The 115343-nt window shown below is 61.1% G+C and carries 107 protein-coding genes and 5 pseudogenes (2 of these 112 cut by a window edge); 47 read left to right on the top strand and 65 right to left on the bottom strand.

Annotated elements, in window-relative coordinates; translation table 11 throughout:
• The 3 genes from BMI86_RS05850 to BMI86_RS05840 form a co-directional block, all read right to left on the bottom strand.
• Positions 1-1501 carry the 5' portion of a dipeptide/oligopeptide/nickel ABC transporter permease/ATP-binding protein gene (locus BMI86_RS05850; protein ID WP_078540158.1) on the bottom strand. Its footprint begins 386 nt before the window's first position, so the window shows 1501 of its 1887 coding nt (coding positions 1-1501); it begins with the start codon at positions 1499-1501; its stop codon lies off the left edge, out of view.
• Complete coding sequence (locus BMI86_RS05845) at positions 1498-2445, bottom strand: ABC transporter permease (protein ID WP_078540157.1); 948 nt, start codon at positions 2443-2445, stop codon at positions 1498-1500. The genes BMI86_RS05850 and BMI86_RS05845 overlap by 4 nt, the downstream gene beginning before the upstream one ends.
• Positions 2446-2522: 77 nt before the next feature.
• On the bottom strand, positions 2523-4112 hold the full coding sequence (locus tag BMI86_RS05840; RefSeq protein WP_078540156.1) for an ABC transporter substrate-binding protein: 1590 nt from the start codon (positions 4110-4112) through the stop codon (positions 2523-2525).
• Between the two features lie 101 nt (positions 4113-4213).
• Between BMI86_RS05840 and BMI86_RS05835 the strand changes: the two genes are divergently transcribed.
• Complete coding sequence (locus BMI86_RS05835) at positions 4214-4921, top strand: DUF1028 domain-containing protein (protein WP_078540155.1); 708 nt, start codon at positions 4214-4216, stop codon at positions 4919-4921.
• A gap of 252 nt (positions 4922-5173) precedes the next feature.
• On the opposite strand, the gene BMI86_RS05830 is transcribed toward BMI86_RS05835, so the two are convergent.
• Positions 5174-5929, bottom strand: a complete 756-nt coding sequence (locus BMI86_RS05830) for an FCD domain-containing protein (RefSeq protein ID WP_078540154.1) — start codon at positions 5927-5929, stop codon at positions 5174-5176.
• Positions 5930-6004: 75 nt separating this feature from the next.
• Between BMI86_RS05830 and BMI86_RS05825 the strand changes: the two genes are divergently transcribed.
• The gene (locus tag BMI86_RS05825) at positions 6005-7246 is read left to right on the top strand and encodes a M20 family metallo-hydrolase (protein ID WP_246831637.1); all 1242 of its coding nucleotides are present in this window, start codon (positions 6005-6007) and stop codon (positions 7244-7246) included.
• A gap of 197 nt (positions 7247-7443) precedes the next feature.
• A pseudogene (locus BMI86_RS05820) lies at positions 7444-8664 on the top strand (IS3 family transposase); the annotation flags it as partial.
• A gap of 84 nt (positions 8665-8748) precedes the next feature.
• On the opposite strand, the gene BMI86_RS21545 reads toward BMI86_RS05820, so the two are convergent.
• The gene (locus tag BMI86_RS21545) at positions 8749-8931 is read right to left on the bottom strand and encodes a ribbon-helix-helix domain-containing protein (protein WP_143594729.1); all 183 of its coding nucleotides are present in this window, start codon (positions 8929-8931) and stop codon (positions 8749-8751) included.
• Positions 8932-9049: 118 nt separating this feature from the next.
• Here BMI86_RS21545 and BMI86_RS05810 point away from each other — a divergent pair, with 118 nt between their 5' ends.
• Positions 9050-9550 carry a hypothetical protein gene (locus BMI86_RS05810; RefSeq protein ID WP_078540151.1) on the top strand — a complete coding sequence of 167 codons (501 nt, stop codon included), beginning with the start codon at positions 9050-9052 and terminating at the stop codon, positions 9548-9550.
• Between the two features lie 64 nt (positions 9551-9614).
• Here the strand turns inward: BMI86_RS05810 and BMI86_RS21390 are convergent, their stop codons facing one another.
• Positions 9615-9863, bottom strand: coding sequence for a hypothetical protein (locus tag BMI86_RS21390; protein ID WP_210402696.1), 249 nt, complete (start codon positions 9861-9863; stop codon positions 9615-9617).
• Between BMI86_RS21390 and BMI86_RS05805 the strand changes: the two genes are divergently transcribed.
• The 6 genes from BMI86_RS05805 to BMI86_RS20920 all read left to right on the top strand — a co-directional run bounded on the left by BMI86_RS05805 (position 9846) and on the right by BMI86_RS20920 (position 15187).
• Positions 9846-10676 carry a GIY-YIG nuclease family protein gene (locus BMI86_RS05805; RefSeq protein WP_210402695.1) on the top strand — a complete coding sequence of 277 codons (831 nt, stop codon included), beginning with the start codon at positions 9846-9848 and terminating at the stop codon, positions 10674-10676. The two genes, BMI86_RS21390 and BMI86_RS05805, sit on opposite strands and share 18 nt — an antisense overlap.
• Positions 10677-10751: 75 nt before the next feature.
• Positions 10752-12878 (top strand): AAA family ATPase, encoded by a 2127-nt coding sequence (locus BMI86_RS05800; RefSeq protein ID WP_168173795.1) that lies wholly within the window; start codon positions 10752-10754, stop codon positions 12876-12878.
• A gap of 72 nt (positions 12879-12950) precedes the next feature.
• Positions 12951-13184 (top strand): hypothetical protein, encoded by a 234-nt coding sequence (locus BMI86_RS20925; protein WP_143594700.1) that lies wholly within the window; start codon positions 12951-12953, stop codon positions 13182-13184.
• A 79-nt stretch (positions 13185-13263) separates the two neighbouring features.
• Positions 13264-13464, top strand: a complete 201-nt coding sequence (locus tag BMI86_RS05795; RefSeq protein ID WP_078540149.1) for a helix-turn-helix domain-containing protein — start codon at positions 13264-13266, stop codon at positions 13462-13464.
• On the top strand, positions 13454-13750 hold the full coding sequence (locus BMI86_RS05790) for a hypothetical protein (RefSeq protein WP_143594699.1): 297 nt from the start codon (positions 13454-13456) through the stop codon (positions 13748-13750). The genes BMI86_RS05795 and BMI86_RS05790 overlap by 11 nt, the downstream gene beginning before the upstream one ends.
• 3 nt (positions 13751-13753) lie before the next feature.
• Positions 13754-15187, top strand: a complete 1434-nt coding sequence (locus tag BMI86_RS20920; RefSeq protein ID WP_143594698.1) for a hypothetical protein — start codon at positions 13754-13756, stop codon at positions 15185-15187.
• Positions 15188-15383: 196 nt separating this feature from the next.
• Here BMI86_RS20920 and BMI86_RS05770 read toward each other — a convergent pair whose 3' ends face one another.
• Positions 15384-16682 carry an RNA-guided endonuclease TnpB family protein gene (locus BMI86_RS05770; RefSeq protein ID WP_143594697.1) on the bottom strand — a complete coding sequence of 433 codons (1299 nt, stop codon included), beginning with the start codon at positions 16680-16682 and terminating at the stop codon, positions 15384-15386.
• 21 nt (positions 16683-16703) lie between these two features.
• Between BMI86_RS05770 and tnpA the strand changes: the two genes are divergently transcribed.
• From tnpA to BMI86_RS05745, 5 genes are all read left to right on the top strand, one after another.
• Positions 16704-17105: an IS200/IS605 family transposase gene (gene tnpA, locus BMI86_RS05765; protein ID WP_078540143.1), complete on the top strand. Its 402-nt coding sequence runs from the start codon at positions 16704-16706 to the stop codon at positions 17103-17105.
• Between the two features lie 49 nt (positions 17106-17154).
• Positions 17155-18423 (top strand): DUF6538 domain-containing protein, encoded by a 1269-nt coding sequence (locus BMI86_RS05760; protein WP_078540142.1) that lies wholly within the window; start codon positions 17155-17157, stop codon positions 18421-18423.
• Positions 18424-18635: 212 nt separating this feature from the next.
• Positions 18636-19067 (top strand): transposase, encoded by a 432-nt coding sequence (locus BMI86_RS21540; protein WP_348638948.1) that lies wholly within the window; start codon positions 18636-18638, stop codon positions 19065-19067.
• Entirely contained in the window at positions 19067-19417 is a 351-nt protein-coding gene (tnpB, locus tag BMI86_RS05750; RefSeq protein WP_078540141.1) for an IS66 family insertion sequence element accessory protein TnpB, read from the top strand. Before BMI86_RS21540 ends, tnpB begins: the two co-directional genes overlap by 1 nt.
• 54 nt (positions 19418-19471) lie before the next feature.
• Complete coding sequence (locus BMI86_RS05745) at positions 19472-21043, top strand: IS66 family transposase (protein ID WP_078540140.1); 1572 nt, start codon at positions 19472-19474, stop codon at positions 21041-21043.
• Positions 21044-21244: 201 nt separating this feature from the next.
• Here BMI86_RS05745 and BMI86_RS05740 read toward each other — a convergent pair whose 3' ends face one another.
• The 18 genes from BMI86_RS05740 to BMI86_RS21440 form a co-directional block, all read right to left on the bottom strand.
• A complete protein-coding gene (locus BMI86_RS05740) occupies positions 21245-22444 on the bottom strand; it encodes a glycosyltransferase family 4 protein (RefSeq protein WP_078540139.1) in 1200 nt (399 codons plus the stop codon).
• 10 nt (positions 22445-22454) lie between these two features.
• Positions 22455-23591: a UDP-N-acetylglucosamine 2-epimerase (non-hydrolyzing) gene (gene wecB / locus BMI86_RS05735; protein WP_078540138.1), complete on the bottom strand. Its 1137-nt coding sequence runs from the start codon at positions 23589-23591 to the stop codon at positions 22455-22457.
• 2 nt (positions 23592-23593) lie between these two features.
• A complete protein-coding gene (locus tag BMI86_RS05730; protein WP_078540137.1) occupies positions 23594-24727 on the bottom strand; it encodes an NAD-dependent epimerase/dehydratase family protein in 1134 nt (377 codons plus the stop codon).
• A gap of 4 nt (positions 24728-24731) precedes the next feature.
• Positions 24732-25760 (bottom strand): polysaccharide biosynthesis protein, encoded by a 1029-nt coding sequence (locus BMI86_RS05725; RefSeq protein WP_078540136.1) that lies wholly within the window; start codon positions 25758-25760, stop codon positions 24732-24734.
• 2 nt (positions 25761-25762) lie between these two features.
• Positions 25763-26899, bottom strand: a complete 1137-nt coding sequence (locus tag BMI86_RS05720; RefSeq protein WP_168173794.1) for a glycosyltransferase — start codon at positions 26897-26899, stop codon at positions 25763-25765.
• Positions 26896-27621 carry an O-antigen polysaccharide polymerase Wzy gene (locus BMI86_RS20915; protein WP_143594696.1) on the bottom strand — a complete coding sequence of 242 codons (726 nt, stop codon included), beginning with the start codon at positions 27619-27621 and terminating at the stop codon, positions 26896-26898. The genes BMI86_RS05720 and BMI86_RS20915 overlap by 4 nt, the downstream gene beginning before the upstream one ends.
• Before the next feature lie 619 nt (positions 27622-28240).
• The gene (locus BMI86_RS05715; protein ID WP_143594695.1) at positions 28241-29137 is read right to left on the bottom strand and encodes a hypothetical protein; all 897 of its coding nucleotides are present in this window, start codon (positions 29135-29137) and stop codon (positions 28241-28243) included.
• A 5-nt stretch (positions 29138-29142) separates the two neighbouring features.
• Positions 29143-30198, bottom strand: coding sequence for a pseudaminic acid synthase (gene pseI, locus BMI86_RS05710; protein ID WP_078540133.1), 1056 nt, complete (start codon positions 30196-30198; stop codon positions 29143-29145).
• Positions 30195-30752, bottom strand: a complete 558-nt coding sequence (gene pseH, locus BMI86_RS05705) for a UDP-4-amino-4,6-dideoxy-N-acetyl-beta-L-altrosamine N-acetyltransferase (protein ID WP_078540132.1) — start codon at positions 30750-30752, stop codon at positions 30195-30197. Before pseH ends, pseI begins: the two co-directional genes overlap by 4 nt.
• Positions 30745-31887, bottom strand: coding sequence for a UDP-2,4-diacetamido-2,4,6-trideoxy-beta-L-altropyranose hydrolase (pseG, locus tag BMI86_RS05700; protein WP_281480100.1), 1143 nt, complete (start codon positions 31885-31887; stop codon positions 30745-30747). The genes pseH and pseG overlap by 8 nt, the downstream gene beginning before the upstream one ends.
• The gene (gene pseF / locus BMI86_RS05695) at positions 31884-32573 is read right to left on the bottom strand and encodes a pseudaminic acid cytidylyltransferase (protein ID WP_078540131.1); all 690 of its coding nucleotides are present in this window, start codon (positions 32571-32573) and stop codon (positions 31884-31886) included. The genes pseG and pseF overlap by 4 nt, the downstream gene beginning before the upstream one ends.
• Positions 32570-33742 (bottom strand): UDP-4-amino-4,6-dideoxy-N-acetyl-beta-L-altrosamine transaminase, encoded by a 1173-nt coding sequence (gene pseC, locus BMI86_RS05690; protein ID WP_078540446.1) that lies wholly within the window; start codon positions 33740-33742, stop codon positions 32570-32572. The genes pseF and pseC overlap by 4 nt, the downstream gene beginning before the upstream one ends.
• Complete coding sequence (locus tag BMI86_RS05685) at positions 33742-35004, bottom strand: hypothetical protein (RefSeq protein WP_078540130.1); 1263 nt, start codon at positions 35002-35004, stop codon at positions 33742-33744. Before BMI86_RS05685 ends, pseC begins: the two co-directional genes overlap by 1 nt.
• Before the next feature lie 173 nt (positions 35005-35177).
• Positions 35178-35540 carry a MarR family EPS-associated transcriptional regulator gene (locus BMI86_RS05680; RefSeq protein WP_078540129.1) on the bottom strand — a complete coding sequence of 121 codons (363 nt, stop codon included), beginning with the start codon at positions 35538-35540 and terminating at the stop codon, positions 35178-35180.
• A gap of 541 nt (positions 35541-36081) precedes the next feature.
• Positions 36082-37515 (bottom strand): mannose-1-phosphate guanylyltransferase/mannose-6-phosphate isomerase, encoded by a 1434-nt coding sequence (locus BMI86_RS05675; RefSeq protein WP_078540128.1) that lies wholly within the window; start codon positions 37513-37515, stop codon positions 36082-36084.
• A 797-nt stretch (positions 37516-38312) separates the two neighbouring features.
• Positions 38313-38699, bottom strand: coding sequence for a type II toxin-antitoxin system death-on-curing family toxin (locus BMI86_RS05665; protein WP_078540126.1), 387 nt, complete (start codon positions 38697-38699; stop codon positions 38313-38315).
• On the bottom strand, positions 38696-38860 hold the full coding sequence (locus BMI86_RS05660) for a transcriptional regulator/antitoxin MazE (protein ID WP_246831636.1): 165 nt from the start codon (positions 38858-38860) through the stop codon (positions 38696-38698). The genes BMI86_RS05665 and BMI86_RS05660 overlap by 4 nt, the downstream gene beginning before the upstream one ends.
• The gene (locus BMI86_RS21440) at positions 38802-39482 is read right to left on the bottom strand and encodes an ElyC/SanA/YdcF family protein (protein WP_246831635.1); all 681 of its coding nucleotides are present in this window, start codon (positions 39480-39482) and stop codon (positions 38802-38804) included. The genes BMI86_RS05660 and BMI86_RS21440 overlap by 59 nt, the downstream gene beginning before the upstream one ends.
• A 77-nt stretch (positions 39483-39559) precedes the next feature.
• Here BMI86_RS21440 and BMI86_RS05650 point away from each other — a divergent pair, with 77 nt between their 5' ends.
• From BMI86_RS05650 to BMI86_RS05625, 7 genes are all read left to right on the top strand, one after another.
• Entirely contained in the window at positions 39560-40804 is a 1245-nt protein-coding gene (locus tag BMI86_RS05650; RefSeq protein ID WP_246831634.1) for a glycosyltransferase, read from the top strand.
• Positions 40805-41671: 867 nt separating this feature from the next.
• On the top strand, positions 41672-42190 hold the full coding sequence (locus BMI86_RS05645) for a transcription termination/antitermination NusG family protein (RefSeq protein WP_078540123.1): 519 nt from the start codon (positions 41672-41674) through the stop codon (positions 42188-42190).
• 185 nt (positions 42191-42375) lie between these two features.
• Positions 42376-42726 carry a hypothetical protein gene (locus tag BMI86_RS05640; protein ID WP_078540122.1) on the top strand — a complete coding sequence of 117 codons (351 nt, stop codon included), beginning with the start codon at positions 42376-42378 and terminating at the stop codon, positions 42724-42726.
• A gap of 23 nt (positions 42727-42749) precedes the next feature.
• Positions 42750-42941, top strand: coding sequence for a hypothetical protein (locus BMI86_RS21205; protein WP_168173793.1), 192 nt, complete (start codon positions 42750-42752; stop codon positions 42939-42941).
• Positions 42942-42986: 45 nt separating this feature from the next.
• Positions 42987-44072 (top strand): polysaccharide biosynthesis/export family protein, encoded by a 1086-nt coding sequence (locus BMI86_RS05635; RefSeq protein ID WP_078540121.1) that lies wholly within the window; start codon positions 42987-42989, stop codon positions 44070-44072.
• A gap of 1 nt (position 44073) precedes the next feature.
• Positions 44074-44235: a hypothetical protein gene (locus tag BMI86_RS05630; protein ID WP_078540120.1), complete on the top strand. Its 162-nt coding sequence runs from the start codon at positions 44074-44076 to the stop codon at positions 44233-44235.
• A 62-nt stretch (positions 44236-44297) separates the two neighbouring features.
• Positions 44298-46514, top strand: a complete 2217-nt coding sequence (locus BMI86_RS05625) for a polysaccharide biosynthesis tyrosine autokinase (RefSeq protein WP_078540119.1) — start codon at positions 44298-44300, stop codon at positions 46512-46514.
• A gap of 253 nt (positions 46515-46767) precedes the next feature.
• Here BMI86_RS05625 and BMI86_RS05620 read toward each other — a convergent pair whose 3' ends face one another.
• The 4 genes and pseudogenes from BMI86_RS05620 to BMI86_RS05610 all read right to left on the bottom strand — a co-directional run bounded on the left by BMI86_RS05620 (position 46768) and on the right by BMI86_RS05610 (position 49622).
• Positions 46768-47307, bottom strand: coding sequence for a hypothetical protein (locus tag BMI86_RS05620; RefSeq protein ID WP_143594693.1), 540 nt, complete (start codon positions 47305-47307; stop codon positions 46768-46770).
• Between the two features lie 393 nt (positions 47308-47700).
• Positions 47701-47844, bottom strand: a pseudogene (locus BMI86_RS21435) (IS5/IS1182 family transposase); the annotation flags it as partial.
• 210 nt (positions 47845-48054) lie between these two features.
• Positions 48055-48990 carry a hypothetical protein gene (locus BMI86_RS05615; protein WP_078540117.1) on the bottom strand — a complete coding sequence of 312 codons (936 nt, stop codon included), beginning with the start codon at positions 48988-48990 and terminating at the stop codon, positions 48055-48057.
• A gap of 143 nt (positions 48991-49133) precedes the next feature.
• On the bottom strand, positions 49134-49622 hold the full coding sequence (locus BMI86_RS05610; RefSeq protein ID WP_078540116.1) for a hypothetical protein: 489 nt from the start codon (positions 49620-49622) through the stop codon (positions 49134-49136).
• 120 nt (positions 49623-49742) lie between these two features.
• Between BMI86_RS05610 and BMI86_RS20905 the strand changes: the two genes are divergently transcribed.
• A complete protein-coding gene (locus BMI86_RS20905; protein ID WP_246831633.1) occupies positions 49743-49925 on the top strand; it encodes a ribbon-helix-helix protein, CopG family in 183 nt (60 codons plus the stop codon).
• 92 nt (positions 49926-50017) lie between these two features.
• Here the strand turns inward: BMI86_RS20905 and BMI86_RS20900 are convergent, their stop codons facing one another.
• Positions 50018-50182, bottom strand: coding sequence for a hypothetical protein (locus tag BMI86_RS20900; protein ID WP_168173792.1), 165 nt, complete (start codon positions 50180-50182; stop codon positions 50018-50020).
• Between the two features lie 69 nt (positions 50183-50251).
• Positions 50252-50758, bottom strand: a complete 507-nt coding sequence (locus BMI86_RS05605; RefSeq protein WP_078540115.1) for a hypothetical protein — start codon at positions 50756-50758, stop codon at positions 50252-50254.
• 113 nt (positions 50759-50871) lie between these two features.
• Here BMI86_RS05605 and BMI86_RS21430 point away from each other — a divergent pair, with 113 nt between their 5' ends.
• From BMI86_RS21430 to BMI86_RS05590, 3 genes are all read left to right on the top strand, one after another.
• Entirely contained in the window at positions 50872-51753 is an 882-nt protein-coding gene (locus tag BMI86_RS21430) for a hypothetical protein (RefSeq protein WP_246831632.1), read from the top strand.
• A gap of 456 nt (positions 51754-52209) precedes the next feature.
• Complete coding sequence (locus tag BMI86_RS05595; RefSeq protein WP_078540113.1) at positions 52210-53256, top strand: GSU2403 family nucleotidyltransferase fold protein; 1047 nt, start codon at positions 52210-52212, stop codon at positions 53254-53256.
• A gap of 582 nt (positions 53257-53838) precedes the next feature.
• On the top strand, positions 53839-55086 hold the full coding sequence (locus BMI86_RS05590; protein WP_078540112.1) for a hypothetical protein: 1248 nt from the start codon (positions 53839-53841) through the stop codon (positions 55084-55086).
• 12 nt (positions 55087-55098) lie between these two features.
• On the opposite strand, the gene BMI86_RS05585 is transcribed toward BMI86_RS05590, so the two are convergent.
• The 4 genes and pseudogenes from BMI86_RS05585 to BMI86_RS05570 all read right to left on the bottom strand — a co-directional run bounded on the left by BMI86_RS05585 (position 55099) and on the right by BMI86_RS05570 (position 59167).
• Positions 55099-56661, bottom strand: a complete 1563-nt coding sequence (locus BMI86_RS05585) for a Fic family protein (RefSeq protein WP_210402694.1) — start codon at positions 56659-56661, stop codon at positions 55099-55101.
• Positions 56662-57008: 347 nt separating this feature from the next.
• Positions 57009-57410 (bottom strand): annotated as a pseudogene (locus BMI86_RS05580) (IS3 family transposase); the annotation flags it as partial.
• Positions 57411-57465: 55 nt separating this feature from the next.
• A pseudogene (locus BMI86_RS05575) lies at positions 57466-58406 on the bottom strand (IS5 family transposase).
• Between the two features lie 410 nt (positions 58407-58816).
• Positions 58817-59167, bottom strand: a complete 351-nt coding sequence (locus tag BMI86_RS05570) for a metalloregulator ArsR/SmtB family transcription factor (protein WP_014132722.1) — start codon at positions 59165-59167, stop codon at positions 58817-58819.
• Positions 59168-59230: 63 nt separating this feature from the next.
• Between BMI86_RS05570 and BMI86_RS05565 the strand changes: the two genes are divergently transcribed.
• Positions 59231-60082, top strand: a complete 852-nt coding sequence (locus tag BMI86_RS05565; protein WP_038068544.1) for a cation diffusion facilitator family transporter — start codon at positions 59231-59233, stop codon at positions 60080-60082.
• 99 nt (positions 60083-60181) lie between these two features.
• Here the strand turns inward: BMI86_RS05565 and BMI86_RS05560 are convergent, their stop codons facing one another.
• From BMI86_RS05560 to BMI86_RS05550, 3 genes are all read right to left on the bottom strand, one after another.
• Positions 60182-61207: an IS1595 family transposase gene (locus tag BMI86_RS05560; RefSeq protein ID WP_078540110.1), complete on the bottom strand. Its 1026-nt coding sequence runs from the start codon at positions 61205-61207 to the stop codon at positions 60182-60184.
• Positions 61208-61502: 295 nt separating this feature from the next.
• Positions 61503-62150: a 5-formyltetrahydrofolate cyclo-ligase gene (locus tag BMI86_RS05555; RefSeq protein WP_078540109.1), complete on the bottom strand. Its 648-nt coding sequence runs from the start codon at positions 62148-62150 to the stop codon at positions 61503-61505.
• 2 nt (positions 62151-62152) lie between these two features.
• Complete coding sequence (locus BMI86_RS05550) at positions 62153-62581, bottom strand: PACE efflux transporter (protein WP_078540108.1); 429 nt, start codon at positions 62579-62581, stop codon at positions 62153-62155.
• Positions 62582-63375: 794 nt separating this feature from the next.
• Between BMI86_RS05550 and BMI86_RS05545 the strand changes: the two genes are divergently transcribed.
• A complete protein-coding gene (locus BMI86_RS05545; RefSeq protein WP_246831631.1) occupies positions 63376-63651 on the top strand; it encodes a TOBE domain-containing protein in 276 nt (91 codons plus the stop codon).
• A gap of 70 nt (positions 63652-63721) precedes the next feature.
• On the opposite strand, the gene BMI86_RS05540 is transcribed toward BMI86_RS05545, so the two are convergent.
• Together BMI86_RS05540 and BMI86_RS05535 are read right to left on the bottom strand one after the other, a co-directional pair.
• Positions 63722-64543, bottom strand: coding sequence for a Crp/Fnr family transcriptional regulator (locus BMI86_RS05540; protein WP_168173791.1), 822 nt, complete (start codon positions 64541-64543; stop codon positions 63722-63724).
• A 178-nt stretch (positions 64544-64721) separates the two neighbouring features.
• Positions 64722-65465, bottom strand: coding sequence for a Crp/Fnr family transcriptional regulator (locus BMI86_RS05535; RefSeq protein ID WP_246831630.1), 744 nt, complete (start codon positions 65463-65465; stop codon positions 64722-64724).
• A 142-nt stretch (positions 65466-65607) separates the two neighbouring features.
• On the opposite strand from BMI86_RS05535, the gene BMI86_RS05530 reads away from it, so the two are divergent.
• Positions 65608-65844, top strand: a complete 237-nt coding sequence (locus tag BMI86_RS05530) for a hypothetical protein (protein ID WP_078540104.1) — start codon at positions 65608-65610, stop codon at positions 65842-65844.
• Between the two features lie 87 nt (positions 65845-65931).
• On the opposite strand, the gene BMI86_RS05525 is transcribed toward BMI86_RS05530, so the two are convergent.
• Positions 65932-68706 (bottom strand): cation-transporting P-type ATPase, encoded by a 2775-nt coding sequence (locus tag BMI86_RS05525; RefSeq protein WP_078540103.1) that lies wholly within the window; start codon positions 68704-68706, stop codon positions 65932-65934.
• 490 nt (positions 68707-69196) lie between these two features.
• Between BMI86_RS05525 and BMI86_RS05520 the strand changes: the two genes are divergently transcribed.
• Positions 69197-70162: a universal stress protein gene (locus BMI86_RS05520; RefSeq protein WP_168173790.1), complete on the top strand. Its 966-nt coding sequence runs from the start codon at positions 69197-69199 to the stop codon at positions 70160-70162.
• Entirely contained in the window at positions 70159-78579 is an 8421-nt protein-coding gene (locus tag BMI86_RS05515) for a glucoamylase family protein (protein ID WP_246831629.1), read from the top strand. Before BMI86_RS05520 ends, BMI86_RS05515 begins: the two co-directional genes overlap by 4 nt.
• An 812-nt stretch (positions 78580-79391) precedes the next feature.
• On the opposite strand, the pseudogene BMI86_RS05510 reads toward BMI86_RS05515, so the two are convergent.
• The 7 genes and pseudogenes from BMI86_RS05510 to BMI86_RS05480 form a co-directional block, all read right to left on the bottom strand.
• Positions 79392-80134, bottom strand: a pseudogene (locus BMI86_RS05510) (glycosyltransferase family 4 protein).
• A 298-nt stretch (positions 80135-80432) separates the two neighbouring features.
• Positions 80433-82016 (bottom strand): ABC transporter permease subunit, encoded by a 1584-nt coding sequence (locus BMI86_RS05505; RefSeq protein WP_078540101.1) that lies wholly within the window; start codon positions 82014-82016, stop codon positions 80433-80435.
• A 10-nt stretch (positions 82017-82026) separates the two neighbouring features.
• Positions 82027-82830: an ABC transporter ATP-binding protein gene (locus BMI86_RS05500; RefSeq protein ID WP_078540100.1), complete on the bottom strand. Its 804-nt coding sequence runs from the start codon at positions 82828-82830 to the stop codon at positions 82027-82029.
• Positions 82820-83812 (bottom strand): ABC transporter substrate-binding protein, encoded by a 993-nt coding sequence (locus BMI86_RS05495; protein ID WP_078540443.1) that lies wholly within the window; start codon positions 83810-83812, stop codon positions 82820-82822. Before BMI86_RS05495 ends, BMI86_RS05500 begins: the two co-directional genes overlap by 11 nt.
• A 52-nt stretch (positions 83813-83864) precedes the next feature.
• Entirely contained in the window at positions 83865-84740 is an 876-nt protein-coding gene (locus BMI86_RS05490) for a lysylphosphatidylglycerol synthase transmembrane domain-containing protein (protein WP_078540099.1), read from the bottom strand.
• Complete coding sequence (locus BMI86_RS05485) at positions 84737-86356, bottom strand: sulfatase-like hydrolase/transferase (protein WP_143594690.1); 1620 nt, start codon at positions 86354-86356, stop codon at positions 84737-84739. Before BMI86_RS05485 ends, BMI86_RS05490 begins: the two co-directional genes overlap by 4 nt.
• Entirely contained in the window at positions 86356-87117 is a 762-nt protein-coding gene (locus BMI86_RS05480; protein ID WP_168173789.1) for a CDP-alcohol phosphatidyltransferase family protein, read from the bottom strand. Before BMI86_RS05480 ends, BMI86_RS05485 begins: the two co-directional genes overlap by 1 nt.
• Positions 87118-87223: 106 nt before the next feature.
• Between BMI86_RS05480 and BMI86_RS05475 the strand changes: the two genes are divergently transcribed.
• Positions 87224-87787: a cytochrome b gene (locus BMI86_RS05475; protein ID WP_078540097.1), complete on the top strand. Its 564-nt coding sequence runs from the start codon at positions 87224-87226 to the stop codon at positions 87785-87787.
• On the opposite strand, the gene BMI86_RS05470 is transcribed toward BMI86_RS05475, so the two are convergent.
• Entirely contained in the window at positions 87776-88519 is a 744-nt protein-coding gene (locus tag BMI86_RS05470) for an endonuclease/exonuclease/phosphatase family protein (RefSeq protein WP_078540441.1), read from the bottom strand. The genes BMI86_RS05475 and BMI86_RS05470 overlap by 12 nt on opposite strands.
• Positions 88520-89136: 617 nt before the next feature.
• On the opposite strand from BMI86_RS05470, the gene BMI86_RS05460 reads away from it, so the two are divergent.
• A complete protein-coding gene (locus tag BMI86_RS05460; protein ID WP_078540095.1) occupies positions 89137-89643 on the top strand; it encodes a hypothetical protein in 507 nt (168 codons plus the stop codon).
• A gap of 78 nt (positions 89644-89721) precedes the next feature.
• Positions 89722-90645, top strand: a complete 924-nt coding sequence (locus BMI86_RS05455; protein ID WP_078540094.1) for a transglutaminase family protein — start codon at positions 89722-89724, stop codon at positions 90643-90645.
• Positions 90646-91067: 422 nt separating this feature from the next.
• Here BMI86_RS05455 and BMI86_RS20890 read toward each other — a convergent pair whose 3' ends face one another.
• The 6 genes from BMI86_RS20890 to BMI86_RS05435 form a co-directional block, all read right to left on the bottom strand.
• Positions 91068-91274: a hypothetical protein gene (locus BMI86_RS20890; protein WP_078530865.1), complete on the bottom strand. Its 207-nt coding sequence runs from the start codon at positions 91272-91274 to the stop codon at positions 91068-91070.
• A 143-nt stretch (positions 91275-91417) separates the two neighbouring features.
• On the bottom strand, positions 91418-91747 hold the full coding sequence (locus tag BMI86_RS05450) for a chaperone modulator CbpM (RefSeq protein ID WP_078540093.1): 330 nt from the start codon (positions 91745-91747) through the stop codon (positions 91418-91420).
• Positions 91744-92688 (bottom strand): J domain-containing protein, encoded by a 945-nt coding sequence (locus tag BMI86_RS05445; RefSeq protein WP_078540092.1) that lies wholly within the window; start codon positions 92686-92688, stop codon positions 91744-91746. Before BMI86_RS05445 ends, BMI86_RS05450 begins: the two co-directional genes overlap by 4 nt.
• A gap of 366 nt (positions 92689-93054) precedes the next feature.
• Positions 93055-93207, bottom strand: a complete 153-nt coding sequence (locus tag BMI86_RS21200) for a hypothetical protein (RefSeq protein ID WP_165757045.1) — start codon at positions 93205-93207, stop codon at positions 93055-93057.
• A gap of 181 nt (positions 93208-93388) precedes the next feature.
• Entirely contained in the window at positions 93389-93595 is a 207-nt protein-coding gene (locus BMI86_RS05440; RefSeq protein WP_078540091.1) for a cold-shock protein, read from the bottom strand.
• A gap of 466 nt (positions 93596-94061) precedes the next feature.
• On the bottom strand, positions 94062-94331 hold the full coding sequence (locus BMI86_RS05435) for a DUF982 domain-containing protein (protein WP_078540090.1): 270 nt from the start codon (positions 94329-94331) through the stop codon (positions 94062-94064).
• A 710-nt stretch (positions 94332-95041) separates the two neighbouring features.
• On the opposite strand from BMI86_RS05435, the gene BMI86_RS05430 reads away from it, so the two are divergent.
• The 4 genes from BMI86_RS05430 (at position 95042) to BMI86_RS21535 (ending at position 96320) form a co-directional block, all read left to right on the top strand.
• Positions 95042-95248, top strand: a complete 207-nt coding sequence (locus tag BMI86_RS05430) for a cold-shock protein (protein ID WP_075777127.1) — start codon at positions 95042-95044, stop codon at positions 95246-95248.
• Positions 95249-95304: 56 nt separating this feature from the next.
• On the top strand, positions 95305-95523 hold the full coding sequence (locus BMI86_RS05425; RefSeq protein WP_078540089.1) for a hypothetical protein: 219 nt from the start codon (positions 95305-95307) through the stop codon (positions 95521-95523).
• Between the two features lie 67 nt (positions 95524-95590).
• Positions 95591-95752 (top strand): hypothetical protein, encoded by a 162-nt coding sequence (locus tag BMI86_RS21195; RefSeq protein ID WP_168172819.1) that lies wholly within the window; start codon positions 95591-95593, stop codon positions 95750-95752.
• A gap of 298 nt (positions 95753-96050) precedes the next feature.
• On the top strand, positions 96051-96320 hold the full coding sequence (locus BMI86_RS21535; RefSeq protein ID WP_281480107.1) for a sensor histidine kinase: 270 nt from the start codon (positions 96051-96053) through the stop codon (positions 96318-96320).
• Between the two features lie 20 nt (positions 96321-96340).
• Here BMI86_RS21535 and BMI86_RS05415 read toward each other — a convergent pair whose 3' ends face one another.
• From BMI86_RS05415 to BMI86_RS05410, 3 genes are all read right to left on the bottom strand, one after another.
• Positions 96341-96697, bottom strand: coding sequence for a response regulator (locus tag BMI86_RS05415; RefSeq protein ID WP_210402693.1), 357 nt, complete (start codon positions 96695-96697; stop codon positions 96341-96343).
• A gap of 129 nt (positions 96698-96826) precedes the next feature.
• Positions 96827-96961 carry a hypothetical protein gene (locus BMI86_RS21530; RefSeq protein ID WP_281480099.1) on the bottom strand — a complete coding sequence of 45 codons (135 nt, stop codon included), beginning with the start codon at positions 96959-96961 and terminating at the stop codon, positions 96827-96829.
• Positions 96962-97091: 130 nt separating this feature from the next.
• A complete protein-coding gene (locus BMI86_RS05410; protein ID WP_246831628.1) occupies positions 97092-97784 on the bottom strand; it encodes a GntR family transcriptional regulator in 693 nt (230 codons plus the stop codon).
• Between the two features lie 122 nt (positions 97785-97906).
• Here BMI86_RS05410 and BMI86_RS05405 point away from each other — a divergent pair, with 122 nt between their 5' ends.
• The 9 genes from BMI86_RS05405 to BMI86_RS05365 all read left to right on the top strand — a co-directional run bounded on the left by BMI86_RS05405 (position 97907) and on the right by BMI86_RS05365 (position 108631).
• A complete protein-coding gene (locus tag BMI86_RS05405; RefSeq protein WP_078540087.1) occupies positions 97907-99022 on the top strand; it encodes a sugar ABC transporter substrate-binding protein in 1116 nt (371 codons plus the stop codon).
• 76 nt (positions 99023-99098) lie between these two features.
• Positions 99099-100670, top strand: coding sequence for a sugar ABC transporter ATP-binding protein (locus BMI86_RS05400; RefSeq protein ID WP_078540086.1), 1572 nt, complete (start codon positions 99099-99101; stop codon positions 100668-100670).
• Positions 100667-102730, top strand: coding sequence for an ABC transporter permease (locus BMI86_RS05395; protein WP_078540085.1), 2064 nt, complete (start codon positions 100667-100669; stop codon positions 102728-102730). The genes BMI86_RS05400 and BMI86_RS05395 overlap by 4 nt, the downstream gene beginning before the upstream one ends.
• Positions 102731-102744: 14 nt before the next feature.
• Entirely contained in the window at positions 102745-103539 is a 795-nt protein-coding gene (locus BMI86_RS05390) for an SDR family oxidoreductase (protein WP_078540084.1), read from the top strand.
• Positions 103539-104480, top strand: a complete 942-nt coding sequence (locus BMI86_RS05385; protein ID WP_078540083.1) for a 3-hydroxyacyl-CoA dehydrogenase — start codon at positions 103539-103541, stop codon at positions 104478-104480. The genes BMI86_RS05390 and BMI86_RS05385 overlap by 1 nt, the downstream gene beginning before the upstream one ends.
• Before the next feature lie 4 nt (positions 104481-104484).
• Positions 104485-105411 (top strand): 3-keto-5-aminohexanoate cleavage protein, encoded by a 927-nt coding sequence (locus BMI86_RS05380; RefSeq protein ID WP_078540082.1) that lies wholly within the window; start codon positions 104485-104487, stop codon positions 105409-105411.
• Positions 105412-105437: 26 nt separating this feature from the next.
• Entirely contained in the window at positions 105438-106316 is an 879-nt protein-coding gene (locus BMI86_RS05375; protein ID WP_078540081.1) for an SMP-30/gluconolactonase/LRE family protein, read from the top strand.
• Positions 106317-106684: 368 nt separating this feature from the next.
• Positions 106685-108094 (top strand): plasmid recombination protein, encoded by a 1410-nt coding sequence (locus tag BMI86_RS05370; protein ID WP_168173788.1) that lies wholly within the window; start codon positions 106685-106687, stop codon positions 108092-108094.
• Positions 108095-108241: 147 nt separating this feature from the next.
• Positions 108242-108631: an antitoxin Xre-like helix-turn-helix domain-containing protein gene (locus BMI86_RS05365; RefSeq protein WP_078540079.1), complete on the top strand. Its 390-nt coding sequence runs from the start codon at positions 108242-108244 to the stop codon at positions 108629-108631.
• Between the two features lie 37 nt (positions 108632-108668).
• Here the strand turns inward: BMI86_RS05365 and BMI86_RS05360 are convergent, their stop codons facing one another.
• The 7 genes from BMI86_RS05360 to BMI86_RS05330 all read right to left on the bottom strand — a co-directional run.
• Complete coding sequence (locus BMI86_RS05360) at positions 108669-108932, bottom strand: hypothetical protein (protein WP_078540078.1); 264 nt, start codon at positions 108930-108932, stop codon at positions 108669-108671.
• A gap of 877 nt (positions 108933-109809) precedes the next feature.
• Positions 109810-110808 (bottom strand): Gfo/Idh/MocA family oxidoreductase, encoded by a 999-nt coding sequence (locus tag BMI86_RS05355; RefSeq protein WP_078540077.1) that lies wholly within the window; start codon positions 110806-110808, stop codon positions 109810-109812.
• Entirely contained in the window at positions 110805-111665 is an 861-nt protein-coding gene (locus BMI86_RS05350; RefSeq protein WP_246831627.1) for a sugar phosphate isomerase/epimerase family protein, read from the bottom strand. Before BMI86_RS05350 ends, BMI86_RS05355 begins: the two co-directional genes overlap by 4 nt.
• Positions 111666-111704: 39 nt before the next feature.
• Positions 111705-112538, bottom strand: coding sequence for a carbohydrate ABC transporter permease (locus BMI86_RS05345; protein ID WP_078540075.1), 834 nt, complete (start codon positions 112536-112538; stop codon positions 111705-111707).
• The gene (locus tag BMI86_RS05340; RefSeq protein ID WP_078540074.1) at positions 112535-113449 is read right to left on the bottom strand and encodes a sugar ABC transporter permease; all 915 of its coding nucleotides are present in this window, start codon (positions 113447-113449) and stop codon (positions 112535-112537) included. Before BMI86_RS05340 ends, BMI86_RS05345 begins: the two co-directional genes overlap by 4 nt.
• 77 nt (positions 113450-113526) lie before the next feature.
• Positions 113527-114744: a sugar ABC transporter substrate-binding protein gene (locus BMI86_RS05335; RefSeq protein ID WP_078540073.1), complete on the bottom strand. Its 1218-nt coding sequence runs from the start codon at positions 114742-114744 to the stop codon at positions 113527-113529.
• A 30-nt stretch (positions 114745-114774) separates the two neighbouring features.
• A protein-coding gene (locus BMI86_RS05330; protein WP_078540072.1) for an alpha/beta hydrolase crosses the window boundary here: on the bottom strand, positions 114775-115343 show its 3' portion. Its footprint extends 334 nt past the window's final position; the window shows 569 of its 903 coding nt (coding positions 335-903); its start codon lies beyond the right edge, outside the window; the stop codon is at positions 114775-114777.

The following is a 115343-nucleotide window of genomic DNA, read 5'->3' as shown; positions in this document are numbered from 1 at the left end:
GATCGTCGAGCAGCGAGAGGATCTGCGCCTGCACCGTCACGTCGAGCGCGGTGGTGGGCTCGTCCGCGATGATCACGTCGGGATCGTTGGCCAACGCCATCGCGATGCCGACGCGCTGACGCATGCCCCCCGACATCTCGTGTGGGTAGCTGTCCACGCGCTCCTCGGCATTGGGGATGCGCACGGATTTCAGCAACTCGATGGCCTTTGCACGACCTTCGGATTTCGAGATCGCGCGATGGCTGGAGATCGCCTCCACCAGTTGATCGCCGACCTTGTAGAGCGGGTGTAGCGTCGCCAGCGGGTCCTGGAAGATATAGGCGACGCGACGACCGCGTAAGGAGCGCAGATCGCCATAGCGCGCGCCGATCATGTCGCGGCCCTCAAGCCGCGCGGCCCCGCCGGTGATGACGCCGGGCGGCGAGGCGACAAGACCCATGACCGACAGCGCCGTGACCGATTTACCCGAGCCGGACTCGCCGATCACGCCGAGACATTCGCCGGGTTTGACCGAGAGCGAAACACCTGACACCGCCTTGTAGATGCGGTCCTTGACGTGGAATTCGGTGCGCAGGTTCTCGAGGCTGAGAATGCCGTCAGTGGCGACTTTCGGCGCGGGGGTGTGTTTGCGGTCCACGCGGGTCGCCGCCATCGGACGGCTCAGCGCGCCCGATTTCAGCCGCGGGTCGAGCGCGTCGCGCACGCCGTCGCCCAGCAGGTTGATGCTCATCACGATGATCAGGATCATGATGCCGGGGATGACCGAGGTATGCGGGTTGGTGATCAGCGCCGAGCGCGCCTCGCCCAGCATGCTCCCGAGATCGGCCTGCGGCGGCTGCGAGCCGAGCCCGAGGAAGCTCAGGCCCGCCGTCTCGAGGATCATCCAGCCGATCGTGGTGGACATCGCGATCACGATCACCGGGACGACGTTGGGCAGGATTTCCGAGGTGATGATGCGCGCATTGGACATGCCCGCAAGCTTCGCCGCATCCACGAATTCCTTATTGGCGAGCCCCACGGTAATGCCGCGGATGTTGCGCGCGAAGAAGGGGATGTTGACGACCGACACCGCGATCAGCGCATTCACGAGACCGGGGCCGAGAGCGGCGACGATCGCCAGCGCCAGCAGGATATAAGGGAAGGCCATCAGCATATCGACGGCGCGCATGATGATATTGTCGGTCCGCCCGCCATAGAAGCCCGCGATGATGCCGACTGCAGCGCCCGCGACGGCGGCGAAGAGAGCGGCGGCAAAGCCAACGGCGAGCGACAGTCGCGTGCCCCACAGAAGCCGCGAGAGCAGATCGCGCCCCAGCGCATCGGTGCCCAGCAACGCGCCATCGGAAAATGGCGGCAGGAAGCGGTTCGCGGTATTCGTCGCATCCGGATCGACGAGCGGCAGCAGCGGCGTGATCAGCGCCAGAGCCACAACCAGCCCCATCACGATCAGCCCACCCAGCGCCAGCCGGTTGCGCGCGAGAAGTTTGAAGAACGCGCTCATGTCTTGATCCTCGGGTCGAGAAGGCTCTGGGCGACATCGACGATGATGTTGAAAATGACGTAGCAGGCCGCGACGAAGACGACGCCGCCTTGGACGAGCAGGATGTCACGCTGCAAGATCGCATCGACCAGCATCCGCCCGATGCCGGGCCACTGGAACACGATCTCGATATAGACTGCGCCCGACAGCACGAAGCCCGCCTGAATGCCGAGCACCGGGATGATCGAGACCATCGCCGCGCGCAGCGCATGGCCCCATATCACGCGGCCCTCTTTCACGCCCTTGGCCCGTGCGGTGCGGATGAAATCCTGCCGCAGCACCTCCAGCATGGCCGAGCGCGACAGCCGCGCCACCACGCCGGTCGCCACTACCGCCAAAGCCAGCGCGGGCATCGTGAGGTGATGGAGCAGGTCGGGCAGGTCGCCGCCGCCATAGATCGCATACATCCCCGAGACCGGCAGCCATTGCAAGTCCACCGCGAAGATCAGGATCATCATCATCCCGAGGAAGAAGGACGGGATCGAAATGCCCAGCAGCACCACGAAGGTGATCGCCTTGTCGGCGAAGCCATATTGGCGCGCGGCCGAGACCACGCCTGCGAGAATGCCGAACACCGTGCAGAGAACGAAGGAGGTGCCCGCAAGGATCAGCGTGTTGTTGAACCGCTCCAGAACCTCGTCGATCACCGGGCGGTTGAGCGAGAAGCTCTGGCCGAAATCGCCGTGGAGCATGTTTCCCAGCCAGATGAAATAGCGCGCCACCAAGGGCTGATCGAGGCCGAGATCGCGGTTCAGCTTCGCCACGTTTTCGGGTGTGGCATAGCTGCCCAGGATCGCGGTGGCCGGGTCGCCCGGGATCATCGCCATGATCAGAAAGACGATCACCGTGATCCCGAGGATCACCGGCACCGCCAGCAAGAGCCGTTTGAGGATATAGCTGCCCATTGGTCTCCCTTTGGGTGACGCGCAAATGATGAAAAAAAGGGTGCGCGGACCTGTCACGGCCCGCGCACCCGGAAGGATCAGGCCTTCGTCACGTCCTTGAGGAGCAGGAAGAACGAGGGCTGCAGCGTGAAGTCCGACACTTTGTCGTTCGTCACCGCGTTCTGCTTCCAGTTCGCCACGAAGACCCAGGGCGCGTCGTCATGCACGATCTGCTGCATCTTCTTGTAAAGCTCGGCGCGCTTGGACTGATCGGTCGCGGTGCGCGCCTCTTCGAGCAGCTTGTCGACCTCGGGGTTCGAGTAATAGCCCGAGTTGAAGCCGCCCTTGTCGGGCCAGGCATCGGTGCGCAGCGCGAGATAGGGCAGGGTGTCGGGATCATTCGTCATCCACGCCATCTCGGCCATGTCGACATGCTGGCCGTTCGCATCCAGACCCGGGTTCACCTTGCCGAGGAAGGTGTTCCACTCGAAGGTCTCGATCTTGGCGTTCAGCCCCACCGCTTTCAGGTCGGCCTGAATGGCCGTGCCCATCGCCACCGGGTCGAGCATCCCCGAGCCGCCATCGGTGACGTAGAAGGTCACTTCCGTGCCCTCGGCCACGCCGGCCTCTTTCAGCAGCGCCTTGGCTTTCTCCGGGTCGTAGGGATAGGGGTCGAGGCTGTCGTCATGCGCCCAGGCGAAGGCGGCAGGCGTCGGGCCGTTGGCCACGGTTGCCGTGCCTTCGAGCACATCGTTGACGATCGCTTTCTTGTTGATCGCGTAGTTCGCGGCCTGACGGGCGCGCTTGTCCTTGAACGGCCCCTTGGCGCAATCGAGGATCAGGAACCAAAGATGCGGACCGGCCTGTTCGACAAGGTGATACTTGTCGTTCTGGAACTCCTTGAGCGCCACGGGCGGCACCTCGACCATCAGGTCGATCCCGCCTGCCAGCATCTCGGCCACGCGGGTATTGGCGTCGGTGATCGGGCGGAAGATCACCGCCTTGAGCGAGGTGGGCGTGTCCCAGTAATCCGGGTTGCCTTCGACTACGACGGCCTCGTTCGGGCGCCATTCTTTGAAGGTGAAGGGGCCGGTGCCGACCGGGTTGCGGCCGAAATCCTTGTCGAATTTCTTCACCGCCGTCGGCGAGACGATCAGCCCCGTCGGATAGGCGAGGTTCGACAGGAAGGGCGCATAGGGTTCTTTTAGCGTGAAGACCACGGTTTGCGGGTCTTTCGCGTCGATCGTGTCCACGCTCGAGAAGAAGAAGGCGAGCGGGAAGGGGCCGGTGTGGTAATAGGGGTGGTTCTCATCGAGCATGCGCTCGAAGTTGAATTTCACCGCCTCGGCGTCAAAATCGGACCCGTCATGGAATTTCACGCCCTGACGCAGGTGGAACGTGTAGGTCTTGCCGTCGTCGGAAATGTCCCAGCTCTCGGCGAGGGCCGGTTCGACTTCGAGCGTGCCGGATTTGTAGCGCACCAGCCCGTCATAAAGATTCATCAGAATGCGGAAGTCGTTCACGGCGGTGACCGCCGCCGGATCGAGCGCCTTGGGCTCCGCGATCTGGCCGACGACCAGAACGCCGGGCGGGGTCGCTGCCATCGAAGGCAGACCGGTTCCCATCAGGACGCCCGTCGCCACGCCCGAGATCAGAAGACCGCGCCGCGTAAGGGTGAGTTTTGCCATAGTACCTCTCCTGTTCAGCATGGCTGATTTTTATTGGTGATGATTGCATGAGGGCAAATTATCATGATAAATGCAAGAGCGCAGATTAACGGAGTTCCGCCGTGACGGTATCAATTCTGGCATATGACGAAAAAACAGGCGCCTATGGCGGGGCGGCCATGACCGGCAGCCTCTGCGTCGGCGGCTGGGTGCTGCGCGGCGGCGCCGAATCGGGATTGTCGGCAAGCCAGGGCACCGCGCCCTCCACGCTCTGGGGCGAGGATGTGCTGGCGAAGATGAAGGCGGGTATGTCCGCGGCGCAGGCCGTGGCCGAGGTGACGGGCCCCGATACCGGGCGCGCCCATCGCCAGCTGGCCGCGATCGACCTGCGCGGGCGCACGGGCCATTTCACTGGCGAAATGTCGGTGCCGGTCTGCGGTGCGCTGGAAGGGCCGGGTGTCGTGGTGTCGGGCAATATGCTTGCCGATTGGTCGGTGATCGCGGCGGTGCGCGATACTTACCTGTCCACGCTCGGCGCGATGCCAGACCGGCTGATGGCCGCGCTGGTGGCAGGCGCGCAGGCGGGGGGCGACTCGCGCGGGCTCCTCTCGGCGGCGCTGCTGGTGGCCTCGCGCGCGACGACGCCGCTCACCTTGCGCATCGACCGCTCGGCCAAGCCGCTCGAGGATCTGGCCGACCTGCTCGCCGCCGCCCGGGCCGAGCCCTATTACGGCTGGACCCGCGTCGTGCCGACGCTCGACGATCCCTATCGTGCCCCCGATCTGGTGAAGCCGGAAGTGATCCCGCTGCCCGAGACGGGGACGGAGTGAGATCTAAACTTGGCGCGGGCGACCAGCCCGGGCCGCGCACGTCCGGCCTTCGCGATGCTCAGGCGTTCGCCGGGATGTCCTTCCACTGGAAGGCCACCTTCTCCCGGCCCACCCCTCCCCACGGGAGGGCGCATTGGCGGCGTCTGCGCATGCATCACCGATTTTCGGATTTGCGAAATAAATCGCTAAGCGACACGCGTCGCAAAGCGCCCACCCGAGGCTCGGGCGCGGCCCTAGGCGCGGAAGCCCGTGTCACTCGGCGATGAAGCGCTTCATCACCTCGGCCTCCTGCGCCTCCATGAAGCGCTGGGCCGTGGCCATGTGATCGGCCATGATCGTGCGGGCATCCTCGGCACGGCCCTCGCGTAGCGCGGCGATCAGGGCGATCTGGTGGTTGCGCCCGCTCTCCCACAGCTCGCGGTTATGGGGTGCGTAGAGTTTGCGGTAGACCGTCAGGTCCGACAGGATTTGCGCCATGAAGCGGATCAGGAAGGCCAGCAGCGCATTGTCGGAATGACGCGCCAGCACCGCGTGGAATTTCAGGGAATCCACATGCTGCTCGCGCTCTTCCTCGGGCGTGGCGGCGGGGGCGGCATATTGCGAGACCAGCGCCTCCAGCTCGGCGAGATCCGCCTCAGAGAGCTTTCCGGCAAGGCTCGCAGCCACTTCGGGCTCCAGCGCGCGGCGGATCTGGTAGATGTCGGCGACCGTCAGGTCCTTGAAATAGAAGTAGTTTCCCAATAGCGCCCGGGCGCGCTCCTCGCTGACCTCGCCCACGAAGGAGCCGCCGCCCGGCCCTGTGCGCGTGGTCACCAGCCCCTGCGCCTCCAGCAGCCGCATCGCCTCGCGGATCGTGCCCTTCGCCATGCCGAACCGTTCGATCATCTCGGCCTCGCCGGGCAGGCGGTCGCCCTTCTTCAGGCGCTGCGCGACGACCCAGTCCTTGATCTGATCGGCCACGCGGGCGGGGCGGGAGCGCTTGGGTTCGTTGGCGGGTTTGCGGGGCATCGGATCTCTTGAGGGGAAACTCACTGGCGTTTCTCCTAGACCAATTCGCATCAAAAGAGTAGATAGCTATTTATCATGATAAATAGAGGTGATGCCATGCAGGACTGGGGTGCGGTTGCGCAAGAGCGGCTGGAGACGATCGCGAAAGCCTCCGAGCCCGGTCCCGGCGTGACCCGGCTGCCGTTCGGTCCCGAGCACGAGGCGGCGCTGGAGATTATCACGGGTTGGATGGATCAGGCGGGCTGCATGGTCGCGCGTGACGCAGCAGGCACGCTGATCGGGCGGCGCGCGGGGCCTGCGGGCGCGCCCACGCTGCTGATCGGCTCGCATCAGGACAGCGTGCGTCATGGCGGGGCTTTCGACGGGATCATGGGGGTGGCGCTGGGATGTCTTGCGCTCGAGGCGCTTGGGGATCGCGCGCTGGAGTTTTCCGTGGAGGTGCTGGCCTTCGCCGACGAGGAGGGCGTACGGTTTCCGACCGCATTGATCGGGCCGCGCGCGCTGGCGGGCACGCTCGACCCGGCCGTTTTCGAGATGGTGGACAAGGCGGGCGTGAGCCTTGGCGCGGCGCTCGAGGCCTTTGGTGGCGATCCGGAGGGCGCGGCAGCGTTGGCGCGCGATCCGGCCACGGTCGCAGGCTATCTTGAGCTGCATATCGAGCAAGGCCCGGTGCTTGAGGCCGCGGACAAGCCGCTGGGCGTCGTTACCGCGATTTCCGGGATCGAGCGGCACCATGTCACGATCACCGGCGAAGCAGGACATGCGGGCACCGTGCCGATGGAGATGCGCCATGACGCGCTGCTGGCGGCTTCGGATCTGGTGCGCGGCGTGCATGACATGGCGCGCGATTACGGTATTCGGGCGACGGTCGGGCAGCTCGATGTCTCGCCCAACGTCGTCAACGCGATCCCCGCGCGGGTCGATCTGACCATCGAGATCCGCGCCGCCGAAGATCCCGCGCGCGCTGCGATGGGCGCGGCGCTTAGCCCGCTTTGTGCGCAGATCGCCGAGGTCACTGCGACGCAGATCGAGATTGAGAAGACCTATGCTCAACCCGCCCAAGCCTGTGACGCAGGGCTGCGAGAGGGGCTCGCCGCAGCCGTTCGCACCGCGACCGGAGCGCCCGCGCCCGAGTTGCCCTCGGGAGCCACACATGACGCCTCTGCGATGGCCGATCTCTGCCCGATCGCGATGCTGTTTTTGCGCTGCAAAGGCGGGATCAGCCACAACCCGGCCGAATATGCGGGCGCTGTGGACATGGGGCAGGCGGTCGACGCACTGGCTGCTTTCCTGGCTGGTTTTTCTTCCAACGCCTGAGGCGCGCAAGGCCTTCCCGGCACGTATTACGCCGCAGGGCATTGCATCAAAACTGGCTATCTGCTTCCGAAATATTCGGACGTTAGGCGGGACCGCGGGGCATCCACACCGACCCGCTTCCCAATGTTTTGGCTCGAGTGTGCAGACTTCGCGGCACTCGAGTAACCACACGATCGCCGCAGTGCCAGCATTCGACCGAGGAAAAGATTCGGATCGTGCTAGAAGGTCTGCGCGGCGAAGACAGCATCGCCGAGCTCTGCCGTCGCGAGGGGATCGCGACGAGCTTGTATTACCGCTGGTCGAAGGAGTTTCTCGAAGCGGGCAAGAAGCGGCTGGCGGGCGACACGGCCCGGCAAGCGACAAGCCCTGAGGTGAAGGAACTGCGACACGAGGCGGCTGCGCTAAAGGAGGCCGTCGCGGATCTCACGCTCGAGAACCGCCTGCTCAAAAAAGCATGCTCGGGGATGGGGCGTTCGAGGAATGAGATACCCGACCTCCGAGAAGCTTGAAATCATCCGGCAGGTGGAGCAATCGCACCTCTCGGCGAAGCAAACCCTGGACCTGCTTGGCATCCCGAGGGCAACCTTCTACCGCTGGTATGACCGCTACCAGTCTCTGGGCGAGGCCGGGCTCAAGGACCGGCCCTCACGCCCGTCCCGGGTGTGGAACCGGATCCCTGACAAGGTGCGCAGGCAGGTCGTCGACCTGGCGCTCGAGGAGCCTGAGCTGTCGCCGCGCGAGCTCGCGGTCCGGATCACAGATACCAAGCGCTACTTCGTGTCCGAGGCCAGTGTCTACAGGCTGCTAAAGGCCCATAACCTGATCGCCAGTCCGGCCTTCATCGTCATCAAGGCAGCCGACGAGTTCCACGAGAAGACGGTGCGACCGAACCAGCTCTGGCAGACCGACTTCACCTACTTCAAGGTGGTCGGTTGGGGCTGGTTTTACCTGTCGACGATCCTCGACGATTACAGCCGCTACGTCATCGCCTGGCGGCTTTGCACCACGATGAAGACCATGGATGTGGCCGCCACGCTGGAACACGCTCTGGTCGCTTCGGATTGTGACCGGGCCACAGTCGCCCACCGACCTCGGCTGCTCAGCGACAATGGCGCATCCTACATATCCGGGGAGCTGGCCGACTGGCTTGCGGATCAAGGCATGAACCACGTCCGCGGTGCTCCCCGACACCCGCAGACCCAGGGCAAGATCGAGCGCTGGAAGCCGCCATCGGTGACTTCATCGATCACTACAACCATCACCGCTACACGAGAGCCTCGGCAACCTCACCCCCGCTGACGTCTACCTGGGCAGGGGTGAAACCATCCAAAAAACGACGAAAGGAGATCAAAGCCAAGACCATTGAGAAGCGCCGCTTGGCTCGCATCGTCAGAACGCGGCATAGACTGAAAACTTAACGAGCCAGACCCTCCGTTCGAGATTAGCCGCTCGTGTCCCAAATCATCTGACGACGGACACTTTTGTCGTGTCAGGCGCATGCGTCAGTTGTCGTTCTCAGTATCCGACAACCACTGCGCCAGAGCTCTTCGTATCATCTCGGGCCGTGAGGGCAGGTCTTCGGCCAGCCTCCTACGATCATCGAGAGCCTTGATCATGTCGCGGGGAAGCCGAAGCGTTACAGCTTCAGTGTCGACAGGGGGGCGCCCGACTTTCTTTTTTTCCATTTCAGAGAATCTTTTTGTTGACGTCATAAATTTATGATGCCACATATATCGAGCGTCAGCAAGAGCTGCAACTCCCGCCGACGCCCTAACCACAGCCTTCTCGGATAAGGAGAAAACCATGGCTACTTTTCCCACTATCACGCGGCATCTTCAGAATGAAGACGGGAGTGACACTCCCGGCACGTCGATCCTGACGCTTTTCCCGCAGTTCCTCGATGCGCTTGAGGACTTCGTCGACTACGAGACTTGGCTCGACGAGGCCTACAGCTGGAACCCCGCTTTTCACGATAACCTCAGGCTGTCGGAAGCGGCCCAGGAGCAGATGCTTCACTGCCAAGAAATCATTCTCGCACTTCGGCCCAACTCTCCCGTCGAGAAACCGATCAAGCTCGCCGTCTTTGGTATCAAACTTGCAATGCTGAACGAAGACGACGATCGCCGCGTGCGCTTTCGCGACATCTTTCGGCGTCGGCGCGAAAATCTGCGGGTCAAAGGCGGGAGCGTGACCGACATTCAGGCCAATCGCCTTCTGACGCGGGCGCTCCCCCTCTTCGAACGGTTCCTCGAACTCGACATGTTCGATCCGGTCGAAGCCCTCGCTCCGCCGACTTCGGGCTGACGCTCCTTTCTTCGCTCCGTTCGTTTTCAGCGGCCCCTCGGCGAACACCCCAAAACTCTTTCAGTCAAATTCGTGCGCGGCTCGACTGCGCGCGCTCTTCCTGACCATTCATGGAGGGTCCACGATGACCCAGCAAAATCCCATCATCCTGCACATCCGTGGCGAAGATCAGCCGGTGCACCCGGGCAAGATCCACCAGAACTGGATCGATGCCGCCGAAGCAAAGGGCTACCGCGTCGTCGCTCGCATCAAGGACAAGGATCACCTCGCGCTCGAATGCAAGAACTGCGGCGGCTTGCAGATCAAGCGCCACTCCGTCGTGCTTAATTTTCAGCCCGACTGCCCGACCTGTATTGAGGCCCGCTGGAGGGTGACCGCAGAGCTGGCCGGCTTGGAGATGCTCGGCCGCGATCCCGACGCGCGGAGCTACGGCATTTACCGTGCAGCTTGCGGGCATGAAATCCGCCGCCAATTCCCGTTCATCCAGAAGATGGCGCGCGGCGAAACCGATGCGCGCTGCGAGACGTGCCACGCGGCACTCGAACAGGCGGAGGCCCGTGAAGAAGGCTGGGAACTCCTCGGCTCCGATCCGCAGGGCGACGTCAACTATCGGCTCTATCGCCACGCGGACGGCTGCGGCGCGGAAGGTCGGATCGCGCGTGTCAATATGCAGACTGGGCGTTTCACCTGCCCCGGATGTGGCGATTGCTGGTCGACGGAACCTAGCTACCTCTACGCGATGAAGTTCGAACTTACGACCGGGGTTTCGGCGATCAAGCTCGGGTTCTCGCGCAATCCGACGTCGCGGCTGCGACATCAGCTTCACCGACATCCGGACCTGAAACGGGACCTGCTCCTGCAGGTTTCGATGCGCACCGGTCGGCATGCCCAGCGTGTCGAGAAACGCCTGCACAAGTGGCTCGCGAACGCATTTCCCGGCGAAATCCTCGAGCCCGAGGAATTCTCCGGCGAGCTGCGCGTCAAGTCCGAACTCTATCGCGCTGGCCTTGAAGAGACGATCCTCCGCCAGCTTCGCCGAGTGCAAAGGAAGGAAGAGCGTGAGGCCAAGCGAAGCCGCATCAAGGCACGCGCGCGCTCGGAACGGCTGCGGCCTCTTGGCGACTGACCTTACCCTTTCCCTTCAAGAGAACAAAAGCGGCCCTGAACGGGGCCGCCCTTCCCCTCGATGCCGGAGGCACAAATGCTGCAAACACTTCCGTCACTGCCATGGGCAGCCCTCGCGCTTCACGCGCTTAGTCGGCGAGCGGAACTCGATCCGACGCCTGTCGACGAGTTCGACATGACTGCGGTTGACGACACCCCCAAGCCTCCGCGGGCAATCGCCGCCCCGCTCGCAACCGTCGAGGAAAAACAGCCCTCATCGCTCTGGGACGCATGTCAGGTCAGCAGCCTTGCGCCGCTCGAACTCTCCCTTCTGCTCCGCCTCGCGGCCACGTTTGAGACGACCGACTGCATCGATGCGCTCTTCGCGAAGGGGGCGGTGACCTTTCTGACCGGCGCCTCCGGCATCGAGATGGAAGCGGCAGCGAAAGTGTTCAGACAATTCTTCCTGCCGCGGGATTTCGTGCCCGAGGTCAAAGCCTCGATGAAAACCGAAAAGGCGATCGCGTTCTCCGTCCACGTTCTGCGCGGGCACCCCCGGAGTGGGGTTGTCGGCGAATTCGACGACTTGCTTAGGGATGGAGAACCGCTCCTGATCGTCGTGCCGAGTGAACTTTCGCTTCCCGACGGGATGCAGCGAGCGCTTCCGTCGTTTCGCTTGGCGCCCCTCTCCCGCGACGTTGTGCTCGCACAGCTCCAGCTCACCTATGCCCCTTCTTCGCTCGCGGAACTTCGACAGCGGCTTCCGGAAGATGCCGAGATCGCCAAGCTCACCGCTACGGCGCTTGCGCTGGCGTTCCGCGCGTCGAACGCCGAGGATGCAGCGCGTCGGCTCGCGACAGCTGTGCCGCAGACTATCACCCCGACGAAAACGCCACCGACACTCGACGACATCTCCGGCGAGGGCGAGGCGCTGCTTGCGGCTCGGCGTATGGTATCTGACCTGCGGCTCTGGAAAGCTGGTGAGGTTGCGTGGGCCGACGTCACCCGGTCGATGCTTCTCTTCGGTCCGCCGGGCACCGGCAAGACCTATATCGCGCGCGCGATGGGCCAATCCGCCGAGGCCAAGTTCGTCTTCGCTTCCTTCGCGGCGTGGCAGGCCGCGGGACATCTCGGTCAGATGCTCGAAGCGATGCGCACGAGCTTTCAGGAGGCCCGCACCACGACGCCCTCGATCCTCTTCATCGACGAAATCGATGCGGTCGGATCGCGCGCCGACAACGATCAGCATTCGCGAAACTATCGACGCCAAGTGATCAACGGCGTCCTCGAAGAGATCGATAAGACGGCACAGACTGAGGGTGTCCTTCTGATCGGCGCGACGAACGACCGGGACGCAATCGATCCGGCCGTTCTTCGACCAGGGCGTTTCGATCTTCATGTGCCGGTGACGCACCCGGACCGGAAACTGCTTCTTGGCATTTTGCGCTCTCATTTCGATGCGCCGAACGATCAGCTTTCACCGATCGCCCGGGACGCTGTCGGGATGAGCGCCGCGGATCTCGACGCAGCTATCCGGTCCGCCAAGAGCGTCGCTCGGGCGGAAGGCAGGAGACTCGAGGTTGCCGATTTGAAGCGCGGGATTGGCGCGACCCAGCACGTTGACCCGCAGGCCCTCTGGCGGGCGGCGCTACATGAAATCGGGCATGCGATCGTCTTTACGCGCCTCGGCCTCGGCATGATCCGACGCGTCTGTCTCACGCAAAAGGGCGGAGGCGAGATATTTCCTCTGACTACGGCGACGCTCCAAACTCCTGCCGATTTCGAGGATGAGCTGACCTTTCTTCTAGCCGGTCGAGCGGCGGAAAAACTTGAGCTCGGGGCGGCCGGCGCCGGGGCTGGTGGGGACGAAAGATCAGACCTCGCGCTAGCGACACGCCGCTGCATCGACATCGAAACGCGCTTCGGCCTCGGCTATCACGAGCTGGTCTGGCAAGATGCTCCTGACGCGACACTTCTGCAAAACCCGCATGTCTACGAGCGCGTCTCGGACCGCCTCGCGACCCTGCAGATCCGGGCGATGCGTATTCTTCAAGAGCACCGACGGCTGCTCCAGGACGCCGCCCGGCGGCTCGCCGAGGAGCGTGAGATCGGCGGCGAAACCCTCGCGCAGCTGCTCGGGCCGCCGCGGGCCAGACCCTTTGTCAGCCTTCGCACCTTCCCGACGAAGAAACGTCCGATCGCCCAGAAGGAGGTTGATCGATAACCGGTTCAGGTGCCGTGCGCTTCGAGATCGGGGACGTTTTTTCTGGCGTCCTAGGTTCTTCAGAGGGCCCGAATGAAGAATGCCATTCCGGATTTGAAAAAGTATTTCCAAAATCCGGATTTTTCGGGAGGAAAGGCTATCGTCAAGGCCGCCTGCACACCACCGGACGGTATGCCGGAAGCCAGCCGTCAGACGAGCTTGCCGCTTCGCGATAGTTTTCCACAGCTTCGTGCATCCGGGGGCACGCTGAACCGTAGCAAACGCAAAGAAAGCGTCTCCGAACACCTAACCCAACCACTATACTGAAAGCACGCCCAAACTCGGGCGGTAGCGAAACTAAGAAACCCAAACCAACGCGCAATCGCGCGAACAAAGGAGACTTGCCATGAACATGCCCCCGAAACGCTATTACACGATCGCGGAGGTCGCGAAGATCTGCGGCGTCACCCGTCCGTCAGTTGACCGCTGGAATTGCGACCGACCCGACTTCCCGCACAAGGTCTTGCTTGGCGGGAACACTGCCCGCTTCCGGGTCAGCGATATCGACGGCTGGCTCGCCAATTGCGAAGCGCATCTTGATGGCTAAGAGGCGTGAAAAAGAGATCAAGGTTCGTCTTACCTCCGACGAGCTTGCGATCATCGACAGGCGGCGCAAGGCGGCCGGATCGGCCACGCGCGGGAAGTTTCTGCGCGAGCGCTGCCTCGGCACACCCCGCGACACCCAATTCGAAGCAACCGAAATCGCCGGGCACCTCGGCCGTCTCGGCCTCGCGGTCAACGGACTTGCGCCTCATGAGACGGACGCGACGCTCGAGCTCGCCAAAGAAGTGCGGGAGCTAACGACGGCGATCCGCAGATGGTCGGAGGGTTGAAAGATGCGTGCGTATACGGAGAAGCATTCGAACGCGCGCTTCGTCGAAGACTACATCTTCCGCGAGGGGGCGGAGTTCATCGGCGGCACGCTAATCTTCACGACGAAGCGTGCCGCTCGGCTCCAACTCGAAGAGCTGGCGGCCGGGCAAGAAATTCTCCACACAACCCTTTCGCTTCCCGAAGGCCTGCATATGGCACGGCAGGAATGGTTGCAGGTTGTGTTCATCCAGCTCGAGTTGATGGGCTTGCCGCCGCTTGAGATTCCTTCCTTGATCGGTCGGCATGCTGATGCAAATTGCGATCACGTTCATTTCGCGCACATTCCTACGACTTTCGTCGGAACACTGATCAAACCCAGACTGTCTCGCCGGGACACCGACCGTAATCACGTTCAGCTCGCGAAGCGTCTCGGCCTTCCCGCGCCGATCTATTTCGACCCGAAGACGCCGACGCTCCGCCCACCGACGCCGCGGCGAAAACTCAATTCACCCGCGCGGATGGCACTGTATCGCGCGATGACGGAAATTTTCGAAAACGATCCGCCGACCTCAATCGAAGGCCTCAAAGCTCGGCTGCGATCCAGGAGCGAACCGATCACATTGATGGACGCCCGCAACAGTCACGGCATTTACAGCTATCGCTATCGCACGGCCCATGGCGAAGTCTGGGGCGGAGAGCTCGGAGAGGCCTGGCAGCCGCGCCATCTCCATACACGCTTTGACCTCGCGATGGCCCTGCCCGCATCCAGCCTCGCGCTCTCAATTAGACATTCCAAGGACAAAATGAAGGAAGCGATCCATGCCGCACACACCGAATGCGCCAAATGCAATCTCGCCATCGCCCGAAGTCGAATACATCATCAAGGCAATCGACGAGAAAACAGACGCGCTGATGCCGCTGATCGAATTGCTCCAACTGTTGGAGAAAGACAAGACCGAGCTCGGGAAACTGATGATGTCGGCGCTCTACGCCCTGCGGGACGAACTCACGATGCTCGGGCGCATTCGACAGGACACGAAGGACTTTCTGGATTCGATCATCGCGGATCAGCAGGCCCGAGACGAACGCTTGAGCGCCCTCGAGATACTCGCGCGAGAGAACGCGGAAGGCCAGAAACGCATCTTGCGACTCCTGAGCATCCCGGTGCGCTGAGCTTCGGGTCGTGGCTCGCGCGGACGCTCAATATTCTCCGTCAGAATTTCCAAGATTGGCGTTGGAAGCGATTGCCTAAACGGCTTGCGATCGTCGTCGCTTTCAGCGCGGGGGATCAGGCGATCATCTCCCCGCGGGAGGTCCAAGTGCTGAGGGAAGGTCCGGATGCGGCGCTTCTTTTTCAGATCCTCGAACGGCGCCAATTTGAACCTGTCGTCGCCACCGATCCTCAGCCAGATACCCAGCCGCTGCCCCCCGCAGATGAATGCGGGCCTGATTTCTAATAGCCGCAATGTCCCGGAATTCCGACAATACGCCCCGAACGTCGAGTTGGTGCGATAAAGAAGGAAAAGAAATCAATTGCTTGAATTGATATTTCTTCCGTAGATAAGGCTTCTTGCTATTCGCAGCGATACACAAAGCTCTTTCCCGGAGGTGTGCGTTAACATCTTCTCCGCCCTGACGGACGAGGATTGCCCATCAGGCCAAAGCGGCATTGAGCCCCTTCGACCTGAATCGAGTTGACGCTTCACAGGCGGCTAATGTCGAAGCCTCCACGTCCAGCAACGGGGTGTTCCCCCGCCGATCCTCATCCCGGGCGAGGGCCCGGGCCAGGATATTCTTTGCCGCGTTGATATCGGCATTGGTGGTGACGCCACATGCGGTGCATGCAAAGAGGGCTTGGCTTTCGCGGCTCCTTGCATCCACATGGCCGCAGGCGGCGCAGGTCTGACTGGTGTAAGCGGCCGGAACCTTGCTCAGGACGCCTCCCGTCTCCTCGAGCTTGTAGCTGAGCATGCGCTCGAACGCATACCAGCCAACATTCAAAATCGACCGGTTCAGACCGGCTTTCTGAGCGACATTCGATCCAGGCTCTTCGATCGTGCCGCGCGCCGAGCGCGTCATGTTCGCGATCTTGAGGTTTTCGATCGCGATCAAGCCGAAGTCTTTGACCAGCCGCCAGCTCAACACATGAGCCACATGAGCCCGGGCGCGCGCATCGCGCGCCTTTAGCGCTGAGAGCCTAGCCCGGGCCTTTGCATAGCGCGCAGATCCTCGCTTGCGCCGCGACAGCACCTTTTGGGCGCGCCGCTGGGCAGCTTGTCGCGATCTCATCGCCTTTGGTAGGTGGACCATTTCACCGGTCGAGAGCGCGAAGGGCACAGCGACACCGCGGTCGACGCCCACGGCGCCGGCCGGGATCGGCCGCTCCTCGATCTCGTAACGCACCGCGATCGAGATCTGCCAGCCGCCACCGGAGCGGCGCGAGATGGTGGCGTTTCGGATATCGGCAGCCCCGTCCTTCTTCGCGGGCAGCGGGCGGGTGTCGCGATAGCGCACCCATCCGATTTTGGGGATGCGCACCTCTGACCATTTCGCATTCAGGCGTCGGACCGTGATTTCGCGCCCGGCCTGACGAAAGCTGTCGTCACGCCACTTCTGGCGCGCACGCGGATAGCCCGCGCGTCCCTCGAAGAAATTGGCGTAGGCACGATCGAGATCGATCAGGGCCTGAATTTGTGCGGTCTGGCTGACTGCCTTGATCCAGGGCTCTGACGCGCGCAGTGCCGAGAGCTCGCCGGACATGCTCATCGCGCCCAAATTGCGGTGCGCCCCACCGGCGTAGGGGCGCCTGCCCCATGTGCGGCGCTGCTCGCGTGCGAGATTATAGATGAGGCGCACGACACCAGCCGTCTGCGCGAGCAGGGCTTCCTGCTCCGAAGATGGCTTTAAGGTGTAGACATGGCCGCGAATTGTTTGCATTTTCGTAAAATACAATTTGGTCTATGGTGAGTCAATATGGAATATCGTAATGGAAGACATGTATTTACGTCAATGCGAGTAAATTTGGTCTTTGTCACAAAATGTCGCCGCGGCGTGCTGGACGTTGATGCGCATGAGCGCCTGAGGGCGGCCTTCGACAAAGTCGCCAGTGACTTTAACGCGCGCCTGCTCGAATGCGATGGTGAGGACGACCACGTCCATCTCCTGATCGAATATCCGCCGGTGGTGGCGGTGTCGAAGCTTGTTAACTCGCTAAAAGGGGTTGGGTCGCGGCTTTTGCTGCGCGACCGCGAAGATCTCCGGCGCTTCAGTCGAAAGGGGTTCTGGTCGCCGAGTTATTTTGCCGCCAGCTGCGGGGGCGCGCCGATAAAGACGATCAAGAGCTATGTGCGCAATCAGCGCACGCCGACGAAATAAAGCGGCCTTTATCTCTCCCTGACCTGAACGAAGGGGGGCTGATGTTGTGATGAATATCACCAAGCGCGGCGAAATTTGGCATCTGCGTCGGCGGGTTCCCAAGGCCGATGCCTCTGTCGATCCGCGCCGCGAGGTGGTGATCAGCCTTAGAACTGGGTCTGAGACGGTGGCGCGAGAGAAGGCCCCGGTGCTCTGGGCCGAGCAGGTCGAGGTCTGGGAGGCGATGCTCGATGGCCATACGGAAGACGCGGAGGCGCGGTTCGCTGCGGCCAAGCGGTTTGCCAAGGCGCGCGGCTACCGGTTTCTCGATGCGCGCAAGGTAGCGCGTCTGCCCGTGCAAGAGCTCCTCGCGCGTATCGATCTGGTTGCGAGTGACGAGATGCGCGATCCGCTTGGTGCGGATTCGCTCTTGGGTGGGGCGGAACTGCCCCTAATCACCGTTTCGCGGGCGCTCGAGCTGTTCTGGGGGCTCGCGCGGGACAAAACCTTGGGCAAGAGTGTGGACCAGGTCCGACGGTGGCGTTACCCGCATATCAAGGCCGTGCAGAATTTTATCGCGGGTGTCGGGGACAAGCCGCTTGATGATCTGTCGCGGGATGATTTTCTGGATTTTCGCGACTGGTGGTCAGAGCGGATCGCATCCGAGGGGCTCACCGCGAATTCCGCGAACAAGGATCTGACGCATCTCAGTGCGGTCTTGAGGCGCGTGAACCGCGACAAGCGGCTCGGGCTCGAGCTGCCGCTCGAGGATCTCGGCTTCCGACAGGGGAAAGCGGCGCGGAGGCCGTCCTTCTCGGACGCTTGGGTGCAGGATCGCTTGCTGGCCCCCGGTGCGCTCGATGGGCTGGAGCCGCAGGCCCGGGCGACCTTGCGGGTGATGGTGAATACCGGGCTGCGTCCGAGCGAAATCGCGGCGCTACGGCCCGAGGAGATCCGGCTCGAGGATCCGATCCCGCATTTGCTTTTGCAGCCGATCGGTCGAGTTCTGAAGACGCAGAACGCGGAGCGCGTCATGCCGCTGCACGGGGTGTCGCTCGAGGCGATGCGGGGGTTTCCGAACGGGTTTTCGCGCTATCGCGAGAGTTCGGCCACGCTGAGCGCCACCGTGAATACCTATCTGCGGGATGCAGGCCTTCTGCAGAGCGAGCGGCATTCTCTCTACAGCCTGCGGCACGCGTTTGAGGATCGAATGCTCGCCGCTGGGATCGACGAGCGGATCCGGCGCGACGTGATGGGGCATGCTCTGGGGCGCGAGCGCTACGGGGAAGGTGGGCGACTTGCGGTGATCGCAGGGCTCCTTGAGCCGATTGCATTCTGAGCACTCTGCGGGGCCAGTTCCGCTATCGCGTTCTACGCGCCCCCAGAAAAAGAGGATGTCAGAATATCTTTGCTACGATGGCATTCCGATAGAAAGATTTCCCAACAAAAAGAGCCGCGACCAAAATAGTCGCGGCTCTTCGTTTCGTAAGCGGTGTCTGAGCGGCACGTTGTCTGCGTCGGCGCGGACTGCGAGGTGATACCCATCTCAAGATGGGAGTGCGTTTCGCAATGGATGCTCAGACTGCGTTTCTCAGATCGCTGGGAGTTGAGATCTTCGAGAGCGGGCACCGCCGGTGGCCGGAGAAGGTGAAGGCACAGGCTGTCGCGGAGACACTTGAGCCGGGCGCGACGGTGAACGCCGTGGCGGCGCGTTACGGGATGAAGCCGAACCAGTTGTCGGCGTGGCGATGCCTGGCCAAAGAGGGCAAGCTGGTCCTGCCCGCCGCCGAGATGTCGGATGAGCCGACTGCCTTCGCGCCGGTTGTCCTGTGCGAGCCGAAGCCCCCGCAGGCGCCGCATCCCTCGAGGCAGTCGGACGACAGCCTCCGCCTCGTCTTCGGTGACGTGACGATCGCGCTTGCCGCCGACACCCCGGCAGTGCGGATTGCCGAGATCGTCCATGCGCTCGGGTCGTCCTCGTGATGATGCCGTCCCACACCGTCCGTATCCTCGTGGCGACCCAGCCGGTCGACTTCAGGAAAGGCCACGACGGTCTCGCCGCGCAGGTCGCATCGGTCCTGAAGGAGGATCCGTTCACTGGCACCGTGTTTTTGTTCCGGGCGAAGCGTGCAGACAGGCTGAAGATCCTCTTCTGGGACGGCACCGGGCTGGTGATGGCCTACAAGCGGCTTGAGGAGAGTTCCTTCATCTGGCCGGCGGTTCGGAACGGCGTGATGACTTTGAACCGGGCGCAGTTCGAGGCCCTGTTCGCCGGGCTCGACTGGCGCAAGGTGACGGCCCTGGAGATCCGCCGCCCGGCTGCGGCAGAGTGAATCAGGCACGAGAAAGGGCGGGCCTTCGAGGCGGCTTCGGGGTAGCCTCCGCCCATGCCATCCACCGCGATCATTGACCTGTCCGCAATCCCCGAGGCGCAGCGCGAAGCTGTCGCCGCGCTGCTGCGCGAGCATGAGGAGCTCAAAGATGAGAGGGTCAGCCTCAAGGAGATCATCAAGCGCCTCGAGCATCTGGTCGCCGAACTCAACCAGGCAGTCCACGGCAAACGGTCCGAGAAGCTCAGCGAAGATGACCGGCAGCTGGCCTTCGAGGATCTCGAGATTGCGGTCGCCGAAGCCGAGGAGAAGCAGGAGACGCAAGCGCCGTCCGAGAGCCGACCCCGGCGTGCAGACCGGCGCAATCGAGGCAACCTGCCCAAGGACCTGCCGCGCATCGAGCGCGTGATCGAGCCGGAGAGCCTGCAATGTCCTTGTGGCTGCGGGGAGATGCACAAGATCGGCGAGGACCGGACCGAGCGCCTGGACATCGTGCCCGCCCAGCTGCGCGTGCTCGTCACGGTTCGCCCCAAATACGCCTGCCGCACCTGCACCGATGGCGTGACCCAGGCGAGCGCCCCGGCGCATCTCATCGACGGCGGCCTGCCGACCGAGGGCGCCATCGCGCATGTCCTGATCAGCAAATATGCGGACCACTTGCCCTTGTATCGGCAGAGCCGGATCCTTGCCCGATCGGGCATCGAGATCCACCGCAGCACGCTGGCCGACTGGGTCGGCACCGCCGCATTCCATCTCGGTCCCGTCGTCGACCGGCTGGCCGAACATCTGAAGACGTCGACCAAGCTCTTCATGGATGAAACCACTGCCCCTGTGCTGGATCCGGGGCGCGGCAGGACCAAGACGGGATATCTCTGGGCGCTCGCCCGCGACGACCGGTCATGGGGCGGAGATGATCCACCGGGCGTGGTCTTCTTCTACGCGCCCGGCCGCGCCGGGGAGAACGCGGAGAAGATTTTGCACGGCTTCGACGGCATCCTGCAGCTCGATGGCTACCAGGGTTACAACCGTTTGACGCGTCCCGCCCGCAAGGGTGGCAACCCGATCCGCGTGGCGCATTGCTGGGCCCACGCCCGGCGCAAGCTGAAGGAGGTCTTCGACCGCGACGGCTCCGAGATCGCCGCCGAGGGGCTGCGCCGCATCGCCGAGTTCTACAAGATCGAGGCCGACATTCGCGGCACGGCGCCGGGACAGCGGCTCTCGGCCCGGCAGGCGCGCACAGCGCCCCTCGTGGTCGAGTTCGGTGAACGGCTACAACAGCAACGTCTGCGTATCTCCGCCAAGTCGCGCCTGGGAGAGAAGCTCGCTTACATCCACCGTTACTGGGACGGGCTCCAGACCTTCCTGCACGATGGGCGGGTGGAGATCGACTCCAACAGCGTGGAGAACCTGATCCGGCCCATCGCTCTGAACAGGAAGAACGCATTGTTCGCCGGACATGACGAAGGCGGGCGCGCTTGGGGACGCATCGCATCGCTCATCGAGACCGCAAAGATCAACGGCGTCGAGCCCTTCAACTATCTCAAGGCCACCCTCGAGGCCATCGCCGCCGGCCATCCGCAGGGCCGCATCGATGAACTTCTCCCGTGGAACTTCAAGCCATCAAGCTGAACCTGAGGTGGGATGCAGCCGCCGCTTACTTCGTTTCCGTTAAGGGCTTCGAGATTTGGCGCTGTTTTTCTTTAGAGAGAAGCCGCGCTATTACCCTTTCGCGCCTTGCCCGCGCGCATAGACATCCTCGTGGCGGATGATGTCGACCTATCTCCGAAAGATGCACGATGCCGCGGGAGGGTAACACTAAGCGGACACGGACTATTCTCTAGCGCAGAGGGATGAGATGACCTGTTGCACAGTGTGCGAAACTGAAAATTGACGCTGGAACAGATGGAAACACCGAACCGGCAACTTCGGGTCTGCATCAATTCTTTTGATCAACGCTAAGCAACGTTGCTCAAGTTCGTCCAAGCTGTTGTTCTCGCAGACGCCGCCAACGTTTTCGCGTTTGATCAAAGGGGCGAGGTCGTTGCCAGGGTTCACGTTTGCGAGCACCGGCAGACCGTTTTGCATGTAGGTCAGGAACTTTCCCGGGATATTGTGCGATTTGTGGCGGGGGTCGAGCGCGACGATGCCCACGTCACATTGAGCGTAAAGATCCGGAATTTCGTCGGGGTCGATCTCGTCGCGAAACAAGACGTTGTCGAGACGGCGCGCGCGCGCCGTCTCTCTGAGCCGTTTTGCATCTCTACCGCGCCCGACAAACAGAAAACCTATGTCCTCGCGAACCTGCATCCGGTCCGCGAGGTCAAGCAGAATGTCCATGCCCTGTGCAATTCCCATGTTGCCTGCGTAGACCATGATTTTTCGCCCGGCGAGCGGTGTCTCCTCAATCCTGATCGGGCATCGGGCGCTGGCTGGCGCGTCGAGCCAGTTCTGCAAAACCTCAAGCGAGCGGCCCTTCCGCGCTTCGCGCCACTGCTCAAAATAGCCTAAGTTACCAGGGGTCTGCACGCCGATAATATCGGCGACATCGTATTGTTGGCGGGCAATCCATTTAAGAAATCGATACACTGGTCCCGGCCGCAATACGCCGAGATCGACGGCCCACTCAGGGAAAATATCGCGGATAATCAGGTATCCCTTGCAGCCGCTCTGTCGCTTCAGCGCGCGAACTAGGGGACCATGGAAAATCGATGGAGAATACCACACGATCCCATCCCAGCACTGTCCCGCCAACGGGCTTCGACGCAGGTTGCGCCACATCGCGCGGGGCATCAGCCATTCGCCGATGGTCCGCCGAATGTAGCTGATGTCCTTGGTTCGCGGCGATCTCAGGCGCAGGACCTGCGCACCGTCGAAGTTCTCCAGCGTCCAAGGTCGGTCGAGATCAGCGTCGGGCAGAAGCACCGTCAACTCATGACCCTGCCGTGCAAATTCGCGTGCTAAGTCGCGCAACTGGACCGCCCCGGAGGTGCGCAGCGGCGGAAACGTATCGGCAATCAAGGCGACTTTCATCGGGTCCCGCTCATGATTTCCGCCACACTACCCGGTTCACGTAATCGGTGTAGCTGTGGATGATGCGCAGAACCTTCACGCTGACATTGGGCATCGTGTAGTCGGCAACGGTCCGAAGCCCTCGCTCTTCACCCCGCGGCTGACTCGCGAGGATAGCGAGGGATTGGCGGACCCGCTCGACTTCGAGGCCGACCATCATTACGGCGGCCTCCTCCATCCCCTCCGGGCGCTCATGAACCTCGCGCAGGTTAATCGCAGGGAAATTGAGAATCGAACTTTCCTCCGTGATCGTGCCACTATCAGAGAGAACGGCCTTAGCGTTCATCTGTAGATTGATGTAATCGTGGAATCCTAGTGGTTTGAGCAACTTCACCAGCGGGTGAAACACGACTCCAGCGGCATCCACTCGTTTTTGCGTGCGCGGGTGGGTCGAGACGATTACCGGCTTGGTGTGGTCTTCGGCCACCGAGTTCAGCACATCGACAAGTTTGTCGAAATTGCGTTCGCTTTCGATATTTTCCTCGCGGTGAGCGCTGACCACAAAATAGCCCTGACGTTCGAGCCCAAGCCTAGTTAGCGCCGTCGATGCCTCGATCTGCGGCAGGTAGTGGTTCAGCACCTCGAACATAGGGCTGCCGGTTTTGATCACTTGGTCCGGCGGCAGGCCCTCGCGCAACAGGTAGTCTCGCGCGATACTACTGTATGTAAGGTTTATATCTGCTGTGTGATCGACGATACGGCGGTTGGTTTCTTCCGGCACGCGCATGTCGAAGCACCGATTGCCGGCCTCCATGTGGAAGATAGGGATGTGGCGTCGTTTGGCGGGGATCACCGATAGACAGCTGTTGGTATCGCCAAGAACTAGCAGAGCTTCCGGACGCAAATCGGCGAGCACGTCATCGACGGATGAAATCAGGTTTCCAATCGTATTCGCAGCGCTACGGCTTCCCTCTGCGCTGCCCAGAAAATAGTCGGGCTTGCGCACCCCTAGGTCATCGAAAAAAACTTGGTTCAGCTCGTAGTCGTAGTTCTGCCCAGTGTGGACTAGAACATGCTCGCAGTGCCGGTCCAGCATCGCCAAAACGCGTGATAGCCGAATGATTTCTGGGCGGGTGCCCACGATGGACATGACTTTGAGTTTCTTCATCTTCACACCTTGCTTGCGATCGTGTCGGGATGTTGTCGATCGAAGACTTCGTTAGCCCAGAGCATGACTACCAGTTCACCTTCGCCGATATTGGTGATGTCGTGCGACCAGCCTGGAATGGTCTCAACTACTCGCGGTTTGTCGTTCGAGGTTCTGATTTCGAGTTTCTCGCCACTCAATATGTGCCTGAATCGAAACAGGGCTTCTCCTTTGATAACTAAGAATTTTTCGGACTTTGTATGATGGTAATGGCCCCCGCGGGTTACTCCGGGATTTGCCGTGAAATAGCTGAACTGGCCACAATCGGGCGTCTTCAGCATCTCGACAAAAACACCGCGCTCGTCGCCGTGTTGCGGGATGTCATATGCGAAACGGTCCTCAGGCAGGTAGCTAAGGTAGGTCGCATAGAGCGCTCGGACCAGACCAGTTCCTACGCGTTCGGTGCGTAGCTTCGCTCGGCTCGTCTCGAATGCTTGAAGCAGTGCGGCGAGCTCGCCCACAGTAGTCACATAAGTGGGGTCGACATCGGCAAAGTAGAAGCCTGGTTCCGGCGATTTGAGTGCTGAAAGGAAAGCATTTAGCACGTCGTCGATGTAGGCCAAACGAAGCGATGCGTCTGGGTCGTCAATGCGGATTGGCAGACCCCGTGCGATATTGTGGCAGAAGGTTGCCACGACCGAGTTATAGTTCGGGCGCCCCCATTTTCCGAAGACGCCTGGAAGACGGAATACAATCGCAGGATTTTTGGTTTCCTGTGCGAGGGCGCGCACTGCTTGTTCTGCAGCCAGTTTGCTGCGGCCGTAGGGGGTATCGCACTCGGCCTGGATCGAAGAGGCGAGCAGGAGCGCTACGTGGCGTCCGCTCGTATCGAATTCCCGCTGAATAGCGTCGCAAAGCTTTACCGTCAGACCGGCGTTGATCTCGTCGAAGGCCCGTTCGTCCTTGGGTCGGTTTTCACCGGCCAAGTGAATAACTACATCGGCTTCAGCTAATAGATTTTCGAGGCGGGCGGAATCGTCGCCGCGATCGAAGCGCGCGACGACTACGTCGGCCTCTTCACCCAGACGCACCATCAGGTTACGACCGACGAAGCCCTGTGAACCGGTAACCAGGATCCGGGTAAACGGAAACGACATCGCGTTACTCCTCGGCCTCCAAATGTTCGCCCCGAACTGTCGCCTGCATGAAACGGAGTTTCATTAGAAGGTCTTTCATCCCCTTCACGTCGAGGCGCATTGTGTTGTGCGAGTTATAGTCCTCCGCTTGCGAAATTCTGACCTCGCCCGTCTCGACAAATTTATCGTAGTTGAGATCGCGCAAATCGGGCGGCACGCGGTAATATCCGACTAGGTCCTGAGCTGCCGCCATTTCTTCGCGGCTCAGCAGCACCTCGAAAAGCTTTTCACCATGCCTAGTGCCGATGGTGTTGATGGGGTGTTTGGGCACCCCGAGCAGGTCCGTGAGGGCCATTGCCAAAGTTTCGATCGTCGCGGCAGGCGCTTTTTGAACGAAGATCTCGCCTGGTTCGCCGTGTTTAAAGGCGTAGAGCACCAAGTCAACGGCGTCATCGAGTGTCATCATGAACCGGGTCATCGACGGGTCGGTGATCGTGATCGGTCTGCCGGCGCGAATTTGATTGGTGAACAGCGGGATCACTGACCCTCGTGAGGCCATCACGTTGCCGTATCGAGTGGCGCAGATCACCGTGTCATTGCTCAATCGAGACTTGGCGACGATGACCTTCTCCATCATTGCTTTACTGATGCCCATCGCATTGATTGGGTAGACCGCTTTGTCTGTGCTCAGGCAGACTACACGTCTAACGCCGCAATTGATTGCGGCTTCGAGCGTGTTCTCGGTGCCGATTACGTTGGTCTTGACTGCCTCCATCGGGTGGAACTCGCACGAAGGCACCTGCTTAAGCGCCGCAGCGTGATACACGTAATCGACACCGCGCATGGCATTCAGCACCGATTGGTAGTCGCGCACATCGCCAATATAGAATTTTAGCTTCGGGTTCGCATACTTCTTACGCATGTCGTCCTGCTTCTTCTCGTCCCGGCTTAGGATCCGGATCTCGCGCAGATCGGAGTCAATGAACCGACGCAAGACGGCATTGCCGAAAGAGCCCGTGCCACCGGTAATAAGAAGGGTCCTGTCATTGAACATGTTTAAATATCCTGCTGTGTTTCGTCGAGGTCGGAGCTCAGAAGTGCCAAATATCGTTGAGCTCGGTCTTCTGGCGTGGAAAAGGAAAATGCATGCTCTCTTGCTGCACGCATAGCGGTGGCGTTGGGTGCGCCATCTTTGAATGCTGCCGCAATTGCGTGGGCGGCATCGGTCGGAGATCCCGGGTCAAAATATGTTGCATGCTTCCCACAAACATCTCGATTGAAGGGGCGATCGGACGCAAACAATGGGCGTTCCATTGCCATGGTCTCTAGAGGAGTCGCCGAAAAGCATTCTAGTAACGAGGGAAAGACTACCGCATCTAGAGCGCGATAAAAGGCCGGACACTGGGCGGGTGCTAGCGGCCCGATATTAACACATGCCTCCTGAAACGCGGGACTAGACGCCTGCCACTCCTCTTCCGTAAATGTCACGTAAAACAGCGCCTCAATATCGTGGCACTCGCGTAATTTCGATACGATCTCAGGGAATATCTTAGTATTCTTGTGTGCATAGTTGCGCCCGACAAAGCCTAAACGAAGCTTTCCATCAGATGGCGGCACCGCGACATCCATCCATTGAGTTTCGTCTCGGTAGATTGCAGACAGACAGTTGTGAACGACATGAATGCGTGCGGGATCGACACCGAGTTCGCGAACCAACCCGTCCTTAACGTGTTCAAGTTCAACAACGAGACAATCTGCACGCTTGAAGAATTGGCTCTGAATCCAAAATTTCAACCGATTTCTTAAACGCTTCAAGAATGGCATAGTGCGATAAACTTCATTGCGCGGGTAGATGATCCACGGCTGCGCAAAACCCACGATACTCTTGAACGGCGGGTTCCAGCGATAGAGAGGACCAAATACGGTAAATATACAGTCAAATTGGGCAAAGAAGTTAAGAGCTTCTACATTCCAAGGATCAATTCCATTCACATTAAGACTTACGACATCATCGCTAACATTCGAAAGCATCGCGGCGCCGCCAACGGCACTTTCTACTTCGGATGAAAGAGCGAACGAGAGATTTGTCCGCCGAGCTTCCGATTTGGCGATTTCTGAAAGAAAGGAACTTGCAACTTGTACGCCTCCACCGACGTGGAGGTTGGATGCGTTGATAAGAAAGCGCTTTGTCATACTTTTTCCTTTCGGTTCAAAAGGCGCACCGATGCACTGACAAACCATGAGACCATAATTCCGGCTGACATATATGCAAACGAGGACAGCAAGTCGCCGCGGAGAATAAAGAACAGGGCGCCAAACAAGAAATACAATACAGAAGTGTGATAGTTAATTTGCATGCCCGACTGAACCTGCCGTTCCAGTGTACGATCCGCCCCAACCATGGCATAGCCAATGAACGCCGCGAACAAGATGATGCCGAAAAAACCGAAATTCACATAGCCTTCGCCAAGAAAAGGCATCGAGATATTATTGAATATGTAGCCCGCATTTTCTGAAAGTTGGTATCCACTACCCACCGGCTTGTCCGGCCAAAACGTCCTTGGGACAAAAAAGAGCAGAGCGCCGAGGAGCTGGTAGCCACCAGTAACAAAATGCGCATCAAAAGCGCTTGCAAAGTTTTCAAATGCATCAAAGTGGGCCGCAAAGAAAAAATCTTGGGATGGTAGGAGGCCTATACGACTAAAGCCGTCGAAATGGCGAAATTGATTCAAAAACGGGAAAACAAACAACAGGGACAATAGAAAAACCAGTGCGAAATTGAAACCCTTTCGCGCACTAGGGACCATGATCAACAGCACAGGAATGTAAGTATATGCAACCATATAGCGAGCTACACCGGTTGGAAAGACCGACATAATCATAAGGAAGAACAACGCTACTTTCAGCAGCCGCATGTTCCTCAGCTCTGTGATGGCAAAATAAAAGCAAAAAACAGGCAAAAATCGTGTAAACATGCCGAAGATCAGAGATAGAGAGCTTGAGGTTATTACTGCGTCGCGAGCTTGGTCGACGAGCCCTCGAAACAGAAGTAGGCTAAGTTCAAACGCGTTGCTAAAAAGCACTCCGAGAAAGCCGAGTGCAGAAAAAATTATTAAAACGAACGCGGTCAAACTCGGCCTACGGACCTGATACGGTCTTGCCCTAAAGAAAATGTGCCTTCTTGCGGACAGGTGGTAGGCAGAGAAAGTCACAAAATTGGCTAAGAAAATCGCCATGTTGATATCTAGATAAGTCCTAGGGTTGATCATTGTCGCGCGCCAAATGTGCACATGTGCGGAGTATTGGAGCCACGGTATGAGGCCTAAAAAAGAAAATGAAAAAAGCCAATATATCAAAAATAAACTTGCAGAGCGCGCTGATGACAACCCGAGAAAAACTGAGCTTTGCACAGATATAACAAAAAAGCTTAGGCCAACTAAGTCAAACCTCAGATTGAACGCGGACAAAAAACCAACGATGATAAGCATTGGCCAAACCAATTTGACCAATACTTTAAAGGTCAGCTTCCGATCTCTACCAACTGACCGCATTTGCATCCTGAAAAGAGGCTCTTTGTGAGGTGATATATCGTCTTGTACTCGACATGTGGTCGAAGACTCGGACCGCTTCATAGTAGCGGAGCAACTCAACAATCGCCAGTTCGGCGGGAATTCCCGCATCGATAGCCTCGATACCTCTTGGAAGGATGTCAGTTTTGATATGAGGGTGGGCCTTGATGAACAGGTCGCCGGGAAGTCGGCTGAAATTGTCTAAGAAATCTTCATCAACGCTCCAGCTCGTCAGATACAGGTGACAGACTTCCTTCCTGTCGTGACTCGGCGTGGCAACACCAGCGAACCCAAAAACCAATCTCAGGTTTTCATGTTCTTCGGACATAAAGTCACTTAAGCTCCCGGATATCTTAATGGCTTTCGTTGCGAGATCAGGGAATTTCTCAACGTATTCGTCCGATGTTAGCAGGAACACCTTGTCGACGAAGCGACTAGCTCCAAAACGGGTTGCAATGCCGAGAGCAGAGAACACGCGCGCCTTCAGGCCGCGATAGAGATCATCGCGATACGTGCCCAATCCCTCTTCAAAAACATAAATTCTATTCCCACGGCTCAGTTGCTTCAGCCGTGCAAGCGTGAACGCTTTCTGGAACCCAACGTCACTGTCGATAAACACATGCGCTAAACGCTTTTCGCCAAGATAGGAATAGGCTTCGGCTTGTGTCTCGAAAAAGGGCGCCTCAACCTGGTTCGGGTAGACCGCATTCAGTCTCCCAGCGATATCTTTGGCACCGCGGAATGAATTTGTGACAAGGAAGACAGGTATCACGTCCAGATGAAGCTGGCGCAAAACGAGTAGTGAAATCATCAATTGCAGCGGCTTAGAGATAAGAAATGCTGTTGTCCCATTGAGATGCACGACCCTCACTCGCTTTCGATCATGTCGTAGGTAGCCGCCGTATTCGCCAACACATCACGCCGCACCCGCTTCCCCACAACCTCTTCCAGCATCTTCGGCGCCAGCCCATATCCCGGCCGCACGCTACGCACGGCATCGGGAGAAATGACCTCACCTGCTTTGAGGTCTTTCACGAAATATAGTGAGCGGCGGAACTGAACGTTGCCCTTCTCACTAGCTTTGCGTCCGTAGTCCACTGAGCCTAGCGCCGACCAAGCGGTGCGGGCGTCTTTGCAGAGGGCAGCCATTTCCTTCGGCTCCAATGAGAAGCTGTCGTCTGGCCCTCCACCGTTACGGTCGAGCGTGAAGTGCTTTTCGATCAGTGACGCACCCAACACGACAGAAGCGATAGCGGTAGTGTTGTCGAGCGTGTGATCAGAAAGTCCAGTGACGAGGCCGAAGCGATCGACCATATCGGGAATGGTGCGCAGGTTGTAGTCTTCGGCCGGTGCCGGATAGCCACTCACGCAATGCAGGATGGCCAGCTCTTTGCAGCCACCTTCGCGCGCCGCTTCGATTGCCTCGGCGATCTCTTCATCGTCGGCCATGCCGGTGGAGATGATCATCGGTTTGCCGGTCGCCGCTACGTAGTGGATCAACGGCAGGTCGACCGCTTCGAACGACGCTATCTTGTAGGCTGGTGCGCCGAGGTCTTCGAGTAGGTCGACTGCAGTTGAATCGAATGGTGAACTGAAAATGGTTATGTCAAGCTTGCGAGCATGGTCGAACAACGGCTTGTGCCACTCCCAGGGCATGTGGGCCTCTTCATAGAGCTCGAAAAGCGTGCGCCCGTCCCAGAGCCCGCCTTTGATGCGGAACTCTTCGGCATCGCTGTCGAGAGTGATCGTGTCGGGCTTGTAGGTCTGCAGCTTGACCGCATCCGCCCCTGCGGCTTTCGCCGCCTCGACGATGGCAAGGGCGGTTTCGAGCCGCCCGTTGTGGTTGGCCGAAAGTTCCGCGATTACGTAGGGTGGGTGATCCGGTCCGATTTTCCGTCCTGCAATTTGCATGGCGTTGGTCATTCTTTTGATCCTCGATGTCGAGTAAAAGTGCGAGACAAAAGCGCTTTCTTGGCCTCCGGCCATTCTGACCGAAGCAGTCCAAAATGAATTACCGGATGGTAGGCTCCGTCGGCTCGATGTTGGTCGCGTAGAAGGCCCTCCTGATGAAAGCCCAATCGCTGATGCAGTCGGATTGAGCCTTCATTGAATGTTAATGCTTGGCCGCAGACCTTGTGCAACTGCAGTTCGAAAAAGGCATGGTCTAGTGCTGCGAGCCCCAATGCTTGCCCTTTTCCTTTCGGAGCACCCGGCCGGGCGTAAAAGCCCCAATCGGATACTCCTCCAATCTCAACGCGGTCGAATTGGATGAACCCAAATGGACTGCCGTCGGCTTCAGCGATCAGCAGGCGGCGGCTGGCAGCCGAATTGGCCTTTTCGAACCAAGCGCGATGCTCTTCCGGGCCGATTTCGCGGCTGGTGAACATCATGCTGCGGACAGACGGATGATTGCGCCAAGCCAGAACCTGAGGCAAATCGCGCTCAACCAAGCGCCGGATATGGACACGTTTAGGCATCCATTGACACCAGCTGTCGAAGGACACGAGTCGCACCTTTTCCATCTGTCACATTCGCTGCAGCCCGACTCATTTCAGCGAGGGCGCTGGTCATGTTCGCGCGATACAATCCGTCTCGCAGGGCTATCCCGACGCTATCTGTTTCATAGCAAGCTAACCCGGCCCCGACCTCATGTAGCATTTCCGCCACCGCCTCTTGGTTCTTCGCGAGAACCAGCGTGACACTCGGGAGACCTAACGCGCATCGCTCCCAAGTGGTCGTGCCGCCCGCGCCGATGGCTAGGTCGCTCTCGGTCATCACTCGGGCCATGTCACTCACCCCAACTCTAACTTCGCTCGTGTGGCGCATCCGCTCGGCGCGCGAGCGTATTTTGGCGATCCACGGAGCCTGCGGCCCCATAACTACGGTGATACGCACGTCGCTCGGCAAAGCTGAGGTGTCGAGTGCATTGAGCACCCGCTCTGTGGTGTTGTCCTTGTCGATTCCACCCATGGTGACAAGCAACCGTCGCAATTTTGGCTGCGCCCGGCGTGCGAGGCTTTCCGCGCGCAGTTCAGCGAATTCAGGCCGTAGCAACGCGTATCGCGGCCCGAGCAGCAAAGTCGTGCTGAGCGGGACCAGACCCGCATAGTCCTCTGGCTGCCGGCCAAGGCTCTGATCCAGAAGTAGGTCGCATTCATGTGGTCGGTCGGCAAGATCGTCGATCACCATCAGGCGCCTAACGGAGGGGCGAAGCGCCTTTTCCCAGCGCGCGTCCAGCGCGTAGTGATCGACCACTAGCCAGTCAATATGTCCGCCGCACGCGAACGCCTCCAGCGCCCTCTGACTAGCCGTAGCATCCGCTTCCCAACTGGTCCCCAGCCAATACGCATGGGGTGGCTCTGTGGCGGCTTGTTTGAATTGATTGGCGGGCCCCACCTCGCTAGCGCGCGGCAGCGTGAATACTTCATAACCCTGTTTAGCGATGAAATCGAGCAAATGGCCGTCATGTTGACGACAGATAAAGACGCAATCCGCGCCCCTGTCGCGCAGGGCGGCTGCTAACGTGAGGCAGCGCATGACATGACCAGTCCCGATCTCAATCGCGGCATCGGTGCGGAAGGCGACGCGCAGAGGAGAATTTGGAGATATCACTGAAAGCCTCGCGCTCTGAGCAAAAGCTCTGCACGGTCCCAGTCTTCCGGAGTGTCAATGTCCTGCACTCGGTGTCGGGGCAAAACAACGGGCGCCGCATGTGTCCCAAACAGCGGTTTGCCCGAGAGCCAGGCCTCTGCTCGTCCCCAGTAAAACTGGCCGGCATCGTGCCAAGCTTCTTCGAGATCCTGTGAGCGGGTATTGAACTGACGCGCGTCGAACATTTCTACCCGGTTATCCTGTCGGACCCGAAGCGCTCGTTGGATCGGTGCTGCGTAGCGCGTCACAGAAAAAGCGAAGTCCGCCCCGCTTTCTTGCAAGATGACGAGGCCACGTCGCAGATCATCGACTTCAATAAATGGCGCCGTCGCGTAGATGCAACAAACCTCTGCGGCCGGTTCGCCTTGGGTGTTCTGCCAGTCAACGGCGTGAGCGATCACCGGAACGGTCCCGGTGTAGTCGCCAGACAGGTTTGCCGGGCGAAAAAACGGGACTTCCGCCCCGAGGGCTCGGGCGGTCTCGGCAATTTCTCTATCATCGGTGCTGACGATTATCCGATCGAATAGCCCGCTCGTGCGGGCGGCCGCAATCGACCAAGCGATCATCGGCCGCCCGCCGAACGGCCTTATATTCTTGCGCGGAATCCGTTTGCTTCCGCCACGCGCCGGGATGACCGCTAGCTTCATTGGCTCATTGCCTCATTGAGAGCTTCGACGACAAAGTCTTGCTCTTCGTCGGTCAGCGAGGGGTGCATCGGGATGCTGATCGCTTCTCGATAGTATTGTTCCGCTTGCGGGAAATCACCCCATCCAAAGCCCATCTTTTGGTAATAAGGCTGGGTGTGGATCGGGATGTAATGCAGATTCGCCATGATGTCCTTCGCCCGAAGCGCCTCGAACACCTTCCGGTGACTGGCCGGTGCGATCTCGTCGAGCCGGAGGCGGATGACATAGAGATGATACGCCGAGTAGCCATCGGGGTGCTGCCAAGGCAAAGTCAGTGGCAGATCCGCTAGGAGCGTGTCATAGCGCGCTGCGATCTCGTGGCGGCGGGCGACGTATTGCGAAAGGCGATTCATCTGGCTAACGCCCAGTGCCGCCTGCAAGTCAGTCAAACGGTAATTGTAACCGAGCGTAACTTGCTGGTAGTACCACGGACCATCCATTTCCTGCGTCATCAAACTAGGGTCGCGGGTGATGCCGTGACTGCGATACAACCCCAGCCGAGTGGCAAGCGTATCGTCATTGGTGACCGCCATGCCACCTTCACCAGTCGTTATTATCTTGACAGGGTGGAAGCTGAATACAGTGATATCGCTATAGCGGCCATTGCCGATCGGCTTGCCTTTGTAGCGACCACCTATCGCATGCGATGCGTCTTCGATTATCTTGAAGCCGTACTGCTGACTAAGTGCGTGGATGGCCTCCATGTCACATGGCTGCCCGGACAAATGAACCGGCACGACAACTTTGGGCAAACGGCCGTCTTTCTCTGCTTGGCGCAGCTTTTCCTCAAGCGACTGTGGGCAAAGGTTATAAGTCTTTGGGTCGATGTCGACGAAATCAACTTGAGCGCCGCAATAGATGCCGCAATTGGCGGAGGCAACAAAGGTGTTTGGCGTTGTCCAAAGCCAATCGCCCGGGCCAAGCTCCAGTGCAAGGCAGGCAATATGCAGTGCAGAAGTTGCGCTGTTGACCGCTATCGCGTGAGTTGCTTGGGTGGCATTTTTAACGGCGTTCTCAAATGCCGGTATACTAGGCCCTTGAGTGAGATTCACTGATTTCAACACGTCAACAACCGCATCAATATCACTTTGAGTGATGTCTTGTTGTCCATAGCGGATTACATTTTTCATCATTTCGGAGCCTTATCAACTGGCGTTATGTGATGTGTTCTCGTCGAGAAAAAGGCCAGGAGTTTCCAGGCAAGGATCAGAGAGAATGATAGGTTTAGCGCGATCGGCACGGCCAATGTGCCGACCTTTTGCCCTATCATCCAGGTGCAAGCGACAAAAAGAAATAGCCCAACAATGTGACTGAGAATGATGGGCTTGTCGCGCCTTCGCGCATACAGCGCATAATGTGGAATCATTCCCAGCGCATTGAGCGCTGTCGCAGACAGTATCCAAGGGTATAGGCTAATCTCGGCTTGATAGATTGATTTTCCAATCCAATTTAGGAGATATGGTAAAGCTAGCCAGCTTAACAGGCTGAATGCGATCACTATTGAAAGCGTTTGAAGTAGTGCGTTTCTAAGAAGGCCCCACTCTTTTTCATAATCGCCTTGATGGTTGCTGTGTATGAGCGCTGGATATGTAAAAGAGAAAACGCCAGCGTCCAAAAATACCATCAATGAACTAGCCACGCCCATAAAGAGAACGTAAGCCGCGACCATTTCTACTCCACCGAGCGTCTCAACCCAATACCTATCAAAGGTTTGTATTCCGCGTAGTGAAAGTGTCGCTGTCAGAAACGCGAGGCTGACGGTCAAGCCTTTGCGCACCCAAGGCCAATCAACAGAATCTCTCCATCCTCCCATCTCGAGTCTCCAAACCCGCCAGCTCCCGAATGCCGCCGCGAGGAAACCGCCCGTTGCCCACAACGCCAGCACATCCCCCAGTTGTCGACTTTCAGGGTCAAATGTCATCAAGGCACTGATCGCTATGGCCCAGCTGCCCTGGCGAAAAAATAAGACTAAACTTGCGGAAAGCTGTTCTGAGAGCGCTATGAGAAGTCGCATAATCTCTTGGTTGTAGTGCTCTAGGATAAGAATTGGAAGGAACCACCAGACCAAGGTAATGGGCCAATCGACGCGACTGATGATCGCTAAGGCGATTGGTATGACCACTATGTAGAGGCCTCCAGATAGTATCCCTTGCGTTTTCAGGAATTGGCCCCGCTGTTCCATCGGTGCCCGAAGAACCTCTCTCGTCATATATGTATAGAAATCTAGCCCAACGAAATAGAGAGCATACCCAATCGTTGCAGTGAATAGCCCGTAGTAGCCGACAGTTGCAGGGTCAAGAAACTTGGCGAGTATGAATACGAATAAGAAGCGCGTGCCGAGAGTGGCTGTGCGCAGGGTAACGTTTGCAAGGCGAGTGTATTTAATATCCAAGGTTTCTTAATTTATAATATTGTCAATCGCATTAATTAAACATAGTCGATTGGTGGCTGTTGCCGCTTTTCAAAGCCTCTTGAGGCTTGTTCGTCGACTTATTTGATCTTCCGCTCAAGGCTTTCTGCGAATATGTTTTTAAATGTGTTATCTGTCGCCAGAAAGGCAAAGGGTTATCGCGGTTTGAAGTTGTTATACTCTGCTTCAGTCTCCTCGCGAAGCGCCTCAATTTCCGCCTTCAGCGCCTCAAACTCCGCCATCTTCCGTGCCAAGAACCGCTGCGTAATCGCCGCCTTCTCCGCGACGCCCTTAGGCGTCAGCAGGTAGGCATAGCGCCTCTTATCTTCAGCGGCCTTAAAGTTCCCGAGCTTCACGAAGCCCTTTTCGACGAGGGCTTTGAGCAAGTAGTTCGCACTTCCCGTGCTCACGCCAACCGCATCGGCTAACTCGCGCTGCGACATCTCCGGGTTTTCTTCAAGAAGGCGCAAGATACGAAAACGGATATCTTCCTGGACCTTGCTGCGCTGGCCTGCCATCAGAAGCTCGCATTCTGGCAGGCTACCGCATCAGCGCTGACTCGGGTCAGCCTGAGGGGAGGGGTGTTCAGAGCTATGGGTCGAAAATCCGACATCGTTCAAAGTTGAGCGTTTAGCAGGATGCTGTCGCTGCTGAAAGGGTGTTTATGCAAATCCAGTCACTCGACAAGGGAGGTCACGGGTGTGTGATTGTAAGCTGCTTGGAGGCAGCGGAGATCGGCCGGTGATGGATAGCGCGGTGCCTTATGTCTCGCAGGGCGGGGGGGCGCACCGTTCGTTTGGAGTGGAACTCATTGCGGCTGATGATTGTCGTAGGCAGATCGCCAAGCTGTCCCCATCAGCAAAGTTTCCGGTCGCTTGTTCGCGCCGCGTTCTGTCGTCTTTGCATTTTGCTCGAGATGCGGGAATGACGTCTCAATGTCCCGCCTGACGGCCTCCAATTCTTAGCACTTGGTAATGATGCGGTATTCTCAATCGGATCGCTGCGTTCGCAAAAAGAAACCAATCAGACGAAGTCATCCGAATAGCACTTCGTCACACCCTATCCCCGCGCATAAACATCGTCGTAACGAATGATGTCGTCCTCGCCGAGATAGCTGCCGGTCTGCACTTCAATCAGCGTCAGCGGCACCTTGCCAGGGTTCTCCATACGGTGAACCGCACCGAGCGGAATGTAGACTGACTGGTTCTCGGTCACGAGCTTCACCTCGTCATCAATGGTCACCTTAGCGGTGCCCTCGACAACGACCCAGTGCTCAGCGCGGTGGTGGTGGCTCTGCAAGCTAAGTGCGGCGCCTGGGTGGACATGGATCCGCTTCACTTGGAAGCGTTGACCGACGACAAGGCTCTCATACCACCCCCAGGGGCGGAAGTCGCAAGGAAGGGTTTCGGCTTGAGCCGCACCCTTAGCCTTCAGCTCGGCCACAGCTTTCTTCACGTCCTGCGCGCGATCCTTGTGGGCGACAAGAACCGCATCGGGCATGGCGACCGCGATGACATCCTCAAGTCCGATTCCGACGAGTTCCTGCGCGTTATCCGTTGAATGCAGAAGCGTGTCGCGGCAGTCAATCGCGGTCGCAGGGCCGGTTGCGACGATGCCGTGCTCGTTCGGGTTCTGCTCGCGCCAGACTGCCTGCCAGTCGCCGAGGTCAGACCACGCGCCGCCGTAGGGCACGACGGTCAGATTGTTCGCGCGCTCCATCACCGCGTAGTCGATCGAGATGTCTTCGAGCTGCGCCCAAGGCTCGGGCGCGAGCCGGGTGAACGCCAGGTCACGCTCCGCAGCTTCGACGGCAGCTTTGGCCTGCGCCAAGGTTTCGGGCGCATGCTTTGCGAAGGCTTCAAGGATCGCCGAGGTCGAGAAGAGGAAGATGCCCGCATTCCAGAGATGCATGCCGCCATCGAGCAGCGCCTCGGCCTTGGCCAGGTCAGGCTTCTCGACGAAGGATTTCAGCGGCTGCGGGGTCGCGGAAAATTCCGCGTCCGGGGCTTCGCTCAGTTCCAGCCAGCCATAGCCGGTCTCCGGCCGATCGGGGCGGATGCCGAAGGTGACCAGCTGTCCGGTCTCGGCTGCCGGAGCGGCGGCCTCGACCGCGGCACGGAAGCGCGTAGAATCCGGAATGACGTGATCGGAGGGCGCTACCAGCATCAGCGCGCCCGGTTCGCGCGCCTCCAGCACGAGAGCGCTCGCGCAGATCGCCGCGGCGGTGTTACGCGCTGACGGCTCGATGAGAATATCCGCGGGGGCGATCTCAAGCGCGGCCAGTTGCTCGATCACGACGAAGCGGAAATCCGCGCCGGTAATCACGGAAGGGGCTGCGAAGCCGTCGCCTGTGAGCCGCTTGGCTGAGGCCTGGAACAGGCTCTCCTCGCCCATCAGGTTGACGAATTGTTTGGGGTAGCTCTTGCGCGAGAGCGGCCAGAGGCGCGTGCCCGAGCCGCCGCAGAGGAGGACGGGGTGGAACGTCTTGCTCATAAATCCCTCTCAGGTTCTAGCGGTGTCGGCACTTTCGAGGAATCAGTGATAGGTTTCAGTGATCCCGTCGTCCAGATCAGTGCGTGCCAGCCCAGCGACTTCGGGCCACTGGCGAGTCCCTGCGTTTTGCCCGCAGGTCGTGTCTGCGTCCCATTTAGCCCGATACGATGGCGAAAGGTCCAGCGGTGGAGGGGGCTATAAGGCCCTTTGTAGAGTATATGGGCTGGTAAATGTCGGTCAGGAGGCGACTCTCTGACTAAGGGGCGACTTCACTCAGACGACAGTGATCTTCATGAAAATGGCGACCCGGGAAAAATCTGTTCGACCCGTCTATAGGCGCTCCCCGCGGAGGATGAAACCAGTCGTGCTTCCGTCGCCTCGCAGGCAAGCTATCTCCCGCTCGCCGCATAAGACCAGATCCCAACCCATTCCTTGAGCGCGAGATCCAGCGTGTCGAGATGGTCCGCGAGATCCCAGCCGATGCCATCGAGAAACCCATCCGCGCGAAAATCGACAGGGTAGGGGGGGGGGCAGCCCGTCCCACCCGGCCCGCTTGAAGCTCGCCATCGCACGTCTCATGTGGAAGGCGCTGGTTATGAGCACCCAGGTCTTGCTCGGCTTGGGCTGCGCGAGGTCGTGGCTGAAGCGCGCGTTCTCACAGGTGTTGCGCGATCGGGTCTCAAGAAGAAGCCGGGTCTGTGGGCTAGCCCTTGACGGCAAATGTTGAAAGCCTCGCTGTCGAACCTGCGGGGCTTTTCATTCAAGTGACCTGATGTCTCGAAAAACCTTCGAGCACGTCAGATCGGCTTCATGCCTTGGGAGAGCCATTTGGCGAATGCTGCTTCGTCGACCTGACCCGATGCCAAATCCTCCATCATCCGAACGCCTTCGATCGGGGACGGTCTATAGGAGAAGTTGTTGAGCCGCAGAAACGTGAGTGCCGTCACGAAAGCGGTGCGTTTGTTGCCGTCCACGAAAGCATGCGCCTTTGAGATGCCGAAGGCATAGGCCGCCGCAATCTCTTCGAGGTCCGCTTCGGCATATGCGGCGAGATTCATCGCGCGGGCGCAGCCCATCTCCAAGAGTGCTCTGTCACGCAGCCCGGACGCGCCGCCATGGCGAGCAATCTGTCGATCATGGATGGCAAGGACGGCGGCAAGCGGAACCCAGTTCGGCTCCGTCACGCGAGCGCCTGAAGAAGATCACGGTTTTCATCCATAACGATCTCTGCCGCCGCCAGTGCAGCCGCCACAGCGGGATCATGCGGGGTGATCTTCAGGCTGCCATCATCGCCACGCACGACGAAAAGCGTGTCGCCTTCTTTGGCGTCGAGGATCGTCAGCATTTCGGTCGTCAGCGTCATGACCGCGGAATTGCCAACTTTTCGGACCTTCGTTTCGATCATTACATGTCTCCTTGTGTATATTGAAGTATATACGTGCCGCGGCACGAGAGGCAAGCTCTTCAATACTCACCCGGAGGGTCTGGGTTGGCGGGATACCCGTTTCGCGAAAGGCGGCGGCCATGACTTCGGCGCCGGGTAAGCTTTCTCGTGCCAGATCGCGCAGGTCGCCGCTGCCGCCAGAGAGCAGGATCCTGGCATCCGGAAAGCGATGCGCCAGGGCGAGCCCCGCGGTGACGCGCTCGGCGGCGTTGAGTTGGACTTGATGGTGGCGGGCCGTGCCTGCGCCATCCTCCGCGCCGCCCAGTATGATGATCCCGTCGACATGGGTGAACTGCGGATTGGTCGGATAGGCTTGCTCCAAGGGGGCGATCAGGAGATCGCCGAGGGGAAAGATCCCCAGAGCGAGGAGGCTCGCCAGCGCTACGGAAAGCATCCTGCGCGCCGCGCGCAGGCGCCCGCTCACGAGCGCGATCAGCGCGGCTGCGAGCAAAAGCGCTTCCCAGGTTTCTGCGCGTAGCAGGAGGGCTGCGAGCTTGGAGATAAGGAAGACGAGCGTATCCATGGGGCTCTTGTCGGTGCTTCTGCGCTGATCCGCAATCGCTATTGTTGGCTGGATCAAATGCGCGACATGACGCATTGATGAAATATTTCGCCGGCCTCGGCGGATTGGCCGTTTTGACTTGGATGCAGGCCCTAAAAAGGGTAGGTGTCCCTACGTTAAACGGTGGAATTTTCCGATCACAAGTTGCTCGCACGACGCGTCGTGACGCAGAAATCGAAGGATTTGATCAGGTGCATATTTATTTGGATGCTGCCTTTGCCTCCTCCTTCTTTCTCGCAGGCCTCATCGTCGTCTCTCAGAAATTTCACGGCACGCTGACACATGACGGCAGCGATGGCGTGCAGAAGATCCATGACGCTCCAACGCCGCGGATTGGAGGAATCGCGGTGTTGTTGGGGGCCTGTCTCGCGGCGATCATGCTACCCGCTGAGGCGCGTAGACTTTGGTGGATGATTTGTCTCTGCGCGCTGCCCGCGTTTCTTTCCGGCGCGATCGAGGACATCACCAAGAAAGTCTCGGCGAAATGGCGTCTGGTGGCGACGGTTCTTGCCGGGCTGATCTTCTGTTTGGTGTCTGGCTATCATATCGAGCGGGCGGATATCCCGGGGCTCGATTTCCTGCTTGGCTATCCGGCCTTTGGCATAGCGTTGAGCGTTCTGGCCATTGGCGGCATCGCCAATTCGCTAAACATCATCGACGGCGTCAACGGCCTTGCCTCGGGCAGCGCGATCATTGTTCTCAGCTGTTTTGCGATCCTTGCGGCGCGATCGGATGATGTGGCGCTTCTTGCGATTTGCCTGCTTATGATCGGCGCGATCGCGGGTTTCTTCGTGCTGAACTTCCCCGCTGGAAAGCTCTTTTTCGGTGATGCTGGCGCCTATACGACGGGGTTCGTTCTCGCGGTGATCGGGATCATCCTGCCGGTGCGCAATCCGGAATATTCGCCGATGATCGCGGTTCTGGCCTTATCCTATCCCTGGATCGAGACGCTGGTGTCGATCCGTCGGCGCGCGAAACGCGACGGGACAAACCCCGGAGAAGCGGATCGTCTTCATTTGCACAGTCTTGTCTATCGTAGCCGTGCCAAGCGCATCGCGGAGACGATCGGCATGCCTCGGATGCGCAATCCGCTTACAAGTATTCTTCTCTGGCCGCTCTCGTTGATCGCCTGCACGATCACGGTCATCGCGCCCGGCGATTCAGTGGTGCTTGGCTGCGGGGTCGGAGTGGTCTTTCTGATCTACCTGCTGATCTATCGCCGAGTCGCGCTCTTGAGTCGCCTGCGTCGTGCGCTCATTGGACAGTTCACTCATCGCGCCTGACTGGGGGCAGCCTATGCGTCGCAAGAGTTGAGTGATCCTCATATCAATGCAGCTTTAGGTAGCAATGCTTTGCTTGGGCGGGCGTAAAATTAGAATTTCTTTTGAACTATAGAGATGGCCCGCGCTAAAAATACGGAGAGTTTGAGTATTTCGATCTCCTCCAAGATGTCGAAAATTGATTATGTCCAAAGCTGTCGGCGTTCAGGCCATCTATGACGCGAAGCTTGATGCCCAAGATTTAAGGTGTGTTGTTGAGAAAGATTGCAAAAAATAAGGGCTTGGCACTTCGATTTTTCCAATGTGAAGCCTGTTGGCATCGGATCCGTTTTGGCGCGAACCGATGTGGCGCTTGCGGTCGGAGCGCGCCGCTCTTGAACCGGGCTGGCTTTTGGGGTTTTCTGCTTATGGTCGTGCTGTTTGTAGCGGTCGTGTTGATGATGCGGTGAGCGGCTTGTGTTCCCTGAATTGGATGCGCGGCGCGTTATCGGAGGAAGGGGACGCGGTCTCTTTTTCTCAGGCCCAACAGGAAAGCGGTAAGCGCCGCGACGATTTCAAGCGAGATGCGCATTCGTGGCTCCGCATCCTGGCCAGCACTTCGTTCGGTAGAAAAAACGCGTGCGCGTAGCGCGGCAGGGTCGCTGCCTCGGGGCCTGTCTAGAACTTCAGTCGCTTGGCCTATGGTTCGGATGTTCAGGGCCTCTCGCAGCAATCGAGCGTTTCGCTTCGAGTTTAGCCCGTCATGGCGACGACATGGCAAGGCTTGGCGCGCAGCTCGCGCGATCGATATCGATCCGCGCGGGCATGTTTTGGGGTTGAAGTACTGGCCGAATTCGTGGTGAGTCTGTTCATATTTGAACGGATGTCGGTATGGTTTCCCTTGCCTCGAACGGGCCCTGGTTTCTGGCGCAGCTCAAGCCCAACAGCGCGGCGATCGCGCAGGCCCATCTCGAGCGTCAAGGCATAGAAAGCTTCCTGCCCACCGAAATGCACACGCGCCGTCGTGCAGGGCGTTTCGACACGCGGCGCTGCCCTCTTTTCCCCGGTTATCTCTTCGTCGCCTTTGATCCCGAGAAAGGGCTTTGGCGCAAGATAAATGCGACCCGGGGCATTGCGCGCCTCGTGAGCTTCGGCAGTGTGCCGAGGCCTGTGCCTTCCGAGCTGATTGCTCAAATCGCCGAGCGTTGCGATGCAGCGCACTGCCTGCGGGCGCAACAGGGCTTCGTGGAGGGAGATGAGGTGCGCGTGGCCTCCGGCCCGCTCGTCGATTTCATTGCGACAATCGACAGTATCGATCCGGACCGGCGTGTCTGGTTGCTGATGGATATTATGGGGGCCGCGACGCGCGTTGCGGTGCCCGCATCGGAGCTGCGCGCGAAGGATGGGTGATCATTGAGGGCGCCAGCGGGCAAATCCACTGCTCTCATTTGGTCGCAGCAGGCGGAACGGGCGCCATGCTACGCTAAGTCGATGAAAGTGAGAGATAAAGTCCGACCGCCTCTGTAGGAAATCTTTATAGGCTTTGTCAGAGAGGTGTTGTAAGTTTTTCCTGTCATTCGATCTGGGAGGTTTTGATGAGTAAATTGATTACGGCGTCGCTGGCGACTGCTGCGATCCTCGCTTCCAGTCTGCCGAGCCTCGCCCAGGCTGTGCAGGCACCACCGAACTTGAGCCAAGAGGGGCTCATCGCTTGGGCGAAACAGGTCGATATCTGCAACGGTAAACGAGTGCTGGGTGCCAAATACACCGCTGAGGGTGATGCGCAGGTGACTTGTGCGCAGAGCGCCGCTGGTAATCTCGGTGGAAATACGTCTTTTGTGATGTTGTTGGTCGGCGCGGGGCTTGCCGCAGCGGCCATGGGTAGTGGCGGCGGTAATGGGACAAGTTCCACGAACGGCACGAATTCCACCAACGGCACAAACTAAGTTCGAGCGGCCAGCTGCGGCTCGTGAGCCGTGCGAAATACATGCGCGTCTTGGTTGAGGCGATTTCGTTGCAGCGGCAAGAAATTCGTCGCATCGGCAAGAAAATAGACAAACAGAAAGCCGAACCATGCGGCTCAAGAGCGATGAACAGTTGGCATGGGCGCATGGCTCCGCTATCCATTCGACATCGGCTCCTGATGTTTCTGGAGCTTTGAAGATAGCAGGTGTGCAATTGTGGCACACGACCCAGGAGGGCATTCATGGGCGCCTTGGCAAGAGTTTTCAGGGGATGTCTTGTCCTTTTGCTTGTGGCCTCCTGCGACACGTCGACGACGAACTTCCCGGTCAATACCCGCAATGTCAGTTCCGTCGAGGATCCGGCGGCGGGCGATGTCGCGATCGTGCGGCTCAGCCTCGCCAACGTCGCCACCTTCGGCGCACCGTCCGATCTCAGCGGTGGCCGCACGACGCTGCCCTCGAGCGATTACTGGAACTATCGGATCGGCCCGGGCGACCTGCTTGATATCGTCGTTTATGAGCATCCCGAGCTGACCTCGCCCGCGGGGTCGACCCGGACACCCGCCGAGGGTGGTCTGCGCGTCAATTCCGACGGCACCTTTTACTACCCTTACGTCGGCAATGTGCGCGCTGCAGGCCGGACGCCCGAACAGGTGCGCGCCGATCTCTCGCGCCAGCTGAAGGAGTTCATTCCGTCGCCGCAGGTGTCTGTGCGCGTTGTTGGCTACAATTCGCAGACCGTCTCCGTCACCGGCGAGGTGGGCAAGCCTGCGCGGATCCCGCTGACGTCAAAATCGCTGACGCTGCTCGATGCGATCAACGAGGCGGGCGGCCTGAATGAGACGGCCGATGCGCGCCAGGTGCTCGTCCGCCGCGGTGGACGGAGCTACGCGGTCGACCTGCAGGCCTTCCTCAATCAGGGCATCGCCTCGAACAACCCCGTGCTGCGCAATGGCGATGTCGTCTCGGTGCAGCGCGCGACGAAGCTCGAAGCCTATCTGCTGGGTCAGCTGGTGAAACCCGGCCCGATCGACCTGACCAAGGATGACGTGAGCCTCACTGAAGCGGTGACCACGGTTGGCGGGTTGAGGACCGAACAGGCCGATGCGCGTGGCGTCTTCGTGTTCCGCGACACGCCGAGCGGGGTCGTCGTGTTCCAGCTCGATACGTCTAGCGCGGCGGCTTTCGTCGTCGGCACGAAATTCTTCCTTCATCCGCAAGACGTCGTCTATGTCACGACCGCGCCGGTGGCGAAATGGAACCGCGTTGTCTCGAATATCCTGCCGACGCTGAGCACGGCCAAAGCCGCCTCGGGACTGGCGAACTAATATGGCGAAAGTCGGATCCATTCTCGTCGTCTGCGTCGGCAATATCTGCCGCTCCCCGGTGGGCGAACGGCTGCTCGCCGCGGCGCTACCTGACAGCATGGTAGGGTCAGCGGGGATTGGCGCGGGCGAGGCGTGGGACTCGCGTCTCACGCCGACACGTTGAGCGGTGTAGCAGGCGGTTCTCGCATGGGTTTGTATAAGCATTTGAGAGTTTGAGCCGGACAGATGACGCCGATTTCCAAAATAACTCAGAAACACGTCGCGCCGCCTGAAGTCGAGGATGACGAGATCGACCTGATGGCGCTCGCCGGCGCGCTTCTGGCGGGCTGGAAATGGATCGCGCTGGCCTTTGTCATCGCCGTTATCCTTGGTGCCTTCATTGCGCTGCGCAAACCGGTGATCTATCAGGCCACCGGGCTCTTGCAGCTCGAGCAATCGCAAAATGGACTGTCCGCCCTCCCGGAATCGATGCAGACACTTCTCGGCAGCGATGGGGGCGGCAAATCGCAGGCCGAGACCCAGATCGCGATCATGTCCTCGCGCCTCGTTCTGGGCGACGCGGCCAACAAACTCAATCTGCAGAACTTCGTCGTTCCGCGCCGCTTGCCGGTGATCGGCCTGCTGCCCGCAAATCTGCACTTGCCCGATCCGGGCTTGTTCGACCAATACCAGTGGAGAAACGAGACGGTCCAGCTCGGGCGCCTGAAAGTGCCCGCCCAATGGCAGGGTGTTCCAATGACACTGACGGTGACCGGCGCGGACAGCTATCGCCTCGCGATGCCCGACGGCACCGAGGTGACCGGAACGGTCGGTCACGAAATCTCTGCGCGCGACGGTGATTTTGCGATCGCCTTGTCCCAGATGAATGCGCCGGTGGGACGCGAGTTCTATATCGGACGCCGCTCGCTCAGCGCGACGATTCAGGGGATGCGCGGCAAGTTCTCGGTCTCTGAGAGCCCGCGCGGCTCGAACATCCTTCAGACCTCGTATCAGGACACCGATCGCCAGCGTGCCGAAGCGATCCTCGACGCGATTGCGACCTCTTTCGTGGAGCAGAATATCGAGCGCAACTCGGCATCTGCCGAAAACAGCCTCGACTTCATCCAGAAGCAATTGCCCGAGGCGCGCCAGAACGTGTCCGAGGCGGAACAGGCGCTCAACGAATATAGGCAAAAGCAGCAATCGGTTGACGTGAATTATGAGACCCAGGCCCTGCTTGAACGTGTCACGAAGATCGAGGGGGAGCTCTCCGCGCTCGATCTGAAAGAGGCGGAACTGAAGAACCAATACACGGTCAATCACCCGGCCTATCAGGCGCTGCTGCAGAACCGTAAAGAGCTGCAGGCGCAGCTGGATCAGGCGAAGAAGGCGACCCAAGGTCTGCCGGAGACGCAGAAGGACATCTTTAACCTGCAGCGCAATCTCGAAGTGGCGCAGCAGGTCTATACGCAGCTTCTCAACCGCTCGCAGGAATTGCAGGTGGTGCGCGCCTCGACAGTGGGCTCGGTGCGCGTGATCGACAAAGCCTATGCGAGCACGATCCCAGTCGCGCCGCGCAAGTCGCGGATCGTGGCGCTCGCGGCGCTCCTCGGTCTGATCATCGGCGCGGCCTTCGTGCTGATCCGGCGCGCGCTGCGCCACGGGATCAAGGGCGCCGAAGAGATCGAGGCGCTTGGCCTTCCGGTCTTCGCGACCGTGCCCTTCGCCAAGGAGGCGGCCGATCTGCGACAACGCAAGGGGGACCTGCCGATCTTCGCGCTCGAACATCCCGAGGCGGTCACGACCGAGGCGCTGCGCTCGCTGCGCACCTCTTTGCATTTCGGCTTGCTCGACGCCCGGACCAACTCGATTCAGCTCACCTCGGCTGCGCCGAATGTCGGCAAGAGTTTTACCGCGATAAACCTGGCAGTCGTGGCGGCGCAGGCGGGCCAGAAAGTCTGCGTAATTGATGCCGACATGCGCAAAGGTTACCTGCGTCGGTTCCTGCATTTGCCCAAGGACACACCCGGCCTGTCGGATTACCTTGGCCATGAAAGATCGCTGGAGGAGGTGATCGCGTCCGGACCGATCAAGGGATTGTCGGTCATCACTTCCGGCCGCTACCCGCCGAACCCGTCTGAACTGCTGATGCGGGCCGAGTTCGGGGCGATGCTACGCCAGCTCGATAGCGAATTCGACCTGATCATCGTCGACGCGCCGCCCGCGCTGGCTGTGACGGACCCGGTGGTGATCGGGCGCTCCGTGGGCGCGAGCATCATCGTTGCGCGCCATCTCGAAACGATGCAGGGCGCGGTGCGTGCCGTTCAGGCAAGTTTTGAGGCGGCGGGCACGTCGATCACGGGCGCTGTCCTCAACGGCTTCAAGGCCGAGACGACTGCGCGTTATGGCGGTCACTACCAATATTATTACAACTACCGCTACAGCTACAAATCCGACGATTGAGCGCGTTTTTGAGGGGGCACCGGCGGATTTTGCGAGCGTGGACCAGAATTTCTGTTTTGCGAGATAGTGGGCCGCGGCATCAGCGCGTTGACGATATCCAGCTGCCTCGGGACGTGCCCGCTGATCAGCTTGGTGCCACTTGCTGATAAAGGGTGAAAAGAATTTGGGACCGCTCGAGTGACGAGCGGTCCCTTTCAACATTTGCTCCAAGTCGAAGTTGCTATTCCGATTCAGAGCAAAAGAAAGAAGATGTTTACAGCAAAGATTTGAACCGCGTGTCCCTTACCAGCTTCTGAATCGCATCAGACAGCGCGCGATTGAAAGCGGTGGCGGTGTTGTTGCACGCCGAGACTGCGGAGAAGCTGGTGCTGAAGCCGGTTGTCGATTGGATCGCATAGCCAGAGCTTTTTCTCGAATAGGCTTGCAAGCCGATGGTCCAGCTGCCGTTGAACGAATCTGGTTTGAGCTCGGTCACGGTGATGTTGATCGGCGTCGCGTTAACCCGGAACATCCCGCCGGCAAGCAATTCGCCTTGAATGGCTTGTTTGATGGTGTTCGCGAGATCGTCGCCGCCACCCAGGTCGAGCGGCCCTGCCAAGCGGCACGTCGGGCGCGCTTCAATGCCCTCCGCCAAACGAACGTCGCCCACGGAGGCACGCGCACCGGTCGAGGCGAGCTGTTGAATGGCGATCGTGTTTTGCGGGGTCGTTTGGTATTGCTGTGCCGTGTATGTGTCGCATGCTGCCAAAGAAATTGCGGCACATGCCATAAGTGCAAAAGCTTTAATTTTCATTCAGTCCTCATTAATCCCAAAGTGCGGATGTCTTGAGACTTATCTGATCACACGGTTAAAGTAAGAGGCAGAATTTCTCATGCAGTTTCCTGTGGCTTTCGGGTGTCGGTATTTCTTGTGCAGGAGAGAACGCTTTCTATCGGGTGCGGGGAGGGTTTTCCCGCTTTGAAAAACGCCTCACTACTTTCTATACGTGCCAGATATTTTTCTAAGACAGCCTTTGGGATCCTGTATCTCCAGCCGGTATCCTCTCAGTAATCCATCCCCTGCCTGTTATCCCAAAGGCGGAGAATTTCGATCTGAGTGGGCATGACGCGATATATCAGTACGAACGGTGTCCGAGGAATCGCGAACTCTCGCATGAGGCGTCCAGTTTCGCCTAGGATAACCTGTCTATGCCCTTCGGGTGATAACCTTGATTTCGGCTCTGCCGAGGGCCGAGACGCGGTTTATGATTGCGATGCGAAACTGGATTTCGGCGGTCTGGCAGACGGGGCCTTGAGATATGATCTGCTCACCGAGGATTTTCAGGCGATTGTGTCCGGGCAAGAGCGCGCAGGGTAGGGGTGGCCTTGGGCAAATTGGTCAGAGGTGGTGCGAGTGACGTGCGGCCCGTGGCAGGGTCTATTCGACATGAAGGAGAAGCGTGGTCCCGCGAGTCGCGGGACCGTTTGGGCGATGTGACGAAGGGAAGGTTCCTGGGGCAGGTCGCGTGCGGCGAATGCCCGGAACGAGCCCTCGGATCGGCTAGGTGCTTGCGCGCCCTTCGACCTCGGCCAGCTCGGCGAAGATGGCATTGCGCAGCTCGGGCCGGTAGATTTCCGATTTCACCTTGAGGTGCTTGCGATAAACCGCATGCGGCACCACGCCATCCGGGAAACGCTCGATCAGGCGTTTGTGGACCTTCTTTTCCGCTCGCAGCGCAGCGCGCCCGGTGGGGAAATGGATTTCGGCGAGGATCCGATATGGCAGCACCTTCCGCACGAAGAGCTGATACTCGAAGCGCGAGTAGGTGTTCCCGGAGAAGCCGAGTTTGAGGACGGTTCTTTTGCCAAGATCGATTTCCGCGAAATAGATGGAACTCGGTTCATTCGACCAGCCCTTGCCGCAACTCGGACACTGAAAACGCTGGGTCTTCATATTGCCGATCGAGACACGGCACGACTCGCCGCAGCCTTCCGCATGTCGGTAGAGACGATAGTCTTTGTCTCCATTGGGGTCGGGGCCAACCAGCTCCCAACCGTAAGCCTGCGCCTCGCGTTTGTAGCGCTCCAAAGTGCAGCGCTCGCAGATGATTTCACCACCTTCGGTCGCGATCTTCTTCGTTCGGCCGAATTGCAGTCGCTTCGTGTGGCCGCAGGACACGATGAAATGCCCATAATGACGGTCCTTTTCATCGCGCTTCACAAAGGTGAGGCGATTCACTTTCGCATCGGCGATCCAGCGCGCTTCCTTGCAGTTTGGGCATTGCGGCTGGAAGCCTGTCAGAACGCTGTGACGGCAGACGAACGTTCCCCGACACTTCTTGCATGCGAGGGCGAGGTTGTCCTTGTTCTTCACGCGCGCGAGCACGTGATAGCCCTTTTTGGCAGCTGCGGCGTGCCATTGCGGATGGATGGGACCGGGCCAGATCGGGTGGGTTTCGCCGCGGATTGTCATGTTGGTTTTGGGAGCTTGGGCCATGAGAGAGCCCTCCGTGAAATTGTGCTGTGTGAACGGGCGCGGCAAACCGCACCCGAGCGGGTCACAATTGACCTTCAGGTAGGCGTGCTCTGACACGGGCCCCAAGGAGGGCCGGTGTCACTTCCGCGCGGTATGTAGGAAGATCAGGCTTCGGCCTGCTCGAGCTCATCGAACGAAAAGACGTCGATCAGCTGATCGAAGAGGATCACGGTGCGCTTGAGCAACTCGTTGATCCGCCGATCCGCGTCGCAGGTCTCGGTGATCAGAAGCTCATGGCCGCGGTTTCGGATCAGCTTGCGAAATTGCACACGTTGCGCGCCGTCTTCGTCGAGAAGCGCCATCCGAATGGCGTAGACGATGAGTTTGATCGGCTTCTCGGCGGGAAGGCTGGGTGTCTCTGCGAGGATCTCGTTTTGCAGCTCCAGCATTCTCTCCTGAGCTTCATCAGACGCCCTCTGCCAGCTGGCAAAGGCCGGGTCCCAGCTCTGCACGGCCGAAAGGTAGCTCTCGTAATCGAGAAAATCGGCGAAGGCTTCGAGAAATTGTGGGAACAGCGTCAGGATCGATGCTGCGGGATCGTCATTCGCGCCTTCATTCCGAATGTGGCGCATGATATTCGCGATGATAGCCATGGTTGTCTCCTATCCGAGATGGCTGTGGTCAGGGCGGGGCAGGAGCGGCAACTCTTGCCTTCGCCCGCGTATCATGTAAGCGTGTAATCACAAAGTCAATCCTGTTTGTGAGGTCCTTACATGTCAGAGAAGAAAAAGATGGGTCGACCGCCCGCAGGCACAGAGCCGGTGATGGTGCGTATGACCCACGAGATGGTGGAAGCGATTGATGCGTACCGGCGCACCGCGGAGGACCTGCCGACACGACCGGAAGTTATACGTCGAGCAGTCGAGGCTTATCTGGAAGATCATGGCCAGAAGTAAGTTCACTCCAATTCGAGCGTTGAGGCGGGTGTCGGGATGCGCGACACCTACGCGCTTGTTGTGAGGCGCAGGTGCCGAGATTCCCTCGGCGCTTAGCTTTGATCGATTGCTTCGAACATTTGCTTAAGAGCCATCTGGAAAAGGGCAGATCTCAAGCTGTAACCTGGTTCAATCAGCGGACTCGATGAAAAGCATTCGAAAGTCCGCAACGTGAGTTCGGATTTGTCGGCAGAAAGCGATGCATCCAGCTTTGCCATCGGTTTTTCGCAATAGTCGAAGTGGGCGCGCACTGAATGATCGCTCAGGATAGCGACCTTCGACACCTCCTAAAGCTCCAAGGAGTCGGGGTCGCCTTTGAGGACGCACTCCTCGGGGCGGCCGGAAACCTCGGAAAGAACTTTTCGAAGCGAAGTGATGTCGCCCTCGTTCGAATGCCAAAAACGATCAGCGACGAGATAGGCGGCAACAGTTTCAGCCGCGCCGAATTTCGAGACCTCTTCGATGTCACTTTCGTCGAAGCCGAATTCATGCCCTTCCTGAAGTTGCCAAGTAATGTAGCTGGCGGGAAGATGTGCCAGTGCAGTGCCCATGGCGCCGAGGATTTGCTCGTGAGGTTCTTGGATTCCCCTCAAGATCAGGCGCCACTGGATTTCTGACAGAATGGGAAATCCCGCGCGCACCATCGCAGTGAAATTCCCGAGGAGATCAAAAAGACGGTCGCGATCAACTTTGGCGTGCTCGCTCGAAGTATCATTCGAGAGGTTCAGTGCCGACGCAATTTCGGACGGGATGTCGATGTCGGTTTTTTGGGTGGCGAGGGCGGAAGCGGTCATGAAGCACCTTTCTGACTACGAGTCTATCAAATCTATTGCAAAATATGTAGAAGATTTGATTGCAGGTGTCAAGCTGCCTTGCTCGTCTTGCGGAAGGCTCGACCTGAAGCTAGTTGTTTAAAGGCATCCGCGATCTGGAGGGTTCAGCTTTCTTCTTTTTCTTTTCGCCTTGGGAAACCGCTGGATACGATGATCCGATGTTTCGCGCGTTCTGCGAGGCATGTGCTGACGCACGACGGCAGCATCCGAACATCACCGTGGCAACCTGCTATACTTTCCTATCGATCGTTGCGGGTATGACCGGGGACGGGATCACCAACGAAGAAATCGTCGATCTGACCGGACTGGAATACAATCAGGTTGCGCCTCAAGTCGAAGCGCTTTCATCTGGGAGGTGGAAGAAAGAGGGGTTGGGGTTTCTCGAACGAAGAGATGTCGAGAATTGTCGCTCGCGCAAAATCTTCGTCACTAAGGCGGGCGAAGAATTCGCTCGGATATTCGCGCGCCCCGCAGGTGCCGATGCGCCGCATGGTGATATGGTCAAGCACCTACTGAGTAGTCAATTGCCGGCGCTCAGAGCTGTGCGATCACGCTTTCCCACGCTCAGGTTGGGGACCCTGACTGTCTTTTTGTTCCTAGGTGCCCGTCAACGCGAGTTCGGCTTCAATGGGACGCCAGCACATGCGCTGGCGGACGAACTGGGAATTCCGAACTTCCCTCGACACATCGCGGTGCTGGGAGAGGGGCCAAAAGGCGGAAAAGGACTGGGCCTCATTGAGTTGAGGGTCAGCCGCGAAGATAGGCGCGTTAAGTTACCGGAAGTTACGGAGAAAGGGCACCGTTTCTTGACGGAGATTGCATCTGCCGTTGTGGGCAGGGAGATCGAGCTTCCGAGAAAAGTTGAGCCGCAGAAGCTAGAAGATCTGGATAGCCCTGATGATATATCTGGGTTGGATGACGAAGACTTCATCTGGTTGCCGCCCGATGAAGACTGAATGACGCCGGTAAGAGAAATTGTGTCCTTGAGCGCGAGATCCAGCATGTCGAGATGCCCTGCGAGATCCCAGCCAGTATCTTCGAGAAACCCGTCGTCGCGATAATCGACAGGGTAGGGGATGAGCCCGTCCCATCCGGCCCGCTCAAAGCTCGCCATCGCGCGTCTCATATGGAAGGCGCTGGTGACGAGGACCCAGGTCTCGTCCGGCTCGGGCTGCGCGAGGTTGTAGCTGAAGCGCGCATTCTCGGAGGTGTTGCGTGAGCGGCTCTCGAGAAGAAGCCGCGCCTGCGGGATGCCCGTTTCGCGAAAAGCGGCTGCCATGACCTCGGCGCCGGGCATGGTTTCTCGCGTCGAGTTGCGCAGGGCGCCGCTGCCTGCAGTCGCTGACAGCTGGACGCGGGGCCAGGGGAGCTGTAATTTCCTACACAAAGTAATATAATGTATAGGATGCCTGATGGAGTATCTCCCGGTCCCGATCCAGACTGCCTATCATGAGCTGATGCAGAGGTTCCGGGCCCGGCCACCCCTCTCCGTCCTTGGGTCCATCATGCGGATCGAGAAGTCCGGTCGGGGCTATTGGGTGTCGAGGCGCCGCATAGGGGACCGGGTCGTGGAGAAAACGATCGGCCCTGAAACGCCGGAGGTCCTGGCGACCGTCGCGGCCGCGCGCGCCGAGCGGGAGGTCTACGACGGTTGGCGAAAGAAGAACGCGACCCTGGTCTCGATGCTGAGGGCCGCCGGGCTCCTCTCGCTCGACGTTAACACCGGGAAGGTCCTCTCTTCCTTGTCTCGAGTCGGATTCTTCGAGATCGGCGGGATCCTCGGGGGGACGAACGCGTTCCGCCTCTACCCCGCCCTTCTTGGGGTCGCCGCCCCCGCGCGGGAGATGGTCTTTACCGGTGACGTAGGCATGCTCGCGCCCTCGCATATCCGCCTCGTCGGTCCGAGAGAGCCGCTTACGAGCCGCCTTCGGAGCGCCGGACTCGAGTTCGAGACGCGGTTTCCGATGGGCCCGGCCGACACCTCAAAGCACGTCGTTCAGGACAACATCGAGATCGAGATCATCGGGCCGGTCGCTCGCGGCGGCGAGACGAGCTACTTCCATGAGGGCAGTCAGGAGCCGGTCGCAGCGCTGAGATTGCTGGAGTTCTCCCTGCGAGATCCGGTGAGGGTCGTGGCCCTCTACCGGGAAGGGGTGGAGGTTACGGTCCCTGCCCCGGAGCGGTTCGCCCTGCACAAGCTGATCGTGGCCCAGCTCAGGACGGGGTGCTTCAAGAGCAAGCGGAACAAGGACCTCCGACAGGCCTCTTGGCTCCTGAAGGTCCTGGCGGAGGCCCGGCCAAAAGAGACGATGAACGCCTTGCGCGACATCCGCAGCCGGGGCCCGACTTGGCGAAAACATCTCTCGGCGTCCCTGAGGGAGGCGCCGGACGCCGCGAAGGCCCTGAGGTGGATCGAGGCCGAGACGGACGACCCCGACCCGGGGTGGTATGACCTCTGAACAGGATGAGCCTCCCCCACCAATCCCGTAGGTTGGAAGAGGCTTGTGGTGGGGCCTTTTGGTCACGCAGCTCGGACGCGCCGCCGTGGCGGGAAATCTGTCGATCATGGATGACAAAGACGGCGGCAAACGGCAGAGTTGCCGACCTTTCGGATCTTCGTTTCGATCACGACATGGGTCCTTGGGTATACCTGAAAACACACGCGCCGCGCCACGAGAGGCAAGCTGTTCGATACTCACCCGGAGGGAAGGGTTGGCGCGATGCCTGTTTCGCGAAAAGCGGCGGCCGTGACTTCAGCGGCGGGCATACTCTCTCTTTCCAGATCGCGCAGGGCACCGCTGGTGCCGGAGAGCAGGATTCTGGCTTCTGGGCAACGATGCGGCAGAGCGTTTCCATGGGGTCCTTTTCGGCGCTTCCGCCCAGGCCCGCATCCAGCCGTTCGAAAAACCTACCGACAGTCTGTCATATAGCTAGCTTTTCTCGACAGGACCTTGGCGCCGTTTTTCGCATCGGTCTCCTGCCCGTTTTTTCAGGTCACCCTCTTATCCTCGAGTGCAAGCCGGGAAGAGAAGAGATGATCCATGAGCTATCAGTTTGTCCATATCGAATGTTACTCGGCCGCCCCGCGCAAGGTGAAGGGGGCGCCGGAACAGGTGAACACGGCCGCACAGGTCTTTGGCGAGGCGATGCGGGTGCCACGCTATTCGCGCCATGTTGCGGAGCCGAAAGCGCCAATCAAGCTTGACGGCACGACGACGCTCAAAAAGCTCGAGGCGCTCTGGGCCAAGAAGGTGGAGACGATCCGTGAGACTGTGCAGAGCGCAACGGGCAAGAGCTATGAGCGTCGGCTGCGCCGGGATGCGGCGACGCTCTACTCAGAAATTCACTCGCACCCTCTTTCGGTGGAGACCCTGACCCATGATGGGGGACGGCATGCCCCTGAGGTCAAGACCTGGGTGCAGCGAGTGCTTGCGCATTTTAAAAGCCGGATGCCGCAGGGCGTGGAGTGGGCGGCCGTGCTGCATCTCGATGAGGCCCATGTCCACCTCCACATCCTCGCGGTCAATGTCGAAGATCCGAAGCTCGATGCGAACAAGTTACACGCGGGCAAGCGCGCGGCTGCAGCGGTGCGCGCCTCCTGCGAGACCCCTTCGGCCATTTGCTCGCTCCCGCGTCCCCTCCCCAAGCCGCTTCCGCCGAGACCGCGCAAGCGGGCTCTTGGCACGCGACCGGAGACCATCGCGCGCAACAAGGTGCATAATGCAGCGCGTCTCGCGGCGTGGCGCTCGGCCTCACGCAAGGTGCGCGCTGAAAATGCTGCGGCGCTCGCTGAGTGGAAAGAAGAGAACCGCACCCACCTGAAAGCGGCTCGAAAACTGCGCGGTGAGGTTCCCGAAATGGCCGCCTACCGTGCGGCCATGCAGCAGTTCCAGGACGACTATTACACGGCGGTCGGAGCGCCTTGCGGGTTGCTGCGCGACGGGCCGCGAAAAGCGCGTCTATCGACGAAACAGCATGCGGCGCGCAAGGCGAATGCGGAGCAGATGCGGGGCGCGTTCGCGGAACTCGACCGAAGAGCTCTGGAATTTGTGGAAAAGCAAGCCGCCGTTGGCGAGGTCATAACCGCGCTCACCGAAGGCCGTGCTCAAATTTTGAATGGCGCCATCGTGATGGAAGATATGCCGCACTGCCTCAAGGCGCTTGGCGAGAGCGACGAAGACCGTATGATCCAGGGAGTTCTGAATCTTCTGGTGCAAGCCGTGGAGACCGGCGTTGGTGCGCTGCAGCCGGTGCGCGATGAGGAGTTTGACGGACCGGGGATGGGGTAGACCTGGCGGAACTCAACCGGGAGGCCAGGCTGCCGCGTAGGCCTCCTCTATCAGGGTGACTTCCTCTTCCGTCAGCGCCGAGAACTCCTTGCGCAAGGCACGTCTGGATAGCGTGCCGTTGCCTTGTTCCAGAAAACCTCGCAGTAAATCCACCATTGGGGCGGGCATGTCCAGCAACGCGTCGACACTGGATTTGAACCGATCATAGCGCTCAATGTAGTCAATTTCCCTGGGTAGGTCCTGCTCGACCGTTTCCCTAACACAATCGGCGACGAACTCGGCATGCATGGTGCTGTCGAAGAAGCGGTAAAGCGCCGCTGTGTCAGACAGGACTTCCACATTCCCCCGGGCTGTGGGCTTCCACTCGATGAACTCCATCATAGGCTCCGAGACGGACTTTAGAACATCGCTGTATTCCTCGATACGCCGGTGGACCACGACGCTGATAGGGAAGACCAGGCCCGTCGGATTGAACCCGCCACGGGCCAAAACATGGTGCAGCAGATACCGATGGAGACGGCCGTTCCCATCCTCGAAGGGGTGGATGTAGACAAAACCGAACGACACCGCGGCCGCGACCACCATCGGATCGACACCGCCCTCGAGAGCCCGCGTTTCATAGAGCGCGAGTCCCTCCAGGAGGTCAGCCAGATCTTCATGCCGGGCGCTGATATGCACTGGCTCCGGGGCCCTTGCGTCGCGGGTGTGGCTACCAATGAAGCCACCCTCCTTGCGAACCCCCAGCTTTACGAAGCGCGCATCTCGCAAGACAATTTGTTGCAGGCGCTCAAGCTCGCCCTGCGATAGCGGATGGCTTCCTGCCTCGCCGATCGCACGTGCCCAGCGGGCTGCTCGCTGGGGGCCTGGTTTCTCCTGCTCGATCGCAAAGGAAGCCTTGGAATCGTCAAGCAACAGGAAAGCCGCGGCGCGCGACACGATATGTTGCGGCGCCTTTCCTGTGATCCCCCTTGCCAGAGCTGGAAGTTGAAGCGCGATCAGCTGCTCGAGCCTCGGGGATCTCTGCACGAGAGGACAAAAGGTCGGGGTGCCGGGCAGGTTATCGATAATCTTGTGACGGGCCGATCGACTCCCTGGATCGATCGCGAAATAGATGTCTGGATCGAGCGCGGGTTGATACTTCACCTTCCCAAGGTCAGGCAGATCCAGCATCTCGCCTGTCAGCCATTCCCAAAAGAACCAAAGCCGACGCGCGACGAGGCCGGTTGCTCCCTTCAAGGCTCGGGAAATCTCGGAAGGGTCTGCAACCCTTGTGACCTCATGCATGATCCGAAGTTCGATGCCTTCGTTCTTGATGGCAAAGGTCAGGTGATCGAAGACGGCCTCACCCGGCCATTGCTCCGATCGAAATATCTCCCATTCCGGCTCGGACCGGCGTTCGTGGTGATCGGAGACAAGAGCCAAGCGGCGCGGCATGGGCGTGCGTAGACCGAGCTCACTGATCAGCCAGCCATATCCTGCAATCCGGCCCGGGCCGGGGAGCTTGCGTCCGTAGAAATTCATCACCGCGCCACGAAAATAATCACTTTGATTGGTTTTGTTTAGATTTTTTTTCACCTAAGCTGCAAGATCATCCGCGTAGATAACCTTCACCTCGTGTCGATTTTCTTCACTTTAAGCGATTTTCTTTCGAATTTCGTCACTGCTGCCGCCGCCAAGCGCTCGCAGGCGGCTCAGGTTCGGTCTCCCGGGCGAAATCTTGGGACGTTCTCTCCAAGCACGCGCTTGATCGTGTCCGTGATCGGCGGTGGCGCGGTAAGATCGCGATGGGTGCAACGTTGGCACGAGCAGTGGAACGATAGATTTCCGACCGAAATCTTATGACCGATTACTTCGTGAGAGGTCTGCACTTGCCGGTCGGAGAGGTGTATCCGGCGCTAGGTGTCTGAATAGCCCCGCGTTTCTTAGACGCCTTCGTGTCTCAGTTTCTGCTGCCGCTCGAAGTCGGCGGGTGACAGCATTCCATTCCGGGCGTGCTTGCGCTTCGGGTTGTAGAACATCTCGATGTAGTCGAACACGTCCTGCCTTGCCTCCTCGCGAGTTCGGTAGGTCCGTCGCCTGATCCGCTCGCGCTTGAGCAGGTTGAAGAAGCTCTCGGCAACCGCATTGTCGTGGCAGTTCCCGCGGCGGCTCATCGAGTGCTCCAGATTGTGGGCCCGCAGGAACGCCGCCCAGTCCATGCTGGTGAACTGAGATCCTTGGTCCGAGTGAATCAGAACCTTTTCTCTTGGCTTTCTCCGCCATGTCGCCATCAACAGCGCTTGTAGCACGACATCGCTCGTCTGACGGCTCTGCAGCGACCAGCCGGGCTCTGTTGCACAAATCGTTTGATGGCCGAGGTTCCCCTTTCCCCGGACGGACTTATCCCACAGCTTCCGTGACGGGTATGCCGAGCGCGGTGTAACCGTTCATGATGGCGATGCGGACCTGAAGTTCCGCGATCTGGCGATCGAAGTCCCGCGCCATGAGGCGCTGACCCAGAAGTTTCACGCAGTGCATCTTGGTTTCGACGCGGCTCCGGCGGTGGTATCCGCTCCATCGTCGCCACAGGGCGCGGCCCAGATACTTAGATGCCCGCAGAGTTTCGTTGCGTGCGATAGCGCCAGCGGTGGCGGTCTTCCAAGGCTTCGCATTCCGGCGAGGCGGGATGACGGCATGAGCGCCACGCTCGGCGATGACGTCATGGCATTTGCGGGTGTCGTAGGCACCGTCTGCCGTGACGCTGCCGATCTCTTCATCCTCGGGGATTTGGTCGAGCAGGTCGGGCAGAACCGGAGCATCTCCGATGTTGCTTCCCGTGATCTCGACGGCACGAACCTCCAATGTTTGCTCGTCGACCCCTAGATGGAGCTTACGCCAGACACGCCGCTTTGGGCCGCGATGTTTGCGCGCGTGCCATTCGCCTTCACCCTCAACCTTGATCCCTGTGCTGTCGACAAGAAGGTGTAACGGCCCCTTGGAGCCGCGATACGGAATGTTCACGGCAAGCGTCTTCTGGCGACGAGACAGCGTGCTGAAGTCGGGCACCGCCCATTCAAGGCCGACCAAGCGCAACAAGCTCTCGACGAACCCGGTCGTCTGTCGCAGAGCCATACCGAACAACACCTTCATCGAAAGGCAGGTCTGAATCGCGGCGTCGCTATAGCTCTGCTGGCGACCGCGCCTGCCGGTCGGCGCGGCCTCCCAGCTCATCTCGGGGTCGAACCAGATCGTCAGTGAGGTCGCGACGCGACGCGCTTGAGCGCTTCATTGTAGGATGGCCAGTTCCTGGTCTTGTAGGTCGGGGGCGTCGGTCTGCTCATGCTGGCCAGCTACCACGCTGGATTCACAACATGAATCCCTTCACGGGATTTGTGCAACAGAGCCCCGTAGGTCGGCCTTGTGGGGCACTCTAAGCCCCGGCGGTCGACCGCCCAGCGGTCCAAAAAACGTCGGCAGAGCAACATCCGACCGAGCTCCGGTCGCTAACGGATGAACGAGCCGTGGCAGGTCACCGCAAGCCTTGCTTGAGACCAGCCCAGCCGTATCGATGTGCTCGGCCCCAGTCCAGTTTGCTGCAACGCGGCCAGCCGAGGCTGCAACTCGCTGCGCTTGCAAGCCCCGGTGAATGTAGGAGGTCCGCTTTGCGGACAAAGCGCCATTTTGCTGCGGCTGCGCAAATGGCTGCTTTAGGCCTGGCGCACCAATAGAACATTGCAGCAGGACACGTCGGTTAATCCGTATAGCTTCGGCAGGCATCGACCCCTACGGCTGTCGAGGCAAGTAGTTGATCTGCGTCGCGGATGAGATCAGCGATCCGCCTGTCCGCAAGGCGATACCGGACGAACCGACCTTCGTTCCTGCGACTGACCAGACCGCAATCCAAAAGGCAGCGCAGATGGTTCGAGACATTGGGCTGACCAAGCCCTGTTTGGGTAACGATTTCCTGCACGCTGCGTTCGTCCGACAGTAGCGCATCGAGGATCGCAAGACGGCTGGGGTCGCCGAGACCCCGGAAGAGCTTTGCCCGCGGCTCAAGGGTGTCAGCTGCCGAAAGATCGTCTTGAATGTTTTGCAATGTCATATCATTATCCACTGATACGTTAGCGGCGACTTCTTTCGCACGCTACCTTCAAGAGGATCGCATATGAGCCGAGCAGATAACACCACGTTGCCTACAACGTCTTTGCCGATCCGGATGCGGGTGCATGGCATGGACTGCGCCAAGGATGCCGCCGAGATCGAACGGGCCGCTCGGTCTGCGGGCGTGGCTGAAGGCGATGTGAAGGTGTCTGCCGCAACCCATGTCATGACATTGCGGATCGCCGAAGACGACTTGCCGAAAGTGCGTCCAGCACTGGACGCAACCGGCTATGGCTTTGAGCTGATCAAGAGCGGGGATACATCGTCCGATCCGGCTTACAAAGACCCGAGCTATCGCCGCGCGCTCTGGATCGTGGTCCTGCTCAATCTCGGCTACGGGGTGATCGAGATGTTCGGCGGATTCCTGTCCGGATCGCAAGCTTTGAAAGCAGATGCCCTGGATTTTTTGGGCGACGGCGCAATCACCTTTCTGGGCCTGCTCGCTATCGGTTGGAGTCTGACATGGCGGGCGCGGTCGGCGATGATCCAGGGCGTGTTCTTGGGATTTCTGGGGCTTGGCGTTGTCGGCAGCACAATCTGGCGTGTCCTGAATCAGACGACACCAGAGGCCGGGTTAATGGGAGCCTTCGCCGTGGGCGCGCTGATCGTAAACATTCTTGCGGTGCTGCCGCTGCTAAAACACCGCAAGGGCGACGCCAACATGCGGGCCGTATGGCTGTTCTCCCGGAACGACGCCATCGGCAACCTCGCCGTGGTGATCGCTGCCGGACTGGTCGCCTGGCTCGGCAGTGCCTGGCCTGACCTCATCGTTGCTTTCGCCATCGCAGGGCTGTTCCTGCATTCGTCATGGATGATCATCCGGGATGCGCGGAGTGATCTGTCAGAAACCGAGTGATCTGGCGGAAAAGCTGACGTGCGAACCGGAAACCGACATTCGCCACTGCGCAGCGAGTCCGGAACTTTGGGCTCTCAGCGGACCTTCGCAGTGACGGGGTCATGGCCACCGAAGACCCCACGATGGTGTGCGTCTCATCTGGCGTCCGACGGCTCCGCAGAGCAGGCCGCGCATCTGGTCCACAACCGGGATCGGCCTCCATACTGTCGTGGTCTCGGCGGTTGAGAGGCCCGATGAAGACTTCCGCTTCCGCACTTTGCTCTCCGGGGTCCTGTGGTTCCACCGCCAGATGATCTCGTCCAGGTATCGCTGTAGGTGCTTCCGTCCGAGACGGTGATACACGCCGATCAGAGCGCGCTGGACAACCGCGTTCACCGCCTCGACGGTGTTGATGTGCGCCCCGGTCTTCGTATTCGCATACTGGCGCTTGTTGTGTTGGATTGTATGGTGGCTGGCAAAAGATGCCCCGATCTTTCCGTAACTCGGGTTCTTGTCGGTGATGAGCGCCGAGGTCGGGTCGATCCAGCGCTCGATGATGGGCTTCATCGTGCGCCCTTGAGCATTCGGGATGAGCACGGCTCGCGCCTGACCGTTCCGCGCCGCAGCAACGAGCGCGATCGGTTTGCCGGTTCCTCTCCCCCGCTTGTTCTTGACGCCATGGCGGAACTTTGGCTTGCCGCCGACGAAGGCTTCATCGACCTCGACCACACCCGACAGTCGACCGGCAATGCCCTGCCGATCATCCATCATCTCGCGGATCGCATGGCCAAGCTTCCACGCGGTCTTCTGGTTCACCCCCAAGATGCGCGACATCACGACCGACGAGATGCCCTTGGAAGACGTCAGCACGAGGAACATCGCGGCGATCCAGGTCCGGAGATCCAGCTTCGTCGCGTGGAGCGGCGTTCTGGTGGTGACGGTGAACTGGCTGCGGCATTCCCTCTCGATGCACTGATACAGGCCGGGGCGCACGGATGCACCGCGCAGCGGGCGCGAACTCAAGCTGCCGCAATGTGGACAGAACCGACCATCGCCCCAGATGGCGTTCTCGAGGAAGAGCCGCGCGTGACGTTCGGTCGGCATCTTCTTCCAGACATCGCGGACGGACTTCAGTTCGGAGATCATGGGGTAGCCTCGCTTCGGGGGAAACCCAGAAGATTGGCCGATCTCTCCTAACCGGAAGCGACGACGTTATGGCGTAGCCGGGGCCTACGCGAGGCAAGCAGGCTGAGCACTTCCGGAAGCCATGCTTTTTCTCGTGGATAATAGGGTAAATAAAACTGTCGATGACCTCCCGGGGCGCTGGTGACCAGTGCCTCGAGATTGTGCGTGGTATCTGATGCGCTCGTTACAGCAGAAGGAGTGCGGCGCGGAACTACGATAGAGGCGTGACCAGGCGGGGACACCGCTTCTCTCTGCGCTATCTCGTCAAATGGGTGCCATCCGACAGAAGGATTTCATCCATCGGCACATCCCAAGGCATCGGGTAGATGGTTGGCAAGAGGCAGCCCGAAAAACCTATGCCGACGATCCGCGGTTTTTTCTCGAAACGGGGGAGCGTCCGGTCGTAATAGCCGCCCCCGTTTCCAAGGCGGTGAAGCGTCGTGTCGACCCCGACAAGGGGGACAATCACGATGTCGGGCGTGCGAGGTTCGCCTGCGGCCGGCACGGGAATGTTCCAGACGCCGCGCACCATCCGGCATTCCGGGGACCACCTATGGAATTCGAGCGGCGCATCTCGCGCGACGACGACGGGCAACAGAACCTCGGCCTCGACGTCGTGTGCCTTGCGCATCCAGGGCCGCAGATCCGGTTCGCCCCGGATTGGCCAGTAGGTGGCCACTGTCGTGGCGGCGTCGAGGGGGAGGATTCTCTCGAGACCGTCAATCAAGCGCGCGGTCGCGCGCTCTCGGTCTTCCGTTGACAAGGCCCGCGCGGCCACAAGCCGCGCGCGCTCCGCCCGTCGGAACCGCGCCACATCGCGTGCTGCCTCGGGATCGACCAGGTGCCCGTCGACCAGAAGATGAGCAAAGCAGGCGGGGGCTCCTCCGGTCGCATCGTCATCCATGTTTATGCCATCCGATCACGTTTCTGAGGCGGGAAGATCGTATCGTATCCCCAAGTGAAAACGAAGGCGTAGACGAGGTAAAAGCCTGCAAAGGACAGTTCCATCACGAGAATGGTCAGCAGGGAAGCGTCGAGCCACCATGCGAAAACCGGCAGAAGCAGGGTAAGCAGCGTCACCTCGAAAAGCACCGCGTGAAAGATCCGAATTGGCATAGTCTTACGGACATCGCCACGACGCCAGAGCAGGAGATGATCGAAGGCCAGGTTGAAAAGATAGTTCCAGGCAGTGGCCGCTGTTGCGCCAAGCACGACGAGCACGCCCATTTCCTCCATCGGATGATCGAAAGCCCAAGCGAAAAGCGGCGTTACGATGAGGAGACCAATGAGTTCGAAGCTCACGGCTTGGCGGATACGGTCTGGGGTGCTGCGCATGGAAGGTCTTCAAGTGTCGGGCTGGAGGTCAAGCGTGCCGACCTTCTGGTCGGGCGAGGTCATCCTCGGGGTCTCCCTATGGTGGGACCCGTGCGTCGGTTTTTCAAGCTTGGGGGCACTGCGCTGTCCAGGGACCACGGGGGCCGTGCCTCGCGGCCTTCGCACGCTGAGGAAACGGACGAGCCGGGATGGGGTGTCCAATGCCGATTGCCCAAATGAAGAGAGCCACCAGGAGGCACCGCTATCCCGAAAGACATTGCTGATTTTCTCAGACCAAGATCGCCACTCGGTTAGAAGCCCCTGGCAGTCGGTCGGGATCCCATGCAGCGAGTTTCGCCCCTGAACGTCCATGACCATTGCAGATATTCGGAAGATCATAGTGTCGGTTGGAACTTGTGCCGAGATGAGGTGTTCTGTCGTCGCAAGGCCGTCGGCGGGCGTCAACGAAACTGTCGATGCGCTACCACATCATCGCTCGCTCGGTCTTCGCAGTGTGTCCATTCTTGACGCCTCGGTGATCTGGGGTGCTCATATCGGTGGTAAGCATGGGCGGCGATTGAATGTGACGAACCCGTTCTGGCTTCCTCCCTAGGTATATTGCCTGCCAGAACGGTCTCGCGGCCCCTGCCATGTCTCTCGTGGGGGCCGCAGAGGCCGCCCAACTCCACTGACAAGTCATTTTACGAGAGATAAGAAGGGTTCCAGACCACCCCGATTCCCGTAGCCTTTCATAGGTTTGCTGATGACCTGCAGACACTCGCTATGAACGAGGGACCCAAGGGGGACAGGTCATCGTGCCCGTCCGTGGCCGCACCTTCGCCCCCGGAGGCACCGCTCTGCTGGGTCTGAGCCCGCAGTACGTCACCCCCAGCACGCCCGATCAGGGCGTCCTGCACGGTCAGGTGTCTCTGGTCGAACGGCTGGGCAGTGAAACGGTCGTCGATCTGGCAATGGAGGATGGCACGAGCCTGATCGCCGCCTTCAGCGAGGACAAGCAATTCGAGCGCGGCGAACGGATCGATCTGGCGTTCGACCCCGCCCGGACGCATCTGTTCCACCCCGACGAATAATGGGCGTCACGCGCGGGCTCTCGACCGATATCGCCATTTCGGCACATTTCGAGGTGTTCGCAGCGTCTCTTCATGGCCTCCCGATTGGCAGCAGAAAACCGATTTCATCTTCGATGGCCTTGATCATGACTGGCTTCATACGCCTTGGCGCATGGGCCGTTATCGGAAAAGAGTCGTCGAGTTTCGGTCGGTTCCTCATGCCGTTATTCATCATGCCGTTGGGGAGCGACGCCCCCACGCCTTTTGCGATCGCGAGCAAAGTGCCAGGCTGCTGCACGACGATCAGAGCGGGCGTAGGCATGCGGATTGCCCCTGTCTCTCTGATCTTGTGAAGAGCTCGGCAGAGAGACTCGCAGGACATACTCAGCAGAGAGGCGATGTCGCGCCGCTTAAGTGATATCGGCAACTCTGTATTCGTCGTGCTGGATTTCGCTGGCAGCTGCGCAAACAATAAGGCCGCAACACGTTGTGTCGTTCCCTTGCCGCGCTGGGATGACGCCCAGAGGCGTTCCTTCTCGAGCTGGCGGACGGTCGCGGCGAGATAGCCTTTCTGCAACGCTGCGTGCTCGGACAGCAGCGCTTCAAAACTCGAACGCGTCATCCAGCAAAGGGCAACATCTGTCGCAGCTTCCCAAGCCAACCTGTTCTCGGAGGTTCCGAGATCACCAATGATATCGCCGGGGGAAAGCAGGCTCAGGATGTGCATTTCACCGTCTTCAGTCTGGTTGACGACTTTGACGATTCCAGAACATAGAATACCAATCGAGGCAGCGGGTTCGCCCTGGGCAAAGATGGTCGTGCCCGAAGGGAAGCGGGCGACGTGTGTTCGCGTCGCCAAGGCTTTCGCCGCGCATGCGTCAATCTCCCCGAAGAATCCAATTCCATCTTCCACGAACTGTCGACAGGTCGATGATGATGCGCAGGTGAGTTGACTATCAAGCCGCATGTAGACCTCGCCTTACTGAAGTTTCCTTGCGGGTCGGTTTCGCGGACCTCCGCTCAAATTTTCCATCTTATATTAGCGCAATCATAAGGAACGGTCCTGACATGGATCAGCGTGCCGAATGCAATCAAGTCAGCAAAGGGCCTTCCTGATCCATGTAGGAGGGATCGAACTCTGCCTCGCTGATCAGCCGGTCGTAATCGTGGAAGGAAACGCGGCCCGAGCGAAAGGTGACCAGCCCAACCTCGCGCAGCTGGCGCAGCGCTCTGTTGACGTGTATCGCGCTGAGCCCCAGGGCATCGGCCAGATGATACTGCGTGAGCGGACAATCGAAGCCGCGCTTGTCTGCGAAGCCGACAAAGGAGAGCCGTGCGCCAAGCTCGAGAAGAAAATGTGCGACGCGTTTATCCGCGCTGCGACGGCCAATCCCCACAAGATGCTCGACGACCATCGCCTCGTCGCGAGAGGCCGCCCAAAGTATGGCGGTCGCAAGCCGCGGTGTGGTCTTAAAAACATCGAGCAACTCATCCAGCCGCACTTCTGCCGCCTCGATCTCGACCACTGGCTCGAAGCTGTGATCGGAGGTGCGCAAAAGTATGCTGCGCAGGCCCAGGAAGTCACCGGGGACCTGAAAGTCGACGATCTGTCGCCCGCCATCGGGCTGGATCTTGTAGGAGGAGACCCATCCTTTCGAGAGAATATAGGTGGCGTGTTCGGATTGGCCCTGATGAACCAGATCGCGTCCCGCCGCGAACGAGCGGCGGTGGCGAAATAAGAGCTTCAGAGCCGTGCGTTCCTGATCCGTTAGGGTGACGAATGCCGAAAGCTTGCGCGCGAGTGGTGTGTCTTCCATCCGTGGCTTGCTTTCCATTGGTCCCGGTCAGCACAGACCTGGTATCGCAAGCTCAAGCTGCTTTCGATCAGTCCAGCCGAAAGGAATTTCTGTCATATTGCATGTTGGCACCATTACCAGCCGGTGGCGACCCAAAATCCACAAGGAAAGGCCGAAACCAATGTCCTCGAAATCGGAATATGCAGGGATCGCTGCGCTGTCGATCTGCGAGGCGTTGCTCTTGGCGATGAACGATCGTGGTTTGCTGTCTGAGGCCGAGGTCGTCGGCGTGCTCGAAGATGCGGCCACAAGTCATGAACACGCGGCTGCTGCATCTCTCGCAGGGGAGGCGCATCTGGCCACGGCAGAGCTGATCCGCGCAATCGTCGCAGGTGGAAATTCCGTGCGCAGGCTTTGACCGGGATTTAGGGTTCTTTCGAGAGCCGGAGTTGGCGCAACAACGCGAATAGGTCCGCCCTTTAGATCTTCCTGAAATCGGTTCCTTTCAGTTGGTGAAGCTTCGAAGCGCGAGCCGCATCTGCTTCTCGATCTCTATCAAAACGAAGAAAACGACGCCGATCAGGATGATCAATACGCCTTCTGGGAACGGCACCGCTTGTGTTCCGAACACCTTCTGCAAAGGGGGGACGTAGGTGATCGCGAGCTGAGCGGCTACGACGGTCAGCACGCAGACCCAGATGATCGGCGTTCCCCGCGCAGCCGCCCAGGTGAGTGAGGTGCCGTGGATGTTGCGGATGAAGAAGAGATGGAAAATCTCGAGCACGACCAACGTGTTCATCGCCATCGTCTGCCCGAGGACCGGTGAATAGCCCCGGTCGGTGGCGTAGAAATATATTCCGAAGACCGCCATCAGGAATAGCGACGAGACGAGCACGATGTGCCAGATCAGCTGACCCGTCAGCAGCGGCGCGGCGCGCGGGCGAGGGGGGCGACGCATGGTGCCGGGCTCGGACGGCTCGAACGCGAGCGCGACGCCCAGCGTCACGGCGGTGATCAGGTTTACCCAGAGGATCTGCACCGCCGAAATCGGCAGTGTCATGCCGGCAAAGAGCGCTGCGACGATCGTCATTGCCTCGCCAGCATTGGTGGGTAGCGTCCAGCTGATGACCTTTTTGATATTGTCATAGACCGTCCGGCCCTCGCGCACTGCGGCGGCGATAGATGCGAAATTGTCGTCGGCGAGCACGATTTCGGCGGCCTCCTTGGCCGCCTCGCTGCCCTTTCGACCCATGGCGATCCCGGCATCGGCGCGCTTGAGCGCCGGTGCGTCATTGACCCCGTCTCCGGTCATGGCGACGGTCAGTCCGCGCGATTGCAGGGCGGTGACGAGCCGCAATTTGTGGGCCGGTGAGGTGCGCGCGAAGATGTCCGTCTTCACGGCCGCGTCAGCCAGGTCGGCGTCGTCCATCGCGTCGATATCCGCTCCGGTGAGCACGCGCTCTGCGTTCTTCAGCCCGATTCTTCCGGCGATGGCGCGCGCCGTGGCGGCATGGTCGCCGGTGATCATCTTCACTTGGATACCCGCGGCATGACAGTCGGCGACGGCGTCGATGGCTTCGGCCCGCGGGGGATCGATCAGGCCGATCAGCCCAACGAGGGTCAGCTGCCCCTCGAGGTCAGCCGACACCAACTCGGCGTGGCCCTCAGACACCGCGCGTGTGGCGACCGCGATCACCCGCTGGCCTTCGGCAGCGAGCTCCTCGATCGCTGCGTGCCAGTGATCGACGTCCAGCGGTTCCGTGCTGCCGTCGGCGCTGCGCTGGTCGGCGCAGAGTGCGAGCACCGCCTCGGGGGCGCCCTTGACGTGGATGCAGGCGTGGCCTTTGCGGTCGCGGTGCAGCGTGGCCATGTAGCGATGCGCGGCATCGAAGGGGATTGCATCGGCACGGGACCATTCGCGGAAGGGCTCGGGCCCGTCTCGGGTGACTTTGCCGGCGAGCGCCATGAGCGCGCCCTCCATCGGGTCGCCCTCGACACGCCAGCCTTCGGCATGGCTGTGCAGCAGCGCATCGTTGCAAAGCGCCGCGGCGCGGGCGAATTCCATCAGCACCGCGTGGTCGTCCGGGTCGATATCGGCATCGCGCCAGCGCACCGCGCCTTCGGGAGCGTAACCGTTGCCCATCACGGAATAAACGTGCTCGGTCGCGGCGAGTGAGGCCACCGTCATTTCGTTGCGCGTCAGCGTTCCGGTCTTGTCCGAGCAGATCACCGAGACTGCGCCCAGCGTCTCGATCGCCGGCAGGCGGCGAACGATGGCGTTGCGTCGGGCCATTGCCTGCACCCCGACAGCGAGGGTGATCGTCAACACTGCTGGCAATCCCTCGGGAATCGCGGCTACCGAGAGGCCGACGATGGCCATGAACAGGTCCGAAAACGGCAGGTGGCCGACGAAGTAGCCGTAGGTCAGGAGTGTCGCCGCCACCATAAGGATGAAGACCGTCAGCCAGCGGGCGAAGCGGTCCATTTGCGCGACGAGCGGCGTCGTCAGCGTCTCGACCCGGCTCAGCATGCCGCTAATCCGGCCAATCTGGGTCTGTGCGCCCGTCGCTACGACGACGCCGCGTCCCGCCCCGGCGGCCACCAGCGTGCCCGAGAAGAGCATCGAATTCCGGTCGCCCAGCGGCGCATCCTCCGCGACCGATGCGGTGCCCTTGTCGACCGGCACGGATTCGCCGGTCAGGATCGCCTCCTCGGCCTTCAGCCCCCGGGCCGAGATCAACCGAAGATCGGCTGTCACCCGATCACCCGCCTCGATCAGCACGATGTCGCCGGGCACCAGATCGGCCGCCTCGAGGGTCTGCCGGCGCCTGTCGCGCAACACCGCCGTCCGTGGCGCGAGCATTCCCCGGATCGCAGCCATCGCCTGCTCGGCACGGCCTTCTTGCACATATCCGATCACCGCATTGACGATTACAACCGCCAAGATCACGCTCGTATCTACCCAATGCTGCAGGGCTCCCGTCACTGCGGCGGATGCGAGCAACACATAGATCAGCACATTATGGAAATGCGCCAGAAAACGGAGCAATTGGCTGCGTGGCGGAGGTTCGGGAAGCCGGTTGGGACCGTGCCTCGCCAGACGATCCGCCGCTTCCTCGCTGCTCAGGCCTTCCTCGCTGGCCGAAACGGCCTGAAGGGCCTCACTCGGGGGCAGTGCATGGAGCCTCGAGATGATATGCTGCTCTTCCGCCAGAAGCCGGGTGTCGACTGGGTGAAGATTCGCCGCGCTTGTCGGGGGCGGATAGGGTGGGGACGGCATGTGGCTCCTTCTCGCGTCGGGGAGCGGCGTCAGGTGCAATCTGATCTGCAGGAAACTCGGCAGTCATCATGTGGGAGATTACTTTATCGGGCAACTCCGTTGAGACGAGGGGGCTTCACTACATTGCCCGTGCCTCAGGCGAGGATTGGGCCCGTACATCGCCGCTTCCATCCGATGCTTGGCGAACTCGATGCGCGCCGGATCGAAATAGTGTTCGCAGCGCGACATTCACGCCTCCGAGCGCCACTGGAGACGGATGATCGAAGACACGAGAGTTTATTCGAGTGACAGATCACGCGCTTCAGCCCCTTCCACCTCGTTGCGTTGTATCAATGTTTCCGCATCCCGTATCTGGTAGAAAGGAAGTCGCAGGCCAGTAAGGGGTTGCCTTAACACAAAATATCTCGCCAAGGAGGTTTCGATGCGAGAATTGCATCCAAATTCGGCGCGCGACTTGTTGGGTGCGATGGGCCGCCCCAGAGGTTCTTCTTTGTATTTTCGTCACGTGATGGCCTGTCTCGATCATTCGCCGCAGTCGCGTCGGGTTCTGGCGGAGGCTGCGGCCATTGCCGAAGTCATGGGAGCCGAGTTGACGGTGCTTCGGGTGATGGAGGCCGGAACGCAGGCTATGCGACGTCCGGTCGATCCCGTTGACTGGGACCTCGGTCGCCGAGAGGAAGAGGCCGAACTTGGTCGGCTTGTCGGCGAAATCGGCACCCTGCCGGAAATCCACACGGAAGTCATGAGCGGAGCCACTGCGGACTGCATCTGTCGGAAGGCGCATGAGGCCGGGGTGGACCTGATGGTGCTGGGCGTCGGTGGACGCGACCGCTGGACCGAATGGGGTCTCGGCAGCACGGTGCGTCAGGTCGCCGAGCACGCCGCAGGCTCTGTCTTGATCGTCCCCGAGACCCCCGCGAATGACGTGACGCGACAGAAGTCCGGGGAGCGTGTTCTGGTGCCGCTCGACAGCTCGACCTGGGCGGAGGCGGTGTTGCCGATTGCCCTGCGTGTCGCCCGGAGCCGGAGCGCCGAATTGGTCCTGTTGCACGCGGTGCCGGACATAAGCCTTACCGGAAACAGTCCGCCCGACGCCCATGACGAGGCCTTGCGCGCCGATCTGCGCCACCGCAACGAACGCGTGGCCCAAGCCTATCTCGACAGAATCCGGGCACTGTTGCCCGCCGACGCGTTGCGCACGCGCGTGCGCCTGCTCAGTGGTGAAGACCCGCGTCGGGCGCTCGCCCGAGCCGTGAACGAGGAAGCCGCCAGCCTGGTGGTGCTCAGCGCGCGCGGGCAGGGGGCGCATCCTGACCTGCCGATCGGCAGCACGGCGGAATACCTGATCTCGGCGGCCACTGTTCCCGTGCTTCTGGTGCGCCGCCCCGAAGCCGGATCGAGGCCTTCGGCGCAGGCCGCGCCATGGCGATCACGTATGGTTAGGGCGCCGGTGTGACCGAGGCGCCAGATCGGACAGCTGGCGCCGGGCCGGAGGAACTGCTCGATCACGCAGCCGAGAGCTTGAGCCACCACCTCGAGATCTGCGCGGGCGCTCCGCGTTCAGCACCGGTTTGGGCCGAACTCGATGCGATCCCGAAATGGCTTGTCAGGGCCCAACGCTGTTCGATCCATCCGCCTCCGGCAGCGACCAAGGCCGCCGAATGGTTGCTCGACAACGAGTATCACGTTCGCCGCGCCATTCGTCAGGTTCAGGCAGACATGCCGCCCGATTTCTATCGCCGCCTGCCCAGCCTCGCTACGCCCGAGTGCCGCGGCCTGCCGCGGATCTTTCTCGCCGCGCATGGCTTTCTTGAAGCTGCGCATATGCAGGTAAACTTCGTGGGCGTAGAGAGGTTCCTGACCGCCTTTCAGCGCGGCGCGGCCCTGACGATTGCCGAACTCTGGGCTTTTCCAGCGATGCTGAGGCTCGCCTGCCTTGAGACCATCGTCGTCGCTTTCTCTGAATTGATCGAAGAGATCGACCCTCCATTCAGGGCGACGCCCGGAGCCGCTTACGGCGAGGCTCACGACCCGACCGAGGCAGTCTCGCGTGCCATCATGGCGCTTTCGGCCATCTCGCGCGTGCCTTGGGAGGAGGTCTTCGAAGCGACGAACAGGGTTGAGGCGATCCTACGGAAGGATCCGGCAGGTATCTACGACGCGATGGATTTCGACACCCGCGACAGCTTTCGCAAGGCGGTGGAGGAGCTTTCCGAGGGCTCCGACTGGTCCGAAACGCGGGTTGCCGATCAGGCCATCTTGCTGGCTACCGCCCATGCCGGGGCGCCCCGTTCCAACCATGTCGGCTGGTGGCTTGTCGGCGACGGGCGCCACCAATTGGAGCGTCAGGTGGGCTTTCGCGCACATGCCGCGGCGGCGTGGCGACGCTGGGTCCTGGCTCATGCGGGCGCCTCCTATGCCGTCGCGTTGATAGCGGTGGGAGCGGTGGCGATGACCGTGCCGCTGGTATTGCTTGCTGTGAACAACGCGTCGGTCACTGCGTCGATCGTGACCGCGCTCCTGTCGCTCATGCCGGCCTCGATCATCGCCGTCACTGTTGTCAATTGGCTTGTAACTCAGACGATCCCGCCCCGGACGCTACCCAAGCTCGACTTCCGTGACGGCCTGCCGAAAGGTTGCGAGACGGCAGTCGTCCTGCCGGTGATCATCGCCGCGCATGACGAGGTTTCGAGGCTCATCTCCCAACTCGAGCGGCACTGGCTTACCAACCCCGACCCGCGCCTGCACTACGTGATCCTGAGCGACCTGGCAGACGCCGCCAGCGAAACCCTGTCATCAGATGCGGGCGTAGAAGACGCTCTCACCGAGGGCATCCGGAAGCTGAACGGCCGATACAGCCCCGGTCACCCCTTCGCTCTGATGCACCGGCGGCGGCGCTGGAACCCGGCAGAAGGCGTGTGGATGGGCTGGGAGCGCAAGCGCGGCAAGCTCGAAGAATTCAATGCATTCCTTCACGGCGATGCAGTGTCGGCCTTTCCCCTGACCGAGGGCAATACCGACGCCCTTGGTATCGTGCGCTTCGTGGTCACGCTGGATGCAGACACCATCGCCCCGCCGGGCACGATCCATCGGTTGATCGGCACGCTTGCCCATCCGCTCAACCGGGTGGAATTCGATCCGACAGGCGAGCGCGTGATCTCGGGCTATACCTTCATCCAGCCGCGGATCGAGATTTCGCCAGAGGCGGGGTCGGCCTCGCTTTTCGCCCGGCTCTATACTGGCGACACGGCGATCGACATCTATAGTCGGGCGGTGTCGGACGTCTACCAGGACCTTTTTGGCGAGGGCGTTTTCACGGGAAAGGGGGCCTATGACGCCGCAGCATTCAGCCAGAGCCTGCGCGGGCGGGTGCCGGAGAACGCGATACTCAGCCATGACCTGTTCGAAGGCCTGCACGGGCGGGCCGCGCTCGCGTCAGACATCGTTTTCTATGAGAATTTCCCGTGCAACTACCCAGAATTTACTCGCCGCTGGCACCGCTGGATACGCGGCGACTGGCAATTGTTGCCCTGGCTCCAGCGCACTGTGCCCGGGCGCGGCGAAAAGCAATTCAAGAGTCCGCTTTCGCCTCTCGACCGCTGGAAAATCATCGACAACCTGCGCCGCAGCCTGATCCCGCCGGTTTTGGTGCTACTCGCTCTGATCGGCTGGCTTCTCGTGCCGTCGGATGCGTTTGTGTGGTCTGTGCTCACCGTAGTCGCTCCGGGAGTCTACCTGATAACAGACGCCATTGCGGGCTTTATCCACGGGCGCAGACGCGGCGTAGTGCGCGAGCGGACGCGCCAGTTCCTCGATCACGCCCGGCGCTGGACCCTTGCCGTCGTTTTCATGGCTCATGAAGCATTCGTCTCGCTCGACGCAATTTGTCGTGCGCTGTGGAGAATGATGGTCTCGCGCAGGCGGATGCTCGAATGGACATCCTCTGCCCATGTCGCCACCGCGGACAGCGCGGATCGCAGGCGTGCCTGGGAGGAGATGGCTGGCGCACCGATATTGGCCGTGGCTATGGCGGCCACGCTGACGGCTTTTGCCCCGGAAGCGTTGCCCGGTGCAGCGCCGCTTCTGCTCCTATGGCTGATCTCTCCCGAGATCGCGCAGCTGATCGCCCGCCCTCTGCATCACCCTGAAGAAGCTCTGAGCTGTGACGACCAGCGTTTCCTGCGCCACCTCGCGCGTCGCACCTGGTTGTATTTCGAGACCTATGCAGGGCCTGAGGACAACTGGCTACCGCCCGACAATTATCAAACCGAGCCGCATGAAGAGATAGCTCACCGCTCTTCACCCACCAATGTCGGCATGTTGCTACTTTCAGCGCTCTCTGCGTTCGACCTTGGTCATTCCGGGTTGCCCGCCCTCGTCGCGCGAGCGGCTAATGTGCTGGCCACGCTTGAGCGGCTCAAGCGCTACCACGGTCATATCCTGAACTGGTTCGATACCCGCACCCTCGAACCGTTGGAGCCGCGCTATGTCTCCACCGTCGATAGCGGCAACCTTGCGGTCGCCTTGGTGACGCTCGCGGAGGGGTGCCGGGAGGCGGCCCAAGGTCCGCCGGTGTCATCTGTTTCGTGGGACGGTCTTGCGGACAGTTTCGGACTGCTGCACGATGCCCTCGCGGCGATGCCGTCGCAACCGTCCGCCCCGCTGCTCGCTCGTCTCGACGACCTGATCGCCGAAGCGGCGCGGGTTCGCAACCGGCCGGAGGACTGGGCCGCGAGCGCCGACGCAATGCGGGACACGGGGCTGCCCGCGCTCTCAGCGGAGCTTCCGGCCGCGATCGAAGCCGCTCCGGCGACAGATTCCCGAGAGATCCATCTCTGGCTCGAACGCAGCATCCACCATGTGATCAGCTTCATTCGAGATCTAGAGACGCTTTGCCCGTGGACGCCCCTTGTCGCCGCGCCGCCACCTGGGCAGGAGGCACTCGCCGCTCAGCTTGCCGACGTCCTGCCGCCCGATCTTCGCCTCGAGGACACTGAGACCGCAATTGAGACCGCACGGGGTCTGATTGGAGACGGGGAGGCCGATCCTTGGCACGACACCCTTCGCGCTGCGTTCACGCAAGGGCTGGCTGCGCGAAGCGCCCTTCGCGACAGCCTCACGGTCAGCGCCGAGCATGCCCATCGCTTAGCTCTGGCGATGGAATTCGGTCTGCTCTACGACCGCGAGACCCGAACGTTCTTCATTGGCTACAATCTGAGCCAGGACCAGATGGACCAGCACCGCTATGACCTGCTGGCTTCTGAGGCGCGGCTGGCAAGCTACTTTGCGATCGCCAAGGGAGATGTCCCCGTCGAGCACTGGTTCCACCTTGGACGACCACTGGCGCATCCGGGCCGCGACCTGACCGTGCTGTCCTGGAACGGCTCAATGTTCGAATATCTCATGCCCGCGCTGCTATTGCGCAGCGGTCCGGGGCGGCTCCTGGGGCAAAGCGAGGCGGCGGCGGTCGCGGTGCAGAAGCGCTACGGCGAAAGGTTGGGTCTGCCCTGGGGGGTGTCGGAAGCCGCCTTCGCCACGCGCGACGCTTCGCATCGCTACCAGTATCGCGCCTTCGGCGTCCCCGGGCTGGGTCTCAAGCGCGGGCTCGATGAAGACTACGTGGTTTCGCCCTATGCCAGCGCGCTGGCGCTTGCCGTGGCGCCGGCAACCGCGGTTGCCAACCTGCGCCGGCTGGATGCCATGGGAATGCAAGGGCGATACGGCTTCTACGACGCGGCTGACTTCACCACTGAGCGCAGCCCCGGCGCGCGTTTCACCCCGGTGCAGACCTTCATGGCCCATCATCAGGGAATGCTGCTGTCGGCCATCGACAATGCACTCACAGGCGACAGCCTCGTGCGGCGCTTTAACCGCGATCCGCGGGTTGCGGCGATGGAAATGCTGCTGCAGGAGAGGGTGCCATGGGAATACGTCCCCGAGCCGCTCCCCAAGGCCGGCCCGCCGCCCCTGCCTGAGCTCGAGCGCCGGGCCGTGCCCCCTCTGGATGGCTGGCCAGCGCCCGATATCGGGGCGCCGCAGCTCCATGTCATCGGCAACGGTCGCCTGTCGTCCTGGATCAGCGATGGTGGAGACAGCGCACTTTGGTGGCAGGGGCAATCTTTAACGCTCTGGCCGGGCGACCTCGGCCACGCAGCCCGGGCTGGACTGTTCCTGCGTGATGCCGAGAACGGCACGATTTGGGATTTCCGCCGAAGATCCAACCAAGCGGTGGATATCACCTTTTATCCTGACCGAGCAAGCTTCCACCTGCATAAGAACGAGATCGCCGCGACGCAGGAAATCGTTACCGTCCAAGCAGACGATGTCGAGCTTCGCCGAGTCACCTTGGTCAATGAGAGTCAGGCCACGCGCGAGATCGAGGTGTCGAGTTATGCCGAGGTCGCCCTGGCCTCATTCGCCTCCCACGAGCGGCACCCTGCTTTCAGCAAGCTATTCGTGCAGAGCGAGCCGCTGGTCGGGCTCGATGCATTGCTCTTTACCCGGCGCCCGCGCCGCCCCTCCGACCGACCGCCAGTCATGCTCCAACGCCTGCTAGGCGGGTCTAACGCGGTGCAGTTCGGCGGCTTCGACAGCGACCGCCGTGCGATCCTTGGTCGCTATGGTAGTAGCGAACCACTGGACTGGCTGCAGCGCCCACCGGAGGCGACCGCGGGTTGGACGCTCGACCCAGCGTCGGCGCTGCGGGCTAAGGTTCGGCTCGCACCGGGCGCACGGGTGCAACTGGCATTCATGACCGTCGCCGCTGGTTCGCGTGAAACCGCGATCGAAATTGCCAGCCGCTATTCCGGCGGCGAGACGCTCGATTGGGCATTTGAGGACGCCAAGCGCAGCATTGCGATCGAGGCGGATCAACTCGGGGCGTCCGGTGCAGAGCTGCGCGCAGCTCAAGCCGTTGCCGCAGAACTCGTCCGACCGCCGGTCAAGCGTGCCGAGTCTCTGACCGGTTTCCTGCCCGGTCAGCACGACCTCTGGGGGCTGGGGCTGTCAGGCGATCTGCCGATCGTGCTCGTGCGGGTGGCTGATGCCGACCACGCGGCGCTTTTACCCGCGGCGGTGCGTGCGCATCGATGGTGGCATCGGCATGGGTTGAGGACAGATTTGGTGATCCTGAGCACAGGGGCATCCAGCTATGAGGAGCCGATCAATGCACGATTACGCGACGCGCTGCGCGATGCGGGTCTGGCAGAGGGGCTAGGTGGTGACGGAGGCGTGCATCTGCATAGCGCCGACCGCATTGCCGAGACCCAGCGCCGCGCACTCGAGGAATTGGCGCGGGTGGTGCTCGACGGAGCGGCCGAGACGCTGACAGAGGCGCTACAATCGATGGAGGAACTGCGCGACAAGTCGCCTCGTTTCACGCCTGATGGCCAACCAGAGAGAGAGATCCAACCACCGCGAGCCCCAGCGCAGGGGCTGCGCTTCGAAAATGGTTACGGAGGATTCTCAAAGGATGGCGACGCCTATGTCATTCACCTTGATGCCAGCCGCGTTCCGCCGACCCCCTGGTGCAACGTGCTCGCGAATGACCACTTTGGCACCATCGTCTCGGAGGCAGGCCTCGGGTTTACCTGGAGCCTCAATGCCGGAGAGCACCGACTGACGCCATGGTCGAACGATCCGGTAACTGATGCTCAGGGCGAGGCCCTTTATCTGCGAGACGAGGAAACAGCGAAAGTCTGGACACCGACGCCATTGCCCGCGGGGGACGAAGCTCCTTGCGAAGCAGTTCACCGCACCGGTAGCACCGAATGGACACGGACAAGCCAAGGGCTCGAACAGAAACTCACCGTTTTCGTGCCTCCCGAAGCGTCGGTGAAACTCGCCTACCTTCGGCTGCGCAACACCACCGACCGTCCGCGCCGCATCACCGCAACCTATATCGCCGAATGGCAACTCGGCGGGTTGCCCAGTGCCTCGCGGCCACATGTGACCTGTGCATATCACGCGGCCAGCCGGGCGCTGTTCGCCCGAAACGGCTGGCAACCGGAATTCGCGGCGCGTGTCGCGTTTCTCACCGCCAGCCATCCAGCGCATAGCCTGACCTGCGATCGGGCTGGGTTCTACGGCGCGGATAACGATGCCAAACATCCCGAAGGGCTGCAACGTTGGTCGCTCGGAGGTAAATGCGATGCAATTCGCGATGCCTGCGCGGCATATCAGGTCCATCTCGATCTCGCTCCAGGGGCCAGCGAGGAGGTAGTTTTCGTGCTCGGGGATGGCGCGAATATCGAGGATGCGGAGGCGCTCGCGATCGAATGGGCCGATGTCGGGCGTGCAGCCCAGGCCTTGGAGGCCACTCTCGCGGCGTGGCACCAGCGGTTAGGGGCGGTGACGGTCGAGACGCCCGATCCCGCCTTTGACCTGATGGTGAACCGTTGGCTACCTTATCAGGCGCTCTCCTCCCGTATTATGGCACGCGCCGGGTTCAACCAGGCTGGCGGTGGCATCGGCTTTCGCGATCAATTGCAGGACATGATGGCCTTCCTCTTCTCGGAACCCGCTCGCGTTCGCGCCCATATTCTCGACTGCGCCGGACATCAGTTCGAGGAGGGCGATGTGCTGCACTGGTGGCATCCGCCGGAAGGCCGCGGCGTGCGGACGCGCTGCTCGGATGACATGCTGTGGCTGGTCTACGCCACCCATCGCTACGTGCGCTCCACCGGAGATATCAGCATTCTCGACGAAGAGGTTCCGTTTCTTGTGGCGCCAACGCTCGCTGAGGACGAAGACGATAGATACGCGGCCTTCCCGTGCAGCGCACAGGCCTCGCCTCTGTTCGAACATTGCCGTCGGGCACTGACCCGTGGTGTCACCTCGGGGCAGCACGGCCTGCCACTGATCGGGGCTGGGGATTGGAACGACGGGATGGATCGTGTCGGCAATCACGGAAGGGGAGAAAGCGTTTGGCTGGCTTGGTTTGCCTCCCATTGCGCGGAAGGTTTCGCCGACTTGGCCCGGTGGGGCGGGGGCGACGACCAGATTGAGCATTGGCAACGCCGCGCACGAGAATTGAAAAGGGCGGTCGACGATGCGGCCTGGGATGGCGCATGGTATATGCGCGCCTTTGACGATGACGGTCGACCCTGGGGTTCGCAGGACTGCGACGAGTGCCGCATCGACAGCATTGCCCAATCTTGGTCGGTTCTGGCCGACGGGCTCGAGAGAGATCGTAGCCTGCAGGCGATGAAAGCAGCGTCGGAATGGTTGGTCGATCGAGAGTTGCGCCTCGTGCGTCTCCTCACGCCACCCTTCGACCGCACGCCCCGCGATCCGGGCTACATCCGGGCCTATCCACCCGGCGTGCGCGAGAACGGCGGCCAATATACCCACGCCGCTACCTGGCTCGGCATGGCACAGGCAAAGATCGGGAACGGAGAGGAAGCTTTCCGTATATTCGACCTGATCAATCCGATTCGTCGCAGCGCCTCTCGGGAAGATGCCGAGCGCTACCGCGCAGAGCCTTATGTGATGCCTGCCGATGTCGGGGGCGCGGCACCATTCGAGGGGCGCGCGGGCTGGACCTGGTATACCGGTGCCGCCGCCTGGTCCTGGCGGCTGGGCGTCGAGGCGATCCTCGGGCTGGAACTTGTTGGGGGCGCTTTGCGAATCGCTCCTTGCTTGCCAAAGGGTTGGGGCGGTTACCGCGCTCGCATCCGCGGGGCAGCCGGCACGATAGCGCTCAAGGTCGAAGATCCGGTGGGCCTAGGCGGCGGTCCTGTCGAGGTCATCGTGGACGGCCACCCACATCCCAGCGCGACGGTCGAGTTTCCGACTGATGGAACCACTGTCGAGGTTTCGGCGCGGCTGCGCGGACGGCTCGCGGAGGGGGGTATCCCGGCGCGTGAGCCGTAAAGTTGAGCTGCGCGTTCAGCAAAATAGGATGACGCTTGAAGTCCAAGATGAGCTGAGAAAGTTAGCACAACTCTGGCCTGCACATGTCGCAGGTCTCGGCGCCTCTCCGCCAGTCCGTGATCCTCACTGAACTGAGGCGCTGACATCACGGCGGCGCGGAGCCGAAGCGAAGATAATCGAAAGGTCCCCTTGAATTCGCAAACAAAGAAAACCAGTGACGTGAACGAAATTTCCTCACCCAGCCGCTGGTTCAGTCCTTAGTCTCGTTATCGAGGATTGAGGGTGCGAAACAACTTCACAAGATATGTCGAGCGTTTTTCAAGACATGGGATTAACGATGGAGGCCAATTCGGAACGCGGTGTGATTTCGGATGAAGAATGGGCGTTCCTCGAGCGCTCGGTCTCTCAGGAGTTCGGCAAATGATCCAGCGTCTATCGCCAGTTTCGACGCTGGACGCTCGCGGGGATGTGGCGGAAGAGCCTCGTCATCGTGGATTCGCAAGGTGTCGATGTCCATGCTTTCCAACGCCAAGGCGACGAGGCGAAATGCGCCGACCCTGACAAAGTTGTCGCGACAAGGGAGCTACGGCGTAAGATCTTCGCCGCCCGAGATTTGGCATCGCGATCAGGAGCGATCAGCGCTTCTCGAAAAGACGCGAGCCCTTAGATGATAAAATGGGTCCAGTCAGGTCCGGCGGAAGTGCGAGAACCATATACCAAGGCCCCGTGTGACCAGACAGTTTGGGGGCAACTGCTTGTTTCTGCATCACCGCGAGAGATGCATGGCATGCCGCGCAAACCGCGCCATCGTCTCAATCGAGGGCTGAATTCACACGATCGAGCGCTGCCCCCATGATATCTGCCGCGGTGCTCCAGTCTGGAAGCCGGGCGCCAGCTGCACGGGACGCGGCCGCCATTTCGACGCGCAATTCGGAATCGCGCAAGAGGCCTCTCAAGGCGTTTGCGAAAGCCACAGGCGCATCGACTGGCACCAATAGTCCTGCTTTCTTAGGCACAGTATCGGGGACCGCGCCGGTGCGGCAGGACACGATCGGCAAACCATGCAACATCGCGTCGCCAAGGCGAAAAGGGTCGCGGTATGATAGGATGCGTCAAGCTCCTCCCGTTCCACCCGTCCCATCAGGAGAACCTTACCGCCCAGCCCAAGCCTTTCGATCTGTTTGGCGAGTGCGCGCGCGACCTCAGGAGCATGCGCGCTTCCCACGATCTGCGCCTGCCGGTCGAGATCGGTGATCCGCGCCAGCGCGTCGATCAGAACGTCATGCCCCTTTCGCGCGGCCAGCAATCCGACCGAGAGGATCAGGGGGGGGGCGGATTTAGCGATGTCGCAATGGGCGGGCCGGTCGAAGCCGGGCAGGGCGATCGAGATCCGCTCGGGCGCGACGCCGAACTCAGCCTGCAGGATCGCGCTGGTATGAGGGCTGGGCACGACGACATGCGCGGCGCGCTTGAGGTTCTCGGCCTCACGGGCCAACAGATGTCGCGCGCGCGGCGCGGGCAAGCCGGTCTCGAGCCCCAGCGGGTGATGCAGCATCGGGCCCAGAGGTGCCGCCATCGCATCGAGCACCTCCGTCTCGATCGAGCCGAAGACCAGCCCGTCGAGGATCGCCGGCCGGTCGGCGGGAATGGCGGTCAACTGGGCGCGCGCGGTTGCCGTCTTCTACGCCGACGCGCCGGGGAAGCTGGGGGGCAGTTCGATATGGGCGACGTCGCGGCCTGCCGCGCGCAGCGCCTCGAGCAGTATGCGCTCGTAGATGCCCCCCTCGGTCAGTTGCGTGATGTCGCCCGGGATGGCGAAGACGGCTCATGTCATGTGAACTCCCTCGACAATATCAGCGGACCAGTTGCTCGGCTCCGTAGCGGCGCAGAACAGCGCGTTCGATCCGTTCAATGGCGGCATAGGCCGCGACTGCGACGAGAGCCAGCAGAGCGACAGAACTCCACAGCATTCCGTAATCCGAGGTGGAGGCGGTCAGTGCCATCAGTCCACCGATCCCGCGTCCCGTGGCTAGCCATTCTGCAGTAGTCGCCGCCAGAATTGCCGCTGGCACCGCCATCCGTGCGGCGGCGAAGAATGCGGGCAGCATCGCGGGAAACTGCACCAGCGTCAGCCGTTCCCACCGGGTCGCGGCATAGCTCTCAAAGAGGTCGATCAGCGCGGTGGGTGTGCGTTTGAGGCCCTGATAGCAGGCGATGAAGGTCGGAAAGAAGATCATCACGGCGGTGATGGTGATCGTGCCCGCAGCCTCGCGCCCCATCGCGACCACGACGAGCGGGGCGGTGATGACGATGGGGATCGCACGCAGGGCCACCGCGAGCGGCATGATCGCTCGCGCCAGCGCAGGAAGCATCAGGAGCGCGATGGCGAGGCCCAGTCCGAGCGCGAGGCCCAGGGCATAGCCGGGCAGGGCAAGGCTCAGCGTCTGTCCGAGGGCTGCGAAGAGGGTCGTGCGGTGATCGGCGGCGCCGCTGGCGGTGACGAGGAAGGCCCAGATGTCGTCGGGCCGCTTGGCGAAGAACCGGTTCAGCCCGGCGAGATCCATCGACAGCCACCATAGCGCGATCACCACGAGCGCGACGAGGATCGGGTGCAGCCGCGTGGCCCAGCTGCGGTCGGTGCGGGCATCGGGCAGGCTCGCGAGGATCAGCGGCGGCGGCGCGTCATCGAGCCTGCGCCAGAGCCAGCCGATCCCGGCATGGGCCAGCATTGAGACGGCCGCGGCGATGGTGGCAAGCGACCAGGTGCCCGCCACATCGAGGCTGCGCATCGCGCGGATTGTCAGCACGCCCATGCCACGCTCTGCCCCGGTGAACTCGCCGACCAGCGCGCCCAGGAACGCGGCGGGGGCGGCGATCTGAAGGCCCGTGAACAGATAGGGCAGGGCGGCCATCGCGCGCACCTCGACAAGCGCGGTCCAGCCGCCGCGCCCATAGCTGCGCACGAGGTCGAACCAGTTCGGCGGGGCCGCCCGCAGCCCCACCAGCAGCGGCAGGAACGTCGTGTAATAGACCGCGAGCGCGGCCAACGTCACCTGTGGCCCCAGTCCCGGCCCCCAGAGAACACGCAGGATGGGTCCGGTCGCGACCAGCGGTAGGCAAAAGACTGTCAGCGCGAGCGAGGAAATCAGCCGCGCCGCCCCGGGGATCAGGATTGCCACTGCCGCCAGCGCGATCGCGGTGAGGTTGCCTATCACGTAACCGCCCGCCGCCGCGAGCGCGGTCCAGCCGGTCGCGCGCAGGATCAGTCCGGCGTGATCGGAAAGGTATGAGGCGATCTCCAGCGGTCCGGCAATCAGATAGGTGCCCGCGAGCGCGCGGGCCAGAGCCTCCCACGCGATCAGCGCCACCAGCGCGGTCGCGATGCTACGCAGCCAGTCGGTCCGGGGCCTGCGCCATCGGGCGGGGGAGAGGATCATGCGGGCGCGCTCATAAGGCTATCCGGGCCGGGGGAGGCGCGGGCGCGTGGCGGGCGAGCGCAGCGCCGACCTCCTCGATCAGCGCATCCAGCGCCGGACCCTTCTCGCGCGGATGCGGTAGCGGCACGGTGATATCGGCCACCACCCGCGCCGGGCGGGGCGAGAGCACGACGACCCGATCGGCGATGCGCACCGCCTCCGAGATCGAATGCGTGATCATCACCGCCGTCACCCCGCGCGCCTGCCACAGCGCCGGCAATTCTTGATTGAGCCGTGCGCGCGTCAGCTCGTCCACCGCGCCGAAGGGCTCGTCGAGGAGCAGCAGCTGCGGATCGGTCGCGAGGCAACGTGCGATCGCCGCGCGCTGGCGCATCCCGCCCGAGAGATCCGCAGGGCGGCGATCCTCGAAGCCTGCAAGCCCCACGGTCGCGATCAGATCATCGACCTTCGCAGGGTCCGGCGCCATCCGCGCGAGCTTGCGTGCAAGCGCGATATTGCCGCGCACCGATCGCCATGGCAGCAGGGCCGCATCCTGAAACGCGACCGACAGCCCGGCGCGGCGGCGCATTTCCAGCGGCGTCTCGACGCCGATGCGCACACGGCCCGCGCTTGGCGGGTCAAGCCCCGCGATCAGCCGCAGCAGGGTCGATTTCCCGCAGCCCGACGGGCCGACGAAGGCGGTCGTCCGGCCGCCTTCGAGATGCAGGTCGATTAGGGCCAGCGCGTCGATCCGTGCCGCACCCGTTCCGAAGCTTCGCGAAAGCCCCGAGCAGGTGATGCCCGGCGCTGTGTCGGGCGCGCGCTCAGCTGGCATGGATCTCTTCGAGGATCGAGCGATCCCACAGATCCGCCATCACCGGCTTGTCCAGCAGCGCGAGCGTCTTGACGTTTTCCGCGATGCTCTCATCGGTGAACCAGCCGAAACCGTGTTCATCGGTGACGTCCGAGAACATCAGCGGCACCTGACGTTTCGCTTGCAGTTTCTGCGTCTCCAGATCGAGCCCCGCATCGGGGAACATCTTGACCGTCAGTTCGGCCGCGGCATCGGTGTCCTTGTGATAATCGGCCCAGCCCCGGATCTCGCCGCGCAGCAATTCGACCAGTTCCTTGCGGCGATTGGCGAGGCTGTCCTCGGTTGCGATATAGGTCTGCGATTGCACCGCATAGCCGAAATCGGCCATCAGCATCGTCACCGGATCGAGCCCCTTCATCGTCATCGCGACGGGCAGATCGGTGGCCCAGCACAGCAGGCAATCGACCTGACCAGCCACCAGAGGCGCCGCGTCATATTGCGTCGGCACCACTTCGATCGCGTCGAAATTCACGTCGTTGAGCGTGCAGAGCGCCTTGAGCACAGGCGTATTGGCCAGCGCCATGCCGATCTTCTTGCCCTCTAGATCCTTCGGTTCTCTCACCGGGTTCGCCGGCAGCGAGGCGATGGCGAAGGGGTTCTTCTGCATCGCGACGGCGATGATCTTGAAGGGCGCGCCCTGAGCGACCGCAGCGGCGGTATAATCGGCCGCCGAGATGCCGACGAGCGCGGTGCCCGAGACGACCGGCGGCTCGACCGGCGCGTTCGGCCCGCCCGGCGTGAGGCTCACGTCGAGGCCCTGATCGGACCAGTAGCCCTTCGACTTCGCGATATAGCTGCCGCCGAACTGCACCGAATGCAGCCAGGACAGCTGCAGGTTAACGGTGCCTGCGGCGAGCACCGGGTGCAGCCCTAAACTCGTGGCGAGAACGCCGCCGGCGCCGGTCGCCAGAAATCCGCGGCGGGTAAGAGCGTTTCGTTTCATGAAAAATTCCTCGCTATCCTTGCTGTTCAACTTAGCGCGTCCTGCGCGGGCTTCATTTTGCTTTTGACGTAGTTGCGGCGGCCGCGTCGCGACGCAGCAGCACCCAGCCGAGACCGGGCAGCGCCGAGGCGATCAGGGTCGCGCCGAAGGCGGTCGCGGCTGCAAGCCCCGCCTCGGGCGTTGCGCCCGCCAGCGGGAACAGCGCCGCAGCTGCCCCCTCGCGCCAGCCCCATCCGGCGATGCTGAGCGGGATCACCATCGCGCTCAGGATAAGCGGCACGAGCGTCACGATCGCGCTCGGCGAAAGCTGCGTGCCGATCGCACGCGCGGCGAAGGCGAAGGCCAGAAGATTGCAGGTCACGATCGACAGCCCGAGCGCGATCTGGCGTGCCCGCACCTCGCGCCCCAGAAGCGCACGACGCAGCGGCGCGAGAAGCCGCGCCAAACGGTCCCAGCTGCGCGCGAGAAGCCACAGCGTCAGCGCGGCACCCAAAAGCTCGAGCGCCCACACCAATCGTCCCGTCAGCAGCAGTGCAACCAGAACCACCGCGGCCAGTGCGATCTGCCCCGCCAGCCGTTCGATCACGACGGCCTGGCTGGAACGCAAGAGATTGGCCGAGCGGCGCGCCCGCATCGCCCGGCCCGCATCCCCAAGCACCCCGCCGGGCAGGGTCTGGTTCACCAGCTGCGCGAGGTAATACTCCCCGATCGCCTCGCCCGTCTCAATCCGCTGCCCAAGCGCGCGCGCGGTGACCTGCCAGCGCAGCGCCGAGAGCACCGTCTGCAGATTGACCGCGATCCCCGCAAGGGCGAGCCAGCGCCAATCCGCCATGCGAAGATGCGACAATACGATGGTCGGATCGACGAAATAGAGCGTGACCGCCAGAACGGTCGCGACCGTGATCAACTTGAGAGCCAGACGCGTCATCCGCTTGCCTCCGACGGTTCTGCGCTGAGCGTCTTGATGAAGCGATCGCGGAAATCGCGCATCGGCCAGACCGGGGTCTGCGCATCGGGCACGAGCCCTTCGGTCCAGTTCCAACCGTCAAACAGGGCGACCAGATCGGGCGGGCCGATCAGGTGAACCGGCACGTCCCGGCTCTCGCTCTGGGCTACGAAAGAGGCGGGTTGGTGGTCGCCGAGAACGATCATCAGCGGGGGGTGGCGTGTTTGCCGTTCGGCAAAGGCCAGAATGGATTGCAGCGAATAGTCGATGGCTTTGCGATACTGGTCGCGCACCCGGTCGCGATCACGCCAGACGATTTTGGGCGGATCGCCGGAATTGGCCATCTCATTGAAAATCGTGCCGTTGCCGACCGTGTTCCAAGGCACGAGATGCGGCACCGGGACCCAGGGTGCATGCGAGGACAGCAGCACGATCTGTGCAAGCAGCGGATCGTCGGGCCGACTGCGCGGCACGAGCCGGTCAAAGGCGGCAAGGGTGAACTGATCGGGCATCGTCACGAAGTTGAACGGATCGCCGCGATAGCCGAGATCGGCTGCGGCGAGGATGGTCTGGAACCCCTGTTTTGGCCCCTCGGGCCAGTCCATCGTAATGCCTGGCATTACCGCAATCGTCCGCAGTCCCGAGGCCGCGGCAAGATCGAACAGGGTCTTGCGGGGGCTCGCGAGCAAGGCCCGATAACGCGTCTGATCGGAAATCGTCAGCCCTGATTCCAGCGTGGAATGCGCAAGCCAGCTCTGCCCGCCCGCCGTGGGCGAGGTCAGCCAACCCGACCGCATCGCCAAGCCGGCCTGTCTCAGGCGCGGCTCGGCGGCCTTGAGCGTGCCCAGATGCGTCGGTGCATAGAGCGGGTTGTCGAAGCTCGCGCGCCCGTAGCTCTCGATGAAGACGATCAGTACATCACGGCCCTGAAGCCGCGTGAAGAGATCGGTTGCGCCCGCGTAAGGGGCGGTTTGGGCTGCCGCATAAAACAGCCGCAGGCTCCGCGTGGTCTCGACATAGCGGGTGAGGTGATACCCCGCGATCCGGGTCGTATCGGCGCGCCAGGGCCAACGCTTGAGTGCCGTTCCGGAAACCTGAAGTGCTACGGCAGCAATGCAAAGCGCCGCGCCAAGGCTTGCGCCCGCACGCCATCCGACCCCGCGCACGAGCCCCGTCCATTGTCCGCTTGCCCACCAGAGCGCGGTGATCAGGGCACCAAGTCCGACAATCAAGCCGATCCCGGCCAGCAGGGTCAGCGGCAGGCCGATCGTGCGTGCGGCAAGCCTCGGTCCAGCATCGAAAACGAAACTGTCGACCGCGAGATTGAACGGTCGGGAAAAGGCGATGAAGCTGCCGATATCGGCGATTTTCAGAAGCACCATCACCACCAGCGCGACCGCAAGCAGGGCTCGGATGGCGTTGGTCGCGCGCCATCCCCTGGACAGAACGGCGAGGCTCAGCAAGATCGCTGGCAGCTCGAGTGGGACGCGCAGAAATGTCTTGAGCACGAGGCCATCCGGGTAGTCCGGCAGCACCAGAGCGATCTGAAATACCCAAGCCGCGAGCAGCAGCCCCGCGATTTTATACCCTGCGCTCATCAATCGCGGGCCCGGGAGAGCCAGAGGATATCGGTCGCGAAAGACCAGGCGAGCGCGAGCGTGGCGGCGGCGGCGATGATCTGCGCGGGCAGGCCATCAACGCCGGGGATTGTCAGCACGATGAGTGCTGCGATCTGGACCACGCAGATCGTCTTGCGCCGGAAGCTCTCGGGCAGCGGGGCATTCAGCCAGGGAAGGGCCTGCGCCAGCGCAATGTAGATATAGCGCATCGAACCTAGCAGCAGGACCCAGGCCCCGACCGTGCCCGAGGCAAAGACAAGGACCGACAGCACGAAGCCAAGCGCCGCATCGGTTTCCATGTCGAAGCGTGCGCCAATGCGCGACACCAGCGCAGTGCGGCGCGCCAGCCAGCCATCGAGCCCGTCCATCGCGAAGGCCAGTGTCGCGATCGCCGTGATCGACCAGGCAAGGATTTCCGTGGTCGGATCGCGCGCGAGAAGCGGGGCGAGCAAGGTTACGATCAGGGCGGCGCGCGAAAGCGTAACCACGTTGCACAGGCCCAGCCGGCCATGTGGGTAGGAGCGCCAGAAGGCGAGTGAAATTGCGATCGTTCCGAAGGCGACGGCGCTGAAGCTCAGGAAGGCAAGGGCGAATCCCCAGGGCGCGATGATCGACGCCGCCACCAGTCCCAGCGGCAGCCCCAGCGATGCCATACGCAACGCCGCCCCCGACGGACGGTCCGCGCGTGCCGCAGCCAGAAGGCGCTGAAACTGTTGTGGCGCGAGAGGCGACTGGATCATGAAGACAACCCCGGCGTGACAATAGTTAAAGAAACGCAATGGCGCATGATATGGTTCATTATGGCAAGCGAATAGCCGAATAATTCGGAGAATCTGGGGGGCAAGCATGCGCAAGACTCGACATGAGGAGAATGCGGCATATTCGGCCCCGGCCCGCTGGCTGCACTGGAGCGTGGCGGTGCTTGTCCTCGGGTTGATCGCTGCGGGGCAGGTGATGATCGCCGAAGGGCTGGCGCCTTCGGTCCGGGATCTGCTTTACCTCTTTCACAAAAACGCGGGCGTAATCATCGGTGCGCTGATGCTGATCCGGCTTGGGTATCGGATCGCTCATCCTCCGCCGCCGCTGCCCGCGACCACGCCGCACTGGCAGGCACGCGTCGCCCATGTGACACATGCGCTTCTCTATCTTCTGGTCTTCGTGATGGTGGTTTCGGGCTACACGCGCGTGCGCGCGGGCGGTTATCCGATCGAAGGGCTCGACGCTCTGGGCCTGCCGCGCCTCGTGGCAAAGGAGAAAGGGCTCGAAACGGCCGCGAAGGCGATTCATGCCTATGCGCGGCTTGGCCTGATTGCCCTGATCGCGCTGCATATCGGCGCAGCCTTCTATCATACGCTCTGGCTGCGCGACGGGCTTCTACGCCGGATGTGGCCGCGCCGTTCAGGCCAGTAGCACCCGCGCCGCCAGCGGCCGGTGATCCGAGGCCACGCGAATACCCGGCCCGTCGAGAACCCGCGCTTCGCGCACGGCAGCGGGCTGGTCGCTCAGGATCCGATCGAGCGGCAATAGGGGGCGGGTGGCGGGGAAGGTTCTGCGCACCGGGCCCGACAGGCGCAGCCCGACGAGCTTTTTCGAGAATGCCAGACCACCCCAGGGCCGCCACTCGTTCAGATCTCCCAGCACGATCGTCGGCATCTCCGGGCGCCGAAACAGGAACTGCCCGATCGTGCGCATTTGCGCGGCGCGCAGCATCTGCCCCAGCGAAAGATGGGTGGTCAGGATTCTCAGCGCCTTGCCATTCTTTCGTGTGTCCACCACCACCGCGCCGCGATGGCAATGGCCGGGCAGGTCGAGGACATGGGTGGCGGTGATCTCGAAATCGGGATGGAGAAATAGGATGGCGCCCAGAAACCCATCGCTCTGCGGCCCCCAGCGCAGCGCCGCGTTGCTATGGATGGATCGAAGCCCGGTCTCGGCTTCGATCCTTTTGAGATCGAGAAGTCCTGCGTGTGGAGGTGTTTCCTCATCAGCCTCCTGCAAGGCGAGAACCTCCGGGCCGTGCGCGCAGACTTCCGATGCAAGCACGTCGACGATGCGTTCCGGATCGACGCGGTTGTCCTGCCCGCGTCCCCGATGGACATTCCATGTGACACACTCGAGGCCATGAGGTCGGAGTGTTTGCATGCGCATCCCTACTTGTCCTGAATTTTCCTTTCGAACTATCGCCAGGCGCTCCGCCCTGCGCAAGCCAGGCCATTGCAGAGAAGTTGCATGAAGCTCATTTGCGCTCCACGGGGTGTCACGTGATTTGCACCGGTGTTCCCGACACAGCTATCTGCCGGTTGTTCTCGCGATGACCTGCCACGGGTCTTTCGCCATTGACTGGCCCGTGCGAATGTCCCGGACATCGGATCGGGATGCGCTTAAGGAGTTCGGGGGCTGGACCGGAAATTGCACCTGATCTCAGTTTCATCGGCGCCTGACCGTCGTAAAGTAGGTCCCTCGTCCCCATATAGATCAGACCGACGACAAGCATCCCGGTCCGACATGGACCAAGAGTTGACGTCGGGCGATAAAAGGATCGATGACATGTCCTTCAAGGACCTGACTACTCGGGCCGCAGCGGCGCTGAAGCCAACGCCCGAGAAGACTGCCAAGCCTTCTGCCGAGAAGAGCGAGCCTAAGGCCGCCAGTGAGGCAGCGCCCGCGAAATCCAAGACTTCTTAAGACCTGCGCAGACCCGCGCCCCGGCCCTGGCAAGGGCGCGGGTCATTCGCTCATGATGTGAGAGGATTAGGCCAGTGGAAGAACTTACACGCAAGACCGTCGCGGTTTTTTCCCGCCCGTTCAACATTCCGGGGTTTGCCGAGACACTCCCGGCGGGAGAGTATGAGATAGAGACGGAGCTGGTCTCGCCTCCGGATCGGAAGGACCCCGAAACCTGGAAAGCTTCCGTCATGGTGAAGCTTCATCCCAGAGCCACACATCCCGGATTGGTAAGGACGCTGACCGTTTCCCTGGCCGATCTCGATCACGCGCGTGCCAGAGACAAGCTTACGGGCCGTGCCCTGTCGGACTTTTTCGTGGAAGAGATGCTTTCGGATCCGATGGTGCGCCTCGTGATGGAAGCCGATGGCGTCTCGGAGGCGCATCTGCGCCATCTCTACTCGGTATTCCGATCGCCTGATCCTGATCTATCCAGACTGGAGCCCCTGCCGGCTCCCGAAAGACGGCGCTACGAAGCCTCCATTCTGGCCGCCGAAAACGAAGGGATGCCGACGAGTCCGGAAACACGACCGAGAAATTAGCGGCTTAGCGAGGCGTCTCGTTGCCCCATTGCTAGCCGACATGGCTGTGGGCGTGGCTGCCACTCTTATCTGACCGTATTGGAGCGTCATTTGGCCTGCCTCGACATTCTTCACACAACGACCTACCGATACCGGGGAGACGTATCTCTCGGGCCGCACAGGTTCATGCTGCGCCCGCGCGAGACGCGAGAATTGCGGCTGCTCTCGCACGCGCTCTCCATTACGCCGGCGGCGCACATAACATGGGCGCATGATGTGGCCGGCAACGCGATCGCCACCGCCGTGTTCGACTGTCAGACTGATCATCTGGCAATCGAAAGCCGCGCGTCCGTGGAACTGACCGCGTCGGCCTGGCCGGTCTTTGCTATCGCTTCCTCGGCAGCCCAGTATCCTTTTCTCTACGCCGCGGACGACTGGACGGACTTGGGGGCGCTGACCACCCCGCAATACCAAGACCCCAAAGGCCGCCTTTCCCGCTGGGTCGAGGGCTTCGTCATGGCGCGCCCGACCGACACATTGTCTCTGTTGAAGGACATCAGCACCGGTGTGTTCACGCAGATTTCCTACCAGAGCCGGGACGACGAGGGCACCCAGTCGCCGACCGAAACCCTCGACCGAGGCTGGGGATCGTGCCGCGACTTCGCGGTCCTGCTTACCGAGGCCGTCCGCCATCTCGGCTTCGGAGCCCGCATCGTCTCGGGATATCTCTTCAATCCCGAAATGAACCTTGTGGGGTCGGCTGGCTCAGGGGCGACCCACGCATGGGTCGAGATATTCGTCCCCGGTGCCGGATGGATCGCATTCGATCCGACAAATCGCAGCGTCGGGTCGCAGAACCTGATACCGGTCGCGGTCGGTCGAGGCATCCATCAGGTCTCACCGATTTCGGGCAGCTTTTCAGGATTTGGCAACGCGCTCTACGATCTCTCTGTTGAGGTCTCCGTTCAAAGCGGGCGGGCCGCCGTGTCCGTGGCGGAGGAGGTAGGTTTCGACGACCTGTGAAGGCGTTAATCAGATGATGCGCGTTTTGTGGGTTCAATCGCTCGTGCGGCTGCGCAAAGCGTGTTGGAGCCGACTTTCACATTGGTTGATCAAATTACAGGTTTTTTCTGAAGCCAAGTCTGCGCGAAGTGTAACGAGTGTCCACTGATGGAATGTGCAGGCTTTCTGACACGCGGTGCTACCCTTGAGGGCCTATCCATTCGCAGGGAGAGGCGATCATGACGCCAGAAACCAAGCATTCTTTTCTGATGTCAGTGTTGCGGATCCCCACATCAGTAGGGACGTTTTACACCACGTCAGCTTGGACAGCGGCCTAGAATAGTCCATCGCCCCCAGAAACGATTGTATCGAGGCTGTTCATCCACGCATGACCAGATTGGAACACTCAGGCCGGAGTGTTCCTGTGGCTCAATTCCAGGCGGTCAGTCGCGATGGAAGTCGATATTTCCGAATTCCTTCCGGCTGCGCTTTTTGACAGCTTGAATGCAATCTTCCGGCACATCGCACGTGAAGCCGCCTGATCCGCTAATAGTGACGAAGCCATCCCGTGCGCGTCCTTCAAATCGGAAGATCGTTTTTTCTGCGCCAGTCACGAATACGCCTTGGCCGAGCTGAATTGGGTCTTCCATTATTAATCTCCCTGTAGTGTCCGCACTTCGAGGCAGCTAATGAAACGAGCCGCCATACTACTGCAAGACAGGTGACCTGTTCCCCTGAAATGTCCTCGTTTTGAGGTTAGTCTTTTCTCCAAAGGGGGAGAGGCGCATTGTGTTCATGGCCGTTTCATCGCTGCCAGGACACTCGTCTGAAGTTCCGGTGGCAGGCTGTCTAGCGCGCGGGCAATCGTAACGAGATCCTGTCGCGCAGCATGCAGCTGGTCAAGGAGCGAGACCACGATAGCCAGCGCCGTTTCGTCGAGGTCAAGATCATGGGAAAGATCGCACAATAACTCCAATCGCGCGATGTCGACGCGGCGGAAAACATAGCCGGTGTCACTCTTTTCCGGTCGGACGAGCTCGCCTTCGATATAGCTCAAAAGCTGACTTCGTGTGAGCCGGGTGACGTTGGAGATCACGTCCTCTTCGGAAAACCTGTCCGTCATGCGCTGGCCCTTTTCATCAAGTCGACACGCGGATCGAAGCTATGTGTTTTGCGCCACTCGGTGAGGAAATCACGCAGGCCCTCGTCAATGCTTGGTGGTGTCACGATCTCCAGCTCAACCCGCTGATCACCCTTGGTTTTGCGCTTCGCGTTGGCGATGCCACGTCCACGCAAACGTAAGACCTGGCCCGAACTTGCGCCCGCTGGGATGGTGAGTCCAACTGGGCCGTCAATGGTCGGTGTGGTGACCTTGCCGCCGAGAACGGCCTCTTCGATGGTGATGGGGAGCGTTACCAGGATATCATCGCCGTCTCGGTCGAACACCGGATGAGACCCCACCAGAACGGTGATCAACGCATCCCCCGTAGGAGCACCGCCATAGCCAGGCGCCCCCTTGCCGCGTAACCGAAGTGTCTGGCCGTCTTCAGTGCCTCGTGGGATCTTGACGCTGAGGCTTTGTCCATCGGGCAGCGTGATGTGGGTTTCCGCTCCGCGCGCAGCATCCAGAAACGGCACGTTGAGTGAATAGCGCGCGTCGGCGCCGCGTGCGGAAAACCCACGGTCGCCGAAGTCGCCAGGGCCAGACTGCCCGCGATTGCGCAATATGTCGGCGAAGATATCTGCCGGATCGACATCCGGCCCAAACCCGCGCTGTTGCTGATAAGTATTGTCGGATGAGCCCGAGAAATCGCGGTAATACTGGCGCCGCGGACGTTCTGCGCCGGCGCCGTCGATTTCTCCGGCGTCATAGCGCGCACGGGTTTCGGGATCTTTCAGGATATCGTAGGCGGCCGATATCGCCTTGAACCGCGCTTCGGCTCCTGCGTCATCCGGGTGCAAATCAGGATGGCTTGTCCGCACAAGTTTGCGATACGCCTTCTTGATTTCGTCAGCTGTCGCGGCCTTGGTCAGGCCAAGGGTTTCGTATGGATCATTGGGCATCCAGGTATCCTGTTCGGCGAGCGATGCATCGTAAGACAGAGCACGTGCGGAAATGGGTCCACTTGTAGTTGGATGCCACGAGAAGGGAGCTTAAGTCCGTGATCCACGTCAATGTGGAAATGCCATGAGTGACTGGACCCGACCGAAGTGGGGCCAAGCGGCTGCGAACCCACGGCGAACTTGGCCAGCGAGGAGGCCATCACCCATGAGGGTTTCGTGGCCCAAAACAAGGATCAAGACGTCTCAATAGGCCTTCAGGAAAACGGCTTGCACTGAACGCCGACTGATCGGCTCCGCCTCTCGGGGAGCGGCCATCAGGCAAGTTCACTCGGGGAGCAGGGGAATTAACGATCCCGGCGCAGCTGTCTATTTCGCCGTGGCCTGTTTTGCGCCGGCTTTGACAGGGGTCGGATTTGTCGGCGCGCGACGAAAACCGACGCCTTTCCGGAAGCCTTTTTTGGCGGGCTGGCTCAGGAAATCCTTGAGGTCGAGTTGTTTCTTTTGAGGGGAATAGCCCATGATCGTTCTCCGCGTAGACAGGTGAATTTTGAACTCGCCCGCACATCCTGGTCCGCGATGCCGGATGGGTGGTTCTACAGATGTCTCGAACCTGGACTGCGCATAGATATTCGAGCAGAGAAGACTGTCGCCACATGGGCGCGTTCGCGGACCGGAAGACACCGGTCCGCGAACGGTTTTATCAGGCGAGTTCGAGATCCTTGGCGGATTCCCGGCCATCGCGGCCGGTTTCGATCTCGAAGGTCACTTTCTGACCGTCGTCGATCTGGGAAAGGCCCGCCCGTTCGAGCGCGCTGATGTGCAGAAACACGTCCTTGCGACCGGTCTCGGGTTGGATAAAGCCGAAGCCTTTGCCGGGGTTGAACCATTTCACGGTGCCATTGGCCATCGTGTTGTCTCCTTGTTTGAAAATCTGCCCGCATAAGGCGGCAGGTCGGCCGGTCAGATCGAAAAGCAAACTGAGGCCGATGAAGGAGACAGGGTGCGGTCGGAATAACGAAGCTCCCTATATATGGGGCGGGCGGGCGGCGATACAAGATGCAACCGAGAAATGAGGTGAAAAATGCGTCTCTCAACCCAGATGCGCATTCGGGGCTGAGGGCGGGCGGCCTTTCTCGATATCGAGAAAGGTCTTGCCCTGCGCGCTCTATTCGGTGGCCGGAAGCCCGAGTGGGATCGCCAAGAAGTAGTTGCCGGTGCCGCTTCGTCCGACATGGCCCGCCTTCTGCACTATCGGTAGGTTCAGCTTGCGGTGCAGCGAATGGGCCGTCGAAAAGTTTCGATCGCAGCGCCTGCAGCCTATCCGCTTCGCGCGGTGAGTCCCGCTGCGGACGGGGGCCGCGGGGGCTAACCGGTCAGGCCGCAAGGGCACGAGTCGCAGGTTCAAATGGCACGAAACCTGCGGTGCCGGCGGCGCCAAGGAAGGCGCTGCGCGCATCGCCCACGGAACCGAGGCAGTCCATGGCGGCCTCGACACGCCCGATCGCATGGTCTTGCGCGGTGTCGGCGACGGGCCACTTCTTGCGAAGCCAGTGATGCACCTGCTCGATGGTGCTGAAGTTTTTGACGTCGCCCTCAGGCGACACGACAAGAGAGATGGGCTTGCCCCAGTAAATTTCGATCAAGGTTCGTATCTTTCCAAGAATTCGTGAGGGGACCAGTTTGACTGGTCGCGCGATCACGGAGGCACGGTGCGGGCGAGGCCTGCGCCATGCGGTGAATTGGGTCGACGCGCGGTATTGCGCGCGCGATGTCTTTGCGTTCGGATAGTGCCCCGTCAGCGTCAACGCGCGCGGCTCACTATCGGGCACTTTCGATGTGCGAAGCTCGCGGCGAACGCGCAAGGGGTGGAATATGTGCAATCGGCCAGAACCCGCACGGCACGTTTTCTGAGCGACTCGTCTGCTCGAACGGCGTCACGGCGCTATGGGCCGGGTGAGGCTCCTTTTCCTTATGCCGCCTTCGAAAATGCGCGGCCCGACAAAACTCAAGATCGTCGCTGAGCCGGAAGGAACAGGGTCCGAGAATTAAGATATGCGAGTTCACAGATAAGCGATCTGCGCCACTATTGCGAGGAAATTGCAGCGCGCGCCCGCGTTTTCGCACAACAGATTGATTGTGCCCGATATTAATCGGCTTTCGTCAGGGGAGGCCGGACAACGCGATGGAGCGCCGCGCATTTCCTTTGCTAAATGAGCCAAATTGACGTAGAACAAACAGGCTACGTTATTCCCTTCTGCAACCTGTCTCCCTACTTGGCTTCAGTCTGCCTTATTGAATTGACTGAGCCGGGCTGTCGCATTCCGCGGACCGCAATATTTGAGGAGACATCACGATGGCCAATGGCACCGTGAAGTGGTTCAACCAGACCAAAGGCTTCGGCTTTATCGAAGCGAAGACCGGTGGACGGGACATTTTCGTCCACATTTCGGCCCTCGAGCGCGCGGGCCTCTCGCAGCTCGATGACGGACAGGCCGTCACCTACGAGATCGAAACCGGACGCGACGGGCGTGAGTCCGCCTGCGATCTGGCGCTCGGCTGAACGCAAAGGTTCCATATCCGGCCCGGTGGGCCGGATTTCGCAACCAAGGAGGGCATATGCCCCGCAATTACAATGTGGACGGCTTTTTCCGTGATCTGCCTCGGAAAGCCGCGACGGCTCAGGACAAGACGGATGCCGCAGTGCGCCTCATCCGTGACGATGATTCCGCGAAAAGAGCGGAGCTGACCGCGAGTTTGCGCGCGGCGCGTTTGGAACGGAATTCGGACGATAGTGTTGCGGCACCGTCCCCGCGCGAGAAAAAGCCGCGACGCTGACCGGATATTTCGGTCATCCACAGGAATTTCCCGAGTATCTCTCGGGGATTAAAGGGAGGGCCGAAATATGGCTGTCGAAAAAATGCCTGCGGGCAAGACGTCCCAGACGAGGGACCACGCGCATTCCAAGGGCCATGCCGCTCTTGCTTGGCATCACTTCTTCCGGAGTTTGTCCGAAGAGAAGATACCGGACGAGCGCAGCGCCCTGCCGGGCGGTATTCAGGAATAGTCTTTCTTGAATTTCCGGCAAGAAGGCTGAGCGGCGGGAAAAAGCGCCCGCCGCGCAATTCTTTCTCGACGAGGCATTTCCCGGCCTTTTGGGCGCGAAGCCGAGAACCGGAAAGAATGATCCGATCAGCGGGGCCGCTATCGCGAATGTGACGGCCTGCAGGCAGTTCGATAGGTGCGAGCGGCAAGTGCGGAAAGCGCGCAGCTTGTATCTGAGCTGCGCCGGGTTAGGTGAAAAACGCAGAACGCATATAAGTGGATAGTTGGAGCGGTTGCCGCTCTCTTCAGGCGGCATCGCCGTGTGCCAAGCCCGTGCTGCTTTAGGCGACGAAAGGGAGGCGACGGTAGCCGCCCCATCTATTCAAGGAGAGCCGATCCCCGATGCTGTTCAAGTGTTACTATTCCAGCCCTTTTCGCGCCCCGGAAAGCAAGGTAGCCTACAGGATCTGGGGCTCGGCCTTTACATCGCGGCGGAAATCGCGCGCGCCCACGGTGGAGAGTTGACCGTCGAGTCCACCGCTTCAGCCGGCACGACCTCCACGTTGAGGATGCCGTCTCAGGCGCAATAGAGGAAATTCAGAGTTTTCCGTCAGGTGTAGGCCGCTGCGAGTTCGCCAGGGCTGACCGGTTTTGGGATAAAAGCACTGCGCTTGGGCAGGTCTAGGGTGTCCGGCGCTGAATGCCCCGACATGATGATGATCTGGCATGCGGGAATCCTGCGCCGCACCTCATGCGCGAGCCCCACTCCGTTCATTTTGCCTGGCATGTCGATATCGGTAATTAGCAGGTCAATATCCTGCCACGCGTCTAGGAGGCTGAGTGCAGCATCAGCGGAGTTCGCCTCAAGCACATAATAGCCCAGTTCTTCGAGCCCGAGAACGAGATCCATCCTTATAATGGCCTCGTCTTCGACCACGAGAACTTTGGTCGCATCGTTGCGCATCATATTACCTTGGTGCCTGAGGAGAAGGTGCGCTTTGCCAGGACACAGGGGCAATACGCGATTGCGATAGAGCAACTGGCGGTCAGAAGACCTAGACCAACGCTATCGCACATCTGCGGTTCCCTGGCGGATTTAATATTTATCTATTTTGGGCGCGTGTTCAGCGGGCCATGCGATCAGCGCGCCTGCGAGCAAAAGCGCTTCCCAGGTTTCTGCGCGCAGCAGGAGGGCTGCGAGGTTGGAGATGAGGATGGCGAGCGTATCCATGGAGCCCTTTTCGGCGCTGTTGCGCCGCCCCGCAATCCAACCGTTCGAGAAAGCTACCTACAGTCTGTCATATAGGTAGCTTTTCCGGGCCGGCGTTGCTGGCTCTCTCCAGCATCGCCCGCCAACCCGTTCACCCGCGCTCGGCTTCGCTCTCCTTGAGGCTGGCGAGGATCACTTCGTAGGCGCTGTCGATATCCTCGCGCAGGGCTGCGATGGCCGCAGCGCTGTCGCCGTCCCGGATCGCTTCGAACAGCCTGCGGTGCTGCTTGTTGGAGACACGGTAGTGGCCATGGCGCTGCAGCAGGTGGAACTGCGGATTTATCCGCAGCCAGATATTGCCGATGATCTCTAGCAGAAGGGGAGAGCCTGCCTGCCGGTAGATGGTGAAGTGGAAGTCGTAATTCGCGTGGATGAATTCGCGCACCTGACCTGCGGCTTCCGCAGCTTCCATCGCGTAGAGGACTTTCTCCAGCCGTGCGATGAACTCGGGGTCGCGGCGCTCGACCGCCCAGGCCACCGCGGTGGTCTCGACCTCTGAGCGGACTTTGCGCAGGTCGGCGAGTTCGTCTGCCCCAAGCCGCGGCACCCCAATGGATCGTCCCGACACGATGGTCAGCGCGCCGAGGGCCATAAGCCGGGAAATTGCTTCGCGCACCGGCATCGGACTGACGTCGAGCGCCTTGGCGATGCTGGCGACAGTGATTGACTCGCCGGGAGCGATCTCGCCCTGCAGAATCAGATCGCAAAGCCGCTGATGCACCAGCGTCTGCAGGGTTTCGCGCTTCAGCGGCGTGACGCTTTCGAACATGGTCAGACCTTTCATTTCACGGCTTAAACTACGCCGGCTCGAAAAAGAATAAAACACGTTTTGACTTTTGATCAAAGATATCGGATCGTGAATCCCGTGAGGCGACCGGGGAGAGTCGCCGGACATGGGAGGAAGAAATGATCAAACGCTATATCGCGGGCGCCGCCTGCGCCCTTGGTCTCGTGGCTGGAGCCGCCCAGGCGCAGAGCGACGGGCCTTACAAAGTCTATCTTTCGATGAGCTATATCGGGAACGATTGGCAGGCCGAGGCTTCGAACATGGTCAAGGCGCTCGCCGCGTCAAAGGACTATGCCGACAAGGTGGATCTCGAGGTCCAGGTCGCCGGGCCGAACGCCCAGCGCCAGATTCAGCAGATCAACGCGATGGTGCAGGCCGGTGCGGACGCGATCGTCGTCTACCCGATCTCGCCCACTGCGCTAAACAGCGTCGTCAAGAGCGCCTGCTCGCGTGGTGTGACGGTCATCGCCTATGATGCAGAGATCACGGAGCCCTGTGCCTATAACGTGACGATCGACCAAGAGGAGGCCGGCCGAAAGACGGCGGAATGGCTGGTCGACAAGATGGGCGGCAAGGGCGATGTCGTGATGGTGACAGGTGTGCCCGGCACGTCCGTGGATACCGCCCGGACCAAGGCGGCCAAGGAAGTCTTCGCCCAGCATGACGGCATCAATATCGTCGGCGAGGCCGTGGGTATGTGGAGCCAGGCGGTGGCCCGGACTGAACTCAACAAGCTGATGGCCACCCGCGACTGGTCCGATATCAACGGGCTCTGGATGCAGGTTGGCTGCTACACGGCGGATTCCATGCAGCTCGAAGCGGGACGCGATCCTTCCGAGCTGCTGCCCTGTGCAGGTGAGGGATCGAATGGCGGGCGCATCCAGATGCTTCCGGCAGATACAGCGGTCGAAGGGGCGAGCAAGCCCTATGCGCCGATGGGCGCACCCCGGATCTCCTACGCCTCGCCGCCCTATTCCGGCGCGCTGGCCCTGAAGCTCGCGGTCGACAAGCTCGAAGGGCAGGATATCCCGAAGCATACCACCTTGCCGCTGCCCCTCGTCACCAACGAAACCGTGCAGCTTTGCGAGACGGGCAGCTGGGATGAGCAGAAGGCGGGGTGCAACGTGTTCCAGCCCTCGATGGTGTCGAACCCCGGCTGGTTCGCCTCGATCTTCTCGGAAGATCTGCCGCAGCTTGGTCTGAACGCCGCGCTTGTCGGCCAGCCCGAGAACTGAGGTCACACGCCCGGCGGCGGGGGCTTTCCGCCGCCGGGCGCAGACCGCACCATACATACGCATTCCGGAGAATTGCATGTCACGCATCGCCGATTCAGCGCCTGCGGTGGAAGTTCACGACTTGTCGAAGGCCTACGGTCCCACTGTCGCCAATGACAAGGTCAGCTTCTCCGTCGCTCGCGGCCGCGTCCACGCCCTGCTCGGCGAAAACGGCGCCGGCAAGTCGACCACCATGAAACTGCTCTCGGGGCTCGTGCGGCCAGATTCTGGCACGATCCGAATAGGCGGCCGCGACGTCAATTTGCGCAATGCGCGCGATGCCCATGCAGCGGGGGTTCAGACCGCCTTTCAGGAGCTGACGCTGGTGCCAGACCTGAGCGTGCTCGACAACATGCTGCTGGGCCGGTCGCGCCGGACGATCATCGGCACGCTGGACCGCAGCCGTGCGCGGCGCGAGGTGACCGCACATTTCGAAGCGCTGGGCCTCGACGTCGATCTCGATGCGTTGGCCGAGGAACTGACTTTGGCTGTGCGCCAGAAGATCGAGATCGCCCGCGCTCTCTACCGCCAGCCAGAAATCCTGTTGCTCGACGAGCCGACATCGGCGCTCTCTGGCAGCGATGTCGACTGGCTCGGCCGGATCATCGCGGACGCGGCCGCGCAGGGGATTACGGTGCTGTTCATCTCGCACCGCTTGCCCGAAGTGCGCGCCTTCTGCGACACGCTCACCATCTTGCGCAACGGACGGTCCGTGACTTCGGCGAAGGTCGCGGATGTCAGCGATGCCGAAGTGGTCGAGATGATCGTGGGCCGCTCGGTCGAGAATGCCTTCCCGCCGCGCCGCGCCCCGAAAGCGATCGCGGGGCAGGTCCCGGTTCTCGCCACTCGCGCGCTGTCGGCGGGGCCGAAGCTGCGCAAGGCCGAAATTTCTCTACATAAGGGAGAAATCCTCGGGATCGCCGGGCTGCAAGGCATGGGGCAGGAGGCGCTGTTCTCCGCCCTTTTCGGACAGGAGCGGTTGCGCGCGGGCCATATCGAGCTGGACGGGACGCCCCTCCATCTGCGAGCCCCGGCCGATGCGCTGCATCCGTCGGTCGCGATCGGGCTCGTGCCCGAGGAACGCAAGACGCAAGGTTTGTTCCTGGAACTCAGCGGGCGGCAGAATGCCAGCCTGCCGGTGCTCTCGCGGTTTCACCGGGGGCCGGTTCTCGATGACGGGGCGGAGGCGCGTGCCGCTGCGGGGGCTTTCGCCGCCGTCGAGGTGGACGAACGCGCGCATTACCTGCCCGCGGGCGCGTTCTCGGGCGGCAATCAGCAGAAGATCGTGCTGGCCAAGTGGCTCGTGGCGCAAAGTCGGATTCTGCTCCTCTTCGATCCGACGCGCGGCATCGATGTCGGGACGAAAGAGCAAATCTATGCGCTGCTGCGCGCCTATACGGATGCAGGCGGTTCGGTCCTGCTCCATTCCACCGAAATCCCTGAACTCGTGCATCTGTGCGACCGGGTCGGCGTCCTCTACGAGGGTCGGCTGTCGTGTTGGCTCGAGGGTGAAGAATTGAGTGAGAACGCGATCATGCAGGCCACGCTCGGCGGGGACGCACCGCTGAAGGGAGACACGACACATCCGAAACAGGAGGTCCGGGCATGAGTGACCAAAGCCTATCATCCGGGGCCGCGCCGCGGCGCAAGTCCTCCAACTGGCTACGCAGCCTGCGTCACGGACAGGCCGTGATCGTCGCGGCGCTGGTGCTGGCGGGCCTCATGGCGTTGAACGCGGGGCTGAGCCCCTATCCGCTGAGCTATTTCGACATCTCATTTCTCGCAAGCGGCGGGGCGACCTCCGCGATCGCGGCTGCAGGGCAAACACTGGTTATCCTGTCGGGCGGCTTCGACCTGTCGGCAGGCGCGGTGGTCTCGCTGGTCAACGCGGTGCTTGCGACCTCGATGGACCCGGCGAACATGCAGGCCTCCGTGCCGCTCTGGACCGCGATCGGGATCGGTATCGGCATGGCCGTGGGCGCGGTGAACGGCTTTTTCGTGGCCGTGGTGCGCCTGCAGCCCATCGTGGTCACCTTGGCGGTGATGTTCATCGTGCAAGGGCTGACGCTCCTTGTGATGGCGATGCCGGGCGGCTTCGTCGCGCCTTCGCTCGCATCTGTCTATCTTGGTGACACGATCCCTGGTCTTCTCCCCGCACCGATCACGCTGATGCTCGTGCTGGTGGCGCTGTGGCTCTGGCTCAAGCGCACGGGCTACGGGATCACGCTTTATGCAGTGGGCAGCGATGCGGAGGCTGCCCGCGCGACGGGGCTTCACGCGCGCACCGTTACCTTCGCGACCTACGTGCTCGCAGGTGGGCTTTACGGGCTTGCCGGGGTTTTCGTGAGCGCCCAGACCGGCAGCGGCGACCCGCTGGTGGGGAACTCGCTTCTGCTGCCGACCTTCGCGGCTGTGGTGATCGGCGGCACCCGTCTTGGCGGTGGCAAAGGCGGTGTGCTGGGCACGATCCTCGGGGCCTATATCCTGATGATCGTCGTGAACCTTCTGCTGTCGCTCAACGTCTCGGCTTACTATTCGACCATTGCGGAAAGCGCAGTGCTCCTGATCGCGGTGCTCGCGGGCTCGCTGCGCCGTGACAGCACGCTCTCGCAACGCCTGCGCGAAGTCACCGATGCGATCGGCGCCCGACGGCGCGGATGGCTTGTTGGCCAGCGCTCGGGTGAGGATCACAGGTTGGCTTTCACGCGACCGGCAGAGACCGCCCCCGCGCAAACTTTCCTGCAACGTCACGGTCATACGCTGCGCCACGTTCTGCCCGCCTGGATCTGCCTCGTGGTGGTCCTGATCGCGACGCAGCTGGTGCTGGGCAATGTCTTCAGCGGCTGGCGCTACTGGGACTCGCTCCTTGTGCTCTCGAGCTTCCTCGCGATTCTCGCTCTGGGGCAGGGCGCGGTGATCCTGACCGGGGGGCTGGACCTGTCGTTGCCCTGGAGCATCGCGCTGTCGGGCGTGATGCTGACCGGGCTCGTTGGCGGCCAAGACATGGGGTTGCTCACGGCGCTGCCGGTCGTCTTCGCGGTGGCTGCGCTGATCGGGCTCGCGAACGGGCTGGGCGTCGTGGCGCTGGGCCTGTCGCCGATCGTCGTGACGCTCGCGATGAACGGCATTCTTCAGGGTGCGGCGCTGATCTGGTCCGGCGGCACGCCCGCCGGGTTCGCACCGCCCTCGCTGCGTTGGCTGATGACCGGCAAGCTGATGGGCGTGACCCCGGTGATCATCTTCATGGCCGCCTTCGTCGCTCTCGCGATCGTCCTCTTGGGACGCACCGGGTTCGGGCGCCGGGTCTACGCGGTCGGCAACAGCGAACTGGCGGCGCGCCTCTCGGGGGTGCGCACAGGACGGGTCATCATCTCTGTCTACATCCTCTCGGCGCTCTGCGCGGCGCTGGTCGGCGTTCTGCTGGCGGGCTTTTCCGGACAGGCGAGCCTCGGGATGGGGGATGACTACCTTCTGCCCTCGATCGCGGTCGTCGTCGTGGGTGGGGCGCTGATCACCGGTGGCCGCGGGCATTACGCGGGCATGCTGGGGGGCGCACTGCTGCTGACCGCGATGCAGACCCTGCTTGCCGGCACCGCGCTGCCCTTCGCATTCCGCTCAGTGTTCTTCGGGCTCGTCATCCTGATGGCCGTGATCGCATTGCGCAAATAACCAAGGAGATTTCGATGAGTGATACATCCAGGATGAAATTGCCCGGCCTCGAGGGCAAACGCGTTGCGGTCACGGCGGGCGCTTCCGGCATCGGTCTGTGCATCGCGCGGGAACTGGCTCGGCAAGGCGCGCGGCTGGCTATCTGCGACATCGATGAGGCCGCGCTTGAACGGGCCGCGCAGGAGCTGGGCGCCGAAGTGGCCCTGCGCGCCGACGTCTCGGATGAAGCTGCGGTGGCATCTTTCTTCGAAGCGATCGGCAACACCCTCGGCGGGCTCGATGCGCTGGTCAACAATGCCGGCATTGCGGGGCCCACCGGCTCGGTCGACGAAATCTCGCCCGAGGATTGGCGGCGCTGCCTCGATATCGGCCTGACAGGTCAGTTCCTATGCACGCGGAAAGCGGTGCCGATGCTGCGCGCGGCAGGGGGCGGAGCGATCGTCAATATCTCCTCCTCGGCGGGCAAGTTCGGCTATGCGTTCCGCACGCCCTACGCCTCGGCGAAATGGGGGGTGATCGGGTTCACCCAGAGCCTGGCGAAAGAGCTGGGCCCGGAGAATATCCGTGCCAATGCGATCCTGCCCGGCATTATCGAAGGGCCGCGGATCGAAGGCGTGATCGCAGCTCGCGCGAATCAGACCGGGATCAGCCATGAAGAGATGACCGAGCGGTATCTGTCGAACGTCTCGCTGCGCCGGATGACCCCGCCCGAGGACGTGGCGGACATGGCCGCCTTCCTGATCGCTGAGACCGGGCGCAACCTGTCGGGGCAGAGCTTCCCCGTCGATGGCAATGTGGAGACCTTGTGATGAAAGAGCCTGTCGCCTGCGTCGGTTCGGGGCTTATCGGGCGTGCCTGGGCCATCGTGTTCGCCCGTGCCGGTCATCCGGTGCGGCTGTGGGACGAGGTTCCCGCCGCGCCAAAGGCCGCGCGCGACTTCGCCGCCGAGATGCTGCCGGAACTGGAGCGTCTGGGCCTCATCCCCGGAACCGCCGAGGAAGCCCTCGCGCGCATCGAGCCGGTCGCCACGCTCGAAGAGGCGCTCGAGGGCGCGCGGCACGTGCAGGAGAGCACTTTCGAGGAAATCGGAGTGAAGCGCGAAATTTTCGCACGTCTCGACGCGATTGCCGGGCCTGATACCGTGCTCGCCTCCTCGTCGTCGGCTCTGCTGCCTTCGGCCATTTCCGAGGGGCTCGCGGGACGTCACCGGGTCATGGTCAATCATCCGATCAATCCTGCCTATCTCGTGCCCGCCGCAGAGTTGGTGCCTGCGCCCTGGACCGATCCCGCGCTTCTTGAGCGCACAGCGGATCTTCTGCGCGACGCCGGCATGCGCCCGATCGTCATGCAGAAGGAAATCGACGGCTTCGTGATGAACCGCCTTCAGGGCGCCCTTCTGCATGAGGCGTTCCGGCTTGTGGCCGATGGATATGCCAGCACTGAAGACGTCGATATCGGGTTGCGCGAAGGGCTGGCGCTTCGCTGGTCCTTCATCGGCCCGTTCGAGACCATCGACCTCAACGCGCCCGAGGGCGTGCGGCAATATGTGACGCGCTATGGCGGCATTTACGACGGCATGGCGGGGCAACCCGCGGCGGACTGGCGCGGCCCCGTGCTGGACCGGATCGAGGCGGAGCGCCGTGCGGCGCTTCCCGCAGACGAGCTTGCTCAGCGGCAGGCGTGGCGAGACCGGCGCCTCATGGCGCTCGCCGCTCACAAGCGCCGCGCAACAGACGAAATCGGAGATTGATAGAATGCCAGACAAGGTCATCCTCACCTGCGCCGTGACCGGCGCCATTCATACGCCGACGATGTCGGACCACCTGCCCATCACGCCCGACGAGATCGCCGAAGCCGCGATCGGGGCGGCCGAGGCGGGGGCCGCAATCTTGCACCTGCATGCCCGTGACCCGAAAACTGGAAAGCCCGACCAGTCGGCCGAGGCCTTCGCGCCGTTCCTGGGCCGGATCAAGCAGGCGACGAATGCGGTGGTGAATATCACCACCGGCGGTTCGCCCTACATGACGGTGGACGAACGCACGAAGCCCGCGGCGCAATGGGCGCCCGAGGTCGCCTCGCTCAACATGGGGTCGATGAATTTCGGCTTCTTCCCGCTTCTCGCGAAATACAAGGAGTTCAAGCACGCATGGGAGCGCGAGCATCTCGAGGGCTCGCGTGACCTCGTCTTCCGCAATTCGTTCAAGGACATCGAATACGTGCTGGAGACCTGCTACGACAACGGCACCCGGTTCGAGTTCGAATGCTACGATATCTCGCATCTCTACAACCTCGCGCATTTCGCGGACCGTGGCCTCGTGAAGCCGCCGTTCTTCGTTCAGTCCGTTTTTGGCCTGCTGGGGGGGATCGGCACCCATCCCGAGGATGTCATGCACATGAAGCGCACGGCAGACCGTCTCTTCGGAAAGGATTTCCGCTGGTCGGTTCTGGGGGCCGGCAAGGACCAGTTCCGCATCGCGACACAGGCACTGAGCATGGGGGGCAATATCCGCGTCGGTCTCGAGGACAGCATCTGGATCTCGCGCGGCAAGCTTGCAGAGAGCAACGCCCAACAGGTCGCCAAGGCGCGCGCCCTCGTCGAGGGGCTGGGCCTCGAGCTCGCGACGCCGGACGAGGCACGCGAGATGCTTGCGCTCAAGGGCGGCGACGCCGTGAACTTCTGAACCGGATACCAAGGGAGGAGACCAACATGCAGATCGATATTCTGCTCGACGTGAAGACGACACTGGGTGAGGGCCCGGTCTGGGACGTCGAAAGCCAGCGGCTCTATTTCATCGACTCGATGGATGGACGGGTGTTTCGCTGCACTGCGGACGGCACGGAACTGCGCGCCTGGGACGTGCCGGGCAAGATCGGCTCGATGGCGGTGCGCAAGGACGGCAAGGGGGCCATCGTCTCGCTCGACAAGGGGTTCTGGTTGCTCGATTTCGACAGCGGCGATTGCGAGTTGCTGCACGACCCGGAGGCCAACCTCGCAACGACCCGTATCAATGACGGCAAATGCGACCGGCGCGGTCGGTTTTTCGCCGGTTCGATGGATATGCAGGAAGAGGGGCCGCTGGGCGCACTCTACCGCGTCGATCCCGACCTGAGCGTTACCAAGCTCGAGGAGGGGATCATCTGCTCGAACGGGCCGTGCTTCTCGCCGGACGACAAGACCTTCTACTTCACGGATACCTGGACCGGTGAGATGTGGGCTTATGACTATGATATCGAGACCGGCGGCATTTCGAACCGTCGCACCTTCGCGAAGGCCGACACCTCGAACGGCGGCGCCGCGGACGGGGCGACGGTCGATGCGGAGGGCTATTACTGGATGGCGCTGGTCTATGACGGGCGGATCTGCCGCTTCGCACCGGACGGCACGCTCGACATGGAAATCCCGATGCCAGTGAAGAAGGTCACGAGCGTCCAGTTCGGCGGCCCCGATCTCGATGTGCTCTACGTCACGTCGATGGCGAAGCCTCCGCTGCCGCGTTTCCCCGACGACGGTGTTCAGCGTGGCAGCCTGTTCGCGATCCGCGGTCTCGGCGTGAAAGGCGTGCCGGAGCCGCGCTTCGGCGGCTGAGTGCTCAAAGCCGCCCCCCTCCAAGGCCCTGCGCGCACTCGGCGCGCAGGCGCATCCAGAACGATTGCGTGAGACCGGAGAGCGGCCAGCGCTCGGACTGATCGTGGCGGTTCGTTTCCCAAAGGGAGCAGTGCAAAATTCGCCTCTCTGGGAAAGTTATCCCTAGTAGGTCTGCCACTCCAAACTCTCTCCGATACGAAGCATGGAATTTTCCTGAAATTTTCAGACCGGAATTTTCAGGTCGGCGAGGGACACTGGGTCCCATGAAAGATCTTGCAAACCCTCCCGCCAATCTCGCCCGATCCAATCCTCGGACCGCGTCGACCCATATACAAACCTGCACCCTCTCAAAGGCGAAGAGTCAGCGCATGCATGACTATCGGTTGGGGCGCATCCCCGCCTATGTCGACCAGACGAAGCTGCGCGACAACCGCGTGCTGATCCGGTTGCGTCCGCTTACACAGGTGCGCGCCGAGAATGCGCGGCTTCGCGAAAAGGCCGGTCGGCAGCGCAAAATGAAATCGAACGCGGCCGTGGTCATGATAGGAGTGATCACTCTCGGCGTGCTTGCCGCACGAGATTTCAAGAAGCTTTCGCCGAAGCGGCAGAACAAGGCATTTAAGAGACTTGTCCGGAGCCTCGCCAAGAAGTTCGCCACAAAGGTGGAGTCACTGGTCGTTCATCTCGATGAAACGACGATCCACGCGCATTTCATGCTGCGCGCCTACGACCATTCCGGCCACGCGCTCAGCGACGAGATCAAGCGTGATGCCACCACCTCGATTCAGGATATTACGCACGGCGTGCTCGCGCGCTTCTGCCCCAAAATAGAGCGCGGACATCGCAAGCTCGATCGCCTTGCCGCAGGAGCGAATTATGTCGAGACACTACATCGGAGTGTCCGGGCTCTCCACCAAGATCTCCCGCGGGAGATCGAAGAGCGGGAAGCAGAACTCACTGCAATGGAGGTCGCGAAGGCAGAGCTCCAGGCCGAGATCGAGGAGGGGCGCAAAGATCTCGATCGTCTGAGCGAGGAGCAACGCACCGAGCGCCTCGCCCTAGCGTCACAGAAAACGCAAATGGAGGCCCGCGCGCGGGATCTCGATGCGCGGGATGCGGATGTTCGGGCGCGAGAGGACAAGCAGCAAGAGCGCGAGGATGGGCTCGACCGGCGGAAGGTGAGTATCGACAAAAACGAAGCAGATCTCGGCCAAGCGCAAGACAGGCACGCGCTCATGGCAGACCAACTTGTCAAGCGAGAGGAGGAGGTCAAGGCGGCGCGCGCTGAGGCCAAGAAAACTCAGTCGACCTACAGGGGCGCGCTTACGGCGATGGAGGGTGCCCTTGCGGAAATTTCAGATGGAACCCTGCGGCGCGACCCGGCCACGGGTAAGCTCATGATGAAGGACGTATCTCTTCTACGGGCGCTCCCGGAGGAGTTGCGCGTGGGGCTCTTGCGACCCATGCGCGGGCTGGTGGATATCAGGTCGCTTGTAGATCAACGATCCAGGGAGCTTGATCGCAGAGGCCGGGCGTTCGAGGAAAAGCAGGCCGCCGTTGGCGAGGTCATAACCGCGCTCACCGAAGGCCGTGCTGAAATTTCGAATGGCGCTGTCGTGATGGAGGATTTGCCGCACTGCCTCAAGGCGCTTGGCGAGAGCGACGAAGACCGGATGATCCAGGGTATTCTGGATCTTCTGGTGCAAGCCGTGGAGACCGGCGTTGGTGCGCTGCAGCCGGTGCGCGATGAGGAGTTTGACGGACCGGGAATGGGGTGACCCTGGGCGCTTGCTGCAAGATACCCTCAGCCCGCCAAGGGGAACCATGCAAACCCGCATGGCCTTTCCCGGGAGAGGCTCTCAAATGGAGCTTTTGACTGTTGGCGCGGCGCACTATCCTCCTCGCAGTGACTAAGCGAGCCCGAAATGCAGACGAACGGCAAAACTCAAGATCCGACGCAGATCGCCGCTGTTGCGCTGAAAGCTTTTGCACGCGTCGCCGCGTCCTGGGGTCTCAGCGAGAAAGAGGCCGCCGGCCTCGCGGATATGTCCGAAAGCGAGTGGACGCGTGCCAAGAAGCCTGATTTCGCGGGCGACCTGACCAGAGATCAGCTCCTGCGCCTGAGCGCGGTGGTGGGCATCTACGAGGCGCTCGAGCTCTATTTTTCCGAGCCGCTCGCGAGAAGCTGGTTCGCGCGGCCGAATGCAGGTCACTTGTTTGATGGCCGCTGTCCGGTCGAGGCAGCCATCGAGGGTGGCCTGCCGCAGATCCTCGCGATCCGGACCTATCTCGACGATCTGCTGGAAGGCGCATGAGCACCGCCCTTGGCGACGCTATATTCATTCCGAGCGTTTACTGAGCAAGTGCCAAGGGAAACGGGCAGGAGCTCTGCAAGTGCCTGGCGACCTCGTGAACCTTCTGAGGAGAGAGCCCCATCTCGCTCACGAAGGAGTTCTGAAGCTCCAGTGGGACTTCGGAAAAGAATGCGAAGACGGGGCCGATGGCGCGTTTTGCGGCATCGATATCCGAGATGCTCTGGGCGAGTTGATGAGCGGACAAGTTCGCACCATAGGGTGCGTTAACCGTTCCAAGAACAAGGGACGCGATCTGCGACATTGTCCCACTTATTTTCATCATCCTCAGGCAACGCGCCCGAGATCTCATGAGATAATATATGTTCCTGTGGCTGCCTGCATCGATATCGCAACGATCCGTTCGACATCCCGGCGAGAAGCGATGGCATCGTCATGACCAAGGCGCGGCGCGCATGCGTGGGGTCTGCGTGCTGCCGTCCTCCGGGCGGGTGGCCAACTTCCTTCATGTGCTGAATTCCAGCACATCTCGATCCGCCAGACCGATCTCCGCCAGCTTATCACCGGCGCGCTCGCCGCTTCCCCTCTCGCGATCGGCGTCCCGCGCCGGGGCGATTTGCTTGCCTGGATCGGTTACGGACCGTTGCTGCCTGAAAGGAGAATTCTGGAATCTGGAAATCGATGTGCCAAGGCACGTCGGATCATCCTTCCAAATGCGAGCCTTCAAACAGAGGGTGCTCGTTTTACTGTATTTGTTCAAACCTGCTTTCTAAAAATTTCAGTAGCTTAAGAGGTGGTAGGGGGGCTCGTTCAACGATATGGCATGTCGCGAACCGAGCACCCCCGCGCTGTTAAACGAGCACCTACGGGCCCGGCGCTTAATGTGCTCGTTTATATGCGGTTCGGGTGTGGCATGTCGTTGAACGAGCACCAGGGAGGGCGAGTCGCCCGCGTGCTCTCTCGCGGGTTTCTTCAATCACCGTTCTTGTCAGTTCCGGCAACCTTCTCGAAGCAAAAATCCGATCGAACGGCGGATGAAACTGTCCAGCGGCCCCGCGAGCCGTCGCACTGATGGCTCAAGGACAGCCGTGCGCTGATAATCAAACTGGAAAACCCAGTAGGGTTTGACCAAACGGGCGCTCGCTACCTTCCGCGATCGATTGATCTTTTCGGCTATGCCGTCATTGCAGGTTCAATTGTGTGATCATCCGTTCCAGACGTTCCATCGCGCGCACGCCGTCCTCGATATCGGGCACATTGCGGCTCTCGCCCTGCAGCACTGCCGCCGCATCGGAGAGGAGCGCCGCGTAGCCTTTGTGATCCTCATTCGCGGCCGCCGTGAAGTTCGGTCGCCAGCTCAAGGTATCGCAGGTTGGATCGAGCATTGCCCTTGGATCGTCGGCCTTGAAGGGCGGATCGCGATAGAGCGCCACATCGATGATATTGTCGACATGCAGGCGCGCGTGATCGCCCATGATGCGGATCTCTTCCATCGGGGTCCCGCGCGATTGCACGGTGCCCATGACGATATTGCCAATCACGCCGGTCTGCGTCGTGAAATTGAGGTGTAGCAAAAGTTTGCCTGGTGCGGGAGAGACGTGGCGCACTTGCATGTCGCCGAAATCGTCCCCCGCGAACCATGGGATCAGGTCCATGTAATGCACGCAGTGATGCAGGAAGAAGCCGGTGTAGTCGGGCTCGCCCTGAAAATAGGTCGGGGCGGTCATGTAGGCTCCGGTGATCCCGAGAACGGGGCCGAACTCCCCATGATCGAGGACGTTCTTTGCGATCTTGTTGCCGGTCGAGTAGCGCTTCATGAAGCCGACGATGACCGGTTTTTTCGCGGCCTGCGCGGCACGTGCGATCTCCCGGGCGCCTTCGGCGGTGGCGGCGGGAGGTTTCTCCATGAAAACCGGCAACCCGCGTTTGAGCGCGGCCAGCGTCGCCATCCGGTGAAGCTCCGGCCCCACGGCCATGCCAATCGCGTCAAGTCCAGGCGTGGAGATCATGTCCTCGAAGTCGGAGAACAGCGCGGTGACACCGTATTCCTCGCCGGTGCGGGTCAGCGCCGCTGCATCGCGATCACAGAGCGCCGCGATGCGAATGTCGTTGCGCCCGAGTTGAGGTAGCAGCATTTGGCGCGCATGGCGCCCACAGCCGATCCAGCCGATCTTCATCATTGGTCTACCTCCGCGAGCGTCAGCGAATTGCGGATCACGCCCAGACCGGCGCGCAACTTGTCGGACTCATCTTCGCGCGGCGCGCGCCATTGCGCGATGGGGAGAGCGATGCGGTCATCGGCCCGCCGGAACGGCTCGAGAGATATCGGCCCATCGTAGCTCACTTGGTGCAGGGCACGCATGATCGCGGTCCAGTCGAGATGCCCGGTGCCGGGGTGCCCGCGGTGGTTCTCATTGGCCTGGAAATGCGCGATGCGGGGCCCCGCCAGTCGGATCGCATCGGCGATCGAGCGGTCCTCCATGTTCATATGGAAAGTGTCGAGCATCAGCTGGCAACCCGGATCATTGACCGCGTCGACCAGTTCGACCGCCTGACGGGTGGTGTTGAGGATATCCGTTTCGAACCGGTTCAGGGCCTCGACTGCGAGAACCACGCCCGCCGAACGTGCCAACGGCGCCACCTGCGAAAAGCCCTCGATAGTGCGATCGGCGCGGGCCGCGATCTGGTCATCGCTGCGCGGGCAGGGTGGACGCCCCCCGAAGACCATCGGTTCCCCGTAGAGCGGGCCGCCGACGATGCCGACGCCCAACTCGGCCGCGACCTCCACGCAGAACTTCAGATAATCGAGGCCACCTTTCACATTCTCCGGGTCATCGGATGCGATGGAGCGTTGCGGATTGACCCGCGCCGCCAGCACCAGCGAGATACCTGCATCGGAAGCTGCGGCTTTGACATCGGCCAGCGGCAGATCGTCCTCTGGTTCGGGCACCAGTAGCTCGACGAAGTCGAAGCCAAGCTCCGCAGCATGGGCGAAATAGTGCAGGTCCTTGCCGGTGAATGGCCGGGTGAACTGCATTGAGATGATACCAATCGGGTTTTTCAAGATAGGTCCTTTCTAGCCTTTCACAGCGCCTTGCGTGAGGCCGGAGATCAGGCGTTTCTGAACGATGAGGAAGAGCACGGTCGCGGGCAATGCGCCGACGATCCCACCCGCCGTCAGCAGGCCCCATTGCACTTCGTATTCGCCGATGAGTGTCTGCACGGCGACGGTGATCGTGCGCACGTCGCGTCCACCGAGGGTGAGGGCGTAGAGATACTCGTTCCAGGCGGTGATGAAGATGTAGATACCGGTGGCGATAATGCCGGGTAGGCACAGAGGTAGCACGACGCGGCGCAGCGCTTGCAGGCGGGTGCAGCCATCGGTCATTGCCGCCTCGTCGAGCGAGCGTGGGATGCCGTTCATGTAGCTGACCATCATCCAGATCGAGAAGGGGATCGCGACGGTCGAATTGGCGATGATCAGCGCGAGGTGGGTGTCGAGCAGGTGCAGCCGGCGCATGAAGACGAAGAGCGGCAGGATCAGCAGCACCAGCGGGAACATGTTGATGAGCAGGAATTGCAGCATCAGGATCCGCTTGCCCCGGAAGTTGAAGCGCGAGAACGCGTAGGCCGCCGTGATCGAGAGCGAGAGGCCCACGACGACGGTGCCCGCCGCCACGATGAAGCTGTCGAGAAGGTTCTTCCCAAAGCCCACCGTCTCGAAGAGGCGCGTGTAGTTCTCGATCGTCGCGTTCCAGATCGAGGGGCCTTGCGTGAACAGTGTCGATTGCGGGCTGAGCGAAGTGATCAGCATCCACAGGTAGGGGCCGAGCGTGAAGGTGAGAACCGCCAGCATCGGTAGTTCGACGACCAGAAAGCGGTTGAGGCGGGAGCGTTTGCGCAGGCTCATGAGGACACCGCCTTTCCGGTCCGGCGCAGATAGAAGACCACGACGACCATCAGCATGGCTGTGAACAGGACCGCGACCGCCGAGCCGTAGCCGAAATCGAGGTTCGTGCGGGCCTTGATGAACGCGTAGAGCGGGAGCGTGTAGGTCGAGTAGCCGGGGCCGCCGCCGGTCATCACGAAGATCACGTCGAAGCTGTTGGCCACCCAGATCAGCCTGAGCAGGACCGCGGTCGCCATCACTCCAGAAATGCCGGGCAGGGTGATGTGCCAGAATTGACGCCAGGTCGAGGCGCCGTCGATCGATGCCGCCTCGTAATAGCTGCGCGGGATCGATTGCAGCCCGGCAAGGATCATCACCGCGAAGAAAGGAAAGCCTTGCCATGTCAGCGTGACAATGATCGCGCCGAGGGCGGTCTTCGGGTCGGCAAGCCACGGGATCGCCTTCTGGATAAGACCGACCCGAAGCAGGAACTCGTTGGCGATGCCGTAATTACTGTCGTAGATCCAGACCCACATCAGTGCGATCACGACAGAGGGCAGCGCCCAGGGGATGATCACCAATGCGCGGGCCAACGGGCGCCACGGAAACTCCTGGTTTAGAAGGAGGGCCGTGATCAGTCCCAGCAGCAATTGCGCGGGGATAGTCGCTGCCATCCAGATTGCGGTGTGGCGCAGCGATATCCAGAAAACCTCATCGTTCAGCGCGGCCTTGAAATTCTTCAGCCCGACGAAGTCGAAGGCATTCGGTCGGAACAGCACGTAATCGTGCAGGCTCATCCATGCGGTTTGCAGCATCGGCAGGAAGACGATGGCCAAGGTTACCAGCACGGCTGGCGACAGCATCGCGTAGGGCAGCACGCGACGGCCCAGCCCACGCCGCTGCGGGGAGGTGGAAAGCTCTGGTCTTGTCATGTTCGAAGCCAATCAGGGCAGGTTTGGAAAAGGGCGCGCACGAAGGATGCGCGCGCGCCCCGGCTGCGTCGGCGGGATCAGTCGCCGTTATAGAGTTTGGCGATTTCCTCGTTCATCTGCTTGGGCGTGATCTCCCCGGTCAGAACCCTTTGCATCGCGGTGGGCCAGACGGTGTTCACGAAGTCCGAGGTTTGAGAAACGTTCGGATAGAGATGCGCGAAGGGTAGCGAGCCCACCGTGGCCTGAACGAAGCGTTTGGGCTGGAGCGTCCAGCTGTCCGCATCCGATTTCACGACTGGCAGCTGGCCGGTCGCCTCGTTGAACTTGGCGTTGTTTCCGGGGCTCGAGAGGAACGAGATCCACTTCCAGGCAGCCTCCTTGTCCTCTGCGCCTGAGAAGATTGCGGTGCTCTCGTCACCGAATGCCGTCCAGCGTCCACCGCCACATTCGGGCACCGGCACTGCCGAGACTTTGTCGCCAAGAGCCTCGACCATGCCATTGGCCGAGCCGATATGGTGGATCGTCATCGCGGTCTTGCCCGCCTTGAACGCACCGATGATCTCCGAGAAGCCGTCATTGGGAGCCGACGGCGGGAAGACGTGATCCTTGCGGAACAGGTCCTGCACGAATTGCGTGCCCGCGATGCCTGCATCCGAGGTCAGACCTTTGGTCAGGCTTACGCCCTCACGGCCGAGGGTGAAGCTCGCCCATTGGTCCTGGCCACCCTTGGCGCCGCGAAAGCCGAAGCCATAGACGTCGGGTGTTCCGTCGCCATTGGTGTCGCGAGTGAGCTTCTTGGCGTCTTCCTCGAACTCCGCGCAGGTTTTCGGAGGGGTCAGGCCCAGCTCCTTGAACATGTCGGTGCGGTAGTAGAGGTAGAGGATCACGTATTGGATCGGCAGGTAATAATGCTCACCATCTGCCGCTTGCGTAAGTTTGAAGAGGTTCTCGTCGATCTGCGACTTGCCGGCCCACTTCGAGAGCTGATCGTCGATCGGTTCTAGCGCGCCCATCTCGATCAGGCGCGGTTGGGCAAACATCTTGACCATCGCCGCGTCGGGTGCATTGCCCCCGATAATTGCGGTGTAAAGCTGGTCATAGTAGCTGTTCCAAGGCACGTTTAGAGCATCAATCTTGATGCCGGGATTTTCCTTTTCGAATTTCGCGACCAAGTCGCTCATCGGGTTGTCGGCATTGTCGAAGTGATACCAGAAATGCACGGTGCTGTCGGCATGCGCGATCCCGGCCGCCATGGCCAGAATCGAGGCAAGTCCGAAGGTTTTGATCCGTTTCATCTTTCTCCTCCCTTGGGTTGACCGTTCTCCTCAGACGGTCTGTTGAAATACCTCGCCCACACGAGCGAAGGCCGCGCGGGCCTCGGGCAGGATGCTGCCCATCTGCATGAAGCCGTGAACGACGCCTTCGATGCGGTCATAAGGATCGTTGCGCCCCAACGCGTGAAGGCGCGCCGCGAGCTGGTCGCTGTCCGAGCATAACGGGTCGATCTCGGCGGCGTTCAGGTAGAGCGGTGGCAGGGCACGCAGAGCTGCATCATCCGCAGCCAACGGTGAGACCGTCGCCTCTTTTCGGTCTCCGGCGGGGCAATACCAATCCCAATAGCGTTGCATCTTGTCGCGTGTCAGGCCCGGCCCCGCGGCATAGGTGCGGTAGGAAGCTGTCTCGAAATCCGCGCCGTAGACGCCGTAGAAAAGAAGTCCCATTTGCGGCAGATCGGTCTCCGCCGAGATCCTGCGCAGCATCAGCGCCAGCGCGAGGTTCGCCCCGGCGCTGTCGCCCGCGATACTCCAATGCCGGGTCCTGTCGCGCGCCTCCCAAGCCGCCTCGACGTCATCGAGCCCGGCCGGAAAGGGATTTTCCGGTGCCAGACGATAAT

Source organism: Thioclava sp. DLFJ5-1 (assembly GCF_002020115.1).
In the GTDB taxonomy this organism is placed as follows: domain Bacteria; phylum Pseudomonadota; class Alphaproteobacteria; order Rhodobacterales; family Rhodobacteraceae; genus Thioclava; species Thioclava sediminum.
The sequence above is the reverse complement of the archived record's forward strand: the minus strand, read 5'-3'. Positions and strand labels throughout refer to the sequence as shown.

Coding starts and splice junctions, on each gene's coding strand:
- BMI86_RS05845 (WP_078540157.1), bottom strand. CDS start 2,445: ATGGGCAGCTATATCCTCAAACGGCTCTTGCTGGCGGTGCCGGTGATC.
- BMI86_RS05840 (WP_078540156.1), bottom strand. CDS start 4,112: ATGGCAAAACTCACCCTTACGCGGCGCGGTCTTCTGATCTCGGGCGTG.
- BMI86_RS05830 (WP_078540154.1), bottom strand. CDS start 5,929: ATGCCCCGCAAACCCGCCAACGAACCCAAGCGCTCCCGCCCCGCCCGC.
- BMI86_RS05825 (WP_246831637.1), top strand. CDS start 6,005: ATGATAAATAGAGGTGATGCCATGCAGGACTGGGGTGCGGTTGCGCAA.
- BMI86_RS21545 (WP_143594729.1), bottom strand. CDS start 8,931: ATGGAAAAAAAGAAAGTCGGGCGCCCCCCTGTCGACACTGAAGCTGTA.
- BMI86_RS05810 (WP_078540151.1), top strand. CDS start 9,050: ATGGCTACTTTTCCCACTATCACGCGGCATCTTCAGAATGAAGACGGG.
- BMI86_RS05800 (WP_168173795.1), top strand. CDS start 10,752: ATGCTGCAAACACTTCCGTCACTGCCATGGGCAGCCCTCGCGCTTCAC.
- BMI86_RS20925 (WP_143594700.1), top strand. CDS start 12,951: ATGAAGAATGCCATTCCGGATTTGAAAAAGTATTTCCAAAATCCGGAT.
- BMI86_RS05795 (WP_078540149.1), top strand. CDS start 13,264: ATGAACATGCCCCCGAAACGCTATTACACGATCGCGGAGGTCGCGAAG.
- BMI86_RS20920 (WP_143594698.1), top strand. CDS start 13,754: ATGCGTGCGTATACGGAGAAGCATTCGAACGCGCGCTTCGTCGAAGAC.
- tnpA (WP_078540143.1), top strand. CDS start 16,704: ATGGAATATCGTAATGGAAGACATGTATTTACGTCAATGCGAGTAAAT.
- BMI86_RS05760 (WP_078540142.1), top strand. CDS start 17,155: ATGAATATCACCAAGCGCGGCGAAATTTGGCATCTGCGTCGGCGGGTT.
- BMI86_RS21540 (WP_348638948.1), top strand. CDS start 18,636: ATGGGAGTGCGTTTCGCAATGGATGCTCAGACTGCGTTTCTCAGATCG.
- tnpB (WP_078540141.1), top strand. CDS start 19,067: ATGATGCCGTCCCACACCGTCCGTATCCTCGTGGCGACCCAGCCGGTC.
- BMI86_RS05745 (WP_078540140.1), top strand. CDS start 19,472: ATGCCATCCACCGCGATCATTGACCTGTCCGCAATCCCCGAGGCGCAG.
- BMI86_RS05740 (WP_078540139.1), bottom strand. CDS start 22,444: ATGAAAGTCGCCTTGATTGCCGATACGTTTCCGCCGCTGCGCACCTCC.
- wecB (WP_078540138.1), bottom strand. CDS start 23,591: ATGAAGAAACTCAAAGTCATGTCCATCGTGGGCACCCGCCCAGAAATC.
- BMI86_RS05730 (WP_078540137.1), bottom strand. CDS start 24,727: ATGTCGTTTCCGTTTACCCGGATCCTGGTTACCGGTTCACAGGGCTTC.
- BMI86_RS05725 (WP_078540136.1), bottom strand. CDS start 25,760: ATGTTCAATGACAGGACCCTTCTTATTACCGGTGGCACGGGCTCTTTC.
- BMI86_RS05720 (WP_168173794.1), bottom strand. CDS start 26,899: ATGACAAAGCGCTTTCTTATCAACGCATCCAACCTCCACGTCGGTGGA.
- BMI86_RS20915 (WP_143594696.1), bottom strand. CDS start 27,621: ATGCGGCTGCTGAAAGTAGCGTTGTTCTTCCTTATGATTATGTCGGTC.
- pseI (WP_078540133.1), bottom strand. CDS start 30,198: ATGACCAACGCCATGCAAATTGCAGGACGGAAAATCGGACCGGATCAC.
- pseH (WP_078540132.1), bottom strand. CDS start 30,752: ATGCCTAAACGTGTCCATATCCGGCGCTTGGTTGAGCGCGATTTGCCT.
- pseF (WP_078540131.1), bottom strand. CDS start 32,573: ATGAAGCTAGCGGTCATCCCGGCGCGTGGCGGAAGCAAACGGATTCCG.
- pseC (WP_078540446.1), bottom strand. CDS start 33,742: ATGAAAAATGTAATCCGCTATGGACAACAAGACATCACTCAAAGTGAT.
- BMI86_RS05680 (WP_078540129.1), bottom strand. CDS start 35,540: ATGGCAGGCCAGCGCAGCAAGGTCCAGGAAGATATCCGTTTTCGTATC.
- BMI86_RS05675 (WP_078540128.1), bottom strand. CDS start 37,515: ATGAGCAAGACGTTCCACCCCGTCCTCCTCTGCGGCGGCTCGGGCACG.
- BMI86_RS05660 (WP_246831636.1), bottom strand. CDS start 38,860: ATGCTGACGATCCTCGACGCCAAAGAAGGCGACACGCTTTTCGTCGTG.
- BMI86_RS21440 (WP_246831635.1), bottom strand. CDS start 39,482: ATGGATACGCTCGTCTTCCTTATCTCCAAGCTCGCAGCCCTCCTGCTA.
- BMI86_RS05650 (WP_246831634.1), top strand. CDS start 39,560: ATGAAATATTTCGCCGGCCTCGGCGGATTGGCCGTTTTGACTTGGATG.
- BMI86_RS05645 (WP_078540123.1), top strand. CDS start 41,672: ATGGTTTCCCTTGCCTCGAACGGGCCCTGGTTTCTGGCGCAGCTCAAG.
- BMI86_RS05640 (WP_078540122.1), top strand. CDS start 42,376: ATGAGTAAATTGATTACGGCGTCGCTGGCGACTGCTGCGATCCTCGCT.
- BMI86_RS05635 (WP_078540121.1), top strand. CDS start 42,987: ATGGGCGCCTTGGCAAGAGTTTTCAGGGGATGTCTTGTCCTTTTGCTT.
- BMI86_RS05630 (WP_078540120.1), top strand. CDS start 44,074: ATGGCGAAAGTCGGATCCATTCTCGTCGTCTGCGTCGGCAATATCTGC.
- BMI86_RS05625 (WP_078540119.1), top strand. CDS start 44,298: ATGACGCCGATTTCCAAAATAACTCAGAAACACGTCGCGCCGCCTGAA.
- BMI86_RS05620 (WP_143594693.1), bottom strand. CDS start 47,307: ATGAAAATTAAAGCTTTTGCACTTATGGCATGTGCCGCAATTTCTTTG.
- BMI86_RS05615 (WP_078540117.1), bottom strand. CDS start 48,990: ATGGCCCAAGCTCCCAAAACCAACATGACAATCCGCGGCGAAACCCAC.
- BMI86_RS05610 (WP_078540116.1), bottom strand. CDS start 49,622: ATGGCTATCATCGCGAATATCATGCGCCACATTCGGAATGAAGGCGCG.
- BMI86_RS20905 (WP_246831633.1), top strand. CDS start 49,743: ATGTCAGAGAAGAAAAAGATGGGTCGACCGCCCGCAGGCACAGAGCCG.
- BMI86_RS20900 (WP_168173792.1), bottom strand. CDS start 50,182: ATGGCAAAGCTGGATGCATCGCTTTCTGCCGACAAATCCGAACTCACG.
- BMI86_RS05605 (WP_078540115.1), bottom strand. CDS start 50,758: ATGACCGCTTCCGCCCTCGCCACCCAAAAAACCGACATCGACATCCCG.
- BMI86_RS05595 (WP_078540113.1), top strand. CDS start 52,210: ATGGAGTATCTCCCGGTCCCGATCCAGACTGCCTATCATGAGCTGATG.
- BMI86_RS05590 (WP_078540112.1), top strand. CDS start 53,839: ATGAGCTATCAGTTTGTCCATATCGAATGTTACTCGGCCGCCCCGCGC.
- BMI86_RS05570 (WP_014132722.1), bottom strand. CDS start 59,167: ATGACATTGCAAAACATTCAAGACGATCTTTCGGCAGCTGACACCCTT.
- BMI86_RS05565 (WP_038068544.1), top strand. CDS start 59,231: ATGAGCCGAGCAGATAACACCACGTTGCCTACAACGTCTTTGCCGATC.
- BMI86_RS05560 (WP_078540110.1), bottom strand. CDS start 61,207: ATGATCTCCGAACTGAAGTCCGTCCGCGATGTCTGGAAGAAGATGCCG.
- BMI86_RS05555 (WP_078540109.1), bottom strand. CDS start 62,150: ATGGATGACGATGCGACCGGAGGAGCCCCCGCCTGCTTTGCTCATCTT.
- BMI86_RS05550 (WP_078540108.1), bottom strand. CDS start 62,581: ATGCGCAGCACCCCAGACCGTATCCGCCAAGCCGTGAGCTTCGAACTC.
- BMI86_RS05535 (WP_246831630.1), bottom strand. CDS start 65,465: ATGGAAAGCAAGCCACGGATGGAAGACACACCACTCGCGCGCAAGCTT.
- BMI86_RS05530 (WP_078540104.1), top strand. CDS start 65,608: ATGTCCTCGAAATCGGAATATGCAGGGATCGCTGCGCTGTCGATCTGC.
- BMI86_RS05525 (WP_078540103.1), bottom strand. CDS start 68,706: ATGCCGTCCCCACCCTATCCGCCCCCGACAAGCGCGGCGAATCTTCAC.
- BMI86_RS05505 (WP_078540101.1), bottom strand. CDS start 82,016: ATGATCCTCTCCCCCGCCCGATGGCGCAGGCCCCGGACCGACTGGCTG.
- BMI86_RS05500 (WP_078540100.1), bottom strand. CDS start 82,830: ATGCCAGCTGAGCGCGCGCCCGACACAGCGCCGGGCATCACCTGCTCG.
- BMI86_RS05495 (WP_078540443.1), bottom strand. CDS start 83,812: ATGAAACGAAACGCTCTTACCCGCCGCGGATTTCTGGCGACCGGCGCC.
- BMI86_RS05490 (WP_078540099.1), bottom strand. CDS start 84,740: ATGACGCGTCTGGCTCTCAAGTTGATCACGGTCGCGACCGTTCTGGCG.
- BMI86_RS05485 (WP_143594690.1), bottom strand. CDS start 86,356: ATGAGCGCAGGGTATAAAATCGCGGGGCTGCTGCTCGCGGCTTGGGTA.
- BMI86_RS05480 (WP_168173789.1), bottom strand. CDS start 87,117: ATGATCCAGTCGCCTCTCGCGCCACAACAGTTTCAGCGCCTTCTGGCT.
- BMI86_RS05475 (WP_078540097.1), top strand. CDS start 87,224: ATGCGCAAGACTCGACATGAGGAGAATGCGGCATATTCGGCCCCGGCC.
- BMI86_RS05470 (WP_078540441.1), bottom strand. CDS start 88,519: ATGCAAACACTCCGACCTCATGGCCTCGAGTGTGTCACATGGAATGTC.
- BMI86_RS20890 (WP_078530865.1), bottom strand. CDS start 91,274: ATGGAAGACCCAATTCAGCTCGGCCAAGGCGTATTCGTGACTGGCGCA.
- BMI86_RS05450 (WP_078540093.1), bottom strand. CDS start 91,747: ATGACGGACAGGTTTTCCGAAGAGGACGTGATCTCCAACGTCACCCGG.
- BMI86_RS05445 (WP_078540092.1), bottom strand. CDS start 92,688: ATGCCCAATGATCCATACGAAACCCTTGGCCTGACCAAGGCCGCGACA.
- BMI86_RS21200 (WP_165757045.1), bottom strand. CDS start 93,207: ATGGGCTATTCCCCTCAAAAGAAACAACTCGACCTCAAGGATTTCCTG.
- BMI86_RS05440 (WP_078540091.1), bottom strand. CDS start 93,595: ATGGCCAATGGCACCGTGAAATGGTTCAACCCCGGCAAAGGCTTCGGC.
- BMI86_RS05430 (WP_075777127.1), top strand. CDS start 95,042: ATGGCCAATGGCACCGTGAAGTGGTTCAACCAGACCAAAGGCTTCGGC.
- BMI86_RS05425 (WP_078540089.1), top strand. CDS start 95,305: ATGCCCCGCAATTACAATGTGGACGGCTTTTTCCGTGATCTGCCTCGG.
- BMI86_RS21195 (WP_168172819.1), top strand. CDS start 95,591: ATGGCTGTCGAAAAAATGCCTGCGGGCAAGACGTCCCAGACGAGGGAC.
- BMI86_RS05415 (WP_210402693.1), bottom strand. CDS start 96,697: ATGATGCGCAACGATGCGACCAAAGTTCTCGTGGTCGAAGACGAGGCC.
- BMI86_RS21530 (WP_281480099.1), bottom strand. CDS start 96,961: ATGGATACGCTCGCCATCCTCATCTCCAACCTCGCAGCCCTCCTGCTG.
- BMI86_RS05410 (WP_246831628.1), bottom strand. CDS start 97,784: ATGAAAGGTCTGACCATGTTCGAAAGCGTCACGCCGCTGAAGCGCGAA.
- BMI86_RS05405 (WP_078540087.1), top strand. CDS start 97,907: ATGATCAAACGCTATATCGCGGGCGCCGCCTGCGCCCTTGGTCTCGTG.
- BMI86_RS05400 (WP_078540086.1), top strand. CDS start 99,099: ATGTCACGCATCGCCGATTCAGCGCCTGCGGTGGAAGTTCACGACTTG.
- BMI86_RS05395 (WP_078540085.1), top strand. CDS start 100,667: ATGAGTGACCAAAGCCTATCATCCGGGGCCGCGCCGCGGCGCAAGTCC.
- BMI86_RS05390 (WP_078540084.1), top strand. CDS start 102,745: ATGAGTGATACATCCAGGATGAAATTGCCCGGCCTCGAGGGCAAACGC.
- BMI86_RS05385 (WP_078540083.1), top strand. CDS start 103,539: ATGAAAGAGCCTGTCGCCTGCGTCGGTTCGGGGCTTATCGGGCGTGCC.
- BMI86_RS05380 (WP_078540082.1), top strand. CDS start 104,485: ATGCCAGACAAGGTCATCCTCACCTGCGCCGTGACCGGCGCCATTCAT.
- BMI86_RS05375 (WP_078540081.1), top strand. CDS start 105,438: ATGCAGATCGATATTCTGCTCGACGTGAAGACGACACTGGGTGAGGGC.
- BMI86_RS05370 (WP_168173788.1), top strand. CDS start 106,685: ATGCATGACTATCGGTTGGGGCGCATCCCCGCCTATGTCGACCAGACG.
- BMI86_RS05365 (WP_078540079.1), top strand. CDS start 108,242: ATGCAGACGAACGGCAAAACTCAAGATCCGACGCAGATCGCCGCTGTT.
- BMI86_RS05360 (WP_078540078.1), bottom strand. CDS start 108,932: ATGTCGCAGATCGCGTCCCTTGTTCTTGGAACGGTTAACGCACCCTAT.
- BMI86_RS05355 (WP_078540077.1), bottom strand. CDS start 110,808: ATGATGAAGATCGGCTGGATCGGCTGTGGGCGCCATGCGCGCCAAATG.
- BMI86_RS05350 (WP_246831627.1), bottom strand. CDS start 111,665: ATGCAGTTCACCCGGCCATTCACCGGCAAGGACCTGCACTATTTCGCC.
- BMI86_RS05345 (WP_078540075.1), bottom strand. CDS start 112,538: ATGAGCCTGCGCAAACGCTCCCGCCTCAACCGCTTTCTGGTCGTCGAA.
- BMI86_RS05340 (WP_078540074.1), bottom strand. CDS start 113,449: ATGACAAGACCAGAGCTTTCCACCTCCCCGCAGCGGCGTGGGCTGGGC.
- BMI86_RS05335 (WP_078540073.1), bottom strand. CDS start 114,744: ATGAAACGGATCAAAACCTTCGGACTTGCCTCGATTCTGGCCATGGCG.